The 115,343-nt window shown below is 50.3% G+C and carries 104 protein-coding genes and 2 pseudogenes (2 of these 106 running past the window's edge); 29 read left to right on the top strand and 77 right to left on the bottom strand.

Translation table 11 applies throughout. The features are described from left to right. Together FYJ53_RS09620 and FYJ53_RS09615 are read right to left on the bottom strand one after the other, a co-directional pair. Positions 1-202, bottom strand: the start of a protein-coding gene (locus FYJ53_RS09620; RefSeq protein WP_013378926.1) for an arginine deiminase. 1,034 nt of this gene lie to the left of the window's left edge; the window shows 202 of its 1,236 coding nt (coding positions 1-202); the start codon lies at positions 200-202; the stop codon falls past the left edge of the window. 231 nt (positions 203-433) lie between these two features. Continuing rightward, positions 434-703: a Veg family protein gene (locus FYJ53_RS09615; protein WP_013378925.1), complete on the bottom strand. Its 270-nt coding sequence runs from the start codon at positions 701-703 to the stop codon at positions 434-436. A 452-nt stretch (positions 704-1,155) separates the two neighbouring features. On the opposite strand from FYJ53_RS09615, the gene FYJ53_RS09610 reads away from it, so the two are divergent. Further along, on the top strand, positions 1,156-2,118 hold the full coding sequence (locus tag FYJ53_RS09610) for a sugar-binding transcriptional regulator (protein WP_013378924.1): 963 nt from the start codon (positions 1,156-1,158) through the stop codon (positions 2,116-2,118). 47 nt (positions 2,119-2,165) lie between these two features. Here FYJ53_RS09610 and FYJ53_RS09605 read toward each other — a convergent pair whose 3' ends face one another. The 7 genes from FYJ53_RS09605 to FYJ53_RS09575 all read right to left on the bottom strand — a co-directional run bounded on the left by FYJ53_RS09605 (position 2,166) and on the right by FYJ53_RS09575 (position 8,788). Continuing rightward, entirely contained in the window at positions 2,166-2,507 is a 342-nt protein-coding gene (locus tag FYJ53_RS09605; protein WP_154557283.1) for a phenylpyruvate tautomerase MIF-related protein, read from the bottom strand. Next, positions 2,464-3,402, bottom strand: a complete 939-nt coding sequence (locus tag FYJ53_RS09600) for a DUF89 domain-containing protein (protein ID WP_154557282.1) — start codon at positions 3,400-3,402, stop codon at positions 2,464-2,466. Before FYJ53_RS09600 ends, FYJ53_RS09605 begins: the two co-directional genes overlap by 44 nt. An 82-nt stretch (positions 3,403-3,484) precedes the next feature. Continuing rightward, positions 3,485-5,029: an FGGY-family carbohydrate kinase gene (locus tag FYJ53_RS09595; protein WP_038350919.1), complete on the bottom strand. Its 1,545-nt coding sequence runs from the start codon at positions 5,027-5,029 to the stop codon at positions 3,485-3,487. A 40-nt stretch (positions 5,030-5,069) separates the two neighbouring features. Then, positions 5,070-5,873: an SDR family NAD(P)-dependent oxidoreductase gene (locus FYJ53_RS09590; protein WP_195840252.1), complete on the bottom strand. Its 804-nt coding sequence runs from the start codon at positions 5,871-5,873 to the stop codon at positions 5,070-5,072. Positions 5,874-5,909: 36 nt separating this feature from the next. After that, entirely contained in the window at positions 5,910-6,569 is a 660-nt protein-coding gene (gene deoC / locus FYJ53_RS09585) for a deoxyribose-phosphate aldolase (protein ID WP_090410711.1), read from the bottom strand. A gap of 33 nt (positions 6,570-6,602) precedes the next feature. After that, on the bottom strand, positions 6,603-7,499 hold the full coding sequence (locus FYJ53_RS09580; RefSeq protein WP_148427752.1) for a dihydrodipicolinate synthase family protein: 897 nt from the start codon (positions 7,497-7,499) through the stop codon (positions 6,603-6,605). Between the two features lie 542 nt (positions 7,500-8,041). Next, positions 8,042-8,788, bottom strand: coding sequence for an HAD family hydrolase (locus tag FYJ53_RS09575; RefSeq protein ID WP_148427754.1), 747 nt, complete (start codon positions 8,786-8,788; stop codon positions 8,042-8,044). Between the two features lie 236 nt (positions 8,789-9,024). Between FYJ53_RS09575 and FYJ53_RS09570 the strand changes: the two genes are divergently transcribed. The 5 genes from FYJ53_RS09570 to FYJ53_RS09550 all read left to right on the top strand — a co-directional run bounded on the left by FYJ53_RS09570 (position 9,025) and on the right by FYJ53_RS09550 (position 16,773). Next, entirely contained in the window at positions 9,025-9,660 is a 636-nt protein-coding gene (locus FYJ53_RS09570; protein ID WP_090410709.1) for a lactate utilization protein, read from the top strand. A 314-nt stretch (positions 9,661-9,974) separates the two neighbouring features. Beyond that, positions 9,975-10,844: a 3-deoxy-7-phosphoheptulonate synthase gene (gene aroF, locus FYJ53_RS09565; RefSeq protein WP_090410707.1), complete on the top strand. Its 870-nt coding sequence runs from the start codon at positions 9,975-9,977 to the stop codon at positions 10,842-10,844. A gap of 13 nt (positions 10,845-10,857) precedes the next feature. Then, positions 10,858-11,760 (top strand): prephenate dehydratase, encoded by a 903-nt coding sequence (gene pheA, locus FYJ53_RS09560; protein WP_090410706.1) that lies wholly within the window; start codon positions 10,858-10,860, stop codon positions 11,758-11,760. Between the two features lie 120 nt (positions 11,761-11,880). Then, a complete protein-coding gene (locus tag FYJ53_RS09555; RefSeq protein ID WP_148427756.1) occupies positions 11,881-14,799 on the top strand; it encodes an EAL domain-containing protein in 2,919 nt (972 codons plus the stop codon). 207 nt (positions 14,800-15,006) lie between these two features. Beyond that, on the top strand, positions 15,007-16,773 hold the full coding sequence (locus FYJ53_RS09550; RefSeq protein ID WP_187367896.1) for a bifunctional diguanylate cyclase/phosphodiesterase: 1,767 nt from the start codon (positions 15,007-15,009) through the stop codon (positions 16,771-16,773). A 26-nt stretch (positions 16,774-16,799) separates the two neighbouring features. Here FYJ53_RS09550 and FYJ53_RS09545 read toward each other — a convergent pair whose 3' ends face one another. The 13 genes and pseudogenes from FYJ53_RS09545 to FYJ53_RS09485 all read right to left on the bottom strand — a co-directional run. Beyond that, positions 16,800-17,315, bottom strand: coding sequence for an Asp23/Gls24 family envelope stress response protein (locus tag FYJ53_RS09545; RefSeq protein ID WP_195840251.1), 516 nt, complete (start codon positions 17,313-17,315; stop codon positions 16,800-16,802). An 87-nt stretch (positions 17,316-17,402) separates the two neighbouring features. Next, positions 17,403-17,711: a DUF2273 domain-containing protein gene (locus FYJ53_RS21665; protein ID WP_371720646.1), complete on the bottom strand. Its 309-nt coding sequence runs from the start codon at positions 17,709-17,711 to the stop codon at positions 17,403-17,405. A gap of 15 nt (positions 17,712-17,726) precedes the next feature. Further along, a complete protein-coding gene (gene amaP / locus FYJ53_RS09535; RefSeq protein WP_013378907.1) occupies positions 17,727-18,281 on the bottom strand; it encodes an alkaline shock response membrane anchor protein AmaP in 555 nt (184 codons plus the stop codon). Positions 18,282-18,540: 259 nt separating this feature from the next. Next, entirely contained in the window at positions 18,541-19,044 is a 504-nt protein-coding gene (locus tag FYJ53_RS09530) for a hypothetical protein (protein WP_013378906.1), read from the bottom strand. Next, a complete protein-coding gene (locus FYJ53_RS09525; protein WP_148427760.1) occupies positions 19,041-19,868 on the bottom strand; it encodes a metal ABC transporter permease in 828 nt (275 codons plus the stop codon). The genes FYJ53_RS09530 and FYJ53_RS09525 overlap by 4 nt, the downstream gene beginning before the upstream one ends. Next, positions 19,861-20,571: a metal ABC transporter ATP-binding protein gene (locus tag FYJ53_RS09520; protein ID WP_148427762.1), complete on the bottom strand. Its 711-nt coding sequence runs from the start codon at positions 20,569-20,571 to the stop codon at positions 19,861-19,863. The genes FYJ53_RS09525 and FYJ53_RS09520 overlap by 8 nt, the downstream gene beginning before the upstream one ends. 1 nt (position 20,572) lies before the next feature. Further along, on the bottom strand, positions 20,573-21,559 hold the full coding sequence (locus FYJ53_RS09515; RefSeq protein WP_013378903.1) for a metal ABC transporter substrate-binding protein: 987 nt from the start codon (positions 21,557-21,559) through the stop codon (positions 20,573-20,575). 87 nt (positions 21,560-21,646) lie between these two features. Beyond that, positions 21,647-21,952: a hypothetical protein gene (locus tag FYJ53_RS09510; protein ID WP_013378901.1), complete on the bottom strand. Its 306-nt coding sequence runs from the start codon at positions 21,950-21,952 to the stop codon at positions 21,647-21,649. A 95-nt stretch (positions 21,953-22,047) separates the two neighbouring features. Next, the gene (locus FYJ53_RS09505; protein WP_195840250.1) at positions 22,048-23,010 is read right to left on the bottom strand and encodes a DMT family transporter; all 963 of its coding nucleotides are present in this window, start codon (positions 23,008-23,010) and stop codon (positions 22,048-22,050) included. Between the two features lie 150 nt (positions 23,011-23,160). Continuing rightward, positions 23,161-23,799, bottom strand: a complete 639-nt coding sequence (locus FYJ53_RS09500; protein WP_013378899.1) for a B12-binding domain-containing protein — start codon at positions 23,797-23,799, stop codon at positions 23,161-23,163. A 51-nt stretch (positions 23,800-23,850) separates the two neighbouring features. Beyond that, complete coding sequence (locus FYJ53_RS09495; RefSeq protein ID WP_073382670.1) at positions 23,851-24,645, bottom strand: methyltetrahydrofolate cobalamin methyltransferase; 795 nt, start codon at positions 24,643-24,645, stop codon at positions 23,851-23,853. A 26-nt stretch (positions 24,646-24,671) separates the two neighbouring features. After that, positions 24,672-25,676, bottom strand: a complete 1,005-nt coding sequence (locus tag FYJ53_RS09490) for a hypothetical protein (protein ID WP_148427768.1) — start codon at positions 25,674-25,676, stop codon at positions 24,672-24,674. A gap of 25 nt (positions 25,677-25,701) precedes the next feature. Beyond that, positions 25,702-27,147: pseudogene (locus tag FYJ53_RS09485) on the bottom strand (trimethylamine methyltransferase family protein); the annotation flags it as partial. 341 nt (positions 27,148-27,488) lie between these two features. Between FYJ53_RS09485 and FYJ53_RS09480 the strand changes: the two are divergent. Beyond that, complete coding sequence (locus FYJ53_RS09480) at positions 27,489-28,757, top strand: phosphotransferase (protein WP_013378892.1); 1,269 nt, start codon at positions 27,489-27,491, stop codon at positions 28,755-28,757. A 42-nt stretch (positions 28,758-28,799) separates the two neighbouring features. On the opposite strand, the gene FYJ53_RS09475 is transcribed toward FYJ53_RS09480, so the two are convergent. The 3 genes from FYJ53_RS09475 to ileS form a co-directional block, all read right to left on the bottom strand. Further along, positions 28,800-30,092, bottom strand: a complete 1,293-nt coding sequence (locus tag FYJ53_RS09475; RefSeq protein ID WP_070081132.1) for a DMT family transporter — start codon at positions 30,090-30,092, stop codon at positions 28,800-28,802. A gap of 14 nt (positions 30,093-30,106) precedes the next feature. Continuing rightward, complete coding sequence (locus tag FYJ53_RS09470) at positions 30,107-31,693, bottom strand: helix-turn-helix transcriptional regulator (protein ID WP_013378890.1); 1,587 nt, start codon at positions 31,691-31,693, stop codon at positions 30,107-30,109. A gap of 267 nt (positions 31,694-31,960) precedes the next feature. Beyond that, entirely contained in the window at positions 31,961-35,080 is a 3,120-nt protein-coding gene (gene ileS / locus FYJ53_RS09465) for an isoleucine--tRNA ligase (protein WP_148427772.1), read from the bottom strand. 475 nt (positions 35,081-35,555) lie between these two features. On the opposite strand from ileS, the gene FYJ53_RS09460 reads away from it, so the two are divergent. The 5 genes from FYJ53_RS09460 (at position 35,556) to FYJ53_RS09440 (ending at position 38,757) form a co-directional block, all read left to right on the top strand. Next, the gene (locus tag FYJ53_RS09460; RefSeq protein ID WP_013378886.1) at positions 35,556-36,155 is read left to right on the top strand and encodes a hypothetical protein; all 600 of its coding nucleotides are present in this window, start codon (positions 35,556-35,558) and stop codon (positions 36,153-36,155) included. Between the two features lie 111 nt (positions 36,156-36,266). Further along, positions 36,267-36,755 carry an ECF transporter S component gene (locus tag FYJ53_RS09455; RefSeq protein ID WP_073382666.1) on the top strand — a complete coding sequence of 163 codons (489 nt, stop codon included), beginning with the start codon at positions 36,267-36,269 and terminating at the stop codon, positions 36,753-36,755. 93 nt (positions 36,756-36,848) lie between these two features. After that, positions 36,849-38,180 (top strand): hypothetical protein, encoded by a 1,332-nt coding sequence (locus FYJ53_RS09450; RefSeq protein ID WP_154557279.1) that lies wholly within the window; start codon positions 36,849-36,851, stop codon positions 38,178-38,180. Positions 38,181-38,243: 63 nt separating this feature from the next. After that, a complete protein-coding gene (locus FYJ53_RS09445; RefSeq protein ID WP_013378883.1) occupies positions 38,244-38,465 on the top strand; it encodes a hypothetical protein in 222 nt (73 codons plus the stop codon). Further along, entirely contained in the window at positions 38,446-38,757 is a 312-nt protein-coding gene (locus FYJ53_RS09440; protein ID WP_013378882.1) for a YbjQ family protein, read from the top strand. Before FYJ53_RS09445 ends, FYJ53_RS09440 begins: the two co-directional genes overlap by 20 nt. A gap of 51 nt (positions 38,758-38,808) precedes the next feature. Here FYJ53_RS09440 and FYJ53_RS09435 read toward each other — a convergent pair whose 3' ends face one another. The 7 genes from FYJ53_RS09435 to FYJ53_RS09405 all read right to left on the bottom strand — a co-directional run bounded on the left by FYJ53_RS09435 (position 38,809) and on the right by FYJ53_RS09405 (position 45,617). Beyond that, the gene (locus FYJ53_RS09435; RefSeq protein WP_013378881.1) at positions 38,809-39,333 is read right to left on the bottom strand and encodes a gamma carbonic anhydrase family protein; all 525 of its coding nucleotides are present in this window, start codon (positions 39,331-39,333) and stop codon (positions 38,809-38,811) included. Between the two features lie 321 nt (positions 39,334-39,654). Beyond that, positions 39,655-40,665 carry an electron transfer flavoprotein subunit alpha/FixB family protein gene (locus tag FYJ53_RS09430; protein ID WP_013378880.1) on the bottom strand — a complete coding sequence of 337 codons (1,011 nt, stop codon included), beginning with the start codon at positions 40,663-40,665 and terminating at the stop codon, positions 39,655-39,657. A 19-nt stretch (positions 40,666-40,684) separates the two neighbouring features. Further along, entirely contained in the window at positions 40,685-41,467 is a 783-nt protein-coding gene (locus FYJ53_RS09425) for an electron transfer flavoprotein subunit beta/FixA family protein (RefSeq protein WP_013378879.1), read from the bottom strand. A gap of 24 nt (positions 41,468-41,491) precedes the next feature. After that, complete coding sequence (locus FYJ53_RS09420; RefSeq protein ID WP_013378878.1) at positions 41,492-42,631, bottom strand: acyl-CoA dehydrogenase; 1,140 nt, start codon at positions 42,629-42,631, stop codon at positions 41,492-41,494. 33 nt (positions 42,632-42,664) lie between these two features. Further along, a complete protein-coding gene (locus tag FYJ53_RS09415; RefSeq protein ID WP_013378877.1) occupies positions 42,665-43,504 on the bottom strand; it encodes a 3-hydroxyacyl-CoA dehydrogenase family protein in 840 nt (279 codons plus the stop codon). A gap of 127 nt (positions 43,505-43,631) precedes the next feature. Beyond that, the gene (locus FYJ53_RS09410) at positions 43,632-44,408 is read right to left on the bottom strand and encodes an enoyl-CoA hydratase-related protein (protein WP_013378876.1); all 777 of its coding nucleotides are present in this window, start codon (positions 44,406-44,408) and stop codon (positions 43,632-43,634) included. A gap of 27 nt (positions 44,409-44,435) precedes the next feature. Next, a complete protein-coding gene (locus FYJ53_RS09405) occupies positions 44,436-45,617 on the bottom strand; it encodes an acetyl-CoA C-acetyltransferase (RefSeq protein ID WP_013378875.1) in 1,182 nt (393 codons plus the stop codon). A gap of 377 nt (positions 45,618-45,994) precedes the next feature. Between FYJ53_RS09405 and FYJ53_RS09400 the strand changes: the two genes are divergently transcribed. Beyond that, entirely contained in the window at positions 45,995-47,893 is a 1,899-nt protein-coding gene (locus FYJ53_RS09400; protein ID WP_148427776.1) for an ABC-F family ATP-binding cassette domain-containing protein, read from the top strand. 100 nt (positions 47,894-47,993) lie between these two features. Here the strand turns inward: FYJ53_RS09400 and FYJ53_RS09395 are convergent, their stop codons facing one another. Next, the gene (locus FYJ53_RS09395; RefSeq protein ID WP_090410684.1) at positions 47,994-49,184 is read right to left on the bottom strand and encodes a collagen binding domain-containing protein; all 1,191 of its coding nucleotides are present in this window, start codon (positions 49,182-49,184) and stop codon (positions 47,994-47,996) included. A gap of 260 nt (positions 49,185-49,444) precedes the next feature. On the opposite strand from FYJ53_RS09395, the gene FYJ53_RS09390 reads away from it, so the two are divergent. Continuing rightward, positions 49,445-50,134 carry a CatB-related O-acetyltransferase gene (locus FYJ53_RS09390; protein ID WP_013378872.1) on the top strand — a complete coding sequence of 230 codons (690 nt, stop codon included), beginning with the start codon at positions 49,445-49,447 and terminating at the stop codon, positions 50,132-50,134. Positions 50,135-50,235: 101 nt separating this feature from the next. Here the strand turns inward: FYJ53_RS09390 and FYJ53_RS09385 are convergent, their stop codons facing one another. The 8 genes from FYJ53_RS09385 to FYJ53_RS09350 form a co-directional block, all read right to left on the bottom strand. Further along, a complete protein-coding gene (locus tag FYJ53_RS09385) occupies positions 50,236-54,219 on the bottom strand; it encodes a collagen binding domain-containing protein (protein WP_187367898.1) in 3,984 nt (1,327 codons plus the stop codon). A 133-nt stretch (positions 54,220-54,352) separates the two neighbouring features. Then, positions 54,353-55,015, bottom strand: a complete 663-nt coding sequence (locus FYJ53_RS09380; protein WP_013378870.1) for a class II aldolase/adducin family protein — start codon at positions 55,013-55,015, stop codon at positions 54,353-54,355. 172 nt (positions 55,016-55,187) lie between these two features. After that, entirely contained in the window at positions 55,188-55,841 is a 654-nt protein-coding gene (locus FYJ53_RS09375) for a class II aldolase/adducin family protein (protein ID WP_013378869.1), read from the bottom strand. Between the two features lie 113 nt (positions 55,842-55,954). Continuing rightward, a complete protein-coding gene (locus FYJ53_RS09370; RefSeq protein ID WP_013378868.1) occupies positions 55,955-56,617 on the bottom strand; it encodes an L-fuculose-phosphate aldolase in 663 nt (220 codons plus the stop codon). A gap of 54 nt (positions 56,618-56,671) precedes the next feature. Beyond that, positions 56,672-57,706 (bottom strand): 2-hydroxyacid dehydrogenase, encoded by a 1,035-nt coding sequence (locus FYJ53_RS09365; protein WP_013378867.1) that lies wholly within the window; start codon positions 57,704-57,706, stop codon positions 56,672-56,674. A gap of 22 nt (positions 57,707-57,728) precedes the next feature. Then, the gene (locus tag FYJ53_RS09360) at positions 57,729-59,261 is read right to left on the bottom strand and encodes an FGGY-family carbohydrate kinase (RefSeq protein ID WP_013378866.1); all 1,533 of its coding nucleotides are present in this window, start codon (positions 59,259-59,261) and stop codon (positions 57,729-57,731) included. Between the two features lie 107 nt (positions 59,262-59,368). Next, the gene (locus FYJ53_RS09355; protein ID WP_013378865.1) at positions 59,369-60,310 is read right to left on the bottom strand and encodes a sugar-binding transcriptional regulator; all 942 of its coding nucleotides are present in this window, start codon (positions 60,308-60,310) and stop codon (positions 59,369-59,371) included. Positions 60,311-60,600: 290 nt separating this feature from the next. Then, positions 60,601-62,100 carry an FGGY-family carbohydrate kinase gene (locus tag FYJ53_RS09350; protein WP_148427780.1) on the bottom strand — a complete coding sequence of 500 codons (1,500 nt, stop codon included), beginning with the start codon at positions 62,098-62,100 and terminating at the stop codon, positions 60,601-60,603. A 105-nt stretch (positions 62,101-62,205) separates the two neighbouring features. Between FYJ53_RS09350 and FYJ53_RS09345 the strand changes: the two genes are divergently transcribed. Then, on the top strand, positions 62,206-62,970 hold the full coding sequence (locus FYJ53_RS09345) for an exodeoxyribonuclease III (protein WP_013378863.1): 765 nt from the start codon (positions 62,206-62,208) through the stop codon (positions 62,968-62,970). A gap of 228 nt (positions 62,971-63,198) precedes the next feature. On the opposite strand, the gene FYJ53_RS09340 is transcribed toward FYJ53_RS09345, so the two are convergent. Both FYJ53_RS09340 and FYJ53_RS09335 read right to left on the bottom strand, forming a co-directional pair. Beyond that, complete coding sequence (locus tag FYJ53_RS09340) at positions 63,199-65,688, bottom strand: FAD-dependent oxidoreductase (RefSeq protein ID WP_148427782.1); 2,490 nt, start codon at positions 65,686-65,688, stop codon at positions 63,199-63,201. Next, positions 65,685-65,978, bottom strand: coding sequence for a helix-turn-helix transcriptional regulator (locus tag FYJ53_RS09335; protein WP_013378860.1), 294 nt, complete (start codon positions 65,976-65,978; stop codon positions 65,685-65,687). The genes FYJ53_RS09340 and FYJ53_RS09335 overlap by 4 nt, the downstream gene beginning before the upstream one ends. A gap of 252 nt (positions 65,979-66,230) precedes the next feature. Here FYJ53_RS09335 and FYJ53_RS09330 point away from each other — a divergent pair, with 252 nt between their 5' ends. Further along, a complete protein-coding gene (locus tag FYJ53_RS09330; protein ID WP_148427784.1) occupies positions 66,231-67,493 on the top strand; it encodes an MFS transporter in 1,263 nt (420 codons plus the stop codon). A 106-nt stretch (positions 67,494-67,599) separates the two neighbouring features. On the opposite strand, the gene FYJ53_RS09325 is transcribed toward FYJ53_RS09330, so the two are convergent. From FYJ53_RS09325 to FYJ53_RS09305, 5 genes are all read right to left on the bottom strand, one after another. Next, positions 67,600-68,988, bottom strand: coding sequence for an RsmF rRNA methyltransferase first C-terminal domain-containing protein (locus FYJ53_RS09325; RefSeq protein WP_148427786.1), 1,389 nt, complete (start codon positions 68,986-68,988; stop codon positions 67,600-67,602). Positions 68,989-69,155: 167 nt separating this feature from the next. Next, on the bottom strand, positions 69,156-70,262 hold the full coding sequence (locus FYJ53_RS09320; RefSeq protein WP_013378857.1) for a PIN/TRAM domain-containing protein: 1,107 nt from the start codon (positions 70,260-70,262) through the stop codon (positions 69,156-69,158). A gap of 147 nt (positions 70,263-70,409) precedes the next feature. Then, the gene (locus FYJ53_RS09315) at positions 70,410-70,883 is read right to left on the bottom strand and encodes a CarD family transcriptional regulator (protein WP_013378856.1); all 474 of its coding nucleotides are present in this window, start codon (positions 70,881-70,883) and stop codon (positions 70,410-70,412) included. Between the two features lie 86 nt (positions 70,884-70,969). Continuing rightward, the gene (locus tag FYJ53_RS09310; RefSeq protein ID WP_148427788.1) at positions 70,970-72,310 is read right to left on the bottom strand and encodes an MATE family efflux transporter; all 1,341 of its coding nucleotides are present in this window, start codon (positions 72,308-72,310) and stop codon (positions 70,970-70,972) included. Between the two features lie 176 nt (positions 72,311-72,486). Further along, a complete protein-coding gene (locus FYJ53_RS09305; RefSeq protein ID WP_148427790.1) occupies positions 72,487-74,637 on the bottom strand; it encodes a Tex family protein in 2,151 nt (716 codons plus the stop codon). Between the two features lie 173 nt (positions 74,638-74,810). On the opposite strand from FYJ53_RS09305, the gene FYJ53_RS09300 reads away from it, so the two are divergent. Together FYJ53_RS09300 and FYJ53_RS09295 are read left to right on the top strand one after the other, a co-directional pair. Beyond that, a complete protein-coding gene (locus FYJ53_RS09300; protein ID WP_013378844.1) occupies positions 74,811-75,701 on the top strand; it encodes a DegV family protein in 891 nt (296 codons plus the stop codon). 74 nt (positions 75,702-75,775) lie between these two features. Next, a complete protein-coding gene (locus FYJ53_RS09295; protein ID WP_013378843.1) occupies positions 75,776-76,048 on the top strand; it encodes a TfoX/Sxy family protein in 273 nt (90 codons plus the stop codon). Positions 76,049-76,126: 78 nt separating this feature from the next. Here the strand turns inward: FYJ53_RS09295 and FYJ53_RS09290 are convergent, their stop codons facing one another. Together FYJ53_RS09290 and FYJ53_RS09285 are read right to left on the bottom strand one after the other, a co-directional pair. After that, positions 76,127-77,515 (bottom strand): hypothetical protein, encoded by a 1,389-nt coding sequence (locus FYJ53_RS09290; RefSeq protein ID WP_148427792.1) that lies wholly within the window; start codon positions 77,513-77,515, stop codon positions 76,127-76,129. Next, positions 77,502-78,254 (bottom strand): ABC transporter ATP-binding protein, encoded by a 753-nt coding sequence (locus tag FYJ53_RS09285; RefSeq protein ID WP_177190676.1) that lies wholly within the window; start codon positions 78,252-78,254, stop codon positions 77,502-77,504. The genes FYJ53_RS09290 and FYJ53_RS09285 overlap by 14 nt, the downstream gene beginning before the upstream one ends. Before the next feature lie 133 nt (positions 78,255-78,387). Here FYJ53_RS09285 and FYJ53_RS09280 point away from each other — a divergent pair, with 133 nt between their 5' ends. Further along, a complete protein-coding gene (locus tag FYJ53_RS09280; protein ID WP_013378840.1) occupies positions 78,388-78,594 on the top strand; it encodes a helix-turn-helix transcriptional regulator in 207 nt (68 codons plus the stop codon). A gap of 6 nt (positions 78,595-78,600) precedes the next feature. Beyond that, the gene (locus FYJ53_RS09275; RefSeq protein WP_154557278.1) at positions 78,601-79,041 is read left to right on the top strand and encodes a hypothetical protein; all 441 of its coding nucleotides are present in this window, start codon (positions 78,601-78,603) and stop codon (positions 79,039-79,041) included. 99 nt (positions 79,042-79,140) lie between these two features. Here the strand turns inward: FYJ53_RS09275 and FYJ53_RS09270 are convergent, their stop codons facing one another. The 3 genes from FYJ53_RS09270 to FYJ53_RS09260 form a co-directional block, all read right to left on the bottom strand. After that, positions 79,141-79,725 carry a GrpB family protein gene (locus FYJ53_RS09270; RefSeq protein WP_187367899.1) on the bottom strand — a complete coding sequence of 195 codons (585 nt, stop codon included), beginning with the start codon at positions 79,723-79,725 and terminating at the stop codon, positions 79,141-79,143. A 100-nt stretch (positions 79,726-79,825) separates the two neighbouring features. Then, complete coding sequence (locus FYJ53_RS09265; protein WP_148427796.1) at positions 79,826-80,272, bottom strand: GNAT family N-acetyltransferase; 447 nt, start codon at positions 80,270-80,272, stop codon at positions 79,826-79,828. Positions 80,273-80,350: 78 nt separating this feature from the next. Beyond that, positions 80,351-83,671, bottom strand: a complete 3,321-nt coding sequence (locus FYJ53_RS09260; protein ID WP_148427798.1) for an ABC transporter permease — start codon at positions 83,669-83,671, stop codon at positions 80,351-80,353. Positions 83,672-83,819: 148 nt separating this feature from the next. On the opposite strand from FYJ53_RS09260, the gene FYJ53_RS09255 reads away from it, so the two are divergent. The 4 genes from FYJ53_RS09255 (at position 83,820) to FYJ53_RS21830 (ending at position 88,791) form a co-directional block, all read left to right on the top strand. After that, positions 83,820-84,266, top strand: a complete 447-nt coding sequence (locus FYJ53_RS09255; RefSeq protein ID WP_090410670.1) for an Rrf2 family transcriptional regulator — start codon at positions 83,820-83,822, stop codon at positions 84,264-84,266. Positions 84,267-84,606: 340 nt separating this feature from the next. Then, complete coding sequence (locus FYJ53_RS21470; protein ID WP_227929802.1) at positions 84,607-85,749, top strand: HAD-IC family P-type ATPase; 1,143 nt, start codon at positions 84,607-84,609, stop codon at positions 85,747-85,749. A gap of 139 nt (positions 85,750-85,888) precedes the next feature. Beyond that, entirely contained in the window at positions 85,889-87,037 is a 1,149-nt protein-coding gene (locus FYJ53_RS21465; protein ID WP_238054342.1) for an HAD-IC family P-type ATPase, read from the top strand. 101 nt (positions 87,038-87,138) lie between these two features. Beyond that, positions 87,139-88,791, top strand: a complete 1,653-nt coding sequence (locus FYJ53_RS21830; RefSeq protein ID WP_148427800.1) for a GGDEF domain-containing protein — start codon at positions 87,139-87,141, stop codon at positions 88,789-88,791. Positions 88,792-88,823: 32 nt separating this feature from the next. Here the strand turns inward: FYJ53_RS21830 and FYJ53_RS09240 are convergent, their stop codons facing one another. After that, positions 88,824-89,627, bottom strand: coding sequence for an epoxyqueuosine reductase (locus tag FYJ53_RS09240; RefSeq protein WP_148427802.1), 804 nt, complete (start codon positions 89,625-89,627; stop codon positions 88,824-88,826). Positions 89,628-89,726: 99 nt separating this feature from the next. Continuing rightward, positions 89,727-91,208, bottom strand: a complete 1,482-nt coding sequence (locus tag FYJ53_RS09235; RefSeq protein WP_227929804.1) for a UDP-N-acetylmuramoyl-L-alanyl-D-glutamate--2,6-diaminopimelate ligase — start codon at positions 91,206-91,208, stop codon at positions 89,727-89,729. A 206-nt stretch (positions 91,209-91,414) separates the two neighbouring features. Between FYJ53_RS09235 and FYJ53_RS09230 the strand changes: the two genes are divergently transcribed. Continuing rightward, positions 91,415-92,077 (top strand): histidine phosphatase family protein, encoded by a 663-nt coding sequence (locus FYJ53_RS09230; RefSeq protein ID WP_013378827.1) that lies wholly within the window; start codon positions 91,415-91,417, stop codon positions 92,075-92,077. Between the two features lie 27 nt (positions 92,078-92,104). Here the strand turns inward: FYJ53_RS09230 and FYJ53_RS09225 are convergent, their stop codons facing one another. The 9 genes from FYJ53_RS09225 to FYJ53_RS09190 all read right to left on the bottom strand — a co-directional run bounded on the left by FYJ53_RS09225 (position 92,105) and on the right by FYJ53_RS09190 (position 98,773). Next, positions 92,105-92,761 carry an HAD family phosphatase gene (locus FYJ53_RS09225; RefSeq protein ID WP_090410664.1) on the bottom strand — a complete coding sequence of 219 codons (657 nt, stop codon included), beginning with the start codon at positions 92,759-92,761 and terminating at the stop codon, positions 92,105-92,107. A 259-nt stretch (positions 92,762-93,020) separates the two neighbouring features. Further along, on the bottom strand, positions 93,021-94,385 hold the full coding sequence (locus tag FYJ53_RS09220; RefSeq protein WP_154557277.1) for an SLC13 family permease: 1,365 nt from the start codon (positions 94,383-94,385) through the stop codon (positions 93,021-93,023). After that, complete coding sequence (locus tag FYJ53_RS09215; RefSeq protein ID WP_148427808.1) at positions 94,294-94,914, bottom strand: hypothetical protein; 621 nt, start codon at positions 94,912-94,914, stop codon at positions 94,294-94,296. The genes FYJ53_RS09220 and FYJ53_RS09215 overlap by 92 nt, the downstream gene beginning before the upstream one ends. Before the next feature lie 51 nt (positions 94,915-94,965). Then, positions 94,966-95,439, bottom strand: coding sequence for a nucleoside recognition domain-containing protein (locus tag FYJ53_RS09210; protein ID WP_090410661.1), 474 nt, complete (start codon positions 95,437-95,439; stop codon positions 94,966-94,968). A gap of 2 nt (positions 95,440-95,441) precedes the next feature. After that, complete coding sequence (locus FYJ53_RS09205) at positions 95,442-96,131, bottom strand: hypothetical protein (protein WP_090410660.1); 690 nt, start codon at positions 96,129-96,131, stop codon at positions 95,442-95,444. Between the two features lie 11 nt (positions 96,132-96,142). After that, positions 96,143-96,271 (bottom strand): hypothetical protein, encoded by a 129-nt coding sequence (locus FYJ53_RS21660; RefSeq protein WP_256168558.1) that lies wholly within the window; start codon positions 96,269-96,271, stop codon positions 96,143-96,145. Positions 96,272-96,285: 14 nt separating this feature from the next. Next, positions 96,286-97,446, bottom strand: a complete 1,161-nt coding sequence (locus FYJ53_RS09200) for a uroporphyrinogen decarboxylase family protein (protein ID WP_148427810.1) — start codon at positions 97,444-97,446, stop codon at positions 96,286-96,288. Between the two features lie 12 nt (positions 97,447-97,458). Next, positions 97,459-97,614, bottom strand: coding sequence for a hypothetical protein (locus FYJ53_RS09195; RefSeq protein WP_154557276.1), 156 nt, complete (start codon positions 97,612-97,614; stop codon positions 97,459-97,461). Between the two features lie 10 nt (positions 97,615-97,624). Further along, on the bottom strand, positions 97,625-98,773 hold the full coding sequence (locus tag FYJ53_RS09190; protein ID WP_090410658.1) for a uroporphyrinogen decarboxylase: 1,149 nt from the start codon (positions 98,771-98,773) through the stop codon (positions 97,625-97,627). A gap of 271 nt (positions 98,774-99,044) precedes the next feature. Here FYJ53_RS09190 and FYJ53_RS09185 point away from each other — a divergent pair, with 271 nt between their 5' ends. Beyond that, complete coding sequence (locus FYJ53_RS09185; protein WP_177190674.1) at positions 99,045-99,689, top strand: TetR/AcrR family transcriptional regulator; 645 nt, start codon at positions 99,045-99,047, stop codon at positions 99,687-99,689. Between the two features lie 95 nt (positions 99,690-99,784). On the opposite strand, the gene glmS is transcribed toward FYJ53_RS09185, so the two are convergent. Both glmS and FYJ53_RS09175 read right to left on the bottom strand, forming a co-directional pair. Continuing rightward, positions 99,785-101,611: a glutamine--fructose-6-phosphate transaminase (isomerizing) gene (gene glmS / locus FYJ53_RS09180; RefSeq protein WP_154557275.1), complete on the bottom strand. Its 1,827-nt coding sequence runs from the start codon at positions 101,609-101,611 to the stop codon at positions 99,785-99,787. A 368-nt stretch (positions 101,612-101,979) separates the two neighbouring features. After that, positions 101,980-102,519, bottom strand: a complete 540-nt coding sequence (locus tag FYJ53_RS09175; RefSeq protein ID WP_148427813.1) for a DUF2284 domain-containing protein — start codon at positions 102,517-102,519, stop codon at positions 101,980-101,982. Between the two features lie 232 nt (positions 102,520-102,751). Between FYJ53_RS09175 and FYJ53_RS09170 the strand changes: the two genes are divergently transcribed. Then, a complete protein-coding gene (locus tag FYJ53_RS09170) occupies positions 102,752-104,161 on the top strand; it encodes an MATE family efflux transporter (RefSeq protein WP_090410655.1) in 1,410 nt (469 codons plus the stop codon). Positions 104,162-104,263: 102 nt separating this feature from the next. Here the strand turns inward: FYJ53_RS09170 and FYJ53_RS21825 are convergent, their stop codons facing one another. Both FYJ53_RS21825 and FYJ53_RS09160 read right to left on the bottom strand, forming a co-directional pair. Then, a complete protein-coding gene (locus FYJ53_RS21825) occupies positions 104,264-104,560 on the bottom strand; it encodes an IS3 family transposase (RefSeq protein WP_368260539.1) in 297 nt (98 codons plus the stop codon). Next, positions 104,523-104,687, bottom strand: coding sequence for a hypothetical protein (locus tag FYJ53_RS09160; protein WP_154557274.1), 165 nt, complete (start codon positions 104,685-104,687; stop codon positions 104,523-104,525). Before FYJ53_RS09160 ends, FYJ53_RS21825 begins: the two co-directional genes overlap by 38 nt. Before the next feature lie 243 nt (positions 104,688-104,930). On the opposite strand from FYJ53_RS09160, the pseudogene FYJ53_RS21455 reads away from it, so the two are divergent. Continuing rightward, positions 104,931-106,526: pseudogene (locus FYJ53_RS21455) on the top strand (carboxylesterase/lipase family protein). 69 nt (positions 106,527-106,595) lie between these two features. Here the strand turns inward: FYJ53_RS21455 and FYJ53_RS09145 are convergent. The 5 genes from FYJ53_RS09145 to FYJ53_RS09125 form a co-directional block, all read right to left on the bottom strand. Then, entirely contained in the window at positions 106,596-107,402 is an 807-nt protein-coding gene (locus tag FYJ53_RS09145; RefSeq protein WP_090410652.1) for a hypothetical protein, read from the bottom strand. Continuing rightward, complete coding sequence (locus FYJ53_RS09140; RefSeq protein ID WP_013378809.1) at positions 107,396-108,094, bottom strand: ABC transporter ATP-binding protein; 699 nt, start codon at positions 108,092-108,094, stop codon at positions 107,396-107,398. Before FYJ53_RS09140 ends, FYJ53_RS09145 begins: the two co-directional genes overlap by 7 nt. Next, on the bottom strand, positions 108,094-108,462 hold the full coding sequence (locus tag FYJ53_RS09135; protein WP_148427818.1) for a GntR family transcriptional regulator: 369 nt from the start codon (positions 108,460-108,462) through the stop codon (positions 108,094-108,096). The genes FYJ53_RS09140 and FYJ53_RS09135 overlap by 1 nt, the downstream gene beginning before the upstream one ends. Before the next feature lie 199 nt (positions 108,463-108,661). Next, positions 108,662-108,874 (bottom strand): hypothetical protein, encoded by a 213-nt coding sequence (locus FYJ53_RS09130; protein ID WP_013378807.1) that lies wholly within the window; start codon positions 108,872-108,874, stop codon positions 108,662-108,664. 114 nt (positions 108,875-108,988) lie between these two features. After that, entirely contained in the window at positions 108,989-109,573 is a 585-nt protein-coding gene (locus tag FYJ53_RS09125) for a sugar O-acetyltransferase (RefSeq protein ID WP_148427820.1), read from the bottom strand. Between the two features lie 210 nt (positions 109,574-109,783). On the opposite strand from FYJ53_RS09125, the gene FYJ53_RS09120 reads away from it, so the two are divergent. Then, the gene (locus tag FYJ53_RS09120) at positions 109,784-110,266 is read left to right on the top strand and encodes a TspO/MBR family protein (RefSeq protein WP_148427822.1); all 483 of its coding nucleotides are present in this window, start codon (positions 109,784-109,786) and stop codon (positions 110,264-110,266) included. Positions 110,267-110,319: 53 nt separating this feature from the next. Here the strand turns inward: FYJ53_RS09120 and FYJ53_RS09115 are convergent, their stop codons facing one another. The 4 genes from FYJ53_RS09115 to FYJ53_RS09100 all read right to left on the bottom strand — a co-directional run. After that, positions 110,320-111,750 (bottom strand): sigma-54-dependent Fis family transcriptional regulator, encoded by a 1,431-nt coding sequence (locus FYJ53_RS09115; protein ID WP_148427824.1) that lies wholly within the window; start codon positions 111,748-111,750, stop codon positions 110,320-110,322. 128 nt (positions 111,751-111,878) lie between these two features. After that, on the bottom strand, positions 111,879-113,441 hold the full coding sequence (locus FYJ53_RS09110) for a BCCT family transporter (RefSeq protein WP_148427826.1): 1,563 nt from the start codon (positions 113,439-113,441) through the stop codon (positions 111,879-111,881). Between the two features lie 34 nt (positions 113,442-113,475). Further along, positions 113,476-115,236 (bottom strand): aldehyde ferredoxin oxidoreductase family protein, encoded by a 1,761-nt coding sequence (locus FYJ53_RS09105; RefSeq protein WP_227929805.1) that lies wholly within the window; start codon positions 115,234-115,236, stop codon positions 113,476-113,478. Between the two features lie 13 nt (positions 115,237-115,249). After that, positions 115,250-115,343 carry the end of a 4Fe-4S binding protein gene (locus FYJ53_RS09100; RefSeq protein ID WP_148427830.1) on the bottom strand. The gene runs 296 nt beyond the window's last position, so the window shows 94 of its 390 coding nt (coding positions 297-390); its start codon lies beyond the right edge, outside the window; its stop codon occupies positions 115,250-115,252.

The following is a 115,343-nucleotide window of genomic DNA, read 5'->3' as shown; positions in this document are numbered from 1 at the left end:
ACACGTGGATACCGCGCCCGGTGAGCACCCCCGCAAAGGCGTCGTGCTCCTCCTGCATGCGCCTGAGCCACGGGATATCCTCGAAGAGGACCTCCTTGAGCACGTTGGGCACAATGCGCTCAAGCTCCTTGCCTGGCCGGTGCAAAAGGACGGCGTTAAGCTTTCCGATCTCCGACTGTATATTCAGTAGCTTTTCTTCCATTCACTTGTTCTCCAATCTTTCTGCAATTCTTATATTATACCCTCTTTGCCTTAAAAGAAAAACAAATAAAACGGCGCCCTCGCAGACGGATGTCTAAAACTTAACATCCGCCTGCGAGGGCGCCGTCTACGGGCTTTCAACTGCCAAAATTTGGCATCAAAAAAGAAGAATACGCGATTCTTCCCCTTCGTTTGAGCTTATGCGGGTTTAATCAAAATGTCAGTGGGATACTTAGTAGCTGAAAGCACCTTCAACTTCGTCTACTAATGCAATTTTAACGCTTTTTGTGAGGACATCGGAATATGAGAAGGATAATCTCTGAGTCGGCCGTTTATCTTCCTTTACGCTGACGGTAAAGATGCTTGGGTAAGTCCCTTCAATAACGCCTTCTTTTTGATAGAGCTTTTTCTTGCTCTTATGGGCTTCCAGTTTTACTCTTTTTCCACGATAGTTTTCAACCTCACGCTTGACGTCCATAATTGTCGCTTTTTGTTTCTGCATGAACTTCACCTCGTTTGTGGATTTACATCTTAGTCATTATAACACGATTCCTCCAAAAAGTAAAGTATAATTATAGCAGTCTTAATTATCATTGTCAATATGTAAATGCACTTTTTATTTTCAAAATGTTTCTCGTTTACATCCGCTTCTATATGTTGTGTAATGGTTTTACAGAATAACCGGATATAGAAATCTTTTGGGACTCCAACCGGTTTTTTAACGCAAATATTTTTATGCTTAATTTTCACCTTATTTGTTAAAAAGTATCACTGTTTTATCACGCAAACCATATAACTATTTTCTGATTTTTTGAACAAAATTTCATTTTCGCTCCTCTTTTGCTTGTAAAAATAAGCCTTTTAATCTATAATAGAAGTTAAAGGACATTTTTGTTCATCGTCTAAGGATTAAACAGACGATCACTTTGAAAAAATGCATTGGAGATAAGGACAATGAACACAGACCAGCGTTTACTACAGGCAATTGCCAAACTATATTATGAAGAGGGACGGACCCAGTCCGAAATCGCCACCCAGTTCAGCATTTCCCGTCCCAAGGTGTCGCGAAAGCTGGCGGAAGCGCGGGAACGCGGCATCGTCAAGATTTTCATCGATGACGCCATCGACGACATCAGCGAGATGGAGCAGCAGCTCCTGACTGCCTTCCACCTCAAGGGCGCCCGTGTGGCCTCGGTGCCGGAGGACGACGTGGAGCTGGCCATCCAGCTGACTGCCCGCCTGGGCGCGCAGTTTCTTAAGGCTTTCCTGAACCCCGGCGACCATATCGGTGTGAACTGGGGCTGGACGCTCTTTGAGCTCTCCAAGGAATTCCCGGACTTTGCCCTGCCGGACTGCTCCCTGGTCCAGCTCTCCGGCGCGGTTGACAACGCCAACTGCCGCAGCTTTGCCCATGAGATCATCAGCAACCTGTCCCAGAAGCTCGGCGCGGAGAGCGCCTTCTGCCTGCCCTGCCCGGCGCTGGTGGAAAGCCCGATCATCCTCGATATCCTCCTGCACGACGCCAAGGTCCGCAGCCTGCTGGAACGGGTGGAGGCCTGCAATAAGCTCTTTGTCAACATCGCGACCCCGGATGAAGATTCCTGCCTCTACCAGGCCGGATACCTGAACGATGAGAATATTGCCCGCCTGAAAGACGTGGGGGCCGTTGGCAGTATCTGCAGCCGTTTCTTTGACAAAAACGGCAATATCTGCGATCCTGAGCTCGATAAGCGCACGGTCGGCGTCTCACTGGACGCCATTAAAAACGCCGAGTGTGTGCTGGCATGCATTGTCGGCCGCCAGAAAGCCCGTGCGGTTTACTACGCCCTCAAGGCCGGCTGGATCGACGTCCTGGTCACCGACTCCCTGACCGCCGAGCGGGTCATTGACCTGGCGAAGCGGGAGGGCGTGCTGTAAACAGAAAAAGAACTGCCCGTTCGGGACAGTTCTTTTTTAATGCACACTCACCGCAGGCTCCCCTTTGAGCCCCAGTGGTCCAACTCCAGAATATTGAGATAAATCTGGTTTCCGGCATAACCCAGCTGTTCCTCAAAAAGCTCAAAAAGCTTTTTGGTGTAAGCCTTCAGGTACGGCTCAGGCGTTTTGCCGTATAGTCGTGTCTCCATGAAAGCGCAGGATGCCAGCTCGCCGCCGCGGTAAAGGCTGCGGCCGTCGTCGATCTGCACAATGGCCCGGTCTCCGGGCTTACCGGGCAGCATGGGCACCAGGGCCGCAACCCCGGCGGCCAGGGTCCGCTTTTCCTCATCGGTTAATTTCTTTGAAAGACTGATCTGTATGTAAGACATTCTCTTTCTCCTCCTCTCTGCTGTGCGCCATCAGCACACTGCTGCCGAGGGCGATTCCCAGCGCGTCGGACAGAACCTCGCACTTGGAGCGGAACAGGTAAAACACCTTTTCGGGAAAATCCTCACCGCCAAAATCGCTCTCGTAATTGGCCAATCCCTTGAGGATGATCATATCCGCTTTCCGGAGGTTTTCCAGTGCTTCCCGGGACATATACCGGGGGTGCAGGCCAATGCAGTCGGTTCCGGTGTCCAGGATCTCCCCCTCCCTGTCAAGCCCTGCCATCCGCGCGTCCTCCTCCAGAGCATCGTTATAGATGGGGCCGCCCTTGACCATCACGCTTACCGCCAGCGGCGCCAGCCCGCGCGCCCGGCGCCATTGGCCGAGCACCTCGAGCAGCAGGCGGTCCAGCACGATCTCTCCGGCGTTGTCGGTGACCAGCGTCAGCGTGCCCGCGGCCAGCAGGCGTTCTCTGAACGGCGCGTAGTCGTCGATGGCAAAGGGCTCCTCCATGCTCTTTTCAAGGGCTCCGGCCACGTCAAACTCGTCGGCAAAGGACACATCAATAATGTTGCCGCTGGCCGCGGCCCTGAGGGCATACAGCAGCGGGTCGTCCTTCTGCTCCACTGCCCGCCGGATTTCGGGAAGCAGGCGCAGCATCTGCCCATTCTGCTTTTTCCGCACCGCCCTCAGAGGATCAGGGTCGCCCAGAGCATCACAGAACAGGCGGAACATCTGGGAACCGGAAACCCCGGCATGGATGTGGATGCTCTGCCGACTCACCAGGTCGATCTCCTTTCTCAAAATTTCGTTCTGTTTTTCCACGGGCAGCTTAAACAGCTCGAACTGGCGCAGCAGAAAACCAAGCTGGCAGCGTGCCAGACATAAAAAATGCATGGGTGCTCCTTTCTGAGTAAAAAACCGGCTTTGGAAAAAGCCGGTTTTTGTTTATAAGTAATAGAGGGTTACGGGCGCAGGGCTATCCCTGGAAGCCGTGTTTTTTGAGGAACTCGGTCCGCGCTTCCCAGGCAGGGAACAGCGCGTAGGGGATGGCCTTGTAGACCTCGTACAGGTCGGCGTAGATACTCACATTCTTCGCGATGGGCTCGTAGACGCGTTCCACCTTGCAGAAGGCCTCGGAGGCTTCCTGCCAGCTGCCGAAATAGCCAGCCGCCAGGGCCGCGTTCCAGGCCACGCCCTTAGCGCCAAACTCAGTACCGCCGGGCAGGCTGATGGGCGCGTTGCAGATGTCCGCGAAGATCTGGCACCACACCGGGCTCTTAGAGCCGCCGCCGGACAGGCGGATATCGCTTACCGGGTAGGTGTAGGCGTCCAGGCAGTGCTTGTTGGCGAAGGCCATGCCCTCGTACACAGCACGCTGCATGACATGGCGGTCGCTGTGGAGGTTCAGGCCGAAGAAGTTGCCCCGGGCGTTGGTGTTGGTAAAGGGTGCGCGTTCTCCCGCCGCGTTCATATAAGGATGGTAGATGGTGCCGTCACAGCCCGGGTTCACCTTGTCGATCACTTCGTCAAAGAGGGCATAAACACTGCGTCCCTCCTTTTCGGCCTGCAGCTTATCCGCGCAGGTAAAGTTGTTCACAAACCAGTCGCTGTTCGGCGTGCCGGTCAGCGGCGCGATGAGCTGCTGCCATTTGCCCGGTATATTGTGGATGGTCTGGCAGCCCAGCATGGGTGAGTGGGCGAACTTGGGCATGGTCAGCATGATGACGCCAGAGGTTCCCAGGATAATATTGGCCTGTCCGTCGTCCACCGCGCCGACGCCGGCACTGCAGCAGACAACATCCCAGCCGATGGAGGCCACAGGTGTCCCGGCCGCCAGCCCGGTCTGCCGCGCGGCCTGCTCTGTGACGTGCCCGCAGATTTCCCAGGGCTCCTGCAAAGGCAGGAATTTGTCCTTCAGGTCGAGGATTCCCTCAATCTCCATGACCCTGTCGCTGTAGGTGCGGGTTTCGTCGATCTGTGAATAAAAATCGGTGGCGTTGGAGCCAAATTCACCGGTCAGATTATAGCACATCCAGTTGGTGTTCAGGCAGAAGTGGGCTGTGCGTTCCAGCACCTCAGGCTCATGCTCCTTCATCCAGGGCAGCAGGATACCCACATCGCCGGTCATCAGCCAGTTGGCGGTCGCGCCAAAAATCTGCTCCATCTTTCCGCTCTCGATCCATTCCCTGGTCATGCCGGCGCACCGCGCATCGTTCCAGAGAATCCCCTTGCGGGCTGGGCGGTTGTCCTTATCCAGGAAGCAGACCCCCACGCCCTTTCCGCCAAGCCCGATGGCCAGCACTTCCTTCTTGTCTACGCCGCATTTCCCCATGAGGTCGCTGATAACGCCTGCGACCTCCTTCCAGTCCACGTCCATGTCGAATTCCGACCAGCCAAAATGTGGCTCCTCCACTGGGGTCGAACGTGAGGCGACGCAGATTTCATTCCCCTGCATATCAAACAAAGCGGCCTTTACCATAGATGTCCCCGAATCAATTCCAATGATATAACCAGTTTTCATCGTATTACTCTCCTATCTCTCCTGTTAAATCACAATCCGCTTAAAGCTTTCCGGCGGCCTTCCAGGCCATGAAAGGCCTCTGAACATCCCAGGTGCCGCCGTCACAGGGCACATTGATCCCGGTGGTGTACTCACAGAGATCCGACGCGAAGAACCAGCAGATCTTGGCGATCTGGTCCGGCGTGCCGAATTCGCGCATGGGGATCTGGTCCAGCTTGGCCTCAGGACGCTCCTCAATGATGTGGTGCACCATCGGGGTGTCGGTGACAGACGGCGCGTAGCCGTTCACGCGGATGCCGTAGGGCGCGCACTCCGCGGCCAGTACGCGGGTCAGTGCAAAGAGCCCGGCCTTGGTGGCGCTGTAGACTCCAAGCCCGAAATCCGGGAACTGCCCCAGGATGGAGTTGGCGTTGATGATACTGCCGTGCCCCTGCTCCTTCATGATTTTAATGGCTGCCCGGCTGGTGTAAACCGGCCCCCGCAGGTTCACGTCGATGAGCAGGTCGGTCACGTCGTCGGTTGCATCCTCAACGCGCTCTCTGCGGAAGACACCGGCGTTGTTGACCTGGACGTCCAGACGCCCGCCAAAATAACCTCCGATCTGATCATAGGCGGCGTTGACACTCGCGGAGTCTGTGACATTGCACTCGACCGCGATGGCGTCAGCGCCCCTGGCCTTACATTCCTCAGCCACAGCAGCGGCTGTCTCCAGGTTCATATCCAGCACAGCGGCATTGTAGCCGCGTTCGGTAAAGTAGAGCAAAATGGCCCGTCCTATCCCCTGACCGCCGCCGGTGACGGCGATAACAGGTTTTTCGGACATTGTATTCTTTTGATGATTCATCATATATCTCCTCTCAAATGATCCCCTTAAATCATGCTATTCATCAAAGCTGTCGAGTATCGCCAGGCTGGCCGACACGCCCAGACGGTCAGCGCCGGCTTCGATATTGGCCTTGGCGTCTGCCCATACATGCATCCCCCCAGATGCTTTTACCTGCATGGTGTCTGGAATGCTGGCCTTCATCAGCGCTACGTCGTGCGGGTTGGCGCCGCCGGTGCCAAAGCCTGTGGAGGTCTTGACAAAGTCGGCTCCCGCCTTCGCGGCCATCTGGCAGGCAGTGGTTTTTTCGGCGTCGGTCAGGTAACAGGTCTCAATGATCACCTTGACCAGGGTGCCGTCCGCGGCGTCCACAACAGCCTTGATGTCTCTGTACACGGTATCCTGGTCGCCTGCCTTCAGCGCGCCGACATTGATGACCATGTCCACCTCCTGGGCGCCGCCCGCGATGGCGTCCTCTGTCTCAAAGGCTTTGACGGCCGGGGTGTTGGCCCCCAGCGGAAACCCAATAACGGTGCATACCTTAACCTCTGAGCCCTTCAGAAGCTCTGCCGCCTGTCTTACATTGCAGGGATTGACGCATACCGACGCCGCGCCGATTTCCCTGGCTTCCTCACAAATTTTCGCGATCTGCTCCGGTGTGGCCACAGCCTTGAGCAGGGTGTGGTCCATCATACCAGCTAATTGTTTTTTATCCATACTAAACCTCGTTTCGTTATTCTAATCCGTCACTCAGACCAGCCGAAGCTTTTCCAGGCTTGTCTTTATCTTTTCTTTTTCGTCCTCACTCAGCTCTGCCAGCGGCCTGCGCATATACCCCAGAGGCACACCCATCAACCCGGCGGCGTATTTGTAGCCTGCCACAAAGGGCCCGGTCTTCAGGGCTTCCCGAATGAGCAGAATTTCATTCTGCGCCGCTCGTCCACCTGCAATATCTCCTGCCTCCATGGCGTTTACCAGCTTCAGAACCGCCTTTGGAAAGACCGCGGATATCAGGGATACCACGCCGGCCCCGCCGAGCTGCATGACCGAAAAGGTGGTCGCGTCACTGCCATTTAAAAACGTCATGGAGCGGTCCGGCCCGATGAGGCGCATCGTGTTCTGAATGTGCACAAAGTCGATGGTGCTCTCCTTGTAGAACTGCATATTTTCATTATGCTTGAAGATGGCCGCCACCGACGCCGGCGACAGCGTATTCCCTGTCTGCGGGGCGTTGTAGATGCCTGCCGGAAGGGTCGTGGCGGACGCGATGGCGTCAAAGTAGGCCACCAGCTCCTCCTGGGGAATGCTGTAAACACAGGGCTGCTGGATGCAGACCGCGTCCACGCCGGCAGCCTCATAGCCCCTTAAAACCTGCATGGCCTCCGGAAGGGTCTGGCAGGCAATGTTCCCCATTACCAGCGCCCGGTCCCCGGCTGCCTCCACGACTGTCTTAGTGGTCTCAATCAGCTCCTCTGCCGTGAGTGACAGGGATTCACTGGCTATCCCATTGGTAAACAGCGCTTTTATGCCATTTTGAAGCTGATACGCTACCTCACCCCTTAACAGAGGGTAATCCACCTGTCCGTCTTCTGTAAATGGCGTGATCAGTTCGGTCATTACACCTTTAAAAGACACGTTATCTGCCATATGCTTTTACTCCTTACTGAAATTTTTCTGAGCACTCGGAAAATTGAACATGAATTGAACATAATTTTGAATTCAAAGCTTTATAATCATTTGTTCAACCCCATTATATAGCGTTCCATTTCAAAAAGCAATAGCAGAAAACGCATTCACTCTTTCATTTAACCCCATTTCAATTGTTTAAAATTATATTTTTTGTATTTTTTATCAATATATAGTTGTATAACGGCATCATTATATCTATATATAGCAATACAGAATTATTTTGAAAAAATATTATATATTAAGTATATTTGAGAATATGTTCATTTCTAACCTGAGAATCTCTTTGCTTTCATCGTCTTATCTTTTCAATTTGTTTTTAAAGCCTCTATTTGAAAATAAATATGAACAAAATTTCATTTTTCTCGCAAATCATTTTTTATGTCACTGTATTATAGCATATTTCTGCCTGCGGCACACTTCCTTTCCTGCGCGTTTAAGGTTTAGCGCTTTTCTCCGGGCATTAAAAAAGAACCCGCCGCAGCGGGTTCCTGTCCTTGGTCCTATTCTTCTTCCTTCAGCTCGTCCTGCTTCTTCTCATTAAAAATCTCATACATCTGGTCACCGTATTTCAGGGCGTCGATGGCGCGCAGAGGATTCTTAATCCAGATGGCGTCGTCGTACTGCATGAGCTTTTCGGGGTCGGTGAAGCCCCAGGTACAGAGGACCGGGAGCATTCCAGCGTTTTTGGCGGTCTCGTAGTCCACAGAGCTGTCCCCCATATAGATGCAGTCACCGGGAGCCACACCCATCTTAGCCGCGACCTCCAGGGTCTGTGTGGGGTCTGGTTTTCTGGGCTTGTTGTCGTTCTGCCCTACCACATCCACAAATTCACTGATGTCAAACAGAGCGTCCATAATGGTCTTGGCCGCGCCGTCGGGCTTGTTGGTACACACGGCGAAGGGGATCTTGTGCACATGCAGGTAGCGCAGTAAATCCTTGATGCCGTCGTAGGCTACCGTTTTGTGGGTGTAGCGTTTGGCGTACTCGTCCTTCATCAGGGCCACTGCTTCGTCCACCAGGGCCTCGTCCTTTGCCATTTCCGGGGTCACGGCGCGTTTGATCAGGTTTCTCAATCCCCGGCCAATGAGCTTTTTGCCCTCCTGGTAGCTTTTCAGCTCCAGCCCGTAGTGCAGCATTACCTGGTTGCAGGCATCGACAAGGTCCTCGAGAGAGTTGATCAGGGTACCGTCTAAATCAAAGATAATTCCGCTGTAGCGGGGTTTGAACAGTTCTTTCGCAGTTGTCATGGTGATTCGCCTCCATTTTTTTGTCCCGATGCAGATGTCGGTCTTTCGGTCTATTCATTATACCACAAATTTGGCCAAGTATCCTTGGATTTTAGAAAAGGTGTTGCCTCACTCAACCCCGTCTGCTGCCCACGAGTCTTTACCGCGCAAATATATCCTGATTTTTACTGGTCTTTACATAAAATACAGGGTATAATATATGTAAATATACTTTTTTAACAACTGGAGGTATCATTATGTCATTTCGTACCGATCACTACGCGGCACTGGCCAAAACGCTGATCGCCAAAATGGAAAAGCGCCATTTTGAAGCCCACTACTGTGCGACCAAAAAAGAAGCGCTGGTTTTGGCACTCTCCCTCATCCCCGACGGGGCATCGGTGACACACGGCGGCTGCATGACCATCGAGGAAATCGGCCTGGTGGACGCGGTCAAGCAGGGGGTTTACAACTATATCGACCGCAGTGTCGCCACTACCCCGGACGAAAAGCGCGAGGCCATCGCAAAAGGCATGATGGCCCATACCTTTCTCATGAGCGCCAACGCCATCAGCCGTGACGGCGAGCTCGTCAACATCGACGGCTTCGGCAACCGGATCGCCCTCCTGGCCTATGGGCCGGACCAGGTCATTGTGCTGGCTGGCATGAACAAGGTTGCCGGAAGCCTTGAAAATGCCATTGACCGCGCCCGCAACGAGGCCGCCCCCATCAACTGCGTGCGCCTGAACCGGCAGACGCCCTGCCTGAGCACTGGCGTCTGCGGCGACTGCCACAGCGCGGACTGCATCTGCAGCAATATCGTCATCACCCGGAACAACCCGATCCCGGGGCGCATCAAGATTATTTTAATCGGCGAGGCGTGCGGTTATTAGAATTGCACCAAAAAATAAACTTGACAATGTTTTGCGGGTAGCGTACAATTAACCCAATCAATTTGTAAACAGGAGTAATCTCATGGCAATTTTAACATCTTTAAACAATGTTAAAAAAACGAATACCTTTTTCAGCAGCTTTAGCTTTTTTAGCTTTAGCTTCTTTTGGTGTCCAAAATTTAGTTGCCACGAGCGAACAGCCTGATCGGATTGTACAATGATATGATCATCAAGGGTCTGTCTCTGGTAACAGAGGCAGACCCTTTTTCGATTTTTAACCACCAAACAAAAATAAAAGAAACGAGGAAAAACAAATGACACCCTTCAACGATCCCGAAATGGAAGAATTAATGAAAATCAAGGAACCATACAAAAAGGCCAACCGTAAATACAAGGCTGAGGACACCATCATCAATATTGGTGATATTCACTTCGGCGAAGGCAACTTCCACGTTTTCTCCGGCCCCTGCTCAGTCGAGAGCAAGGAACAGATCACCGAGGTGGCGAACCGCGTAAAGGCCGCCGGCGCCACTGTCCTGCGCGGCGGGGCCTTCAAGCCCAGAACCTCCCCCTACGCATTCCAGGGAATGGCCGCAGACGGCATCGAGCTGATGCTGGAAGCCAAGCGTGAAACCGGGCTGCCCATCGTGTCCGAAATCATGAACATCGCGCTGCTGGACCTTTTCGCGGATGTGGATATCCTCCAGGTGGGCGCCCGCAATATGCAGAACTTCGATTTACTCAAGGCTCTGGGCCGCAGCAAAAAACCGATCCTCTTAAAGCGCGGGCTGGCCAACACCATCGAGGAGCTCCTGATGAGCGCGGAATACATCATGGCCGGCGGCAATGACAACATCATTCTGTGCGAACGCGGTATCCGTACCTTTGAGACCGCCACCCGCAACACTCTGGACATCTCAGCCGTCCCTGTCCTGAAAAAACTGACCCACCTGCCTGTGATCGTTGACCCCAGCCACGGCTGCGGCAAGGCTGAGCTGGTTGAGCCCATGTCTTTGGCTGCCCTGGCCGCCGGCGCTGACGGCCTCATTATCGAAGTCCACAACGATCCGGCCAACGCCCTTTGCGATGGCCCCCAGTCCTTAACGCCAGACCAGTTCGACACTCTGATGAGGGACAAAATCCGGCCGATGTCTGAGCTCATGGGCAAAAAGCTCGGGGCTTAATCGGAAAACCACTATGACTCCCTTATCACTCACACCCGAACAGCAGAAAAGCCTCCGGGACTACCAGTCCGCCATGGCAAACACCCGCACGCCGGTCGAAAACCCCACCGTGGCCTACTTTGGCACGCTGGGGTCCTACACCGAGCAGGCCGCCATTGGTTTTTTCGGCGAGGACTGCCGCCGCGTATCCCACCGTTTATCCGAGGATGTTTTTAAAAGCATCACAAGCCAGGGGGCGGACTACGGCGTCCTGCCCATTGAAAACAGCACCACTGGCTCCATCGCCGCGGTTTACGACCTTTTAGCCAAGTACAACTGCTATATTGTCGGGGAGACCAAGGTCAAGATTGAGCACTGTCTTCTGGGGGTGCCCGGAAGCCGCCTTTCGGACATCCGCGAGGTATACTCTCACGCCCAGGGCTTTGAGCAGTCCGGTGAGTTTCTCGCCGCCTACCCGGACTGGAAGTGCCTGACCTACTACAACACCGCCGTGGCCGCCGAGCATGTGGCAAAGAGCGCCAACCCGGCCTTTGCCGCCATCGCCAGCCGCCGGGCCGCCGCCATCCACGGCCTCAGTATTCTGGCAGAGGACATCAACCTGTCCGAGACCAATGTCACCCGGTTTGTGATCGTGGCGAGCCGCATGGAGCTCTGCCCCGACTGCAATAAAATCAGCATCGCCTTTCACCTGCCCCATGTGGCGGGCTCCCTGTTTCAGGCCCTTTCGGTTTTTGACGCCAACGCCCTGAACCTGTGTAAAATCGAATCGCGTCCCATCCGCGACCACAACTGGGAATACCTGTTCTTCATTGACTTTATCGGCAATATTGACGGAACGCCCCTCGACACCGTCATGGAGGAAGTGATTTCCAAAACAGAGGGCTTCCATTTCCTCGGAATCTATAAAGATAATTAGTTTTTTTGATATTTTTATGGACTATTTTTCAAAGATGTACTAAAATTAAAGGAGTACAGCCGCCGCATTTACCGGACAGAATCCCAATGTGGCGGCATTAAATCCAACGAGGTCAAGCAGATGAAAAAAAGCGCGGTGGAGTATCGGTATCTGTTCATCTCCGCACTGGCTGTAATATGCCTGTGCGGTTTATTTTTATGTATTCCGGCCTATGGCAAAGAGGACACTGCAACCGTTCGTGTCGGCTACTATGAGGACGGCGACTACATGTACCGGAACACCGCGGGCGAGTACGTCGGCTATGACTTTGAATTTTTACGGGAAATCTCAAAATTCAGTGACCTGCGCTATAATATTATTGACTGCACCAGCTGGGAAAACACCTACAGGCTTCTAAAGGAAGGGCAGATCGACATTCTTCCAGCCGTTTATAAAAACGCCGAGCGTGAGCAGGAGTGTTTATTTTCCGAGCAGCCCATGTGCAATATTTACACCACTCTCAACGTCCGGGCCGATGATACCCGCTACAGCTATGAGGATTTCTCTGCCTTCCAGGGTATGAAGGTCGGGATCATCAAGGACAGCGTCGACGGGGAAAACTTCAAAAGCTACTGTGCCGAAAACAATATCGCGCTCACAGTTCTGCCCTATTTCGAAACCCAGGATCTCCTGGGCGCCCTGGAGGACGGCACCCTGGACGGTGTGGCCATCACCCATCTGGGCCGCAACAGCACCTTCCGCAGTGTCGCCCAGTTCGCGCCGGCACCGCTTTACATCGCGATCTCCAAAAGCCGCCCCGATGTAGCCGAAGCGGTTGACAGCGCCATCAGCACCATTCTTCTGCGTGACCCCAACTACACCATGAACCTTTACAATAAATATTTTTCTGTCACCAACGCCCAAAAGCCTGTCTTTACAAAATCTGAGCTGAAATACATCGAGAGTAAAAAAACTGTATCCGCTGTGTACGATTATATGGCCCCGCCGTTCTCCTACACCAGTCCGGACAACGGCGCGTTTGCCGGTATCGCAGCAGACCTCTTCAGCCAGATCGCAGAGAACAGCGGACTGCGCTTCCAGTTCAGCCCAGAAGTCTACTCCCTCGGGCTTGAGAAGGTCAAAAATGGCCGGGCAGACGTCATCTGCAGTGTTGCGGGCGATTACCTCTGGGAATCCCGCAATAATCTGAGCACCACCCGCTACTACCTGCGCTCCCCCACTGTTCTTATCCGTAAAAACACATCGGCACCCCTGGCCAGAATCGCCATGCCACAGGATTACGGCGCGGCAGAAGCCATTATCAGCGATTACCCCGACGCGGACGTCTATTATTACAGCAATACCGAGGCTTGCCTGGAAGCCCTGATGGAAAACAGGGTGAACGCCGTTTTCGCCAACTCCCAGGTTGCTGATTACCTGCTGTCTGACGCGTCCTACACAGCGCTGAGCAGCACTCCCCTGAGCAATTATACCATCGAGCTGTCCATCGGCGTCTCAAACACCGCCGATCCCCGGCTTTTCTCCATCCTCGACAAATGCATCCAGTACACCTCTGAGGAAAATATTGACGCCATTGTCATGGAAAACAGTATTCAGCCAAAGGCTATGACGGTTCGCGAATTCCTCACTGAGAACGCTGTGACCGTGATCGCCATCACCGTGTCTGTTTTAGGGCTGATCATCCTGCTGCTGGTCTATAACCTGCGCAGCAAGTCTAAGAGCAACCAGAAGATCCAGAATCTCCTCTACCGGGACACTCTCACAGGGCTCGATAATCTGGACAAGTTCCTCGCCGAGTGCGGCGGCCTGCTGAAATCGGCCCCAGAAGGCGGCTACGCCCTCATTTACAGCGACATTAACCAGTTTAAAACCATCAATGACCGCTACGGATTTACCGCGGGTGACCAACTGCTGCGGGCCTACGCCCAGATCCTCCGGGAAAACATACGGGAGGGCGAGTACTGCGCCCGCGTTTCCTCCGACAACTTTGTACTGCTGCTAAAGTACTCTGATTGGGAAACCCTGTGCACCCGGATGACAGACATTCAAAAAGCCACTGACAGTTGGATACAACGCGCAGGCTTTCCGGCGCCAGTCCTCACTGCTTCCGGAGTCTACCTGGTCGACAAGGCCGAAAAGCAGGACGTCCAGCTCATGCTTGACCTGGCAAACTACGCGCGCCGAAGCGCGAAAAACACCTTCAAAAGCGCTATCGTGCTGTACGACCGCCAGATGCGGCAGAACACCCTGCTGCGCAAAGAGCTCACCGACCGCCTTCCCGCCGCCCTCAGCGCGCACGAATTCGTGCCCTATTTTCAGCCAAAGGTAAACATGATCACTGGCCAGATCGTTGGCAGTGAGGCGCTTGTGCGGTGGAACCACCCTGACCGCGGCCTCTTGGCTCCCGGTGCCTTTGTCCCTGTCTTTGAGGAAAACGGCAGCATTGTGGAAATCGACTGGTATATTTACGAGGCTGTCTGTTACACCCTCCGAAGCTGGATGGACCGCGGCCTGCCAGTATACCCGGTATCCTGCAATTTCTCCAGCATCCATTTTGACCACAGCGACTTCACCGACCGGATTACTGCCCTGGCAGACCTTTACGCCATCCCCCATAGGCTCCTAGAGCTGGAAATCACAGAGAGCATTATCGTGACGCACCCCAAACGGGTTGCCTCCCAGATCGCCTCTCTGAGGGAAAAGGGATTCATGACCGCCATCGACGACTTCGGCTCTGGGTATTCCTCGCTGGGACAGCTGGAGCAGATGGCCGCCCGGGTCCTCAAGCTGGACCGGAGCTTTGTGCAGCGCGGTATGCTCGACGCGCGGGAACAGACCGTGATCGCCAACATTGTAAACCTGGCCCACGACCTCGGCATGCGCATTTTGTGCGAAGGCGTGGAAACAAGGCAGCAGGCCAATATCCTGATCCGCCTCGACTGCATCTACGCCCAGGGATTCTACTACTCAAAGCCCGTTCCGCTGGAAGAATTCGAGGAGATGCTCCTCAAACCGCCTTTTGAAAGCATAAACCTATAAAACAATCAAACCTTAATTCTTGAAATGGATAACAGCATGAGGTATAATTATCTTAATATATCTTAGAATCGTATTATGTTCATAATCAACACTGGCAAAGGAGTGGATGCGTTTTTCGTCACGGTTCCGAAAATGCTGTAGCTTATGCGCAAACAAAGGAATACCTATATTTTTATCTTAATCTGCATCTTTGTCATGGGGTTTTTGTTGTTTTCACTCATCCAGATGCAGGGCTACGCCAACATCATCAACGACGCCGGTATTGTCCGCGGCGGTACCCAGCGCTGTGCCAAGCTGGAGCTGAGCGGCGAGCCCAACGATGAGCTGATCACCTATCTGGACGGACTGATCCGCAAGCTTGAAGCCAGTGAAAACAAGCATCTTTATACTTCCCACGACTCAGCCGCCTACCACGATAATCTGGAGGCGGTCAAAACCAAATGGGATGAGATCAAAGCGGAAATTCCAGCTCTGAGGTTATCCTCTGCCATAGAGTTGCGTGAACACTTTCTCAGTCTGAGTGAGGAGCACTTTGATTTGGCCAACAAAATGGTTTACGCAGCCCAGTACCGGGCGGAAAACGAGCTTCGGAACAGCATTATCCTGAGTGTTGTCATGATTCTCGCTGTCTCGCTGATCATGTATACCCTGGAACGCCGGAGTCAGCAGGAGCTGGAGCGGGTATTCTACACCGACCACCTGACCGCCCTTCCCAACCAGGCTGCCTTTGAGATCAGTGCAGCTGAAAAGCTGAGATCCGCGTCACCTGGCGCCTATCTGATGATATACCTTGACCTGAACAATTTTAAGTTTGTCAACGATTCCTATGGCTACAACGCCGGTGATAAGCTTCTGCTGTCCTTCTCGGCAACGCTGAAGCGGTTTTGCAACAGCAATGAAATCTGCGCCCACCTGCACGCCGACCACTTCGCCATTTTGCTTAAAAAGCGCGAACACGTCATTGAGGATCTCCAGACTGCGGTCCTGGCATCCATCGAAAGCGAGCGGGAGCTGAACCTCTCAGACATTTTAACGTGCAGCTACGGCGTTTACACCATTCCCGACCCGGACGCGTCCATTGCTTCCTGTATCAGCAAAGCCAGCGTTGCTCTAAAAGAGGGGCGCAGCAGCCAACGCACTGTTGCCTATTACGATCAGCATCTACTGGATAAGATCACCAATGAAAATAAGATGACCCGCTGGATGCACCAGGGGCTTTCGGAAAAGGAATTCCAGATTTATCTCCAGCCCAAGGTCAACCTTGAGCGGTCTGAGGTCACGGGGGCCGAGATCCTGGTCCGCTGGAACTCAGAGCCCTTTGGCTTTCTGCCGCCGGATGAGTTTATCCCCCTGTTTGAGAAAAACGGTTTTATCGTGGACCTGGACTTCTACGTGCTGGAGGCCACCTGCCAGATACTGAAGCAGTCGCTTAAGATCTCGCCTGAGCGCACTGTGGTGCTGTCAGTCAATGTCTCGAGGGTTACGCTCTTTCAGAATGATTTTATCAAACGCTTTGTTCAGATGTCCGAGCGCTATGGAGTCCCGCCGAAATACCTCGAGATTGAGATCACAGAAAATGTCTTTATCTTTGACGCCAACACCGTGGAACAGATTCTTTCCCAACTGCGGAGCTATGGATTCAGTATTTCCATGGACGACTTTGGCTCAGGGTATTCCTCCCTGAACCTGCTGCGTGAGCTGCCCATTGACGTCTTAAAAATCGACCGCATCTTTTTACAGGAGAGCATCCGTGTCGAGAAGGCCTACGCCATCATCAAATCTGTTGTGGAAATGGCCCACTCCCTGAATATGGTGGTGGTCTGTGAGGGCGTCGAAACCCTGGAGCACGCCGAATTCTTAAAAACCATCCACTGCACGGTAGGACAGGGCTATTACTTTTCAAAGCCCATTCCTCTTTCAGCGTTTCAGGAAAAATACAGTCTGCTGCCAACACAAAAACACCCGGATTCTTAAGATCCGGGTGTTTTTTATCTAAGGGGTTACTGAACGCGGCTGTTACCGCCCATTCCCATGAAGCCGCCGTTGTTGTTATCATTGTCAGCACGGGAGTTGTTATTGTTATTATTCTGCTGCTCTTCATATTCTTTTTTAGTCATAACATCGTCCACATGCATGTTAATTTCGATGACGTCCAAGCCTGTCATATCCTTAACGGTTTTGGTGACTTTATCAATCGTATCCTTGAAAATCTGAGGGATATTACGGTTGTATTCACAGATGACGTCCAAATCCAGGGCTACCTGTTTTTTGCCGACTTCTGCACCGATTCCCTTTGTGATATTTTCGTTGTCGGTAATCTTTTCAGTGATATTACTGATCAAGCCGCCGCTCATGGCCAAAATACCAGGGACTTCCTGCGCGACCAGGCCTGCGATCTTCTTAACGACTTTATCGTCATAGGTCAATGAGGTTTTCTGCTGCATGTTCTGCTGCTGAGCGTTACCTCCCTTTTGCTGATTATTGTTCATTGTGTGCATTGTTGCTTCTGCTGCCATAATTAAAACCACCTTTCATTCATTTATAATTTTTTATTTTAATCTATATCAACCGCCCTCAATTCAGGACGATTATTGGCATCTTTATCAGCTGAACCGTTTGAGAATGTTCAGCCAGCGCATAAACCGCATGGGGTTATCTTTATATACACCGATGGCATACCCGATCAGTGCTAAAATGACAATCAGGATGGTACGCCAAAACCCGATGGTCAAAAACAGAACGGCGGTGATGATTCCCGCGAGAATCCAGATAATCCTGCCCGAATAAGGCTTTGCCCAGGTATAAAACCGGCTGAACCGGCTTTCCTTTGGCTGTTTTTCCACAGCCTGGGGCAATGCCTGCTGGCGGACGTTCATGCTTCCCTGCATTTGATTCTGCGTTTGATTATTCATGTGTGTCCCTCCTTCTTAGAGCACCTGTCTGTGGGCTCCCTTGCTTCGGGCATCCATTTCATGCACCTTTACCTTAACGGATTTTACCGGCTGGTTAATGGTGCTGCCAACAGTCTGATAAATGTTCTGTTGAATATTATTTGCAAGCCCGGTGATGTCGTCCGCGTCATCCACATAGACATCGGCCTGAATCTTTGGCTCATGGGAGCGCTTGTTCAGTTTGGCCTTAACGTCAATGGCATTGTTGCCGATAAGGTCAGACACCGCGTAACGCGCGGTAGACTCAATGGCTTCTTTGGAAATTTTGATCTTTCCTTTGGCCTTGTTAATGGTCAGGTAGTGTGAAGAAGCCGGCGCCAGTATTGAAATGAAGAATAACACCAGGAATGCAATCATGAGTACAACGCTGAATCCAATTAAATAATATCCCAGCCAATTTTCAAAGACCAGGTAAGCTGCCAGTGTGTCGGATACATAGGGTACCGGAAACAGTAATGCAAACATTACGAAGGCAGTTGCCAATCCTAACAGCGATACAATAAATAACAGGATACGTTCAAGTTTATTCATTGTTTTTCTCCTTTCTAAGTAATCAATTACCATTCTCTTTCAATAAATGTTCTATTGTTTACTGTTTGTTGTACATAATTGTACCCTTCAAATTTGGTTCTTAACCATTTATTTCACTAATATTAATTTTTCCTTAAACAATCAGTCGAGAAAATATCACCTCATTGTTTTATTTCCCGATAGCGAAAAAGGGCACAGTGCCTGCTCTCATAAACAGGCACTGTGCCCTTTTCTCCTTATAGTTATTTTTTTAACCTATTTATTGCGATACCGTTTCCTGACCACGCTTGTCCAACACTACCAGTTCCTTGAGCCTTAGTTGGAAGTAGGGCCTGCCGTCCTCCTCATATTCCTCCAGCACACCGGTGGCCCGCACCCAGGCATTGTCCTCGGGGTAGTTGCCATCTCCCTTCACCTCAAAACCTGGCATGGTGTCCGTACCGCAGCAGCCCGGGCCGTTGCGGTACACAAATCGGTAGCTGTCCCCGGTCGACAGGTTAGCTGTACTCTTGAACATTCCCTCCAGACGGATGGTCTTGCCCAGATAGTTCTGATGGTTCAGATAAATATCATTGATCTGGGCTACAAACATCTTCTCTGTGATGTCCACATCCACAGGGATTTCCTGCGCGCCTTTGGCCGAGATGCCTGAGGACTGCGCAGAGGCTGGCGGGCTGGCGCCGCTGCCCCCATCCTGCGCCGAGCAGCCGGAAAACAGCAGGACCGCGGCCAGCAGCAGCACCGTTAATATTTTTCTTTTCATCGGATTACCTTTCCTTTCACAAAATCAATGAGACAGAAGAAACCAAACACCACAATGTGCACGATGACGATGCTGGCGCCCGTGGGAGTGGCCCGGACATAGGAAAATCCCAGGCCGATGAGAAAGCACACGAGCGACATCACCGACGCGCAGATCAGGACCGACCGGAAGGTTTTGCAGAGCCGCATGGAGTAAAGGGCCGGGAAGATGATCAGACTGGTGATCAGCAGGGTTCCCATCATACGCATGCCCAGCACAATGGTCACCGCAGTGAGGATTGCGACCAGCATATTGTACAGCTCAGTCTTTACGCCTGTAGCCCTGGCGAAGTTCTCGTCAAAGGTGATGGCGAAGATCTTGTTGTAAAAAATGACAAAGAGTACCAGCACCACAACGGACAGGATAATGCTGAGCCGTACATCACTCACACTCATGGCTAAGATACTGCCAAAGAGGTAGTTGCACACATCGGTGTTCATGCCCGTGGTCAGAGAGATGACCACCACCCCGACTGCCAGGGCGCTGGTAGACAAAAGCGCGATGGCCGCGTCACCCTTGATCTTGCTGTTTTCGCTGATGCGGAGCAGGAAAAAAGCAGAGACGACCACCACCGGGATGGCCACTGACAAGGGCGCCAAATTAAAGGCCATGGCAATGGCCAGGGCCGCGAAACCCACGTGGGATAAGCCGTCGCCGATCATGGAATACCGCTTGAGCACCAGACTGACACCCAGCAGCGCCGCGCAGAGGGATACCAGTATCCCCACCACCATCGAGCGCACCAGAAAGGGATAGGATAACATTTCACGGATCAGGTCAAGCATGTTCCCCACCTCCCAGAAAATGGCGCCCTACCGGGCTTTGCCGGTAATCCTCCACCGTGCCGTAGAACAGCTGGCGGCCGCCCAGATGCAGCACATGACTGTTGTAGCGCACCACACTTTCGATGTCGTGGGACACCATAACCACCGAGATCCCCAGTTTTTTGTTCACCGCCTTTACCAGCTCATAAAGCCGCCGCGTGGCCACCGGGTCAAGGCCCGCGGCCGGTTCATCCAGTAACAGAATCTTGTTGGTGGCGCAGAGGGCCCGGGCCAGCAGAACCCGCTGCTGCTGGCCTCCAGACAGCTCCCGGAAACAGCGCTTTTTCAGCTCCTCAATGCCCAGCCGCTTCAGGTTAATCTCTACGGCCTTTTTATCGGCTTTCCGATAAAACGGCCGAAATCCCTGGCGGTTCAGCCGCCCAGAGAGCACCACCTCGTACACACTGGCGGGAAAATCGCGCTGAATGGGGCTTTTTTGCGGCAGGTAGCCAATTTCGTTTTTCCTGAGACCTTCCCCCATGATAATCTGGCCGGAGCCGGGGCTTTTCAGCCCCAGCAGTCCGGCGATCAGGGTGCTTTTTCCCGCACCGTTCTCTCCCACAATCCCGAGGTAATCCCCAGCATTGATCTCAAAATTCAGCCCCTCCACAGCAGTCACACCGTCGTAGGCAAAGGCAACATCCTTACAGGTAAACAGTGCCATTTTAGTACAATGCCTCCCGCAGAACATCCACGTTTTCGTTCATGTAGTCCAGATAGGTCTTGCCGCTGTCAAAGTCCTGCTGTGTCACGTTATGGCAGGCGTTCAGCTGCCGCTTTACCGCACCGGTGCTCTCTGCAATGGAATCGGCCATCCGTTCATTTGAGAGCTCGGTGTGGAACACCACAGGAATGCTCTCCTTTTTTACCTCGTCGATCAGGAAGGCCACCGTGGCCGCACTGGGCTCCGTTTCGGTGGAGCAGCCCGGGAAGGCGGCGTAGTAGCTGAGACCGTAAGCGTCTGTTAGATATCGGAAGGGGAACCGGTCGCCCACCACAATAGTTTTACGGACCGCTCCGGCTGCCATATCCTTAAAACGCCCGTCAAGGGTGTTGAGCTTGCCAGTATAGATCTTGGTGTTCTGGTCAAAGGTCTGTTTGTTGTCCGGGTCGATTTCGTCCAGGGTGCTGTCAATTTTTTCGACAATTTTCACCGCGTTCTGCGGGTCGAGCCAAACGTGCTCATCATATTCCGGCGCTTCAGCCGGCTCGGCTTCGCTGCTGTCCTGGTCGTGACCATGTTCGTCCTCCATACCGGCCACAGTTTCCTCCACCACAGGCTGCACACAGTCCATCATGGCGATCTTCTTCATGCTGGGCGCATCGATGGAATCCAGGATACTGTCGATCCAAGCGTCGGAGTCCCCTCCGCCATAGATAAACACATCACAGTTCTGAATCTTGATAATGTCCTGTGGGGTGGGCTCATAGGAATGGCTCTCAGCTCCCGGGGGCACCAGCATCGTGACCTCGACCTTATCGCCGCCCACCTGTCTTGCGAAATCATAGGGCGGAAAATTTGTGGCAACCACCTTGATAACGTCGTTTCCGTCTGTTTTTTCACTGGTTTTCTGGCAGCCCGCAGCTCCCAGCATCAACATGCCTACTAATAAAATAATGGTTAAAAACCATGCCAAGCGTTGTTTTATCATAAAAAAACCTCCATTTTCTCTGATTTTGAGTATAAAGAAACAAGGATACGCTGCTTTTATAAGCAGAGCTACTCCCTTGAGGTTTTTTCAGTTGTTCATCCGTACCTTTAGCCGAACCGGCGAAGTGACTAAAAAGAAGCTGTCCCATTTAAAGGTCATACAGCGGAAAATAAGCCGCAGCACCAGCAGAGCGGCCACCAGGGCCGAGCCAGTATCCAGCTGCTTGAAAAAGTTCTGGAGCGCAGACATCTGCATACAGATCGGGCATCCGTCGCCCACACAGTCATGGTGGGCCTCCTCTGTCATGAAGGCGGTGCTGAGGAAAAAGAACACGACAAAAAAAGCCGCTAGTAAAAGTGTCAAAGCACGTTTCTTTTCAGACCTTATCGTCATCCTGTTCCCTCCTTGTCCGGTATTCCAGTATAGAAAATTCTGTGAATTGAATTCAAGTATATCGAATTTTGTAAGTCTTGTCAAATTTTATTCATCTATCTGCCCACTTTCCGGTTAACCAGATAAATACCCAGCGACGCGGCCAGCAGCCCCAGCAGAATGAAACCGGTAAAAGATTCTCCGGGTAACAGCAGAATGGACAGCAGACTGCCGAATACCGGAATCAGGAATTTAAAGGCCGTGATAGCGCTGGCCTCATTATAGCGGAGCAGCACGTTCCACAAAGAAAAGGCCACGCCGGAAATAATGGCAGCGTAAATCAGCAGCAGCACACCCTTAAGGGTAAAGACCAGGTGCAGGCCGCCGCCGGCCATACCAAACCCCACGCCCAGCGCCAGGAGCACCAGTGCGCCCAGAACCATCTGGTAAAAGGAAAAGTGGAAAGGATTAATCTTGTCCGACAGGTATTTGGCCACCAGAACACCCCCGGCGTCTCCCAGTCCGGCGATGAGAAGGAATCCCTCTCCTGTCAGGGTGAAATCAAAATTAAGCCCCTCGGTACCGCCGTTGATAGCAGTCAGCAGAATCCCGGTAAAGCCCAGCACCATGCCGAGCACCTTCTTACGGTTCAGGCGGTCACGCTTAAAAAACAATGGCGCCAGCAGCACGACCAGAAAAGTACCAGCTGTCGCGGCGATGCTTCCTTTAACTCCGGTGGTATTGCCCACCCCGATATAAAAAAAGAAATACTGCACCGTGGTGCCCAAAAGTGCCAGTGCCACGATCCACCGGCCGTATTCAGGATGCCAGCGCACCCTGTCCCCCCGGTTAAAAAGCCGGTTGAGCGCCAGCACCACAAAGCCCGCAAGAAAAAAGCGCAGCCCGGCAAACACCATCTTGGACCAGATATCCCCCGACGGGATCTGGAACCACTGGTACCCGATCTTGAGCACCGGAAAAGCGCTTCCCCACAGAAAGGTGCAGAGGATAGCTGTGAGGATGGTGTTTGATTTCTTTTTAAAAAAGATCGTTTTCTTGATTGACTCGTTGTTTTCCAAAATAATCGCTCCTCGATTTTTATCATTGGCTTTTCGGCCTCTGCTTTTATTATACATTTCACGCACATAAAAAGAAAGCACCCGCGATGCAGATTGGAAAATCGCGGGGCTTTCTGGATTATGAAAGGATTATGATTGAACACACATGGTTTAAGCGATCAGCTCTTTAACAGAGGTCACCGCAGACGCGGCGTCGGAAGCGTAGGCGTCTGCCCCGATAGCTTCGCCAAAGTCAGCGGTAATGGGCGCACCGCCGATTAAAATTTTGACATGGCTGACGCTGTCTTCTTCACGGATGGCCGCCACGGTTTCTTCAAGCGACGGCATGGTGGTGGTCAGGAGGGCAGACAGCGCCACCAGTTCAATGTCCGGGTTGTCCTGAAGGGTCTTGATAATTTTATCCTTTGGCACATCCACACCAAGGTCCGTCACTTCAAAGCCTGCGCTCTCGATCATCATGGACACAAGATTTTTGCCGATGTCATGCAGATCGCCGTGGACAGTGCAGATCAGGACCTTTCCCCCGCTTGCGGCATCACCGCTTGCCAGATGGGGCTTTAAGACCTCTACTCCGAGTTTCATGGCTTTGGCGGCAACGAGCATCTCGGGCACATAGACCTCACCGGTCTTAAAACGTTCGCCGATTGCGTCCATGGCTCCGATCATCCCAGTGTTCAAAATTTCCATGGGATCACAGCCGGCATCTAAGGCTTCCTGCACAATTCCCTGGATCAGCTTTCTTTTTCCTTTTGCAATGGCTTCTGATACTTTTTGAATATTTTCGTTCATTTTTTATTCTCCCTTTTTATTAATCAATTTATCTGAATACTTATGGCCATTTTATCCGATAACGCCCTCTCTAAAGGCATCGATGTATTCCAGGCAGTACTCATCATTTTCAAGCAGAGCGTCGGCAGCGTAGATCATGGCCATCATATCCCGGTTGGTCGGATCCACAATGGCGCTGTCCATGCCGGCCTCCATGGCCAGCACCATAAAGGCCTGGTTCACGTATTTTCTCCCCGGCAGCCCGAAAGAAATATTGCTGAGGCCGCTGGTGATATGGATTTCCGGGTACTCCGCCTTGATCTGACGGCAGCACTGTGCAAACATGGTCAGGGCGTCCTCACTGGTGGAAAGTGTGACCACCAGCGGGTCAATATGCAGCCTGGATGGGGCAATATTGTACGCCTCGGCTCTGTCCATGATATTGTGAAAGACCTCCATGCGCCGCAGCGTCGTGTCTGGGATGCCACGGTCGTCACAGAGCAGCGCCACACATTCCCACTCAGTGTTGGCGATGACGGGAAAAATCATGTCGATTTTATCCCCTTCCATGGATACAGAGTTGATGAGTCCCGGCTTTTTGCAGTATTTCATGCCTTCAATACAGGCCCGGGGGCTTGGGCTGTCCACACAGACAGGAACGTCGGTTGTCTCCTGAATCAGGTCGATCATCCATTTCAGGGTTTCACCTTCTTTTTCTTCTGCCACTGAGGCGCAGCAGTCGATAAAGGTGGCATTGGCCTCGGATTGTATCCTGGCCCGGTGCCTGATTTCTTCTCCATCACGATTTTTGATGGCTTCTCCAACTGCGGGAATGGAACCGTTAATTTTTTCTCCTATTATAATCATCCGTTTTCCTTTCTCTTTTCTAAAATCTAACTTTCCTTACTGACTAAAGCCGCACCGCCAAAGAGCACCAGCGCGCCCAGGATCGTGCCGAGTCCCGGCATTTCCAAAAATGGCGGGAACATCAGGATAATGACGATCCAGATGCCATAGGTGATATTGAGCACCTGAGCGGTGGCAACGCCGCTGTATTCCATACTGTAGTACCAGGTGATGTAGGATACCCCGCCCAGGCAGGAACCAATGAACAGAATGATCCACACTGCAATTTTGACGCCGCCCAAACCTGCAAAGGCCGGGATCGCCATGTTCATGTCAAAGGATTGAACCAGGCTGAGCACATATACAAAGTTATTGGTAGCGATTGATATAATGATGATTAAGATCAGGTATAACAGCAGGAGGAAGGTTCTTCTCAGGGTCGTCGATACCGTCGAGGACACATCTCCGCGCATCATGTTATAACCAAAGCAGCCTTCCATGGCATAGCCGACCGCACATATAAAAGCGATGCCGTATACAAAGATCGGAACACCCGCGCCGGAAAGCCCATACATAACGCCGGTGCCCACGATACACAGGATAATGCCGAAAAATTTTAGTTTTGTCAGTTTTTCCTTAAACCAGATGGCGGCCACAATGGCCCCGATGGCCGGGAATGCGGCAGAAATAGTGCCTGCCACCGATGTGGAGTAACTGCTGGCAATGGAGTACGGGATCGCGCCCAGCAGCCCGGAAAACAAAGCTGCTGGAATAATACCGAAAGAGCTTTTGCTGAATAATATCTTCAGGTAATCCTTGAACTCACCAATTTTTATCAGGTAGCAACACTCAAAGATCAGTCCAAAAACACTGTCGCAGAGACCGATGACCAGTGCGGTGGTAATGATGAGAATCCAGCCCTGGAAATTATCAACGGTCCCGGTGCTGCCCGCGTACAGGTTTAAAACATTGTACAGGAGCACGGTATAAAATCCCCAGGACAGACCGGAGGCCACCCCAAACAGGATTCCCTTTTTCTTGTTCGATGACATAATTCACCTCTCTTGGGGGCTGCTCTTAGCGCGCTTCCACCATCTTCATGTATTTTTTCATTTCCGCCTCTACCGCTGGGTCAACGACCATCTCCGGCGCTTCATCTAAGATCTTCTGAACGCGTTTGCTGGCCTGCTCAATGAGGTCTGGGCTTCCGTTCTTTTCCCATTGTTCATAACTTTCCCAGTCAGAGACGGTTGGCTGCCAATCATCATGGCAGTAGTCCAGCGTACTGTCATTGGTCATGAAATCGCCGCGGAAATCCGCTTCGTAAATTTCATCAAGGGCCAGGGTTTCCTCAGTGGTTTCCATTCCCTTTAATATATGCTGCACACGGCCGATGAGTTCATCATCGAGAACGGTTTTTTCAAAAGAGGTACACATCAGATTCTCCAGGGTGCCCACAGACTGACTGGTTAAGGTAACGCCCGCCAATGCGGTGAGGATAAAACTCTGCATGGTTTCCATCCCTGCCTGATAATCAATGGCCTTTGAACTGGTGACACCGGTCTGGGCTCTTGCCGGCAGATGATAGTAATCCTTGTACATCTGTGTGGCGGCGATGAGCATGAGGGCTGTATCCGGTGCTGCACATTCCCATGAGGCGTATTTGAGATTACCGTAGGTCAGGGATGCGGACAGGATAACCGGAACACCGGGCTTGATCAGCTGGGCATATACCAGACCGGCCAATTGCTCAGCATTCTGGAGAGCCACCGTCGAATACAGGAATACCGGCGAGGTGATGCCGGACATAGGAGCAGATACAATGGAAACCGGCTGGTTCCAGGCGGCGTAAACCTCGATGCCCTCGCAGGCAAACTCGGAATAGTACAGCGGAGAATTTGGACAGACTGCATGCCAGGTCACATAGTGATCTTGGCAAAAGCCCTCTTTCCCAAAGGCCACCTCGTACAGCCGGAGGTTTTCTTCCTTTTCGGCGATGGAGTCCAGTTCCATAGGCGCCAGAAGCGGTTTGTCACAGTGTTTAAAGGATTCATAGGTCATGTACATTCCTTTATAACGCTGGGGAACATCGCTCGGGCTCATGGGCTGGTAGCCGGCAATGGGAATGTTCTCACAGGCATGGTAAACCTTCTGCATATTGGCAAAGTCCTTCAAGAGAGGAGCCCGCCGTCCCTGTTTCAGATCTGAAACGAAAACCTCTCCCCCTGCCGGGTGGACCGACAGCTGCGCGCCACAATTGACGCTTTTGGCATCGTCCATGGCCTGAAGCTTAAAGGTGGAGGGACACTGTTTAACAGAAGCCTCGACCAGAGCCCTTGGAAAGAAAACAATCTCGCCCTCTACCTTGCAGCCGGCCTTTTTTAAAAGGTCGCGTGCCTTTTCGCTTTCAAAAATGACCCCTTTTTTTGCCAGAATCTCCATACTGGCTTCGTGTACCCGGTCCATTGCTTCTGGACTCAGCACTTCAATTTTTGAATTCATCATGTTTATTACTCCTCCTGAATTTTTGCTTTTCTGAACGGCCCGTTCGTTTCATGGCTCTATCATAGCCTGTTTTCACCCCCGCTGACAACGCGCAGGTTCTGACATCTGCATGCATATTTCTCCAAAATCAAATTTTGATGCCTCTTTCAATTTTTTATGGTCACTGATCAAAAAAAGATGGTGTGCTGGCTGAAAACCTTCAAAAATTTCCATTGAAATCAAATTTTGACATTCTGCACTGGAGGATCGTAATATCAAAAACTGCTGATTTCGATTTCAAAAAAACTGTGCTATCCTGAAAACAGATCAGGGCGCCCTGTACACGGGCTGCCCAATAAATATAAAAAGGGGAATAAAAAATGGTAGACGGAAAATTTATTGAAATGCAGACCGAGATTATGAAGAACTATCCCCCTGCAAACGCCCAGGCGCTGTTAAACATTTTTAACGCCGCCTCCGGTATGCAGGAATATCTGGATGACGTTCTGGCCAAAACGCGTGAGTCCTATCTGTACACACAGCTGAGGGACCTTGTGGAAAATTACTATGATATCGGAACATTGCTGGACGTATATCAGATCTTTGGCGGATACATCAACACATCCTTTGGTATCTATACTGAAAAGAACGGTGAAAAACAAACCTGGTTTGTCCGTAAATACAAAAACGGCAAGGAACTGGAATCCCTGCTCTTTGAACACAGTATGCTGAAGTACGCCAGGGAAAACGGGTTCAGCTATGGTGCGGTCCCCATCCCAGCCAAGGATGGTAAAACCTATCACGAGGTAACGGAAACCACCACTGAGGGCGAGACCAAAAGCTATTTTGCTGTTTTTAACTTTGTGGGCGGGAAAGCACACTACGACTGGATTCCCAATTGGGCCAACGCTGGAGTCGCCGATCTTACTGTCACCTCAGCGGCAAAATCGCTGGCCGAATTCCACAACTCAACCCGCGGATTTGACCCCGAAGGGCGCCACGGAGACAACATCATGGACAATGAGGACATCACCGTGAATGAAATCATCAGGAAATTCCCGAAAACCCTGAAGGAATACCGCAAAAGCTACGCCGAAGCAGGCTTTGAAAATGTTTATACTGAATACTATGACGCCAACTACGACTACTTTGCCAAAATGTGCGAACGCTCAGTGATTCCAGACGCCGATTATAATACCATGGTTTCCAACGTCTGCCACTGCGACTTCCACCCCGGCAACTTTAAATACCTGGACAACGGCGAGGTCTGCGGCAGCTTTGACTATGATATGGCAAAAATCGACTCCCGTCTGTTCGAGCTGGGTCTGGCCATCCACTACTGCTTCTCCTCCTGGCTCTCTGATACCAATGGCATCATTAACCTGGGCCGAGCGTCCCTGTTCGTAAAAACTTACGACGAAGAACTCCATAAAGCCGGCGGCATTGAGCCTCTGACAGCCATTGAGAAAAAGTATCTCTACGAGGTAACCATACAAGGGGCCCTCTACGATTTGGGCTGGTGCAGCTCTGCCTGTGTTTACGACTCCACCCTGGACCCCTACGAGTACCTTTTCTACACCCAGCACTTTGTGGCCTGTCTGAAATGGCTCGAGGCCAACGAGGAAGCTTTCAGAAAAGCCTTTAAATAAAAAATAAAAACCCGCCGCGGGCTCCCCTGCGGCGGGTTTTTTCTATTCCTCTTTTTTTACCAGCCGATACTGGCAGAGCCGTTTTCCACGCTGAAAATGCTCACCGTTATCGACGGTTTCCTGGACGATTTCGATCAGGCCCATGGCACGCATTTCCACAGTCCATTCTCTCACCAGCTCCCTGTACTCAGTGGTATAGTTTTTTTCATAGGCTTCAATATAATCTGCAATTTCATAGTCCCATAGCTTCTGGGCGTCCTCCAGATGCTCCAGAATGGCAATTTTAGCCGGCGGGCGTTTCACGTTTTTCTCCCTTTCTACCAGAGAGCTGACCGTGTTTTTCTGGCGCAGCAGCGGCAGGCCGTCCGAGTTGGCGCAGTCCATATAAACAATGACCACCCCTATCAGGGAGCCTGAGGCCGCCAAAATAGTGTACCAGTCCGGCGTGTCCATGAAAAAAACCATACTGAGCACCAGCAGAATAAAGCCGGAAAGATTGCTGACCGCCGGCCCCCTGCAGGCCCCGATAAAGACAATACTCCGATACCAGTTAATATAATTGACAGCCAGAAAAATCCCGATGCCCAGGATCATCCATGCGCTCTGACTCTGGAAGCAGGCCTTAAAAGCAGCGAGGATCGGTGATCCTGTAAACAGCAGGAACAGACACACCATCAGCCAGAGCAGACTCTCAAAGCAGAAACGTATCCCCAGACACACATCCGAGTCTGAGGTCTCACAGAGCTTTCCAACAATGGCTGCCTCTACTCCCCAGCCAATGCCGGCCGCGATCCCAAACAGGGACAACATGAGTGAATTGCTGCTCTCTGCAAAAAGGTTGGGCAGATAGATCAGACTGGAGCATACCAGGATAACAAGGATTCCCAGGGCACACTGCCAGCTGATAATCTCTTTATACCATTTGCGCGCGATAGCGGCTGTGAGCACAGGATAAAACAGCACCGCAATAGTCGAAAAAACCGTGTCGGACAAGGCGAGAATGTAGGTGCAAAAGGCCGCGATCCCGCCTGCCAGAGCCGCCAATGCCACCTTACTGATAACCGACGGAGAATGCAGGCACCGAAGAAATTCCTTAAACTTATGCTGTGAACCGATCCACACCAGGTTGATGGCCGTCACCATAAAAGTGGTCGCGGTGGCCAGCACGGTGGGCAGCATTGTCATGGAATAGCTGTCACTCTGGTGTATTTTCATGACCGAGGTGATGAGGATATAGGCCATCCCCCAACAGGTGCCGCAGATCAGGGCATAGCGGAAGCCCAGATTACATCGGATGATATTTTGTTTATAGCCAACGAGGTTATCATTTTTCATAATTGCATTCCTTTTTAAATATGATTGCTCTGTCTATACTGCCCGGGCGTTGTGCCCTCAATCTTTTTAAAAGTCCGGGTCAGTGTCAGGGCGTTATTGTACCCTACCTGCTCAGCGATATCTGTGATTGTCCGGTCCGACTCCCGTAAAAGACGGCAGGCCTCCTGTATCCTCAGCCTTGACAGATAATCGCTGAACCGTGTGCCCATGGCTTTTTTAAAGCTTCTGGAAAAATAGGAGGGATTCATATTAAATTCCTCGGCCACAGCCACAGCGTTCAGGTTCGAGTCCTGATAATGGCTTTTAAGGTACGCGCTCACCCGCTGCATCTTGCTGTCTGCGGCTGATACCAGATCTCCCGCAGAATACTGGTTGATCTTTTCAAAGATCTCCTGAGATACAGCCTCCAGTTCTGGCAGGGATTTACATTCCAGCAAAAGCCGCTGGGCATCCAGCTGATCAAAAAATTCCACGTCCAGGGATAGACGGACCTCCCCCAATGCGTTGATCATGGAATTCAGCAGCCCGAACAGCCGGAAACGCGCCAGGTTAAGCGATGAAGCCCCTGTGATGTAATCATTTTTTAAAAGCTTATTGAAAATTTTCGAGGCCTCCTCATAGTCCCCGGCGTTGATGGCATTGATAAAATGATGCTCATATTTAAACCACAGCTGTTCGTTGCCTTTATAGGGCTGTCCGGCCATGTAGTCTGTGTAAAAGAGAATATGTGTGTCACTTCCCGTCAGGCGGGCCTTCTGCAATGTTTCTACTGTTTGAAAATAGGCAGTTTTGCAGCCGGGGATTCCCCGGTGGACACCACTGACACAGACCCAGAGATCATAATTAAACTCATGCCAGATATTGTCCCGCATGAGTTTGACCATACGCTCGATCTCGATAGATGAGACTGTGGTGTCGAGTGATGCCACATCGGATAAAATAAAACAGGCGATACGGCCGTCAATTTCAGTGCCATAACACTGGTAAATGCGTTTCATATAGGAAGAAAAATTTTCCCGGATAAAAGCATAAATATAGTTTAGCTTTTCGTCCTCGATCTGGTTCTCGTCGGAAACTACGTCAAAGAGCACCAAAACAAATTCATGGCTGCGGATATCAAAATCATATTCCTCCATGAGCTGGTAGTAGATGGCCTCATTCTGAATATGCCCCTTTAGCAGACGGATCAGAAAATTTTCAAATAGGATATCTTTCTGTTGCTCGACTTTACTCTTATAGGTATCGTACTCTTTATAAAATTGATCAAAGGTCTGGAAAATATGACCCGCGGGATTCTGTGTCGTATAATAATCATCCACAGGGCTGCTGTTGTTTTCATCCAGTATTCCAATAATGCGTGAAATAGCAATGTAATAGTTCTGTAGAATAAAGAAATTGAGAAAAAGCCCGATAACAATGACTAAAACCGTGATTTTCAACAGGATATCCGTAAATGTCCCCTGTGTGTCCCCGGGCAACATGGTGCTGACATAGCGGTATGCCAGGAAAGCGAAAAAAAGGATGACTAAAATCCAAACTACAGAGGTTTTTAAAAACCAGTCCCATCCAGAATTCTCAGTATATTTTTTCTTAACATCCAAGTGTTTGTCTCCCCTCAAACAGGTTCTGTATTAATTTAATATTATAGCACTCTGTTTACGAAAAGTAAATGTTATCACATTCGCTAAAAGTTATGGATAATCCTTCTTTTCTTCTTGTTTTATCCTCACCTTATCGCTTATCCCGCATTCTTATACTGTTTTTAGCATTTTGTAAAAATATTTATTTTAAGAATTATGTTTGATTATTATAAAAAACAAAGCCGGAACACTATATGAACAGTGTTCCGGCGGTTTTAGTCCTAACCTTTATTTAACTTTCTCAACCCCGAAGGCTGCCTCATGCCCGTTGAGAGTGCAGGCTTCCAGATTGCCTTCTCCCTTGGTGATGGACTCCGCCAGGGTTTCTTTTTTGATGAAATTGGCAAAGGCTTCGATGGCGGCGCTGACTTCTGCGTCGGCCTGGTAAGTGATGTCAATATGGTCGTTGACCTCGAAGCCGTTTCCTTTACGCAGCTGCTGGATACGGGACACACATTCGCGGGCGTAGCCCTCATTGATGAGGTCCTCATTCAGAGTGGTGTCGAGAATGATGAACTTATTGTTGGCGGTCTGTACATTAAAGCCTTCCTTGGCCGCGATACGGATATCCACAAAGTCCTTGGTCAGCTCAATGGTTTGGTCGTCGATTTCCACCGGGTAGACTTCTCCGGCGTCCAGCTTCGCCACGACTTCAGCAGGGTTGACACCAGCCAGGGCTTTGCCCAGCAGCTTGACATTTTTGCCGAGAATCGGTCCCGCTACCTTGAAATTTGGTTTTAAGGTATAATTCATGAAGTCGCCCAGATTTTCCTCAAAGTCGACTTTTTTGATGTTCAGCTCTTCCTCCATCAGCTTGGTCAGGTCGCCCAGGATATCCTTGTACTTGCCGTCGATGATGATCTCTGAAAGCGGCTGACGCACCTTGATCTGCGCTTCCTCACGGGCGCTCCGGCCAAGGCTTACCAGATCGCGTACAAGGTCCATGGGTTCTTCCACAGCCTCGTCGATCAGGTCTTCATTCACGGCCGGGTAATCCGCCAGATGGACGGATTCGGCGCCGGTCAGCTTAGTGTAGATTTCTTCGCTGATATAGGGCGCGAACGGCGCGACGAGTCTTGCCAGACCTTCCAAAACCTCGAAGGTGGTGTTGAACACCGCTTTTTTGTCCTCTGTCAGCTCACTGCCCCAGAAACGGCGGCGGTTGCGGCGGATATACCAGTTGGACAGATCCTCATTGACAAAATTCTGGATCTTGCGGACGGCCTTGGTCAAGTCGTAGATTTCCATTTCGCCGCGAACTTCCTGCACCAGACGGTTGTACTTGGACAGAATCCAGCGGTCGATTTCCGGGCGCTTATGATAATCCACAAAGAAGGTTCTCGGGTCGATGCCGTCGGTGTTGGCGTACAGAGTGAAGAAGTTATAGGTGTTCTTCAGTGTATTAAAGAATTTACTCTGTACTTCCTTTAAGCCCTCCACGTCGAAGCGGGTCGGCGTCCAGGCTGGGGATACATAAAGCAGGTACCAACGGAGAGCGTCGGCGCCGTATTGGTCAAAGAGCTCAAAGGGATCTACGGTGTTGCCTCTGGATTTGGACATCTTTTGTCCCTCCGCGTCGAGGATCAAATCATTGACAAGAACCTTTTTATAGGGTGATTTTTCCGTCACAAAGGAGGAGATGGCCAGCAGGGAATAGAACCATCCACGGGTCTGGTCAATGCCCTCGCAGATGAAATCAGCCGGATACTGGCTTTCCCAAAGCTCCTTGTTTTCAAAGGGGTAGTGGTACTGGGCAAAGGGCATGGAGCCGGAATCAAACCAGCAGTCAATGACGTCCTTGACCCGGGTCATGGGCTTTCCACACTTCGGACATCTCAGATGGACGTCGTCCACGTAGGGGCGGTGAAGCTCGATGTCCTCACTGATGTCCTCAATGGCTCTTTCGGCCAGCTCAGCTCTGGAGCCGACAGATGCCAGCTCGCCGCAGTTTTCATCGTCACAGCGCCAGATGGGCAGCGGCGTTCCCCAGTAACGGCTTCTTGAGATCGCCCAGTCGTTGAGGTTTTCCAGCCAGTTGCCAAAGCGCTTTTCGCCCACAAATTCGGGATACCAGTCCACACCATTGTTATTTTCAATGAGGCGGTCCTTGATCTTAGTCATTTCGATGTACCAGCTTGGTTTCGCGTAGTATAAGAGCGGTGTCTTACAGCGCCAGCAGTGTGGGTAGTTGTGAAGCACCTTTTCTTTTTTGAACAGCTTGCCGTTTTCTTTTAACCAGGTAATGATCTCAATATCCAGGCCGTCTTCCATGACAAAGCGGCCCTTCCACGGGGTTTCGGTATATTTGCCGTCTTCGCCCACAGGCTGGAGAACAGGCAGGTTGTATTTACGTCCGACCTGGTAGTCGTCCTCCCCAAAAGCCGGAGCGATGTGGACCACGCCGGTACCGTCCTCAGTGGTGACATAATCGGCACAGGTGACAAAGAATGCCTTTTTATTTGGGGGTACGGGCACAAAATCCATGAGACGTTCATAGGGAATATTCTCAAGCGCTTTACCCTTCATTTCCTCGATGATCTCGTAGTCATCGCCCAGCAGCTTCGGCGCCAGCACTTTGGCGCAGATATAGACCTCACCCTTACTTCTTGCCTTAATGTAGTCTGCTTCCGGATTAACAGCCAGCGCGACATTCGCGGCCAGTGTCCACGGGGTGGTGGTCCAGACCAGGAAGTACTCGTTGGCATCGGCGCGCTTGAAAGCAGCGACAACGGTATTGGTCTTGATCTCCTGATAGCCCTGAGCGACCTCGTGGGATGCCAGACCGGTACCACAGCGCGGACAGTAAGGCAGGATTTTATGCCCCTCGTAGATAAAGCCCTCGTTAAAGAATTTATTCAGAATCCACCAGACAGATTCGATATAGTTGTTATCCAGGGTGATGTAGGGATTTTCCAGGTCAATGAAATAGCCCATGCGCTTGCTCATTTCACGCCATTGTTTTTCATAGCTGAAGACGGAGTCCTTACATTTCTTATTGAACTCGGCGATGCCGTAGGCTTCGATTTCTGGCTTGCTGCTGATGCCCAGCTGCTTTTCGACCTCGATCTCAACCGGCAGACCGTGGGTATCCCAGCCGGCTTTACGCAGTACCCGGTATCCCTTCATGGTCTGATATTTACAGACAGAGTCTTTTAAGGTACGGGCGATCACATGATGGATCCCCGGTTTTCCATTGGCCGTCGGCGGCCCCTCATAAAATACAAAATTTTCTGCGTCGTCCCGGTTTTTGATGGTTCTGTCTAAGATATCCATCTCTTCCCAGCGGCTGGCGATTTTATTTTCAGTTTCACTGACACATTCATTGGATAAATTTTTAAATACAGCCATAGTGCCTCCTTATTTGGTTATGTTATTTTGATTTTTATTTCGCAGGATTATTGAGCATTAAAAAAGCTCCGCCCCTGCAACACGCAGGGACGAAGCGCTAAACTCCGCGGTACCACCCAGATTGACAGACTCCGCCCTTATAAGGGAGCCTGCCCACTCAATAAAGATAACGGTTTCCCGTGGTTTCCTAACCAGCTGGCTCAGAAACCCTGCTCAAAGGTGATTTCCATGATCGTTGTTCTGGCAGCCTTTCAGCACCGGGGCTGCCTCTCTGGAAAACGTGTGATCACAGCGTCCTCGTCATTGCATTTGGTCGATTCATACATGAAGTCTATTTTACCTAATTTTCTGAAGAAAATCAAGTGTATTCTTTAGTTTCTAAAGAAAATGGTTTATATTTTAAAGAAAATCGTTTATAATGGACTATACGGAATCATTAATAGTATTTTAGAAAGATGAATGAAGGTGACTCAACATGAACACGAAAAAAAAGGTACTTCTCGGCGTTTTAGCAGTGATTGTCATCGTCGTGGGCATTATGTTTTTTGTTCCCATGTTTAACGGGTCAAAGGACGCTGCCAAAACCACTCCGACCAGCGCGCCCTCGGTCGCGGACAATACCCCGACAGCTACCCCGCAGCCCACAGTCGATAATTCAGCAACCAGCGGAAGCTTACAGACTCCGCCAGAAATGCAGGCGGTCATTGACGCGAACCAGGCTGATCTCTATGGCAACGAGGATGGGCAACTGGCTCAGTCCTACCCCAGCAATCTTCTACCGCTTTACAAGGTGAGCGGTGTCGGGGATTCCCACGATATTACCACGAACAACGGGAACCCTGGATGGACAGCGGTTTACGGCTCTACGGCTGACACCGCTGAGCTGGCGCAGTTTTATTCGGACCTCATGGCTTCTGCCGAAAACTTTAACGCTGCCGGCAGCGACGCCTCTACCACCATTACGGGCACCGTGGACGGCTGCGACATCAGCGTGACCATCAGTCCTAACAATCCGCAGCGCACCGGCCTCGACTATGCCAGCAGTGTGAGCATTTTTATCGAAAAAGTTAGTTAACAACTGTACCCATAGGGACCAGAATCCGAACGATTTTGGTCCTTTTTGGTTCTTTTCATTCCCTGCCAGTGTGCTATAATAGGTGCAACATTTGATTTCGGAGGTTTAAAAGTGAACATCACAACCAAAAAAGTATGCTATACGGCGCTGTTGATGGCCGTTACCTTTATCATGATCTCGGTCGTAAAGATCCCGATTCCCAATGGCTATATCCATCTGGGTGACGCGGCGGTCTTTCTTTGCGGGTTTATTCTCGGCCCTGTTTACGGCACCATTGCGGCTGCCATCGGTGCAGGTGCGGCGGATTACTTCGCGGGCTTTGGGGCTTATATCATTCCTACCATGCTCGCAAAGGGCGTGATGGCTTACTTGACCGGGTATTTTCTGCGCGGTAACCCGGGGCGCCAGAAGGAAATCACGGTGATGGTGATCGCCGGAGTGATCATGACCCTGATCTACTATGTGTCGGAAATTATCCTATACGGCAGTTTTGTCTCCCCGTTGGTCAATATTCCTTTCAACGCCCTACAGGCCATTGTGGGCATTGTCATCTCCATGCTGCTGTTCCGGCCGCTGACTCAGTTCCGCATCGAATCTTAAAAGAATTTACTATTTTTAATCGAATTGTGATATAATGAAGATCACAATTCGATTTTTTAATTGGGACGATTTTTTTATGTAATGGAGAGAAAAATGAAAAAACTAATGACAGCAATTTTAACATTTGCTCTGATCTTTAATTTTACAGTACAGACAGCCTGTGCCTCCGCCTATAAGGCAGGCTCCGTTTCTGTTATGACCAGCACTCGTGACCCGGGGGAAGGCGATTCCCAAACCCCGACGGAACCAGAAACGCCAACTGAACCGGAACAGCCAACCGAACCGGAAACACCGACAGAACCAGAACAGCCAACCGAACCGGAGACACCAAGCCAGCCAGAGCCCCCTACACAACCAGAGAATCCCGATCTTCCATCGACCGATCCGGGAGATGACAGTAGCGGCGATGACGGCTACTACGACAGCTACGACAATAATGACTACACCCCGTCCTACCGTAATTCCTACGACGACAGCGACGACTATGTGCCCACAGAATCCACAACGGTAGAGACCACTGTGGAGGAACAGGTGCAGGAGGTTCAAAAGGTGGAGGGCGATTACCCCATCACGCTGACCGTCAAGGAAACTACCATTGACGTCAACCTGCCGTCAAATGTTTATACAGCAGCAACCAACCAGAACACCGTGACGGCCGCATTTAACAACGACGCGCTGAACGCGGCCATCGCAGCCGGTACCGCCAAACTGACCGAAAAACAACAGGCGGGCTCCTCTGCGCTCACCAAGCTGGTTTTAAAGGCTCCAGCCATTGAAACCAAAGGGCTTACAGACCCTGAGGTCAATATCCATGTGCCGGCGCCGGCGCTCAAGAACATGCAGACCGCTAAAGTGACTTTAAATGTTCCGATCAACAGAGATTCCATCATTGTATCCCCATCCATTTTAAAGAGCGATGAGCTGAACAGGCTGACGGACGGCGACAAACTGGTTCTCGGGCTTAAAAAAGGCCCCAGCCTTTCAAACAGCAGCTATAAGCTGTCAGAAACCAAGCTGACGCCTGTGACCACTCCTTTCACGCTGGAGGCCTCAACCTTAAAATCCACCGGCGCTCTGTCTGCGCTTTCAGCCTTTGAAAAGCCTCTGGAAATCAACATTGCCCTGACCGACGATCAGGCCTCAAAGCTTCAGACGGAGTCTCAGTTCACTGCCAGCAAGTACAACAGCGGGAGTGACAGTGTCGATCCGGTGGTCACCACCTACCACAACGACACCAAAGTGGCGACTTTTAATGTGAACGCTCCGGGGAATTACCTGATCCTTTTAAAGACGGCCGATAAGGGCATTAACCCGTTGTTTATTGCGGTTCCTATTGTAATCGTGCTGATCGGCGGTGGTGTCTTTGCTTTCTTCAAGCTCAAAAACCGCCGGAAACGGAATATCTTCGGAGATTATGATGACTGACCCTTGTCCTGAAGGCGGATATCCGATATAATGGAAGAAACTTAGGAAGGGAGCGGCCTGTTTATGAAAGTCAAGAAAATCATTGCCCCTTTGGTTATTGGACTGCTGCTGATTTTATATTTTGTGGGCTTTATCATCGTCTGTTTTCTGATTGATATCCCTCTGATCGTCAAGATCCTGTGCAGTATCCTGCCACTGGCGCTGGCCGGCGTTTCCCTCCATGTTTTAATCCAGAGAATCGATGAGATAAGGAGTGGAGAAGAGGATGATCTTAGTAAATACTGATTATATCAGCGGAAAAGAATTTGAAATGCTGGGCCTGGTCAAGGGCTCAACCATTCAATCCAAAAACATCGGGCGTGACATCAGCCAGGGTTTTAAAACCATTGTGGGCGGCGAGCTCAAGGCCTACAACGAAATGATGAATGACGCACGGGCACTGGCTACCAAGCGGATGGTACAGGAGGCTGAAGGCCTGGGCGCCGATGCGGTGGTCAATATCCGTTACGCCTCCTCTGCCATCATGCAGGGAGCTGCCGAGGTTATCGCCTACGGAACTGCGGTTAAATTTGTATAAAAAAAGCACTCAGACGAAGATTCTGAGTGCTTTTTTAGTATGCCGACGTCTTTAGAGCTGTCTGACAACAATAATGCCATCGCTGTTTTCATAATAGCTTTTTCCTGGTTCCAGGCGCATACATTCCATATACTCCCGCGCGTTGGCACGGATGCTTTCGATCTCGGCATCAGTCAAGGGACGGATGACCTTTGCGGGACTGCCCATGACGAGGGAGTTCGGTGGGATCACTTTATTCTGAGTCACCAGGGAGCCTGCGCCGATGATGGTATTTTCACCGATGACCGCGCCGTTTAAAATCGTGGAGCCCATGCCGACTAAAACGTTGTTTTCAATGGTGCAGCCATGGATGGTACAGTTATGTCCAATGGTCACACCGTCGCCGATCTTTACACAGTAGCCGCCGGGTGCCACGTGCACCACGGAGCCGTCCTGTACGTTGCTGCGCTCACCAATGGTAATACTGTCCATATCTCCTCTCAGTACCGCCTGGTACCAGATGCTGCTGTAATCGCCGATCCGGACCTTGCCCAGTACATCGGCACTCTTCGCAATAAAAATATTTTTTCCTGACATCGAATCCTCCACATTGTAAAAGTGTTTTTCAATCTGATGATTTTATTGTATACCCTTACGCGGCATTTGTAAACCGCTCACAAAATGTTGCATGAGGTCTGCAAAAAAACACTTTTATCAGGTGGAAGATTAAAGGTGGAAGGTTAATGAACGCTTTCGCCTCTGGCTCAAGCAATTGGGTTTGCGGCCGCAGGCCGCGTCTAATCAAATGTGCTCCGCACATTTGCTCCAAAACCTTCCACCTTCAACTTTCCACCTTCCACCGAAAAAAGCCCAAGGCTTTTCCAAGCCTCGGACTTTTAATTTCATAGGAACTTCAAACTATCTGGTTGCCATTTCTTTCTTAACTGCTTCTGTAAACAGTGGTAAGATTTTGAAGACATCGCCAACAACGCCGAAGTCTGCTACGTTAAAGATCGGAGCAGTTTCGTCTTTGTTGATTGCGATGATAACATCAGATTCTTCCATACCAGCTAAATGCTGGATTGCGCCGGAGATACCGCAGGCAATGTACAGGTTTGGACGAACGGTTTTACCCGTCTGGCCAACCTGACGGTCTTTTTCAACCCAGCCAGCGTCAACACAGGCTCTTGAAGAAGAGATGGTTCCACCTAAAGCGTCTGCCAGGTCTTCAAGCAATTTGAAGTTTTCTGGAGATGCCATACCACGGCCGCCAGATACGAGGATCTTAGCATCCTGGATATCCATTTTTTCAGCAACAGTTTTAACAATTTCCATCACTTCAACGTTCATATGGTCACTCAAGCCAGCAACTTCTTCTTTAATCACTTCACATTCTGCTGCGTCGTTTGTCGGAAGTTTCTGCATAACGCCAGGACGTACTGTTGACATCTGTGGACGGTGGTCCGGACACAGAATGGTTGCCATGATGTTGCCGCCGAAAGCCGGACGGGTCATCATTAAGCCTTTATCTTCTGGGTTAATTTCCAGTTTTGTACAGTCAGCAGTTAAGCCGGTATGAACACGTGCAGATACACGAGGAGCCATATCACGGCCAATGGCGGTAGCACCAAACAGAACTACTTCTGGTTTGTATTTGTTAATAATTTCAGTAAATGCATGTACATACGGTTCGGTTGTGTATACTTCTAAGGCAGGATCATCGACCATGATCACTCTGTCAGCACCATGACGGGCTAATTCTTTGCCCATCGCATCGATTTTAGAACCTAAAACAACAGCAGTTACTTCTGTATCTAAATCATTGGCTAATTCTTTACCTTTACCAATCAGTTCGAAAGAAACAGGAGTAATAACATTATCTACCTGCTGTACAAAGACGAAAACACCTTTATAATCTTGTAAACTCATCTATGTTCACCACTTTCCATTAAATAATGAATTTTTCTTTCAATTTTTCCAGTAAGAAATCAGCAGATTCCTGTGGATCTAATTGAACAACAGTTCCGGCCGGTTTTAAAGCTTTCGGGAAGGACTTGAATACGCGTGTCGGAGAACCCTTTAAACCGATGTTGCTTGTATCAACTTCGATATTTTCCAGTGTCCAGACTTTAACTTCGTCTGTTCTGTAAGCGTCAAAGATTCCACCTGGAGTCATATAACGCGGTGTATTCATTTCGCCTAAAGCGGTAACTAAGCAGGGCATCTGTACTTTAATGGTATGGTATCTGTCTTCGTACTGACGTTTTACGATAACAGCGTCGCCTTCCACTTTGATGTCTTCAGCGTAGCTGACATTTGGAATGTTCAGATGTTCAGCGATCTGAGGACCAACCTGAGCGGTATCGCCATCAATTGCCTGACGGCCAGTGATGATCAGGTCATAGTCTAACATTTTAACCGCAGCTGCAATGGTTGTAGAAGTAGCCCAGGTATCGGCGCCGCCGAAAGCTCTGTCGGTTACTAAAATCGCTTCATCAGCGCCCATAGCGAGTGCTTCACGAAGAACGTCGTCTGCCTGTGGTGGTCCCATGGAAACAACGGTAATGTGCGCACCGGTAGCGTCTTTCAGTTCTAATGCAGCTTCCAGACCAGCTTTATCATCCGGGTTCATAATACTTGGAACGCCATCTCTAATTAATGTACCTGTTACTGGATCAAGTTTAACTTCATTTGTATCAGGAACTTGTTTTACACAAACTACAATATTCACCTAAATTTCCTCCTTTTGAACTTCCTATTTCAGAACGTTGCCAGATATAACCATACGTTGTACCTCGCTTGTTCCTTCATAAATTTCGGTAATCTTAGCATCACGCATCATACGTTCAACTGGATAGTCTCTGGTGTAGCCATAACCACCAAGTAACTGTACACATTCTGTGGTAACAGCCATAGCAGTTTCAGCTGCGAAAAGTTTAGCAGTTGCTGCTTCTACAGAGAATACTTTCTGAGTATCCTTAGCAATAGCTGCTTTGTAAACCAGGTTACGGGCAGCTTCGATACGTGCGTACATATCGGCTAATTTAAACTGTGTATTCTGGAATTTAGCAATTGAGCGACCAAACTGTTTTCTTTCTTTAACGTAAGCAACGGTTTCGTCGAAAGCGCCCTGAGCCAGACCTAAAGCCTGAGCAGCGATACCGATACGGCCGCCGTCCAGAGTCTGCATCGCGATTCCAAAGCCTTTACCTTCTTTACCAAGAAGATTTTCTTTTGGAACGATGCAGTCTTCAAAAATTAATTCGGTTGTGGAAGAACCACGGATACCCATTTTCTTTTCTTTTGTACCGATTGAGAAGCCAGGATAATCTTTTTCTACGATGAATGCAGAGATCCCCTTGGTGCCTTTGCTCTTATCTGTCATTGCGAAGATGATATAAACATCCGCTTTACCACCGTTGGTAATGAAGATTTTCGTACCGTTTAATACATAGTGGTCGCCTTCTAAAACAGCCTTTGTCTGCTGTCCGGAAGCATCAGTACCAGCGCCTGGTTCAGTTAAACCGAAAGCGCCTAATAATTCACCGCTTGCTAAACGCGGTAAGTATTTTTCTTTTTGTTCCGGTGTACCGAATTTACGGATTGGGTCTGTTCCCAGTGAAGTGTGTGCGGAAAGGATAACGCCGGTAGTACCGCAAACGCGGGATAACTCTTCAACAGCTAAAATATAAGCTAATGTATCACAGCCCTGTCCACCGACTTCTTTGGCAAATGGAATGCCCATAAAGCCATTTTTGACCATTTTATCAACGGTTTCCTGCGGGAAGCGTTCTTCTTCGTCAACTTCCTGCGCGATTGGTTTTGCTTCATTTTCTGCAAACTCTCTGTAGAGTGTGCGCAACATTTGATGTTCCTTACTCAGATTGAAGTCCATACTGTTCCTCCTAAATATATTTGTCACACAAGCTTATTTTGTGTAATCAAAGAATCCTTTTCCTGTTTTCATACCTAAAACGCCTGCGCGTACCATTTTGCGAAGCAGTGGAGACGGAGCGTATTTGTCAGAGCCAGTTTCTGCCTGTAATACTTCCATAATTGCCAGAACAACGTCCAGACCAATTAAGTCGCCTAAAGCCAGTGGTCCCATTGGGTGGTTTGCGCCTAATTTCATAGCAGTGTCGATATCCGCAGCGGAAGCAGTACCAGCAGCATAAACTTCGATACCTTCGTTGATCATTGGAACTAAGATTCTGTTTACAACAAAACCTGCAGCTTCGTTAACCTGTACCGGAGTTTTGCCGATATCTGTTGCAATCTTTTTGATGGTATCAACGGTTTCCTGAGAAGTATGGTAACCAGCAATAACTTCAACCAGTTTCATAGCCGGAACCGGATTAAAGAAATGCATACCAATCACTGGACGGTCAACGCCCTGAGACATTTCGGTTAAAGATAAAGAAGAAGTATTGGAAGCGAAAATACATTCTGGTTTACAGATTCCCTGTAATGCCTGGAATAATTCATGTTTCATTTCCATCTGTTCTAAAACAGCTTCAACAACCAAATCGCAATCCGCAACAGCATCTCTTAAACCTGTTGTGATTTTTGCTAAGGTTGCATCCATTTTAGCCTGATCGATACGGCCCTTAGCAACCTGTTTTGCTAATGCTTTTTCGATTTTAGCTTTCCCACCATCGGCAAATTCCTGTTTGATATCGCAAAGTACAACTTCATAACCATCGGTAGAAGCGAAAACCTGAGCAATACCTGATCCCATTGTACCGGCACCAATAACGCCAACTTTCATTTTAAGTCCTCCTAGATAAATTAAAAACTTTTTTGTATTCTTGTATATACAGATTTGTATATACAGGCGAAAAGCCCAAACTCAAGGGTATTTTTATACAAAAATACCCTTGAGTTGAAAATCATATTTATTTGTTCTGGAAAGGTTCGTGTTTACGTTTTTCCAGGAAGGCAGCCATGCCTTCTTTTTGGTCAGCGGATTCAAAACATCCGCCAAACTGTTTTGCTTCAAAGGCAATTGCGTCGTCCATACCCATTTCAAGGCCGTCATTGATGGCTTTTTTGGTGTTACGGACAGCAATTGGAGCGTTGTTAGCAATTTTACCAGCCAATTTCAATGCAGCAGGCATTAATTCGTCGGCCGGGTAGACAGCATTAACCAGACCCCAGCTCAAAGCGTCGGCCGCTTTGATATTGGTGCAGGCATAGAGCATTTCCTTTGCTTTACCGGTCGGGATCAGACGTGCAAGACGCTGAGTGCCACCGAAACCAGCAGTGATGCCAAGGCCAACTTCAGGCTGGCCAAAGGTTGCATTTTCAGAAGCCAGACGAATGTCGCAGGACATGGATAATTCGCAGCCGCCGCCAAGTGCAAAGCCGTTAACCGCAGCGATAACCGGAATTGGTAAAGTCTCGATCTTTCTGAAAACAGCGTTTCCTTTTTTACCAAAAGCTTCGCCTTCAGCCTGAGTCAGGCTGCTCATTTCACCGATGTCCGCACCGGCAACAAAAGATTTCTGACCGGCACCTGTAATAATCAGGCAGCGAATGGTCTCTAAATCAACACCGTCAATAACCTTGTCCAGATCTTCAAGTACTTCACTGTTTAAAGCATTTAAAGCCTTTTCACGGTCGATGGTGATAACAGCCACTGCACCCTGTGGTTCATATTTAACAAAACCCATTGTAATTACCTTCTCTCCTTAGAAAAATTAGTCCATTTCTACGATGGTAGATACACCCATACCGCCGCCTACGCATAAGGTTGCAAGACCTTTTTTAGCACCGCGTTTCTGCATTTCGTGCAGTAAGGTTACCATGATACGGCAGCCAGAAGCACCAACCGGGTGACCCAGAGCGATCGCGCCGCCGTTTACATTTAATTTATCTTCAGGAATATTTAAAGTTTTGCCTACAGCACAGGACTGTGCTGCGAAAGCTTCGTTTGCTTCAACTAAATCCATATCGTCGATGGTTAAACCAGCTTTTTCTAAAGCTTTACGGCTTGAGAAGATTGGTCCAACACCCATGATGGATGGATCAACACCAGCGGAAGCGCCGACAACAAATTTAGCCATTGGCTTAACACCTAATTCTTTTGCTTTTTCAGCAGACATCACAACGATGGCAGCAGCGCCGTCATTGATACCAGAAGCATTTGCAGCGGTTACGGTACCATCTTTTTTGAAAGCCGGACGCATTTTGCTGATGCCTTCAGCGGTTACGCCTTTTCTTGGGAATTCATCAACTTTGAATTCAACAATTTCTTTTTTAACTTTAACCGGAACCGGTACGATTTCATCATCAAAACGGCCAGCTGCCTGAGCGGCTTCACATTTCTGCTGGCTCTTAGCGGCGAAATCATCCTGATCTTCGCGGGTTACATCATACTGTTCTGCTACATTTTCAGCGGTGATACCCATGTGATAGTGATTGAAGGCATCGGTTAAACCGTCTTTGATCATGGTGTCGATGAACTGGCCATCGCCCATTCTGTAGCCATAGCGTCCCTTAGGAACAGCGTAAGCAGCGCCGGACATGCTTTCCATACCACCAGCAACAATAATATCTGCTTCTCCAGCCTGGATCATAGCAGCTGCAAGATTGATACATTTGAGACCAGAACCACATAAATTGTTAAGGGTTAAAGCAGGAACCTCAACAGGAATACCAGCATTTACAGCAGACTGACGGGCAACACTCTGTCCCTGAGCTGCCTGTAATACACAACCCATTAACACTTCATCAACGTCTTCCGGTTTAACGCCAGCACGGTTTAAAGCTTCTTTAATAACGATTGTTCCAAGATCGACTACCGGAACGTTTGCTAAAGAACCGCCAAAACTACCAATCGCTGTACGTACAGCACCAGCTAATACTACTTCTTTTGCCACTTAAATTTCCTCCATTAATTCTCACATTTCCATGTGAATATTTGAATCATTTATCTTATACTCCAACTGTCCATTTATAGAACAAAAGGAGTATCTGTTAAATATATAACAATATTACCACATATTTGGCGAATTTGCAATAGATTACAGGAAAATTCTGTTATTAAACGGTCTTTTTTTGTGAAATATGTATATACAGGTATATTGACCACCTACAATCACTTTAATCCTCCATAAGTGGTATTTTATTATATATTTATACTACTCAATAAAGCTTTAAATTAGCCTTATTTTTAGATTTCTTTTTTCTTGGCACAATCTGTGTTAAAATAACCCTTAAGCAAACCGCTAAAAGCTAAAAGAAAGAAAATAAAATCATGAACCTATTATCCGTCATCAACCTTAAAAAAACCTACGGTGTCAAAACCCTTTTTGAAAAAATCAACTTCAGCATTGAGGACAGCGACAAAATCGGCGTCATCGGTGTTAACGGCACCGGGAAATCCTCACTGCTGCGCATTGTGGCCGGGCAGGATACCCCCGACGCGGGAGAAGTCCGCGTCTACGGCAGCAAACGCATCGAGTACCTGGCCCAGACCCCCGAGCTCGACCCAAACATCACCGTCCTGGCCCAGGTCTTTCGGGCCGATACCCCGGAGATGAACACCCTGCGCGACTATGAACACACACTGGATCTTCTGATGCGTTATCCCGAGGACGAAAAGCTCCAGAGACACCTGCTGGCCCTGACCGATACCATTGACGCAGGCGGCCTGTGGAACCTGAAATCCCAGGTTGAAACCATCCTAACCCAGCTGGGTATCCGGGATTTCGATAAAACCATCGGCACCCTGTCCGGCGGTCAGCGCAAGCGTGTGGCCATGGCCTCTGTGCTTCTGACTCCCTGCGATCTCCTGATCCTAGACGAGCCCACCAACCACCTGGACAACGAGACCATTACCTGGCTCGAAAAATATTTGGAAAACCGCAGGGGCGCTCTCCTGATGGTCACCCACGACCGCTATTTCCTGGATCGGGTCGTGAACAAAACCATCGAGCTGGACGGCGGGGCTCTGTACGAGTACACAGGCAATTACTCCGAGTTCGTCGAGAAAAAGGCCGCCCGCAGGGCGTTCGAGAGCGTCATGGAGCAGAAGCGCCAGAATCTGTACCGGCGTGAGCTGGCGTGGATAAGACGGGGCGCCCGTGCCCGGACAACCAAGCAAAAGGCCCGGATTCAGCGTTTTGAGGACATTAAGAACAGTGCCTCTGACCTGAGCGAGGACATTCTTGAGATCAACGTAGGATTTACCCGTCTGGGCAAAAAAGTGGTGGATCTGGACCATGTGTCCAAATCCTTTAAAAACCAGTGCGTAGTCAAAGACTTCAGCTATATTTTGGGGCCCGATGAGCGCATTGGCATCATCGGAAAAAACGGCCGGGGAAAATCCACGCTGCTGAATCTGATTGCTGGGAAAACCCGTCCAGACAATGGGGCCATCGTCATCGGCGATACAGTCAAAATCGGCTATTTTTCTCAGGAATCCGAAGATATGGATTTAAACCTGCGGGCGATTGAATACATCCGCGAGGGTGCCGAAACCGTTGAGAACGCCCGGGGTGAGGTCATCACCGCGGCTCAGATGATGGAGCTGTTCCTCTTTGACCGGTACGCGCAGTGGGTGCGGATCTCCGAGCTGTCCGGCGGTGAGCGCAGACGTCTTTACCTGCTCCGTATCCTCATGTCTGCGCCCAATGTGCTGCTGCTTGACGAGCCCACCAACGACCTGGATATCGATACCCTCAAAATCCTGGAAAACTACCTTGACGATTTTCAGGGCAGTGTGCTCACCGTCTCCCATGACCGCTACTTCCTGGACCGGGTGTGCGATACCATCTTCTCCTTTACCGGCGACGGTGAGATTCTGGTTCAGACCGGTAATTTCACCGACTACATGCAAAAGCACGCAGGCCGGGATCAGGACGCTGCTACCAATAAACCCAGTGAACAAAAAAGCGAGAAGCCACGGCAAAAGGCCGTGAAGCTGAGCTACCGCGAACAGCAGGAGTACGACCGCATCGACGCGGACATGGCGCAGATGGAGGCCCGCCTGGAGGCCATCGATACCGAGATGGCCGGCATCGCCACCGACTACACCCGCCTTCAGGCACTGACCGAGGAAAAAGACGCACTTGAAGATACATTGCTCGAAAAGATGGAGCGCAAAGAATACCTCGAAGACATTGTCCGTCAGTCAAAGAAAAACCAAATCTGATTAAAGGTTAAATTAGCCCTTAATATAAATAGGGAGAAAACTTGAATCTCACTCATAAAAAACCCGCCGGCACCATCCCATGCCGGCGGGTTTTTTCGATTTATTTGCGCTTGGTTTTCTGGTAAACCATCACCCCCGCACCAATGACCGCTGCAACAACAACAAACCCAAGGCCAAGGAAGTCCATACTGTCCACCCCTGTATCTGCGTTGGGAGACGCCGTGCCCGCGGAATACCTGAGCTTAGAGGAACGCCGGACATTGATGGCTTTGACCTCCATGGCTGCGGGCTCACCCTCTGCCTCAGAGGCCACCTCAAAGCTCACCGGGGTGGCGTCCAGATGATAGCCCGAGGGCGCTTCTGTCTCCATAACCTGATAGCGCCCGGGCGCCAGATTGCTGACCCAGATCCGGCCGTCCGAATCAGTGACGAGATCCTTCTGGAGAGTATAGCCGTTGGCGTCCAGAATTTTAAAGCGGGCTCCGGGAAGTGGGGTACGCTCTTCGTCCATTTTCAGGATGGAGAGACGCCCCTGATAGCTTGTATGGATACCCGCATCCACCACGACGTGCTGGGTCTGGGCTGAATCCGAGACCGTGAAGTCCAGAATCTCAAGGTTTCGCAGAAAACCGTTTGGAGCCTGTGTCTCAACCACCCGGTAGGTTCCGGGTGCGAGGCCGTCACAGCGCACACTGCCGTCTGCGCCGGAAGTAACCGCAGCTACGATCCGGTTGTTTTCATCGGTTTTTAACAGCTCGAACCGCGCGCCCTCCAGGCCATTGCTGTTTTCATCCTGTTTTCGGAAAACAACACTGCCCTGGGGGCCTGTCTGGGTTCCAAGGGTCTGGACAACAGCCGGCTCAGCGCCCGCTGCCTCCAGCCGGTCCGCCACGGCGGCATCGCCGGCAGCTTCCTCGGTCAGAGAGATAATCACCACGCCGTCGGTACCCACATAAGCGGTGCCATAAAGCTTGCCATCCTTATCTGTCAGGGGCAGGGCCAGTTCCTCGGTGACGACAACGCTTTCCGGCAGCTTAAAAGTATAGTAATTTCCGGATTTCAGAACCGCAGCCTTTTCCGCGGATGCCGCACTGTCTGTTTCCGCTTTGTCTGCGGCTTCGCCGCTGTCTTTATCGGCAAGCTGCGGTTTGTCCGCCTGCGCGGTGGTATCGGTCTTCGCAGGCGCAGTAGGCGCAGGTTTTGTATCTGCCCCCTGGGCCGCCCAAACGGGTGAAAATGAGAATAATAAAACCATGAGAAGGACTGTCAAAGTGCCCGTTATTTTTTTCATGCTGTTTCCTTTCTATCCTACAATGCGTAAAGCTTCTAAATTTATGTAATACATTAAAATATCCTATGTATTACTTACCCATAAAAAGGCTTTTCCCACATCTTAAGAGCACCATGCTTTTTCTTTTTTCCTGCGATTTAGGAAAAGGGCGTTGTCATTTCTTGCTCTCTGTCAGGAAAAATCGGGCAGATCCTGTCCAAAGCTTTGAGTTTTTGATATAATGGTATCGTAATATATTTTGAATTTACAGGAGCAAAAAAATGCGTAAGGACAATGATCAACGAATTTATTTAACCGATGATAACACTTCTGTGGTCTATCTGAAAAATGTCATCGACGATCCGGATATCCAGGTTGGGGAACACACCTACTACCACGATGAGCGAAACGACCCCCGGGATTTTGTCAAGAACAACATTCTGTACCATTATCCACAGTTTCACAGAGATACCATCATCATTGGAAAATACTGTTCGCTGGCCATGGGGACCACCTTCCTCTGTCCCATCGCCAACCACAATTTTGCCTCCATGGCCAATTATCCCTTTCCCATCGCAAACGACCACTGGGATCTGCCTGAAAGCTTTGGCGGCAAGGTTTCTACCCTCAAGGGCCCGACCATTGTCGGCAATGACGTGTGGTTTGGATATGAGAGTGTGATCATGCCCGGCGTACACATCGGCGACGGCGCCATCATTGGCACCCGCAGCGTGGTGACAAAAGACGTTCCGCCCTACACGGTGGTCGGCGGGGACCCGGCACGCTTTATCCGCAAGCGTTTTGACGATGACACCATCGCGAAGCTTATGGCCTTAAAATGGTGGGATCTCCCCGACGCGGAGATCCGCGATTTCCTGCCCGAGCTCATCAATGGACATATCGACGCTGCTCTTGAAGCAAAATGGCTGGGCGATACAGCCCGCAAGGTCATTGAACGCCTCGGGAAATAAGACTGAACGTAAAAAGGACTGCCCGCAGTGATCTTTTCATCACTGAGGCAGTCCTTAATGCTTTTTTGTAACCTTATCGGTCTCTCTGACCAAAAATGCCGCTAACGTTTTTCTTTTGGTTTGGTCCTCCTCCAAAGGATAATACCGGCAGCGACCAACAGCAGCAGGGATGTGCCGATGCCTCCGGGTCCTTGCAGGCCAGTTCCCGGACTTTTTTCCACTGCCTTACCAGGCGTCTGTCCAGGACTTTGCGCATCTGGCGGCACTTTCACAGTGACTTCCGTCGGTTTTTCCTTTTGGTTGACCAAGTATATCGCTACTGGTGCAGGCGCTCCTGCCGCACGCGCTTCAATCTCGAAACGCACTGGGGTGCTGTCAAGAGTGTACCCTTCTGGAGCGGAGGTTTCCACCAGTTCATAAACGCCGGGGGCCAGCCCATTGGCTTTGGCGGTACCGTCTTTTTCAGTAGTCAGCCCTTCTATCACCGTCACGTTGTCTTTTGTCAGCTTAAAAACTGCGCCTGCAAGTGGACGACCGTTCGCATCGGTTTTTGTGATTTCGAGGCCTCCCTGATAATTGACCACCGGATCCAGTGTCAATGCTGGGATCACGCCGTCTGCATTTTTGACCAGAGTGAATTCTATGGGCTGAGTGTTCAGAACATAGCCGTCCGGAGCCTGGATTTCCGTAAAGCGGTAAGTGCCTTCCTCCAATGCTTCCACGGTCAGATGCCCATCCTCGCCGGTTTTCAGCTCAGTTTCTTCCCGTATGGGTTTCCAGTTCTCGCCCTGTTTTATCTCAAGGGTGAAAACTGCACCCGCAAGAGGATCTCCGTTTTCGTCCTCCTTGGCCAGGGTAACTTGGACCGGATCATTCTGCAAATGCTGTATCTTTCCTGTCTGGCTGCTCTCTGCATTGACAGTAATGGTGATACCCTGTTTCAGAGCGCTGTCCAGGTTATAGCCATCCGGGGCCTTCAGCTCCTTCAAAATATAATTGCCATAAACCAGTTCTTTAAAAAGCACCTGACCGTCGCTCCCGGTGGTCACCGGGGCACCCAGGCTCACGCCGTTGCTGTCATAAAGCTGGAACACGGCTCCGGCCAGGGGATTATGCGTGGTGGCGCTGTCCTTTTCCAGCAGAATACTGCCTCTTTTACCCACAACGGTTCCGCCACCATCATTGACGATGACGCCCAGTTCCTGGTTGTCGCCGCCTTCGACTTCTTCCTCATTATTGCCCTTTATAATCACTTCATTGCTCACCTTCTGCTCACTGCCTTCCTCCAGCAGCACCTTAGTACGGTAAGTGATAAAGAAGGCTCGGTCAATTTCCTTCAGAAAGTTCACAGTCAACTCCTGCTGGCCTGTTTCCGGATTTGTGACGTAGTCCACGGTATAATCGGTACCCAGAGCCAGAACAATATTCTCATCCAGGGTCAAGCCGCCCCCTTCATCTACCTGAGCGCCGTATACCCTCAGGGAGCTGAGGTCAATGATCTGGTTGTCCGAGGGGCGGTCAATGACCTGAACATCGGTGAGCGCAGACTGGCTGGGGTTCACGGTGATCTGCCATTTCACATAGCCCTCATCATCCTGAATACCGGATTTGGCGGCCAGCTTACCGCCGTTAGTGATAGACACCTCGCCTTCCAGCAGATGGACCTCACGTCCATTGGTAAAGGTTGCGGTGTTTTTATAGGTCGCGCTGTCATGGATAACCTGACCATCCAGGGTGGTCTGAAACTCAATGAGATAACGGCCCTCCGCACTTTCTGGAAACAGTATCTTCAGGATGTTTTCCTGGGCATTCGGCTCCTGAATCCGAAACTGATCATACTCTTCAGGGGCAATTTCATCTCCCTTTACCGGCTCACCCTTGCTGCTCAGGGTATAGTGATAGATTTTAACGGAACCTGAGACATATACCTGATTGCCAGTGATGGGGTCCTCGATAGCCGTGGGCCGCCCAAGCAGGAGATCGTTGTAATTGACGCCCACCGTCCAGGTGATGGTTTTATTGACCGCGTTGTAGCTGCCATTTTTAAAACCATTGTAGGATGCGTCGTCATTTGGCCGGTAGTCCGCCTCATCCTTACTGCTGTGTTTTCCGCCCTGGGTATCTGTCCAGCTGGAGACAGCGTCGTTCTTAAAATAGACGTTGCCGTCCGGGAAAATCGTTGCGCCAGTATCATAGTCTGTGGTGTAGGTAATCTTAAAGCTGTCACTTGTGGGATTATAATCCCCTATCAGCACAATATCAAAATTGTTGCTGCTCTGCTCATAGTTCAAGGTATAATCCTTGTTTCGTTCCAGGGTCTTTCCATCCTGATTTTTAATCACCAGAGACGATTCGTCCAGAAAAAGGCCTGGGCTCAGGGTGTCTGTGAGGGACCAGTCTTTCATGGTATAGTTGTTCTTATTAACGCTAATAGACCAGTTAATCCGCCTGTTTTCCTGATCGGCGGATACAAATTTTTTGATGACGCCCTGTTGTTTAGCGCTGCCACTTGCGCTGTCCGTCTGTCCAGTACCGATCTCTACCTCATTTTTATATTTCTGATTTTCATCTAATATTCCGGAAACCTTGGTTTGATAAGTCATCTGGATCGCGTAGTCCACATCCCCTAAGAATTGAATTTTAAAGCCATCAGCAGTTTTATCGAGCTGGTAATCCACGCCTTCTTCAAGGGTGCGGACAATCTTTACACTGCCATCAGTATTAAAATCCACTTCGTTAAGTACAAGACTGCCATCTACATAGTCCATGCCGCTGCCGATTTTATCAGTCACCACAGCCTGTTTTTGCGGGATTTTGCCCTCGCTGTAGTTGTACTTAATCTCCCAGCTAAAGGTCTGAGTCTGGGCGTCGTAGTTTTCCCGGCTTTTTTCCAGAATTTTGCCGTACTCGGCATCCACCGTGGCGTTCGCAGTAATCTCTGAAATGTTGTCCCCGCTCAGAGCTGCCTCATTCTTAAAGATAATGGTACCGCCGTCCGCAGGCTTCTTTTCCGGATCGATGCGGGTTGTGTACTCAATACGGTAGGCAGCGTGGATAGTGTTTTTAAAAGTGACTGTGCCGTCAGCCGCAACGGTATACTCGGACGGATCCACAGGTGTCTGGCTTCCCTCAACAACATTGCCGTCAAAGTCAACCTCAATCTGATAAACCGTTACGCTTTCCAGGGTGAGTCCAGCAGGCAGGGTATCGGTGACGGCCGCACCCGCAACTGTGTCCAGGCTTTTGTTGATGTCTACATTCCAGATGACTTTTTCGGGATTCATATTCCGGTCAAAATAGCCGTTTTTTTCAATGGCGCTTCCTGCACTTGGCCTGACCACCACCTCTGCAGGCGGCAGCTTTTCCTCATTGGGGATCTTGATAACCGTATTGCCTGGGCCGGTCATGCTGTCTTTGTCAAATCCACCCGAGAAATTGAGGTTTCCGCTGATGTCACTGTTTTTTGTCACTTCATCGGTAAAGGTGATTGTGACTGTGCCGTCTTTGCCCACCAGTGCGGTAGCATACTGGTTTCCCGCCGCGTCGATGAGGGGAATACTGGTATTATTGGCGATTTTGATATTGTCCGGCAGTTCAAACTGGTAGTAATCACCGGCCTGCATCTGGGCCCGAACATCCTCTGGAAGCGCAAAGGTGATATCAAACCGAACTGTGTCGTCAATGGTAGGCTCTGCTACGGGTTTTCCAGCCACATCCTGATAGGTCACGGTCATTCCTGTCAAAATGGTGCTGTCTGCCTCGCTATATCCCAGCGACTGAAAAATTTCTTTAATGTCCCGGCCACCAGCTTTGGGCTGGTTTTCTGCCGCGGGTTGAACTAAAACCTTCTCTGAAGCTTCGGGCAGTATGGCAGCGGGTTCTGTGACCTTCTTGAGCTGCCCCTCGGTGGCTGCTGCCTGTTCAGGCTGCTCTGGCTCAGCGTTCTTCTCCACTGTCTGATCCACCGCAGCCGGTGCTACTGTCTCGTTTACCACACTGCCATTTTCCTGAGCAAATGCTGCCTGCGGCAGTGAAAACTGTAAAATCATCAACAGTGATATGACTGCACTCACGATTTTCTTCATTGTTTTTTCCTTTCTTAATTCAGATACTTTTGCTTTTTTATACCCAACGGGCAAGATAATAATTAAATGACAGCGAAAACTTTTAAACTTTCCTGATTGAAAACACAAAAAAAAGCCCCGAAGGGCTTTAATCCTATTCCTCACATCCCTCATGCCCGTACCGGTTCAGGTAGCGTTCGCGCTCAGCATCGACCATTTCGTCGGGGATGACGGCCACATCGACGCCACCTTTGAGGGCCAGGTAGGATTTTGCGGCTTTCTCGGTTACCTTACAGCAGGTGAGGGCCTCAGTCATGTCGCGGCCAAAGCACATGGGGGCGTGGTTCCGAATCAGGATAGCGTTCTTCTGGCCTATGGTTTGGATGACAGCCTCTGCCAGTCTTCGGTGCTGTCCGGCGTTAATGTATTCAGGCGTTACCGGAATTCCGCCGCCGATGAGCTGACTCATTTCTTCAAAAATCGGCGGAATTCCCTGCTGAGAGGCGCACATGGCAGAAGCGTAAGTGGGATAGCACTGGATAATGGCGTTGACATCCCCGCGTCTGGCGTAAATCAGACGATGAATATGAACCTCAGAGCTCGGATACCACACGCCCTCAACTTTACAGCCCTCGGTGTCCACAACTACCAGATCTTCAGGGTAAATATCCGTAAAAGCCACCCGGCTCGGCGTCACCAGCAGCTTTCCCCCATCCAGGCGCGCGCTCACATTGCCCCAAGTGCCAATGACCATCTCGTTGGCCTCCAGCCACCGGCAGGCTTCCACAATGGCTTTTCTCTCTTTTGCGTATTCCATCAAATTCTCCTTTCACACATTAAAAGTAAGATAACCTTTTCATTCCGGATTCAGGAAAACCCGGAGACAGGACTGCATCTCCGGGGAAGGTTTGTTTAAATACTATTATACTCTTTTAGGGAGAATCTATCAACTGAGCTTTTAAGATTCTTAAGGCCGACGGTACCGTCGCTTACTGCTCATGGCCATAGCTGTAAAGGAACCTATGGCGCTCGGCCTTGACCATAGCCTCCGGGATGGTGGTGATCTCCACACCGCCTCTGAGCGCCAGATAGCACTTGGCAGCTTTCTCGGTCACCTGTGAACAAGTCAGGGCTTCCTTAAGATCACGGCCCACGCAGACCGGGGCGTGATTGCGGATCAGGACGGCATTTTTATCGCCCAGTGCCTCGGCGGTCACCTCTCCCAGACGTACATGCTGTCCAGCATTCACATACTCGGCTGTGATGGGGATCTCCCCCCCGATCATCTGGCTCATTTCCTCAAAGATAACCGGAATGCCGTGTTCGGCCGCACACATGGCTGAGGCGTAAACCGGGTGGCAGTGAACCACTGCTCCCACATCGGGTCGGGCCGCGTAAATGAGCCGGTGCACATGCATCTCGGAGGTAGGTTTGTGTTCGCCCTCTACCTTGTTCCCCGCCATATCCACGATCACCATATCTGCAGGCGTCAAGTCCGCATATTCTATCCGGCTCGGAGTTACCATAATCGTTTCTTCGTCCAGGCGCACGCTCACATTTCCCCATGTACCAATGACCATACCTGTGTCCTGAAGCCACAGGCAGGCGTCGATGATGGCTTGCCTTTCTTCCGTATACTTCATGTCATTCTTCCTTTCTTTCTCATCTTCCAAAATGGGAAAACCCGGAGGCCGAATCACTGCCTCCGGGTTTTGATGGGGTTTACTCATTTAAGAAAATAGTCACAGGGTAATTCTTATAAGTCCTTTTTTGCTTTACGCTGACCGTAAGAGTTGTTGAAGCTGTCGATCATGCGGGTCATTTCGTCGTGGTCTAAAAGTACGGGTGTGCCGATGGCTCTGGCTTTAACATAAACTTCTGCACACTGTTCGATCTGTTCCACAATGTTAAAGGCATTGAGAATATCACTGCCCCCGGCGATAAGGCCATGGTTTGCCATAAAAGCGGCGTTGCGTTCTTTCATCGCTTCAAAGGTGTTTTTAGCCAGTTCCATTGATCCGTAAGAGGCGTATTCGGCGCAGCGGACATCGTAACCAGAAAATGCGACCAGATAGCTGGAAGCCGGCAGGCCTTCTCTCAGAGTTGCCAGAACGGTGCTGTAAACAGAGTGTGTGTGTACGACAGCGGCGATGTCGTCGCGGTCGGTATAGAAAATGCGGTGAAGTTCATGTTCGCTGGAGGGTTTACGATCCCCATCCACAATCTCACCTTTCAGATTCATGACAACAATATCCTCTGGCTCGGTTTCAAAATAGTCGATACCACTTGGGCTGATGGCAAACAAGCCCTCTTCCCGGTTTAAAATGCTGATGTTTCCGCCGGTTCCCTTGGTTAAACCGTGGGTGATCAGCATCTGGCAGTATTTTACAACGTCTTCTCTTTCTTTTTGCAGTAACATCTTTAATCTCCTCTTTATTCTATATATTTTTTATTCAGGTTTATCTACTTGGCTTTAACGGTATTCGTACAGCATTCTGCGGCCTTCTGCGAAGCGTTTTACGTCAGCGACGATCTGTTTGGTATGGTTCACGAGGACATCGTCAGTGGCTCCGGCAATATGCGGTGTGATGACGACATTGTCAAGTTCAGTGATATATGGATGGTTGCTGGCAATGGGCTCTTTAGCGTAGACGTCAAAGGCAGCGCCAGCGATCCGTTTTTCGCGGAGTGCGTCGATCAGGGCTTCCTCGTCAAGGATCGCACCTCTCGAGCTGTTGATAAAATAGGCGGTTGGTTTCATAAGAGCAATCATTTCACGGCTGATAATGCCCGTAGTTTCCGGGGTGATCTTCATATGACAGGTGATGAAATCCGCGTTTTTCATCAGGTCTTCCAGTTTTTCTGCTTTTTTAACGCCAACTTCCTCTAAGTCGATGGGACATAGGAACGGGTCATAAATCAACAGTTCCATGCCAAAGGCACGGGCAATTTTGCCCACGCGGCGGCCAATGCTGCCATAACCTACGATCCCCAGCGTCTTACCATGAAGCTGAGTCCCCTTAAACACCATATAAGGTGATCCGGGTTCCATATCCCAGACCATATCGACCTTCAGACCTTCCTTGGTTACCTTCTGTGCGTTAGGATCAGCAGTAAATTTTCCTTCCTTTAAAGCCTTGTAGGCCATCGGGATCTTTCTGGCGATGGAGAGCATGAGTCCTACGGTCATCTCAGCAGTAGTGTCGGAATTACGTCCCGGTGTATAGATAACAGGAATACCACGTTCTTTTGCTGCGGCCATATCAACGTTAACCGGAGTGGCGCGGGTACAGGCGATGAGCTTGAGGTTTGGGGCATTTTCAATGACTGCCCGGGTAATATCGTCGTAGCTTGTAATGATGATGTCCGCGTCTGCGGATTTTTCCATGAGCTCCTCCTCCTGCATTTTGGGCAGGCCAATGGCCCAGCCATCTTTTACCACTTCACCCATTTCGTATAATGGCTTTAACTGTTCTTCATCATATTCTGCAGTAAAAAAAATTTTCATTGTGTTATCCTTCTTTCTGTCTCTAGTTTTCTCGGGTACGTTTACTGATAGTTTTCATCACATCTGCACGGGCTGTCCATAGGCTCTCGCAGGCGATACGGATGCCTTTATACAGTGTGTAGATGTCTTCGTAAATCGCGTTCTGATCTGGTCTCGGACGGTAAATGCGTTCAGATTTGCAGGTTCTGCGGGCCGCGTCGGTATAGCTCTCATATTCGCCCACCGCGAGACCCACCATCATGGCAACTCCTTTGGCACCGAATTCATTTCCGGCAGACACAACAACCTCCATACCGGTAACGTCTGAGATCATCTGCGCCCAGATCGAGCTCTTGGCTCCGCCGCCGGCAATAAAAATTTTGCTGTTTCTATCCGCGCCCTGCAGGCAGTCTTTAATGGAAAGGGTAATGCCTTCGTAAACCGCATGAACTAAGTCTGCACGCTTGGTGTTCGCACTGATACCAAAGAAATTCGCCTTGGCATGCGGATGGTAAAATGGAGCGCGTTCCCCCGCTGCACTGATGTAAGGATGGTAAATCACGCCGCCACTGCCGGCCGGAACATCCTTGATCATGATATCGACCTTAGAAAAATCCTTAGTCAGGGCAATTTCGTTGAGTACCCAGTCGATGTTCGGTGTTCCGTTCATGGTTGGCATCAGATTGACAAACAGATCCCCCACCGCATGCTTTTCAAGACGTGTTCCCTCCTTGCCAAATTCGCAGTCTTCCTTTTTCATGAAGATTTCATTGGCGCAGGTAGTGCCTAAAATAACGCAGATATCCTTGTCTTCTACGGCTCCGATACCCACCGCAGCGGCTACAACGTCAATGGCGCCTGCCACGACAGGTGTTCCCGGGTTAAGGCCGAGATCCTTTGCAACTCGGTCAAGTACATTCCCTACAATTTTGTTGGAGATAACCACCGGAGCGATAAGGTCCACATATTCGCCTAAATCCAGTGCTTTTAACAGATCCACTGCTACTTCGCCCTTTTCTGCGTCCATTAAAGAAGTTCCTGTGTCACTCATATCGCCATTGATGGTACCGGTCAGTTTATAGCGCACCCAGTCCTTACAGAAGAACATGGTTTTCGCTTTGTCCAGTACTTCCTTGCGGTTGTTTTTCATCCACTTCAGCAGCATCAACTGTGTTCCTGTGAGCGGCGGCGTCCCGGTTGTTTTGAAAATCATTTCACCGAGCTTTGGATCATCCTCTGTCACCTTGGCGACTTCATCGGCGGCGCGACCGTCACACCACAGAATCGCATCCTGTACAGGCTCGCCGTTTTCATCCATAAGCCAGATGCCCTCGCCCTGGCCAGTGACGCCAATGCCCAGAATATCGTCTGCCTTTGCCGGTCCGTTTTCCATGATCATCTTGATACAAAGGGCAACCTTTTCCCACAAAATGTTCATGTTCTGCTCCACATCTGTATCGCCGATATAAATGGGCTCATTTTCTAAAACTTCGACTAAAATTTCATTGCCATCCACATCAAACAAAACTGCCTTTACATTTGATGTCCCCGCATCAATGCCGATAATATACTTCATGTTTTCCCTCCGAGAATCATAGTTTTTTCAGACAACGGCGTCCCCCTTGCTGTCACAATGCAGCCGCTGCCCTATCTATTTAAACCACAAGGTGGTTCAAACCAGTCCTATAAACCAAGAGTTCTCACAATGCGTTCTGCTGTCATATCAGTGGTGATAAGCGTATCGATGACCCCGGAGGCCAGACAGCCGATAATGGCTTCCGTTTTATCCTCCCCGCCGGCAATAGCCACAACATTCGGAATGTTTTTCAGAATCTCCATGTTCGCGCTGATAACGCGGTCACGGATAAAACAATCCTGCCAGCGGCCATCAATGGTTACGGGGTTCACACAGACATCCCCGATAAAGCCGTCCTGCCTCAGCCGGTCAATATCCTCGACCTTCAGCAGACCACGCTTACACATGGTAGATTCACGGCTCACCTGCCCGATCCCAAAAAGCGCCACATCACAGCGCCTCATGAGCTCATAGGACTTTTGAATGGTCCGCTCTTCCATCAGCATTCTCTTTGTCTCCGCGTGATCGACAACAACTGGCGCGTAGAGTATATAACACACACTGTCCAGCTTATCTGCCAGCGACCGGGCGATTTCATCCGACTTTAACATATCCATGTCAATGTTCTGCGCTCCGACCATCTGCACCACCGTACACTCACTCCGCCTTTTAAAAGAAAGATTCGAAATGGTAGCTGCAAGTGTTTCCCCCCAGGATACCCCGATGCTCATACCAGGCTGAAGGTAATCCTCCAGATACTGGGAGGCCGTGTTTGCAAGCGACGGCATGTAGTTGCTCTCACCATCATACGATTCCGCAATGATTACTCTTTTTAAACCAAAATGCTCCTCGATCGCCCCTTCATATGCCACATTTCCCTGGGCGTAGCCGTTAACCTTTATGGTAACAATACCCATATCCCTCAGAGAGCTGATGATCCGGTTCACACGCTGTCTTGTAAAAGACAGCCGCTTCGCGATCTCATCCTGCGTCATACCCAAGGTATAGTACCAGTGTGCGATCTTGATATACAGATTTTTATCTTCCATGGCAACCTCCAAATAAGTGTCCATATTTTTTTCATTATTACATATGTCTACCTATTTTTCAATTGCGTTACATTTGTATTTTTATTTTACAAATGTATTTCTTGACTATAATTTACACCGTTTTCTTACATTTGTCAAGTAATATTACATTTTCTCATTAAATTATTTAAGATAATAGTTCCGATTTTATCTTTTTAGCCCCAAATAGCGCAAAATAAAAAGTCCAATGCACAAAAACGCACATCAGACTTTTTATTCATAAAAATTGCTTTTCTTTATTGAATTTACTTTTATTTCTCAAAAATCTCTGCCCGACGCTCCCACAACGGCCCGAAAGCAGCTCTGAGCTCACGGTAGAAGGTATAGCACTTTTCGTACATCGCGTTTTGGCGTGGCTTGTAAATCTTTTTAAGACGGCAGCATTTAGCGGCGGCGTTTCCTATGCTGTCAAAGAGGCCAACGGCCACTCCGGCGGTCATAGCAGCCCCCAGGGCGCCAAACTCCGCGCCCCTGGACACCACTACGGACTGCCCAGTCACGTCGGCGATCATCTGTGACAAGGTCTCGCTTCCTGCGCCGCCGCCGGAAAGCAGCAGGCGTCCCCGGTAACCGCCGCCTTCCAGGCAGTCACGGACTGAGAAGGCCAGCCCCTCATACACCGCGCGCATAAGGTCGCCCTTGGTCGTTCCTGAGTTCACCCCAAAAAAACTGGCGCTGGCATCCCGGTGCTGGAAAGGAGCCCGCTCACCGGCCGCCGACAGATAAGGGTGGTAAACAACCCCGCCGCTGCCCGGACGGGTATCCTCGATAAGTCCCTCCACCACCCGATAATTGCGACTCCTGGCAATCTCACGCATCATCCACTCCACGTTTTCCATACCGTTGATGGTGGAGGACAAATCAATGGCCAGATCCGCCTGCACATGGTGCAGGTAGTGCCTGCGGCAGCGTGTCACATCACAATCGCGGAGACGCAGTACCTGCTCCACGGCGCAGGTGGTGCCCAGCACCACCGCGGCGTCACCCACGCCCACCGCGCCAGTTCCCACCGCTGAAGCCACCACGTCCATGGCCCCGGTAACCACCGGGATTCCAGCCCGCAGGCCCATTTTTTCCGCAGCTGCCGCTGTCAATTGGCCGGCAATGGTGTCGGAGGGCAGTACCTCGGGAATGCCGCTTTCCGCCTCAGAAAGACTGAGCACGGTCAGGGCCTGTACCGCTGGCGCGCCATCGATGAGCCGCAGATAGGCGGCGCCTCCGTCGGTGGGGTCTGTGGCGATTTTATCCGTCATACAGTAGCGCAGCCAGTCCTTTGCGAAGAACACTGTCTGAATCTGGCGGTACACATCCGGACGGTTATCCTTGGTCCACCGCAGCAAAAGAAGGGCGCTCCCGGCCCCGGCCGGCGTGCCCAGGTTCCGGTGTACCAGCTTGCCAATCCCAGGAGTCTTCTCATTGACGGCCCAGTTTTCCTCGTGGGCGCGTCCGTCATTCCACAAAATGGCGCGGCTCACCGGCCGGTTGTTTTTATCCAGAGCCCACAAGCCCTCGCCCTGTCCTGTCACGCCGACAGCCAGGATCTCCTCAGGCGTCGCAGGCCCCTTCTCCATCAGCAGGCGCACGCAGGCCGCTGTCTTTTCCCAGAAAAAATCCATGTCCAGTTCTTTGCGCACACCGTCTTCCAGAATATCGCTGGGGGCCGCCACTGTTTCGATCTCGTGGCCTGTAGTGTCGAAAAGGACTGCCTTTATTTTGGTGGTTCCGCCGTCAATCCCGATGATATAGTTCATTTTTTCATCTCCCGTACATTTCTTGGCTCAGTGCTCATGATTCTGTGTTATAATAAATCATATTATACCAAAAAAACAATAAAAAATCGATAAAGGAGCATTGATATGAAATTATATTCCTGGAACGTCAACGGCATCCGCGCGGTGGCACAAAAGGGCTTTACCGAATGGGTTGAAGCCGCCCAGCCCGATATCTTATGCCTTCAGGAGGTCAAAGCCGCAGAGGATCAGATCAGCGAGGACATCCGTTGTATTCCCGGTTACCACAGCTTTTTCCACGCTGCCGAGCGCAAGGGCTACAGCGGTACTGCTGTCTACTATAAAGAAGAACCCATCTCGATCACCACCGGTCTGTCTGAGGACCGCTTCAACCACGAGGGCCGCACCATTATCATGGAATACCCGGAATTCACCCTCTTTAATATTTACTTCCCCAACGGTCAGAAGGACGATGAACGCCTCCAGTTCAAAATGGATTTTTATGACTGCTTTTTAAAGGATGTCAACGCCCTGGTGGCCCAGGGTAAAAAGGTCATTATCTGCGGTGACGTCAATACCGCGCACACCGAGATGGACCTGAAAAATCCCAAATCCAACGCTAAACGCTCTGGCTTCCTGCCCATGGAGCGTGAGTGGCTCGACCATTTCTTTGAAAACGGCTATGTGGATACTTACCGCCATCTGCATCCGGATACCGTCGAGTACTCCTGGTGGTCCTACCGTTTTAACGCCCGGGCCAACAACGCCGGTTGGCGCATTGACTACTTCTTCGTGTCTGACAACGCCATCGACATGGTCAAAGACGCGGCCATTCACACAGAGGTCACCGGTTCTGATCACTGTCCGGTTTCCATTGAGATTAAGATTTAAAAGAAAGACCTGGCACACGTACTGTGCCGGGTCTTTACATATTTTTTAAAAATAATTTATTTTGAGTTTCCCTTCTCTCTTTCCAGCATGTAAGCTTTCCAGGAAGAGGGGTGTATCCATATACCGAAAAATCAGCTTTTTTATTTTGCTCTTAACCACCTTCTCCTGGTTTCGTCAACGTCAAAAAGCCACTGCAAAATCCGCAGTGGCTTTTTGTACGTGGTGATGTTAAATAAATAAAGTCATTCCGACATTTTCATTGCTGGCGATGTAGGTGCCGACGCCCGCGTATTCGATACCGTCAATGAGTTCTTCCTTCTTAATCCCCATGAGCTCCATGCTCATGGTACAGGCAATAAAGCGTACCCCGGCATCCTGAGCCTTGTGGATCATGGTTTCGATGTCGTCCACATTTTTCTTTTTCATAATGCTCTTGATCATGGCAGGCCCAATGCCAAATAGATTCATCTTTGATAGGGGCAGCCGTCTGGCACCCTTTGGCATCATCAGGCCGAACATTTTTTCAATCCGGTTTTTCTTCACCTTCGGCGCTTTCGGTTTACGCAGTACGTTCAGGCCCCAGAAGGTAAAAAACAGGGTGACATCCTTGCCCTGGGCCGCTGCGCCCTGGGCGATGATCATGGCTGCGATGGCCTTGTCCAGTTCACCGTCAAACACGACCATGGTGGCGTTTTTCTGAACTGCCGGATCTGCCGCAGCCAGCCCGCAGGCAGAGGCGCCGCCGCCCTTTCGGATGGTGGCAATGTATTTATTTCCTCTGGTTTCCTGTGAAATCAGGGTATGGCCGTTGGTTTTACACCAGCACTCCACATCCTGCACAAAACCAAAATCGGTGGCGATGGTCTGTACCAGCTCGCCCTCCTTTACCTCACTCACAGCCTTGTAGGTTGCCATCAGCGGGCCAGGACACTGGAGCCCGGTCACGTCCACTGTCTTAACAGGGTTTACGTCTGCTTTCGCCCCCTCGGGGGCTTCTGGCTCCCCCAGCTTTGAACCCTCCACGTCAAAGTTCGGTTCTGCCAGCTTGTAATGGCCGGCTTTATAGGTATTATAGCCGCCAGCCAGGTTGTAAAGGTTGGTGAAGCCGTGATCCTCCAGGATCCGGATAGCCAGGTACCCTCTCAGACCCACCTGACAGGTAATATACAGGGGTTCGTCCTTGCCCACTGGAATTTCGTCGATATGGTCTCTCAGGGTGTCCAGCTCCAGATTGTGGGAACCTTCCACATGGCCTGCGCCAAATTCGACCGGTGTGCGGACATCCAGCAGGTAACCGCCGCCTGCGATAATGTCGTCAATTTCATCCCACTCGACGGTTTTATAGACGCCTTCATCAATATTCTGGGCAATGTAGCCTAAAATATTGACCGGGTCCTTGGCAGCTGAAAACGGCGGCGCGTAGGACAGTTCCATGTCCTGTAAATCATAGATGGTGCCGCCCATTTTCATCACAGAGGCAATGACGTCAATGCGCTTTTCAGTCCCCTCCTGTCCTACTGCCTGGGCACCCAGAACCATCAGGGTCTTAGGGTCATAGATGAGCTTCAGCGCAATATTCGTGGAGTCTGGATAGTACCCCGCGTGGTTGCCGCGGTGGGCGTGAATCTGCTGGAAGGGCAGTCCCTTTGCCCGCAGCTGGCCCACGTTGTTGCCAGTGGTGGCAAAAACCTTGTTAAAGACTTTGGCCACAGATGTTCCCTGAATGCCGTGGTTTTTAAAGGGAATACCGTTGATGTGGTCCGCCACGGTACGTCCCTGACGGTTTGCCGGCCACGCAAGCGGTACAGCAGTCTGGGAGCCGTCCACAAAATCGCGGACCTCAATGGCGTCTCCGATGGCGTAAATATTTTTAATGACCTCGCCGTTCGCGCCGTCCATGACTTCATAGGTTTCGGTGGTGACAATGTGCCCTCTTGGCCCCAGCTTTAATCCTGCGTCCTTTGCCAGCTTGTTTTCCGGCGCCACACCAATGGCCAGGATGACCATGTCAGCGTCCAGCTTCATGCCGCTTTCCAGCACGACTTTTTTGCCAGCGTTCTCAAAATGATCGACGCCGTCACCCAGGATCACATTGACACCGTGGGCGTTCAGCTCCTGATGAATGATCTGTGCCATTTCGTAGTCAAGGGGTTTTAATACCTGGTTCAGCTTTTCGACCAGTGTCACGTTGATGCCCAGTTCCCGCAGGTTTTCGACCATTTCGATGCCGATAAAACCGCCGCCGACCACCACAGCGCGTTTGGGGCTGCGCTCGGTCACCTCAGCCTTGATCTTATCCGTATCAGCCACATTGCGCAGTGTAAAGATGCTGTCCGCCTCGGCCAGACCCGGAATCGGCGGAGCGATGGGTTTGGCACCCGGTGACAGGATCAGGTGATCAAAGGTTTCGGTGTAGGTCTCACCGGTTTTGGTGTTTTTAACCTCCACAGTGCTGCCCGCACGGTCAATGGAAACCACTTCACTGAAATTGCGGATATCCAAGTTAAAACGCTTGGACATTCCGGTCACGGTCTGCACCAGCAGCTTGCTGCGGTCCTTGATTACATCCCCAATATAGTAGGGCAGACCACAGTTTGCAAAAGAAATATACTCGTCGCGTTCAAAGAGAATGATTTCGTCCTCTTCACTCAAACGTCTCAAACGTGCCGCAGCGGTTGCGCCGCCGGCTACACCACCGACAATCAGAATTTTTTTCATTGTTGTTCCTCCTTGAATAGAACTTCTACAATTTCTTTAACCTGTTCATTACAGAGCTCGTAGTAAATTTCATTTCCCTCACGGGTTCCCCGCACGATCCCGGCTGCCTTGAGCTTGGACAAATGCTGAGAGATCCCGGACTGGGACACATCCAGACAGGACTCCATGTAGGAGACGTTGTTCCGCCCTCTCTCCATGAGCCCCCGCACCATACACAGCCGCACCGGGTGGGCCAGCGCCTTTAAAATTCCGGCGGCCTGCTCATTTTCCTGCTGCCTTTTCCTATCCATTGATCGACTTCCTTTATCCTTATATTCAAATTTTATAATATTATTATATTATGTTTTTCTAATATTGTCAATGAAATTTTTTTCAAATAAATAAAGCTTAAAAGACGCGGCCTTTTACCCAGAAATGAGAAGGCTCCGCCGCGGACGTTTAGGTTTTGTTGGTAAATCGAACATACTTTTAACTTAATAAAGATAGCTTTTTTTAATATTATTCTTTATAATAAAATAAAGAACACTAAAAAGGGGATTCTTATGAAATTTTCTAAAATCGAAAAGTCCTGGATTCTGTACGACGTTGGAAACTCAGCTTTTGTTATGTTGGTCTCGACCATCATTCCCATTTACTTTAAAAATATTGCCTCGAGTGCCGGAGTGTCGATGGCGGACTCCACCGCCTACTTTGGGTACGCCACCTCCATTTCTACCCTGATTGTTGCAATACTGGGGCCCATTCTCGGCACCATCGGGGACACCAGTGGCTACCGGAAGCGCCTGTTCCTTCTCTCACTGGGCGTGGGGGCTGTGGGCTGTGTGGCCCTAGGGATTCCCATGGGCTGGTTACTCTTTCTCGTCATGTTTGTGGTCGCTAAAATCGGCTATAATGGCAGTCTTATTTTCTGTGACTCCATGCTCACGGATGTCACCACCGATGACCGCATGGACGAGGTCTCCAGCGTAGGCTACGCCTTTGGCTACATCGGCAGCTGTATTCCCTTCGCGGCCTGTATGCTCCTGGTGCTCTTTTCCGGAAGCATCGGCATCAGCACCCAGCTGGCAACGTCCATTTCTTTTGTCATCACCGCAGTGTGGTGGGTGCTCATGACTGTGCCACTGCTCAGAGGCTACCGGCAGAAATTTTCTGTGGGGCATGTATCTAACCCGGTTAAGGAAGGCTTTGTACGCCTGGGCCACACCATTAAAAATATCCGTCAGGATAAAAACATTGTGCTGTTCCTGGTAGCGTTTTTCTTCTATATCGACGGTGTTTACACCATCATCGAGATGGCGACCTCTTACGGCAAGGACGTGGGCGTAGGCGATAATGACCTGTTGATGGCGCTGTTACTCACCCAGATCGTCGCTTTCCCTTTCGCACTCCTGTTTGGCTGGCTGTCCAAAAGAGTGAAAACCGAAAAGCTGATTTACGTTGGAATCATCGGCTATTTTTTCATCGCCCTCTTTGCCATTCAACTGGATAGGGCGTGGGAATTCTGGTTTCTGGCGGTCTGTGTCGCCATCTTCCAGGGCGGCATTCAGGCTCTGTCCCGGTCTTACTTTGCCAAGATCATCCCCAAGGAGAAATCCGCCGAGTACTTTGGCTTTTACGACATTTTCGGCAAAGGCGCGGCCTTTACCGGCACACTGCTGGTCAGCGTGGTCACCCAGCTCACCGGCCACTCCCGCTATGGCATTATCTCCATCTCCTTTTTGTTTGTCATCGGCTTTGTGCTGTTTGTGATGGCAGTGAGAAGGATCAATCATGAAAAAAGCAGTGGGACACATGCGGGGCTTTAAGCTGCGTCCAAATTTTATTTTCCTTTGTCTCCCATACTCAAAAGGCTCAAAACCACCAATAAATGGCGTTTTGAGCCTTTTGAGCATGCCTTTCTAAGGGCTTTTTCTATTTTTTCCGAATACGCAGCCCCTTGGGGAAGTGGTTTTTAATCATACCCTGGCTGGCTTTTCCAAAACCCAAGGGCCATTTTTCTAAGCAGACCAGCACCCAGCCTTTAAGGTCTGCCCCGGTGATGGGTTCGCCTTTGAGATAGGTGTACGCCTCCTCCTCATCCTTCACGGTATAGACGGTTTTAAAGTCCTCAGGCTTCAGCACCATGGCGAGTGTATGAGACGGTTCAAAGCGGTTTTTCTTGAGTGTGCCCAAGTGTATGCCGGGGCGCAGTACCTTCAGTCCCTCAATGTCCTTCAGGGTGATGCCTTCGGGCAGGCTGTAGAGCTGATCCCCCTGCAGATGCAGGTTGTTGAACCTCCGGTTCAGGTATTCTTCGGCAAAGACCTCATAATCGCCAAGCTCTCTGCGCCCGGCAGGCTTCAGCCGGGACTTTCCCTTGAGCCTGAGGGCCTCTTTCTCAGGAGGACATTCCGCTGTTTTTCGGAGTTTGGCGATAAAATGACCCTCACCCCGGACATGGAAGGGCATGACATGAAGGGTTTTTGTGAGTGCTGGTGTCCCCTTTTCAGACCATTCGGGCCGGCCGCGGTCATTAAGCCCCCCGAGATCAATGTCCATCAGCTCATAGCGGTCATTTCCCAGGAAATCTTCAATGACCTGTTCGTTTTCTTCGGGCGAGAAGGTACAGGTCGAATAAACCATGACGCCCCCGGGCTTCAGCAGCTTGTCCACGCTCTCCAGAATCTTGATCTGACGTTTCGCACAGTGCAGCACCCGTTCCGGGTTCCACTCCTCAGCAGCGCCGTTGTCCTTTCGGAACATGCCCTCTCCCGAGCAGGGAGCGTCCACCAGGATTTTATCAAAGCGCTCGCGAAACCGTGCGGCCAGACGTTCCGGGAACTCGTTAAACAGCAGCGCATTGGGTACTCCCATACGCTCCACGTTGCTGGCAAGAATCTCAGCCCGGTTGTTGACCAGTTCATTGGCAACCAGCAGCCCTTGACCCCCAAGCATACAGGCCAGCTGGGTCGATTTTCCGCCTGGCGCGGCACAGAGGTCCAACACCCAGTCCCCCGGCTCTGGCGCGAGGGCCTCGGCGGAGGTCATGGCTGTGGGCTCCTGTACATAATACAGTCCCGCGTAGTAGGCAGGATTTTTCCCTGGACGGATATCACTGTCAATATAGTATCCCGTGGGGCACCAGTCCACTGGCTCCAGCTCAAAGGGCGTCTTCCGGGCCATCTCCTCCGGGGTACACTTCAGAGTATTGGTCCGGATGCCCTTGTTCACGCTCCCATCGTAAGAAGCCATGAGCTTTTCATAATCCTCATCGTTTAAAAGTCCCCGCATTTTTTCTTTAAAGGCCTCTGGTATCTGCATGATTCATCTCCATTGTAATAAATTGAAAATGGAAAATTCAGGAACAAATCCGCAGAGCGGATTTGTTCCTTCATTCTCCATTCTTCATTTTCCATTCGTAACTTCTGTTATGTCGGTATATCCGACGCTTTCGTTTTCCGAAAATACAAGGCAAAGCCGCCATTATCTCACTTTCTTGGCTTCGCAAAGATCATCCGTCCCGCGGCGGTCTGCAGGATACTGGTGACGATCACGGTAATGTTATCGCCGATGTACTTCCTGCCGTTTTCCACAACAATCATGGTGCCGTCGTCCAGGTAGGCAACGGCCTGACCGGATTCCTTTCCGGCTTTGACCAGCAGCACCTTCATCTCTTCACCGGGCAGCACCACGGGCTTCACGGCGTTGGCCAGCTCGTTGATGTTTAAAACCTCAGCACCCTGGACCGTTGCCACCTTGTTCAGGTTGTAGTCATTGGTCAGAATCTTACACTTGGTTTCCTTGGCCATCCGCACCAGTTTGGCGTCAACCTCCTGAATATCGTCATAGTCCTCCTCAGATATCTGTACTGGGACGTCCAGATCATTCTGCATCTTATTGATGATATCCAGGCCCCGCCGTCCGCGGTTGCGCTTGAGATCATCCGAGGAATCCGCGATGAGCTGAAGCTCATTCAGGACAAAGACCGGGACGATAAGCGGCCCCTCCATAAACCCGACCTTGCAGATATCGTAAATACGGCCGTCGATAACCACGCTGGTATCCAGCACCTTGGCCGCGGCATTGTTCTTTTTCTTTGAGATCTTCCGGGTGGAGGCGCTGCCGTCGCGTTCCTTTTTGCCTGCCTGAATGGCAGCCACAATGTCATCTCTTTTCTTAACCGGCAGCGTAAAGCCCAGGTACCCCAGGACGATATAGATCACTGCGGTCAGAAGGCTGCTGACCCATGGAAACGGGATCTGATAAAAGGCAAAGCTGATCAGCATCGCGATGATCAGGCCGATTACCAGGCCGCCAACCCCCAGAGCAATGTCGACGAGCCGGACATCTTCCATACTGGCTTCCACCATTTTGGTAAGATTTTTGACCCCCTTTAATATCAGAGGGAAGAAAATAAAAAAGATAAGTCCACATAAAACCATAATAACAATATAAGTTCCCAGCTCGATTTCTGGTGTAAATTGGATGTGCAGGGTCGCCTGAATCCACTCATTAATGATCACCATCTGTGCCAGAGCGCTCCCCAGCAGAATGCCCAAAATCGAAAAACATACTCTTAAAAATTTTTGCAGCATTTCATGTTCACCTCCTTTCCATTCATAATATTTTTATTATATCACGATTAGCCTTAAAAATCTGTTAAACCAAAAGCATCATATAAAGAAAGAGCTGTCATAAATGACAACTCTTTTTTAATCATCGCCTTACACGCCCAAATCGCGTTAAATTTTTTCTTCAATCACCTGAAGCGATTCCTCTTTGCTTCTTCCCTGTACCAGCACCATCTCACTGATGAGAAAGTTTCTGGCGGAGGTAAGCATCTTTTTCTCTCCGGTTGAAAGTCCCTTTTTCCGGTCCAGCAGCGTCAGGTTTTTCACGACCTTGGCAACGTCAAAAATATCGCCGCTTTTCAGGATATCCATATTATCCTGGTACCGCTTGCTCCAGTTGCCGTTCATCTGGTCACTCGGCTCCTCAAGGCTGTCGAGCATTTTTTCAATGACATCGGATGTTACTATATCACGTACACCAACCTCGTCCGCTTTGTCTACAGGAATCAGGATTTCCATTCCCTCAGATACAATTTCCATTAAATAGTACATCTGGGTGGTGTCAAAAATTTCTTTTTCCTCGATGTCTTTGACCACACCTGCACCATGCATTGGATATACAATTTTATCGCCGATTTCGTACATTATATACACCTCAATCATAATTGCTGGTTTCATTATACCATAAAAAAAACACAAATGTAATATTTTATAAGAAATTTAATGCTTTGTCAATGAATTTTTTCACTTTTCAGCCCTTTTGCGCGATATAAAAGGATACCTGAAACGAAAAGCGTGGTCAGCTCCGCGGCCGGAATGGTCAGCCACACACCATCCATGCCCAGAGCAGGCGGCAGAACAAGCAGAAAGATGACCACAGCGGCCAGTCCCCGCAGAATAGACACTGCAAAGGACGGCCCCGGGCGGTTGATGGAGGCAAAGAGTGAGGTGGTCACAATATTGGCGCCCATAAACAGAAACGCCAGGAAATATAAGTGGATACCTGACGAGGCAATCCGGTCCATCTCCACATTTCCTTCCCTGTTAAATATGCCCACGATACCGTCCGCCTCCAGAAGCCCCAGCGCCAGAAACAACAGCCCCAGAACTGCGCCCAGCAGAAGCGCCGCCGCGTAGGTCCGCCACACACGTCCTGTCCTCCCTGCGCCGTAGTTAACGCTGAGAATGGGCTGTATGCCCTGGGCGATCCCGGTAAAGACCGCCACAGCGATCAGGGCAATGTTGGAGATTACCCCGTAGGCGGCCACCCCGATGGTGCCGGACAACCGCAGGATGGTAAAGTTAAACAGCAAGATAATCACCCCAGATGAAAACTCCGTGACAAAGGAGGGCAGCCCTGTTGTCAGGATCTCCCGCACAATCCTTCTCTGCGGTGTGCAGGCTGCTGGTCGGAAGTGGTTCCTCCGCCGTATAAAATGCAGAGACAGCACCAGTATGCTGAATACAGGCGCCAGCCCTGTAGCCAGCGCCGCCCCAAACATTCCCAGTCCCATTGGAAAAATGAAGCTGTAATCCAGCACGATATTACTGAAGCTTCCTGCCAGCATGGCGGCCATGGACAGCTGGGGGCTTCCATCATTACGGATAAAGCAGACCAGAATGTTATTGACGATAAAGGCGCAGGAAAAGAGCAGAATCGTCCTCAGGTATTGGACTGAGAGCGAAAGGGTCTCTCCCTCTGCCCCCAGCAGTCCGGCCAGGGCTGGCGTAAAGAAAATGCCAATCAATGTCAGCAGGCAGCCCAGGGCTGCCCCCATCGCCAGGGTCATGGTAAAGACGCCATCCGCCGCCGTATCCCGCCCCTCACCTCTCAGAACCGCATACCGGGTCGCCCCGCCCATTCCAAGCATGAGGCCCGCACCGTTAATAAAGCTGTAGGCCGGCAGCACCAGATTCAGGGCCGCCAGACCGCTGTTGCCCACACCTCCTGCCACAAACACCGTATCTGCCAGAATATAGCAAGACAGCCCAATCATACTGAGGACATTGAGCGACACATAGTGTACAAATATTTTTGACAGGCTGCCCGTAATCATTTCTGTTTTTTCCATGTTTTCCTCCTGAAAAATAAAAGCGCTGATTCCTCACACCCCATGGCCTACGGCGTGAGAAACCAGCGCTTTACATCGTGCCCCTGTCCGGCGACAGGGGCACCAAGCGTTTAATCTTTAATTCAGTATAATTTACCACATTCCCGCGAATGTGGCAAGTCTTTCTTAAAGCTATGTTAAATGAGCATGGAGAGCCCGATACGTTTGCGTTCCACATCCACAGACAGCACCTTGACGGTGACCACGTCGCCGACGGATAGAACATCGGTGGGATGGGAGATATAGCGGTCACTGATCTGTGAGATGTGGACCAATCCGTCCTGGTGCACCCCAATATCCACGAAAGCGCCGAAATCGATGACGTTGCGCACTGTGCCTACCAGCTCCATGTCTGGCTTCAAGTCCTCAATGCTCAGAACATCGGACTTAAGGTGCGGCTTTGGTGCAGAGTCACGGGGGTCACGTCCCGGCTTTTTCAGCTCCTTGATAATATCCCGCAGGGTTGGCTCGCCGATTTCCAGCATGGCCGCTGTGGCTTTTACGTCCAGAGCGTTGAGCCGGGTGACCGTTTCAGCCAGCTTATCGGCCTCCAGGTCCGCAGTAGTCAGACCCATGCTTTTCAGCAGGTTCTGGACTGCCTTGTAGGATTCGGGATGGACGCCGGTGTTGTCCAGGATATTGTCCCCGTCATCGATCCGCAGAAAGCCCGCGCATTGTTCAAAGGCCTTTGCTCCCAAGCCCTTAACCTTTTTAATCTCCTTACGGCTTCCAAATTTACCATTCTGTTCACGGTAGTCAATGATGTTTTTGGCAATGGTTTTGTTGACGCCTGCCACATGCTTTAAGAGGGACACAGACGCGCGGTTGATGTTGACGCCGACGTTGTTGACCGCGTCCTCCACGGTATCGTCCAGAACCTTTTCAAGCTCCTTCTGATTGACATCATGCTGGTACTGGCCAACTCCGATGTGCTTGGGGTCGATTTTCACCAGATCGGACAGAGGGTCCTGCAGGCGGCCCGCAATGGAGATAGCCCCTCTCAGGGAAACGTTGATGTCCGGGTACTCCTCAGCGCCCAGCTCAGAGGCCGAGTACACTGAGGCTCCCGCCTCATTGACCACAATGTACTGCACCGGTCGGTCGGTTTTCTTGAGCATCTCGGCCACAAACTGCTCAGATTCCCGGGAGGCGGTGCCGTTGCCGATGGAGATGATGTCCACCTTGTATTTTTCAATCATACCCAGCAAAATCTTTTCGGATTTTGCCACCTCATTTTTCGGCTCCGTTGGGTAAACTGTGGCGGTATCCAAAAGCTTGCCCATGGGGTCCAGAACTGCGATCTTACACCCGGTACGGAAGGCCGGGTCAAAGCCCATGGTCGTCTTATCCTTAAAGGGCGGCTGAAGCAGCAGCTTTTTCAGGTTGAGTGCAAACATCTTAATGGCGGATTTCTCAGCCTTTTCTTTGAGCTCAGTACGGATCTCACGCTCAATCGACGGGAAAATCAGGCGCTTGTAGCTGTCCTCAATGGCGCTCACCAGATAGCTGCTGGCCTTGTCCCGAAGAATGGATTTCTTCAGGTAAGTTCGAATTTCTTCTGCCGGGTCTATGATCTTCACAGCCAGCACCTTGCGTTTTTCGCCCCGGTTGAGGGCCAGCACACGGTGGTTAGCGATCTTTTTAACCGGCTCGCCATAGTCGTAATAATTTTCAAACTCTGTCTTTTCCTCTGCAAAGGCCTTGGTGACTGTGGACTTAACCGCGCCCTTTTCGGTCACCATACGGCGGATTTTCTTGCGGTAATCCGCGTTGTCCGAGATGGTTTCAGCGATGATGTCCATGGCCCCCTGCAAGGCATCCTCGGCGGTTTCCACGCCCTTCTCAGGATTGATGTAGTTTTTGGCATCCTCAGCCAGATCCGCCTCAGTATCGAGCTGTAAGTATATCTTATTGGCAAGGGGCTCCAAGCCCTTTTCCTTTGCCACCGATGCCCGGGTTTTCTTTTTCTGTTTGTAGGGCAGGTACAGATCCTCGGCCTCCTGCAGTGTAGCAGCCTTATCAATGGCGGCCGCAAGCTCAGGTGTCAGCTTACCCTGTTCCTCGACACTGCCCGCAATCTCTTCCTTGCGCTTCTGCAGCTTTCTGAGATAGTTCAGTCGGGCGTCCAGATCACGCAGCAGAACATCGCTCAGATTGCCGGTAACCTCCTTGCGGTAACGGGCGATAAAGGGGATCGTGTTGCCCGCGTCTATGAGCTCCACGGTGTCCTGCACCTGTTTAGGCCGTATATTAAATTCCTGTGCCAGTTTATCAATTAAATATTCCACGTTGTTGACTCCTCTGTAAATTACAATTTCTCATCGGTTCATTTTACCATTATAAGCCGTCAGCCGCAAGGAAACCTTTTATTTAAGATGCTTTTAAGCCTGAAAACCCCCAATTGTCAAAGGCGGCGCGCCATGTTAAAATGGTAGAAGAAATTTGAAAAAGGAGGGGTACCATGGGAAATAAGTTTATTGTGGATTCAATGTGCGACATCAGTGAAGAAATCCTGCGCCGTTATGAGTTTGAATCCCTGCCGATTCCGGTCACCCTTGATGATAAAACCTATTACGACGGTATTGATATTACCCCGGAAATGGTCATCAATTTTGTTAAAAACAATCCATCCAGCTTTCCGAAAACTTCACAGGTTCAGGCCCTCGCTTACCAGGAAACCTTTGAAAAGCACTTAAAAAACGGCGACGACGTCATCTATCTGGCCCTGTCCTCCGGACTTTCCGGAACCTACCAGACGGCCTGCCTCATCGCCTCCGAGCTTCTGGAAAAATATCCGGGGCGCAAAATCAGCATTGTGGACTCCAAATGCGCCACCACGGGTATGATGATGATCCTTCACCAGGGACTCAAGCTCGACAAGCTGCATAAGCCCCACGAAGAAATCGTGGCAAGCATGCGCTTTCTGGCCGAACATATCCAGATATTCTTCATGGTGGGCGATATCCGGTGGCTGGCTCAGGGCGGCCGTATCAGCAAGAATGTGGCCCTCATCGGTGAGATGCTCAAAATCGTTCCGATTCTTTACTTTAAGGACGGACAGATTCTGGCTTTCGACAAGGTCCGCGGACAGAAAAAGGCTCTGAAAAAAATGATGGCCTCTGTCGACGAGCGTATGGCCGATAAGGACCAGATTGTGGGCATGATCAACAGCACCGCACCTGAGCTCCAGGAAAAAGTCAAAAAATACATGACCAAGGAATTCGGCACCAAAAATTTCCTGATCCCGGAAGCCGGAGCCGGCAGCGCTCTAACGGTTCACATCGGCGTTGACTGCCTGGGTATCATGTTCTTTGATGCCCTGCCAGACAATTACGTGCGCGTTTACCCGTAACTCTTTGAAAACACACGCCAGACAGCGCTGTTTTCCACTCTGTCTGGTAACACAAATCTATACCAGCGGAAGGAATGAAAGGATGTGATTTTGTGGCCGAACTGACCTCTATGCGAAACATTGGAAGAGAAATTGAAAAGAAGCTTAAGGCTGTTGGTATCTGCTCTGCCGAGGAACTGTCACAGCTCGGGAGCAAAGAAGCGTTTCTACGCTTGAAGACGCGTTTTTCAAACGTCTGCCTGGTACATTTGTACACGCTTCAGGGTGCCATTGACCATATTGAATACAACCAGCTGCCCGATGAAGTCAAGCGTGATTTAAAAAGCTTCAGTGACGAATTAAAATAAGGACATTTCCTTTTTGGCTGACCGCCTATATCCCATATCCCAAAAGAGGTGGGGTGCATTCTGCACCCCACCTCTTTTTTAAATACACCGCATCAGCTGCTCCCGGCTGATCTTTCTGTGGATAAATACGGCCAGCAGCAGATCCGCTGTCAGCAGCAAAATCAGGCTGCCCAAAGCCCAGAGCATCGGACTCCCGGGCAGGAGCCAGACCGCCAGGGCCGGAGCAGCAGCCAGAAAGCTCAGCACCGCCGCCACATAAAGCCCCTGCCGCGGCTTTTTCATCAGCATAGTCGACAGCCCAGTGACGTAGGTCATCAGAAGACTGAACAACAGCCCCGCCGCCAGAACCAGCCACTGATCCGGCGATAACAGGGCTGTTCCGCCGATAAATACAGAAACCACCAGCACCAACAGAACCGCCAGGACGCTGATGATCAGTGAAAACAGAAGGGCCAGCAGCCCCTTTCCCAGAAACAGGGCGCCTGTGCCAATGGGCGTGGACAGCAGGGACTCAAAGGTTTTGTAGGCCCGTTCGCCGCCAATGGTGTACGCCGTCAGATTCACTGTAATCCGGGCCGTTCCGAGGCTCAGTACTGCCAGAGCCACATAAAGGTTGACCCCGCCAAAGAAGTAGTCCCAGAGTACCATAAAAATGGCCGGTGCCAGCGTAAACATCAGCAGGCTGAGCTTAAAACGCCCCAGCGCTTTAAAATACCGCCATTCATGGCCAAGAACTATCAGGCTCTGGCTTCGGATATCCCGCTGATATCCACTCCCCGCCACAGGGTTTTTTCCGCCATCTGCTAAAAGGCCGCCCCTGTTCAGCCGTTTCAGCCGCCAGAGCACCCAGCCAGAGACCAGGGCCGTCAGCACCAGAAAAACAGCGCTCAGCAGCAGTACCGCTGCCTCATCCTGCCTCTGAGATACCAGTGTCAGCAGCACCACCAGACAAAAGCCAATGGGGATAAAAAACCGCTGACCACGGCTCCCGGCCTCCTGTACATCCGCGGAGACCGCCGAGGTGTACAGTCCGGTCAGGGTCAGACACACTGCGCCAAGGATAAAAAGTCCAGCCACAGCAAGCAGCATCTCCCCGCTGACGTCAGGCAGAGCACCCACTGCCGCCTTTAAAATAAGCACCGGCACCAAGCTCAGGCAAAAACAAACGCATGAAGCCTCCAGACAGAAAGCCCCCTTTCCAAACAGTAGCTGCTTCTTTTCCACACTTGTGGACAGAAGGCTCTCAAGGGTCCGCGTTTCCTTTTCAGCCGCAAAGGCCTCAGAAGCCCACTGCCCCAGCAGAAACAGCGGATACAGCACCATGGCGTTCAGCACAAAGGGTCCGGCGGGCCGCCACAGGGACAGCCCGCCAATGGCAAGAGCCCCGCAGGCGTAAAACGCCAGGGTGCCGCTGTCCTTAAGGGACAGACGCCACTGCTGGGTACAGACTGCTCTAATTCCGTCCATATTTTTCCGCCTGCCCTTCAATTTTCATATACAGTCTTTCCAGATCAAAGCCATCTTCACCGGTTTCCTGTCTCAGGGCGTCCAAGCTGTTGGTAAAAATGTTTCTGCCGTGGCGCAGAATCGCGATCTGGTCTGCCATCCGTTCGACCTCATTCAGGTTGTGGGTGGTCAGGATAATGGTGGCGCCACTTTCCTCAGCCAGCTCCCTGAGCATGGAGCGCAGATGCTCGATGCTCACCGGGTCCAGCCCGTTTGTGGGCTCATCTAAAAGCAGCAGCCGCGGACGGTGCAGCAGAGCGCGGATCAGCGCCACCTTTTTCTTCATCCCTGTAGAGAAGCCCTTGACTGCCAGATTTTTTTTATCCAGAATATCAAAGTGCGCGAGCAATGTGTCAATCCGCGCGTCATAATCCTGGCGTTTCATGCCATAAAGCCGCGCAAAATAGCTCAGGTTGTCATAGACGCTCAGTGGCTCGTACAGGCCCGTGTCCTCAGACAGTACACCGCAGAACCGGCGGACAGCATCCCCTTCCGCCTCCGGGTCCAGGCCGCCGACTGCGATCTCCCCGCTGTCCGGCGACAGGAGCCCCAGAATCAGACGAAGCGTGGTGGTTTTTCCCGCGCCGTTGTGTCCCAGAAGCGCACAGATCGATCCCTGCGAGACGCTGAGTGCCAGCTGGTTCAAAGCCCGCACACTCCCAAAGCTTTTGCTCACCTGTTTTATTTCAATAAATGCCATTCTCATCCCTCTCTTTCCGAAAATAGTATAGCACACTATACAATATTTGTATAGTGTGCTATACTATTCTGCGTTGATACTTGTCGTTTTCCTGTTTTTATATTATGATTAGAAAAAAAGCAGGAGCTTCGGAATGAAAACACGTATCCGCGAATTGAGAAAACAAAGGCATATTTCCCAGGCAGAGCTGGCAAAGGCCGTCCGGGTCACCCGGCTGACCATCACGTCCATCGAGAACGAAAAGTACACGGCCTCACTGGCCCTCGCGTACAAAATCTCAAAATATTTTGGCCTGACCATTGAGGAGGTCTTTGATTTTTCAGAAATTGAGGAGGAATAAAAAGCCATGGATCCCTTTAGAAAAACCATCGTCCGGCGTTTAAGGCTCAGCCTGCTCGTCGCTGTCATCGGCGCTCTGGCCGCCATTGCAGGCATTCTGTACAGTCTTCCGTCCGGGGGCCTGCCCGACACCTCTGTCCTCTCAAAAAGCATGGGCCTGTTCGCAGGCATTGAGGCTGTCAGTATTTTCCGAATCCTACGGTATGCCCGCGCCCTCAAGACCCCCGATCAGCTCGAAGCTCTCGAAATCGCCGAGAAAGGCGAACGCAACCAGTCCATTCAGCTGAGAACCTGCCGCAGCACCCTCTACCTGACCCTTGCCCTCCTGGGCTTCGGCGGCATTGTCTGCTCCTTTTTCAACCCGGCCCTGTTCCTCATCCTTGGGGCTATCCTGATTGCAGTCCTCGTGATTTTCCTGGCCTTCTGGCTTTACTACAGGCAGCATTAAAAAAAGGCGGGGTGTTAAATGCACCCCACCTTCAACTGACCGCCTGTAAAAAGACAGAGTCTCTGAATACGCTGCAGTTTGAAAGGCCAGAGCCTTTGCTTACCCCTCGGGCAAATATTTGTTGTTAAATTCTATTTTTGCGATATCCGAATACCGCTTGATAAAATCCGTTTTAGCTTCTGTGTATCCATCCCGGTCGTATTCATACTGCTTCCAGAGCTTCAGCTTCAAGCGCTCGTACTCCCCTGCCACATCGGGATGCGCTTTCAGAAAATCCCTGAAATAAAGCTCAGGCCAATTTCCAAAATATCTCACATGAAGATGGTAGACCCTGTCCGGAAACCCCTGCGGCGTGTAGCCCTTGCTAAAGGACAGCTTTACCGGGTCGTTCTCCCGTGACATCAGTCCCCAGCCAAGGTTTTCCAGCGTCTCAGCTGCCTCGGAAACACTGCAGGCTCCGTCAATTTCCAGCAAGATATCAACAGTCGGTTTTGCGGCCAGCCCCTCAACAGCCGTACTCCCAATGTGGCTGATCCGGACAATATTTTCTGGTTTTACATGGCGGATAATCCGCTGCTTTTCTTCTTCGTACCAGTCTTTATAATTTGGATTATGCTTCTTCAAAATGATGGGAAACAATGTCCACAGCTCCTCCAATGATAATTCCGTTAAATCTGCTTTCACCAGAAATTCTCCATTCTGCATTCTCAGTTAAAACCGTCCCTTGTTTCAGCTTTTCCGATTTCTTCATGCCTTGGCTGCTGTCTCAGGAACCAGTATTCATTTATAAGTCTTTCTTTAAATAAACCATATCAACCAGCTGAACACCGTCCTCAAACATCGGGTGGTCGTAGTTGTCTGTAAAAAAGTTCCTGATTCTGTGGGATACTTTAAAACCACTTTTCTTATAAAACCGCATGATCCAAGGGACATCGCCAGTTCCCACAAGCATTGTTGCATGCTTATCTTTATAATACGAAAATATGTGATCCAGAAGTTTGCTTCCATACCCCTCACCGTGCCATTTTTCATAAGTAGCTATATTTTTCAGTTCACAGATGCAGTCGCTTTCCTGCGTAACGACGCAGACGCTTTTTAAGTCGTCATCATATAAGGCAAATAATTCTCCTCGATATAAGTATTTCTCGATCATCTTCCAATCTTCATCGGCAAGGAGCAGAAGCTCCATAAAATTCACTTTTTCGCTGTTTTCAATGGTTTTTATAATCATTCTGCCTCCGCCATTTTACTTATCCTTACTTCCGTATAACACGACATCATTATTTTATTGAAGGGGTCCTATCAAACGCTACTCAATACTCTTGAGCGACTCAACCATGTCCACTTTTTTGATCACCGGCGCCATGAAGAGATTGACAATCAGGGTAAAGGCCATGGTGAACAGGCAGGCAAAGATATAGCTGCTGGGGTCGATGCCCCGGCCAAACATGACGATGTCGGTCTCGACAGTGGTGATGATAAAGTTGTTTAAGATCACGCCCAGTCCCAGACCGATGAGCATCCCGATAAAGGAAAGAATAATATTTTCCCTGAAAATATAGTTATTTGTCTCCCGGTCATAGAAGCCCAGAACGCGGATGGTTGCAATCTCACGCACCCGCTCCGACACATTGATATTGGTCAGGTTGTAAAGCACCACGAAGGCCAGGGCTCCGGCAGCCACCAGCATGACCAGCACCACCATGTTCAGGCTGCTCAGGCTGTCCGTGGAGGATTTGACAATGCTGCCTGTAAAGCTCACAGACACCACATCGCTGTTCTCCAGCCATTTTTCCCCAAAGGTGTTCTCGGCATCTGTGCCAGTATCCTTCAGGTTAAAATAGGCAATATTGTATTTGACCGGCTCACCTGAAGCGCTCTCATAGGCCTTTGGTGATACATACACATAGTTTTCAATATAATTTTCCGTAATATCCGCGACCTCTATCTTAAATTCCTTATCGTCTGAGTACAGCCGTATGGTGTCGCTCACCTTAATGCCCAGGTCATTCGCGAGCTTTTCGGTGATGATGGCGCCGCTGTCATCCAGATCCAGCTTTTGATCCGGCTCCTTCCGGTGGCGCAGATTGATGAAGTGATTCATATCGCCGGGTGTTTCTGGCACATAGAGGTAAGCGTCCTTCGAATGACCACCATCCGCTAAAGAGACGCTCATCTTCAGCTGTTTGGCCAGCATGGCGTCCTCAACCTGAGGATCAGCCCTCAGTTCAGATTCCAGGGGCGCCTTTGCCTCCAGGGTATCCTCGTTTTTAAAGGCCATCATACCGTCGTATACGGATATCTCCTCAAACTGCTTGGGAATGATGGAGAAAATGGAGTCCTGCAGACCAAAGCCCGCCAGAATTAAGGCGGTACAGCCAGAGATCCCGATAACAGTCATGAAGAAGCGGGCCTTATAGCGCAGGATGTTGCGGGCGGTAACCTTGGAGATAAAGCCCATGCGCTTCCAGATAAACGGGATTTTTTCAAGGAAGATGCGCTTGCCGATCTTCGGCGCCTTTGGCCGCATCAGCTCAGAGGGTTCTTCCCTCAGCTCCACAGAGCAGATAAGGATCGCCGCTCCTACAGTACACAGGATGGTAATAATACAGCTGATGATAATCGCGCCCCAGGGCACTGAAAGCGACAGCTCTGGCACCTGGTACAGCAGGCTGTAAGCGCCTACGATCAGCCTGGGCAGCGTATTAATACCGCTGACCACACCGATGGCGCAGCCCACCACAGCCGCCAGGGCTGCGTAAATCACAAACTTGGATGCAATACTGGCCGGACTGTAGCCCAGGGCTTTCAGAGTCCCGAGTTCCATGCGCTGTTCCTCAACCATGCGGGTCATAGTCGTAAAGGCCACCAGCGCAGCCACCAGCAGGAAGAACACCGGAAAAATGCCGGCCACATTGTCGATACGGTTGGCGTCCTCGCCGTAACCGCTGTAACCTGGGTTATCGCCACGGTTAAACACGTACCACTTGCCAAAGTCTACGTCTTTCAGTTCCTTTTCGCTGTCCGCAATTTTCTGCCGGGCGTCATCCAGCTTCTGCTGTCCCTCGGCGCGTTTTGTTTCCAGCTCAGCGCGTCCCTCAGCCAGCTGGCGTCTTGCGTCGTCCAGTTTCTGCCGCCCTTCTGCGAGCTGCTGCTCTGCCTGAGCCTTTCCCTGCTCAAGCTGCTGCCAGCCCTGAGCAATGGCGGTCTTTCCCTGCTCAATCTGGGCCGCCGCGCTGTCCAGCGCGGCCTTTGACTGATCCAGCTGGGCTTTTGCGGCTGCCAGCTGACTCTCGGCGTCCTTTAGCTGCTGTATAGCTGCGTCCAGTGCCTCTGTCCCCTGGTCATAAACCGGCTGAAGAGTTTGCAGCTGGGCCTTTAACTGGATCAGCGCCTGCTTCTGTTCTTCCGTCCGCTTTTCTTCTGGAATGGCCTCGATGACTGCGATCTGGCTCTTGATGCTGCCGATCATGCCCCCAAGCTGATCCAGCTCGGCTTTTTTATCAGCAATCTGCTTCTCGGCCTCAGGCTTTCCAGCGTCAAAGGCGGCCTTATTCTGCTCATACTGGCTCTGTCCATCTGTATACTGCTGCTGTCCGGTGTTCCACTGGGTTTCTGCGTTCTGCAGCTCGGCCTGCTTCTCATTCAGAGTCCTTGTGGTGGAGACCACCATCTCGTCATAGCTTCTCTGTCCCTCGGCCAGCTCGGCCTCGCCGTCCGCGATCTGCTGTTCGGCTTCCCGCAGCTGCTGCTCGGCCTTTGCGATCTCGTCGTCAAAGGTGGTCTGGGCGTCCAGAAGCTCCCGTTTAGCCTTGTCAATCTCCTGTGTGCCAGTGGTCATAATATCGTCGTAGTTGATCTGAAGGCGTTCCTTCCCCACGCTTTCCAGACGTTTTTCCAAATCTGAAACGGCGTCCTTGTACTCGGCGCTGTAGGCTGAGACACCGTCTGCGCTGGCAGTGGAATAGACATAGGCGTCGGTGTAGCGCTCTGCCTTAAAGACCTCGGGCTTCACCATCATATAAAAGGAAATATCTCCGCTGCCCACCGATGTGGACCCCCGCTCGATGGAGATGTACTGTGGCGAACGGATATAGCCCACCACTGTGTACTCGCTCTGGGACAGGGTATCCTCCAGCTTTTTTTCGCCTACCTCGGGCGACATCCTGATGGTGCTTCCGATGCTGTAGGCGTTCCTGCCTGTGTGAGGGCCAGTAGTGTCCGGCATCTCGATCACGCACTCGTTATCCTTTTCCGGCATACGCCCCTCTAACAGCAGCGGCTGATTCAAGCCGTCCTTAGCCGGTACGGCCAGCACCTTGAACACCGGGCGCTTTTCGCCGTTTTCCACGATCACATCGGTCGAGTAGGCCGGCGTCACTGCTGCCACGCCTTCCACCTTTTTCAGGGCTGCCACGTCGTCGTCGGTAAAGCCGTAGGTGGATACCAGATGGATATCTGCCAGCTTCTGCGCTTCAAAATACTGGTTGGCCGTATATTTCATGCTGGGGCTGGTGCTCTTGACGCCCCCAAAAAAACAGATTCCCAGAGCAATGATTGCCACGATAGACAAAAAACGGCTCAGGGACTTCCGTATTTCCCGCACTGTGTCTTTTCTTAATGCTTTCATACTTCCCTCATTTTCTCATACTGGTTTTATTCTAACACATTAATCTGAAATGTTTAACCATAATTTAAGCGATTAACTTGACGCGTTCGCCATTTCGGGATATAATCAAATTAAACATATTAACTTACTATGAATTGGAGGTATCACGATGCGTATATCCGCAAAGGGGCGCTATGGTCTGGCGGCTATGATCGCCATTGCCCAGGGAGATTTTGAGGGAGACTATGTTCCGGTCATCGTAATTGCGGAAAAGCTGGGGCTCTCTAAAATATATCTTGAACAGGTTTTTTCCCTTCTGAAGCGCGCCGGACTGGTCAATTCCGTCAAGGGCGCCCAGGGCGGCTACCGGCTGACAAGGGAGCCGGACCAGATCAACGCCCACGAAATTCTGACCGCGCTGGAACAGATTCTTTTTGAAAGCACTGAGACCAGTGTAGAAGAGGCTTCACCCGCCATCGAGCACACCATGCAGAAATGTGTCTTCACCCCGCTGGACCGGGCGGTGCAGGAGCACCTTGAAAAAATCACACTGGACGAGCTGGTTGCCGAAGCCGGCCGGTACAAGGGAAACAATCACTTCATGTTTTTTATCTGAGACGGACAAAAGCTGCCGTCCATGGCCATTACCCCATGGACGGCAGCTTTTGCTTTGTAAAAATAAGGAAAAGAAATGAAAAAGTATATGTTAACCCACCACATCATGGTGAGGGATTGTCCGCTGCTTTCGTGCTTTGTTATATCAGTATAATACCCTCGAAATGTGATGGTAACATGAACGCTGTGTGAAAACTGTTTAAATTAAGCCCTCTTTAAGACTTTTTCCTGTCACTCTAAAAACAATAATCTTAAAAAAATAGTAAGAATTTTGACGACCCGGCAGTAAGATTTTGCTGATAGAATAAAACTACAGCAAAACGAAAGGACAGGAAAAAGCCATGAAAAAGCATTCCGCTGCCGGACGGCAGCCCATCACACGCCTGACCCCCGACCCCGAGCTGGGGCTGACCAGCGAGCAGGCCCAGCACCGCATGAGAGCAGGCTGGCATAACCTGACAAAGGAGCAGCTCTCCAAAACCGAAGGACAGATTATCCGGGACAATATCTTTACCTTTTTCAACTTTCTGTTCTTTGCTCTGGCCTTCTGCCTCTTTATGGTAAAAGCCTACACCGATATGCTGTTTCTCGGCATTGTCATCGTCAACGTACTCATCGGCATTGTCCAGGAGCTCAAGGTTAAGCGGACCCTGGACAAAATCTCCCTTCTCTCCGGCCAGAATGCACATGTGGTCCGGGACGGCGCGGTTCAGACCCTGCCGACGGACGAGCTGGTGCTGGACGACATTGTGCACTTTACAGCCGGCAGCTCCATCTGTGCCGACGCCATCTTGTGCGAGGGCACTGTGGAGGTCAACGAAGCTTTGCTGACCGGTGAGGCTGACATCATTGTCAAGCACCCGGGCGACCAGCTGCTCTCCGGAAGCTTTATCGTCTCTGGAAGCTGTTCCGCCCGCCTGGACAGGGTGGGCAGCGACTCCTACGCGGCCAGTATTACCCATGAGGCCAAACGCCGTAAAAAACATCGCTCCCAAATGATGCGTGATCTTGACCGGCTGTTAAAGTTCATCGGTATTGGTATTATCCCTCTTGGGCTCATCATGTTTTTTAAACAGAGCGCCCTCCTGAACACAGGCGTTCCCTATGCGGTCAGCTCCACAGTGGCCGCCATGGTAGGCATGATTCCGGAGGGACTGTACCTGTTAGTCAACATCGCCCTGGCTGTCAGCGTCATCAACCTGGCGCGCCGCAGAACCCTGGTGCATGAGCTGTCCTGCATTGAGAACCTGGCCCGGGTGGATACCCTCTGCCTGGATAAGACGGGCACCCTGACTGAGGGCGTCATGGAAGTCACAGGCACCATTCCCCTCGCCGGCCTCACACAAGAGGCCCTTGAAAGACAGCTTGCCGCTTTTTTACAGGCCTCTGCCTCGGAAAACGCTACGGCCAAGGCCCTCAAAAGCCACTTTCAACAGATCGCTCCCCCCCCTTTCTGTAAAAAAAGAGATTCCATTTTCCTCTGAACGCAAGTGGAACGCCCTTATCCTGAGCGACGGCTCCGCCTGCTTTCTGGGTGCACCCGAGCGGCTTCTGGGCAAGAACTATAGCCGCTACACCCCACAGCTAAAGCCCATCCTGTCCTCTGGAAAAAGAGCCCTCCTGTTGGCCCGCGGCACAGCCGAGGACACCGAATCTCCGGAAAACAGCTGTCTGACACCCCTTGGATTCATTCTTCTCTCGGATAAGCTGCGGGACGACGTCCAGGAAACCCTTGCCTATTTTAAGGAGCAGGGCGTGACCATCAAGGTGATCTCTGGCGACAACGCCGAAACGGTCTCCGAAATCGCCCGGCGCGCAGGTGTGAACGGCGCCAGTGCTTTCATCGACGCCAGCACTTTTAGCGATGACGCGGATATGGCCGCAGCCGCTGAAAACCACAGCGTCTTTGGCCGGGTAACGCCTGAGCAGAAACGCCGGCTGATCTGCGGACTAAAGGAAAACGGCCACACAGTTGCCATGATCGGCGATGGGGTCAACGATGTTCTGGCTCTCAAGGACGCGGATTGCAGTATCGCCATGGCAGCTGGCAGCGACGCGGCCCAGCACGTGTCTCAAATGGTGCTGCTCGACTCAGACTTTTCCGTGATGCCCCAGATTGTCCGGGAGGGCCGCCGGGTCATCAACAATATTGAGCGTTCAGCCGCCCTGTTTCTGGTCAAGAATATCTTTTCCTTTATTCTGTCCCTGATCCTGCTGTTTGCGGCCATCCCTTATCCCTTCCTGCCTATCCACATTACCCTGATCAGTGGCCTGATGATTGGTATTCCCTCCTTTGCCCTGACTTTTGAACCCAATTACCGGCAGGTACACGGACATTTTCTGAGAAATGTGCTGTCAAGCGCGCTGCCGGGCGGTTTGGTCAATGCCTTTAACCTGCTGGCAGTCCTGATTGCCGGCACCCTTCTCGGGATACCCATGGATCAAATCTCTACCATCTGCACGCTTCTGGTCGGTGTGACCGGGCTGCTGGTACTTCTCCGACTCTGCCAGCCGTTGAACCTGCCGCGGGCAGGCCTTGTCGCTGTCATGGGCGTTGGCTTTTTCGGAGCGGCATTCCTGTTTGGCCCCTTGTTCAGCCTGAGCTCTCTTACACTTGAGAGCTGGACGGTGTTTGGTGCCTTTACAGCTCTGTCACCTCTGCTGATGGCCGGATTGACCGCTCTGCTGCAGCATCTTACGTTATGGCCAGCAAAAACTAAAACCTTAAAAGCATCAAAGTCTCTGAGCCTGCGCGAAACCGACAGGCCATAGCTTTGCGGTGGGGTGTGAAACGCACCCCGCCTTTTTTGTTTTCTTTTTCCAAAAGTATGCTACAATATAACTATACTACTTATGATTAAGGAGATGCATCTGTGACAATAAAGGAAAAGAAATGTAAGTTTATTCCTGCCCTGTTCCTGATTTTGCTGGCTATGGGCACCTCTGTCCTTTTATTCCTGTCAAACCTGCTTCCCCACGCCAATAACCGCTTTGAGGCAGGTCCTGTCACCATGCTCGACACCCACTGGACCATTACCGGAGATGGGCTGACCCGTTCCGGCATTACCCTGCCGGCATCTCTCCCCGCCACCCAGGCTGCTCTGACGAACACGCTTCCCGTCACACTTCCTGAGGACGCTGTTCTTGGAATTCCGACAGCTTTCCAGTCTCTGACGGTAAGCATCGACGGCACCGAAGTTTACAGCCTTCCGGCTGACAGCGCTTTTGGCAGCCTTACCCATCTGGTTTCCATTCCAAAGGGCTCCGAGGGCAGAACCGTCACCCTGACTTTTGAGTCGGTTTACCCCACTGCCAATATGTCTGTGGGGAATATCATCCTTGGCAGCCGCACCGCTGTGCTGTTCGGACAGCTTGACAAAGATACCGGGAGCCTCCTCGTGTCGCTGATCATGCTGATCATCGGGATTCTTCTTCTGGCGGTCTCAGGCTTTCTCGCCGGGCCAAAAACCGGGCGATACCGCTTTGTCTGCCTTGGCACCTTCTCAATTTTGGCCTCTCTTTGGATTCTGACAGATTCCAATTTTTTGCAGTTTCTTCCATTCAACAGCACGATGGGTGTTCTCCTGTCCTTTTACAGCTTTACGCTGATGGGTGCTCCCATCATTCAATTCATCAAGCTGAGCAGCCACAAGCGTTATCACAAAGCCTATGACATCGTCACGCTGCTGATGCTGTCCAATTTTCTGCTCAACCTCTGCGTTTCCATGGTCAGCGTCCTGTATCTGCCCAAACTGCTGATCATCACGCACGCTCTGCTCATCAGCGCGATCCTTCTGTTCTTGTGGACCCTTGTGCACAGCTGGGTCAAATGTCACGAAAAGCGATTCAGCACACTGTTTGCCGCCTTTTTTCTGCTGTGTGCCGCAGGCATCATCGACCTGATCCGCTTTTATGACAATCCTGTGGACAATGACAACAGTCTGTTCTTTAAAATCGGACTTTTGGTGTTTATCGGGATTCTCGGCCTCTCAAGCATCAAAGACAGTCTCAACCTTTTCCGGGACGCTGTCCATGTCGAGATTTATAAAAAGCTGGCTTACACTGATCCCACCACCCATCTGGCCAACAGGACCGCCTACGAGCGCGACCTCCAGAATACCCGAAACGCCCTGCCCATTGAGAGCCTGACCATTATTTCCTTTGACCTGAACAACCTGAAGCTCACCAATGATACTCTGGGCCACAGTGTGGGCGACACCCTGATCATCGACAGCGGCGCCTGTATTCACTCCAGCTTTAAAGACTGTGGCGCCTGTTACCGGATCGGCGGCGATGAATTCTGTGTCATTGCTGAAAATCTGGACGCTGCAGTTCTTGAAAACTGCCTTGAGGTATTCGACGCCTCCATTTTGGACTACAATCGGGCACACTCGCCAAAGCTGGATATTGCCCGCGGCTACAGCCAGGGCATGGTCCGCACACCAGAGGATCTCGACACGCTCATCCGTCGGGCTGATCATGCCATGTACACCTGTAAAGCCCATAGTCATTTATCTGAAATCTAAAAGAGGCGGGGTGCATTTCGCACCCCACCTCTTTATTCTTCCCGGAACGGCTTTCCAAAGGCACAGGGCACGCCCACCAGGCACTTGCCGCAGACCTCGCTGCCAGTATCCATGATCCCGCCCTCGGCATCGGCCGCGTAGGAATTGCCGAAGTCGTTGTAGACCGCGGCGTTCTCAGAGCAGACGCCAAAGCATTTTTTCCGGTCATAGCCCTCTGTGGTTAGGGCACCTGAAAAACAGTGGCGTACACATACTCCGCACTTTCCCTCACGCTTATACAGACAGTTTTCCGTGGTGAGCGGCGCGCCCAGCGTCACATCCAGATTGGTGACCACAGAGCTGAAACGCCCACAGCAGCCTGCATCTGTGATGATCATGTTATTAAGCCCAAAGGTTCCCATTCCGGCGAGCCAGGCCATATGGCGCTGAGACCACCGGCTCATAAGCACCTCCCGGTCAAAGGTTGTGGCCTCTGGCGATACCGCAGCCCGGTATCCTCTGGCCTCCAGCTGCTCAATGAGATGGGCGTTCAGCCTGGTAAACAGCGCGTTGGTATCCTCGTAGGCCCTGGCCCATTCCGGCGACGCGTGCCCATCCCCGATGTTGGACTTGGCTGTTTCCCGCGTGAAGGGCAGAAAATAGCAGACCACGATGGCAGCGTCCTCAAGAACCTTCTGCGGCATGACATGGTTTTTATCCGCCACCACCCGAAGTTCCGGGAGCATCGGGTGCGCCGCGTCGGCGAATCCAACCAGTGGCCTCCCCCACTTTGTCGCACTTGTTTTCTCATATTCCCGGACATAGTTTTCGATTATCGCAGTAACATAAGCCTTCAACCTTACTCCTCCTTACTTTCACAATCGTATCACACGTTATCTAAAAAAGTACTCCTCCGTTAAAAAAGCGCCGGGACATCCGATCCGGCGCTTTTTCTTTTATTTTCCAGCTTTCAGCCGTCTCACGGCTTCCTCAGCGGTTTCCCATTCGTTATAATACAGGTTTTCATCCTTCATGGTCTCCTGTTTTTCGTGGCCCTTTCCGGCCAGTACCAGCACATCACCCGCTTTTGGCAGGGTAGCGGCATAGTAGATGGCATCCCAGCGACGCAGCACGGTCTCGCAGGCATCGGTTTTTTCCGCCACAGCCGCAGCCACAGTGTCGATGATGGACTGTGGGTCCTCGCTGGCCGGATTGTCTGATGTCACGATGACATGGTCGGCAAACTCGCCGGCGATCCGGCCCATGATGGGGCGTTTTTCCTTATCGCGGTCCCCATTACAGCCAAAGACCAGATAAACCTTGCCGTCGTACATGGTCTTCACAGATTTCAGCAGGCGTTCCAGAGAGTCCGGTGAGTGGGCATAATCGATGATGATATCAAATTCAGTGTCCAGATCCAGACGCTCCATCCGGCCCTCTACGCCGCTCATGGAAGCCAGGGCTTCCTTGATAACTTCGATGGAAATACCTTCCAGCAGTGCGTTGATAATGGCGGCCATACTATTGTAAACCATGACCTCGCCTGGGATGGAAATAAAAATTTCTTCCTCGCCGTCCTTGGTCACCAGCGTGTAGCGGGTGCCCTCGATGCTGTACTTCATATCTCTGGCGTAAAAATCACATTCTGGGTTCAGCCCGTAGGAGTATACAGCAACACCCTTCTTTTGAGCGCAGCGGTCATACAGCTTTTTACCCCACACATCGTCACAGTTGATGATGTTGGCCTTGGAAGTATAGGTAAACAGCTTGGCCTTAGCTTCAAAATAATTTTCAAAGGTTTTATGGTAATCCAGGTGGTCCTGGGTCAGATTGGAAAAAATGCCGTAATCAAAGGCCACACCGTTGACGCGGTCAAGATCCAGCGCGTGAGACGAGACCTCCATCACCAGGTTTTGGCAGCCAGATTCTACCATTTCCGAGATGATCTCCTGTACCTCCAGCGAATCTGGCGTGGTACGGCCGGCATTGTCAATAATTTCATCCCCGATCTGGTTGTTGATGGTGCCGATCAGGCCGCATTTGCGTCCGTCCTTTTGAAAAATGCTCTTGAGCATATGGGTAATCGTGGTTTTTCCATTGGTGCCGGTCACGCCGGTAATGGAGAGCGCTTCTGACGGATGGCCGTAAAAACGGCTGGACATGGTTCCCAGCATGTGGCGGGCGTTTTTTACCTTGACATACATGATATCATCCTGGTATTCATCCAGATCGTGTTCATAGATTACCAGGATGGCGCCCCGGCTGATGGCGTCGCCAATGTATTTGTGTCCATCGGTTTTCAGTCCTCTGATAGCCACAAACATGCTGTTCGGGACTACCTTCTGGGAATTATAGGCAATATGTTCAATATCAATCTCGGGATTATTGTTCCGTACTTCTACAATCTCCGGATCTTCCAAAATACAATTTAGTTTCATGGGTACCTCAATCAATTTGTTCTCTTATTCGATTAACTTATTAATTATACAGTTCTTCTATGGAATTGTCCAGAAAAAGGCCGTTTTGATACAAAAATAATACACTTAAGTTACATTTGTGCTTTTTTCTCACACCGCCCAAGCTGACCTTTTTTCACAGATATGTTATAATAAACAGTGACAAAACAACAACGAGGTGAACAAAATTGACAACCCTTTATCTGATTCGTCACGGTACCACCGACGCCAACGCCAATGGTATTTTTCAGGGCGTTCTGGACCTTCCCCTGAACGATCTCGGCCTGAAACAGGCCCGGGCCCTTGGCGAACGTTTTAAAGACATTGACGTTGATGTCTTGTACTGCACACCCCTGCAGCGCACCCGCCAGACCGCCGAGGGCCTCCGGGGTGATAAAGACCTCCCAATCCTGGTGGAGCCGGGGATCGTGGAGGTGGACGGCGGCCTCATGGAGGCCAAGAAGATTTCTGTCATCGACGAGGCGTTTCCCGGACTCATGGAAACCTTCAAAACCGACCTCCCCAATTTTCAGGCCCCTGGCGGCGAAAGCACCCGCGACGTTTACGACCGGGTTACCAGCGCACTCACACGCATTGTGGCTGAAAACGCCGGCAAGACCATCGCCTGTATTTCCCACGGTTTTGCTATTCAGACCTTTCTATGGTATGCAAAGGGCCTGCCCTTTGAGGAGATGGAACAGCAGATTCTGCGCAACACTGCGGTGTGCAAATTTATCTTTGACTCGGACAATCAGCTTGAGATCGCGTATATCAATGATGACCGCCACCTGAGCGAGGATCTGAAATGCGAGCAGCCGCCAGAATTCAGAGTCACCAACGAAAAAAGCTGAGGACTGGGTGTGTTTCACACCCTGCCTTCAGCTTTCTTTTATAAGCAGCTCAATCCCCTCGTCCAGGGTTTTTAGCTTAGCGTACAGCCGCTCCTCTGTGACGGCGTCCGCCGGCACCTTATCCGGCACCATCACAGGCTTCATACCTGCCCGCCAGGCCGATTCGATACCTGCCAGAGAGTCCTCAAAGACCATGCAGCATTCCGGCGCTGTCCCCAGCTTCTGAGCTGCCTTCAGGTAAATATCCGGCGCAGGTTTTCCGTTTATGATCTCGTCGCCGCCCACGATCTGGTCGGTAAAATAGTGGCCGATCTCAGCGCGCTCCAGGTACATCTTAATCATCGGGCGCTGTGTGGATGAGGCGATGGTAAACCGATATCCCCGCTCCTTTAAAAAATCCAGCAGCGTGATCAGCCCCGGTTTCAGCGGCACGCCGTTTTCCCGCACATAGTCCTCCATATAATCGAGATGGAGCTTCATAGCCGCGCCACAGTCAAAACTGTCCCCGAAATGCTCTTTCCAGTAGGCATTCACCGCCACCGGATTCATGCCGAACAACTCAAAAATCATGGCTTCTGTAATGGGGTAACCCAGAATTTCGCCTGCCTTTACCCAGCTGGGAATGGATATGGTCTCGGTATCAAACATGAGGCCGTCCATATCAAAAATGATTGCTTCTGTCATGCGTTTTCCCTTCCATTGTAAAATATCCTTCCAAACTCCACCATTATAACGTGAACCCGCCGCCAGTTCAATTGCCTGAACGCTTTTCCGGCCTTTAAACCGTTTCAGGTTTTCACCCCCATGACCCGCCTGCTTCCTGTTTTTGTCCCCGCCCACAGTGCCGACGGGTGTTCAGGCCATTATTCTGGCGTTAGGTAAATTCACGATCTCGCCGAAGGCAGACCAGAAAAGAGGTACGGTCTGAAACAGACCGCACCTCCTAAAATGGCCAGAATACTGGAATAATAACCATACAGACACCCCAGCTCAGCACATTCAGCCAAATGCCAACGCGCAGATAATCCTTAAACTCATAGCCGCCATAGCTCATGACATAAGCATTGATGGGGGTGCCGATGGGTGATGCAAAGGAGCAGCCTGACGCGATGGTGACCGCCATGACTAAACAAGCAGGATTAATGGACAGGCTTTGGCCAATCGCGATGGCAATGGGTACAAACAGCGCACAGCAGGCGGTGTTGGACATCACCTCTGTCAAAATTGAGATCAATGCAAACAGAAGGCCTAAGAACAGAATCGGCGAATGATTCTGACCCATAAGATTAATGAAAAACTGTGCGATTAAGTCTGCTGTCCCCGTGCTGATCATGGCCTTTGCCATAGGAAACATACCGGCCACCAGAATAAGCGTTGGCCACTCCACAAGCGTAAAGGCCTCCTTGTCGGTAATCACCTTTAACGCCAAAAGAGCCAGAATCCCGCACAGAGCTGTTATCTGAAGCGGAATATCCGTGACACTTTCAAGCAGAAACCCCAGAATGACCAGGCCGAAAATCAAAACGGACAAACGCTGCTTTGCCATGGACGATTCCGGCGGCTCCGCCGCGTCTCTTACCGGTCGGTCAATTTCAACCGGTCGGTCGGGTAACAGCCGATACCCCCAAAAATACATAAACAAAATGATCGCCAGCGAAACGGGAATTCCGGCTTTGGCATACTCAAAAAAGCCAATGGTTCCCAGACCATTTTCCTCAAGCAGGGTTCTCGCCATAAGATTGGCAGGCTTGCCAATCAGGGTAATCATCCCTCCGGCCGAGCAGGCAATCGCAATGGGCAGCAGGAGTCTGGGCAGCCGGTATTCTTTATTGGCCTGACAGACGCCAATGGCGATGGGTACCAGAATGCTGATGGTCGCGATGGCCGACATAAATGCTGAGGCGGCGCAGGCCAGCAGCATAAAAACAAGCATAACATTTCTTTCCTTTACGATGTGCCTTGTAATCCGCTCTCCCGCCGACCGCGCTGCCCCGGTTTTAAGAACGGCGCCGCCCAGAATGAACATGGCGCCGGCAAGAATAACACTGGAATCGGTCAAACCCAAAAAGATGTCCCCCATGCTGATGACTCTGCTGAAAAACAAAAGCACATTGATCAGAATAACCGTGGCTGTTAAGCTGATCCACTTTGTGAAAAACAGCAGAACGGCCAGTACCAGAACACTCAGGAGCAAATACTGCTGCGGCGTCATTTTTCTACATTCCCTCAGCCATGAGTGCCTGCGCACACTCGGCGTATTCCGGTGCATCGTTTCTTTTGCTGAGCAGCAGGAAATAATGTTTGGCACCGATGCTGTCCTGTTTGCAGTAGCGGCAGAGCGCTTTTAAATACAGTCCCTCAATGCTGTTCCTCTTTTCCTTCAGCATTTGGTCTGCCAGGTATTCTGCTGCCATAAAATCTTTATTGCTCAGCCGTTCCTTTGCTTTTAAAACATAGTAGACCTGTGGCATGTCTGATATAAAAACGCGCTTACTGTCGATCAGACGGTTAAGGTTTTTGAGTACCTGCTTATCCCTTGAAAAAGAATAGGCTTTTATCATCCTTTTGTAATATTTCATATAACGGCTGTCATAAAGGTACCACAGACAAAGGCCAAAGGCGACACAGCACGCTGCCAGATACACCCGGTCGTTCTTGAAGAAAAAGGACGAAATAAACGCTGCGATGATCAGACTTACCTGTAAATGCGCTCTTTTTCCCAGCAGGCAGGCTGGCTGGTTCTTAAAAACAAAGTAGCGGTCATTTTTGGGCGTCAGCCCTTTATCCAATTCTGGTATCTGAATGACTGAAAGATACTTTTCCTTTAAATCTGCCAATGTGAATGCCTCCCCTTTTTTGAAAGGGGGCAATGGCCCCCTTCGCATTCTCTAAAACATTGCGACTACAAAGCGCATGATGATTCCCACGATGATCATACATAAAAAACCAATAATATAGGTTGGAAAATAATATTTTCCCGGCATTTTAATCATCGATAAAATTCTTCCAGTATATTGGAGCTGTCCGCCAAACAAGTAGATCATCGGGATCAGCTGTGCCACCGCCTTGCCTGTAATAACACCTGATTCGGCCAGCGAGCACATGGTCGCAATACCACCGGGGCAGGACAGCCAACCTGTTACCAGGCAGACGCCCGCTTCTCCCGGTAATCCGAAAATTCCCATGAGCGGACTGAAAACATTGGACAAAATGTCCATGCAGCCCGTTAAATTTAAAATCTGGATAAGCGTAAAAGCCATGATGAAGTTTGGCGTAAGATTGAACAGCGCCATCCATATCCCTTTCTTTGCGCCCTCTGTAAAATCGGTTAAAACATTGCCTGTGGGGTCCTTAAAATTCATCGTTATGCCTCCTTCGCTTCTTTTTTCCGGCTTGTCAGCAGAATGTAGAGCCGCATCATATTACCTGCTAAAAACTTCCCAAGCACCCCAACCAGGAGCACCAGCCAGAGTCCAATACCATATTCATTCAGATAAGGCACATAGGTACCGGCAAGGGTAAGGGCACTGCCAATATATCCTGAGGCCACAAAATTAAAACATCCAAAGATCGAGAGCTCCCGCTCGTTAATTAAATCGTTCTCAACCAGATCCAGGGTCAATGCTGTCCCGGCATCAGTGGACGCCGTCAGCCCCGCGACCAGTGCCAGTGAGCACCACCCCGGAATGCCAAGCAAAGGTCTTAAAAGTGGGTTAAGCAGGCGCTGTCCTGCCTTTAGCCCATCCATCCCCTCAATGACATTGATCAGCGCGAGGGCCAGACTGATGGACGGCCAGACGGTCAGAGCGTACATAAAGCCATCGCGCGCGCCGCTGCCGCCGCTTCCCTGAATGTTTTTTACGCCTTCGCCAAGAGCGCCAAATTTACCCGTCAGGTTTGAATAATCCCAGAATTTTAAAAACGTTGGATTACCTGTCAGTATGCCTGAAAACATGATAATGCCAAGAATCAACGCGATGTATCCGATCGGACGAACCTTGGGCTTTTGCAGTTCATCGATTAAAGCCGATTTGTTATGATCGATTGCTTCCATTTCTCTCTCCTTTAAACTCTCAATAACGCGATAACATTTGCCTCAACTTGCTTTCTTAGCTGTTCTTCTGTGAGCTCTTTGTCGTCTGCCTTTTCTTTGACATAGTCTTCAATCAATTCCAGCACTGTTTTTTCCTCCATGTCAACTCCTCCTTTTAGTATCGACCGTATTCATGCGCAAAAGCGTTGACCGCCTTTAAGTTATCAACATTCAGATCCTTTGGTCCAAGGGGCGGCTTGTCAACCGTGAAGATAAAACCGCCGCCGGGCGCACAGGCGTCATAAACCCGTTTCACCTGGTCAATGCAGGCCTTCTCAGTTTCATGCTTCAGCATTGCCAGCGGCATACCGCCTGCCACAGTAATCTGGTCACCAAAACGCTTTTTAAAGTCGATGATGTCATCACTCTCCAAGATAGCAATCAAAGCCCCTTTTGGTATTTCTTCAAACAGATCAAAGTGCTGTTTCCAGGTACCTTCAAGAAAAGCCATATACTTTGTTCCATTTTCGTGCGCTGCCAGAATACAGCGCTTCATGTAAGGCCAGTAAACTTTTTTAAACTGTTCCTTTGATAAAAATGTCGGTATGTGACAGGTGCTTAAAAGCCATGGAAACGGCTCCTCCTGACTGCTCGGAATGCTTTTTTCATAGTATGGCGTTAAAGCCTCAACCGCTTTCCCCACCTTATCGCTAAAGCGCCGTATATCCTTAAGCGTCCCCTTAAAGCCGCGGATAAAATCAAAAAAGTTATCGCAGGGGTTTGGCGCGGAACGGCTGGACAGAATGGGCATGGCCATCTCTTCCAGAACATACCTGCGGTTCTCAGCGCTGTTCTGCTTGAAGGCCGCAATAGTGTCGAGCAGTTTTTTCAATGCCTCATAATTTTCTGGATAGGGCTTTTCAAAAGCCTTTATTTTACGCGCCGCGATTTTGTTAGCAATAAAAGCAATGGGATCCTCACAAAACTCATCGTATTCAGCATCGGTCATGGATGAAGTCTCACGGTGCTGAATGGTCACGCCGTCTTCCGAGACAAAGTAGGTTGGGCTTTCCACATCAAGGTATGCCTTGAAAGGATGGTTCAGTCCAAAAATTGACAGGCCGTCAAAGTAGAAGGCTTCACTGGCTCTCCGGTAGCACTGTCTCTCAAGCTCTGGGTCCTCAAACGCATCCCACGCAGTTTTTCCGCAGTAGGCAATGGCGTAGGAATTGATCTGTGACATAATTGGCACAATATCCGGCTCCTCAAGGTTGCTCGTTGTGACAAAACGATTGATTCTTTTCTCTAAAAGCTGTTTTTTATCGGCATTTTCCATTTATCTCTCTCCTTAAAACAAATAAGACATAATCAGCCGGAAAATTTGTTCCTGATACTGCTCGAAGCGATCCTTCGCGGCCGTCTGGTTGTGCTCGTCAAGGTCTGGATGCATCTCAACAAATTCATCCCAGGTGATATAATATTTTGATTCTCTCTGCCACTTCATTCTCAACACCTCAGTACTTTCCATATTCTCTTACAAAATCCAGCACTGCCACAATGTTCTCGCCGCCGCCATCGTAGGTTGCCATGACCTTGTCCACATCAAAGGCATAGTTCCCGCCCGGCGCCAGAATATCCATCAGCTCCCTGGCCTTATCCAGACAGACTGACTTCTTCTCTGTCGCAAAAAACGCTGAGGGATACAGACCTGATATAATGTGCTTATGGCCAATTTTGTCCTTGATCTGCTGCGGTTCCCCATATTCAAAGCGAATCCGGAGTCCCTTAGGGAGATCAGCCAGATAGTCGAGATACCGTGTCCAGTCCTGCTCACAGAAAATTGAGATTCCCTGTCCGGATGCCATAATCTGCTCGATCATGGTCTTAAATGTGGGCCAGTAATATTTTTCAAAGTCCTTTGTCTTCATATAAGGCGCCATATGAAGCGGAATATAACACTCACTCATAACAGTTGGTCTGCTTGTAATCCCCAGCTGAACCATTAGTGGCAGCACTGCCTCGCAGGCCTCCTGAACCATCTCACCGCAGCGTCTTATATCCATCAGAGTTCCGGTAAAGCCTCTCAGAATATCCGCGATAAAATCAAATGGTGCAAAAACGGCTGACTTTGCATCCGGATTAAAATATCCAAATTTTTGACTGATCTTTTTGCTGATCGCGCCTGCTGCCTGATCGTCATCTTCTTTGGCCTTCATGCTGACCGCAAAATTCAGACTTTGCAAAATATTACTGCCATCAAAGGCCTTGTAAAGCCTCGGCAAAATTTTTTCGATGAGAAAATCATAAGGGCTGGCAACCAGCTCTGGGTATTCCTCCGGCTGCATCGGCGCAATTTCCGGATGCTGTAAAAACCCACTGGACGCAATTTTGAAATAAGTTGAATCTGTAAAGGTATAAAAAGCCGGAAAACGTCTGGATCCAAATGGATTCTTGTCGGCAAAAAAATCTTCGCAGATTTTATTGGCAGCAGCCTCCATCCTTTCGGGGTGCCATTGAGTATCAATCAGATCCATTCCCGCGTACTGGATGCCAAATTCATTGTTCACCTTAATTGTAATCGGAACGCGCTTTGGTTTTTTCAAGGTATATAAATCCTGAAACAGCTCGGTGCGCTCTTGTTTCATCTCTTCAGCACTAATCATTAATGCAATCCCCTCTTTTTTGTATTTTGTTTTCGAAAACTAATTATTTTATATCACGCTGTTTTTCTTTTGTCAAGCTCAGTTTTGTTTTTCTTAATAAAAAACCAATTATTTTTTATTTTTTTGTTTATGTTATCGATTTATAGTTGTATTTTTTATGTAAAATACTATAAAAACCATTTTTTACACATTTTATGATCCTTTGTGCACAAACGATGATTTTGTTGCTATTTTTGTTTAAAAATGCTATAATACAAGAATGGAGGTTGCTATGGAAGAGAAAAACAGTCGGGAAAAGATATACGCTACGGCTAAAGAAGTTTTTTATGCAGAAGGCTATATCAAGGGGACTATCAAAAAAATTGCAGAGAGAGCTCAGGTGCCACAGGGGCTTGTCACTTATTATTTTAAGACTAAGGATCAGCTGGTCTCAATGATCTTAAAGGATTTTTACCGAAGCATCCAAAACAGGGTTGACAGCTATTCTGAGTTGAACATTACAAACAGCCTGTACCGACAGATTGTCGTGTCGCATATTTATTATGAAATTTTATTGAGCAATGAAAACAACTGTGTTTTTTTTAAAGAACTGCGGCAAAAAAAGCATTCAAATTATGAAATGCTCAGAGAAGTCACTGACGTTGTCTACTGGAATTACATTGAAGATTTTAATTTATCTATTTCTAAGCAGGAGTTTGATATTTTTATGGTGATGCAGTCTGCTGCGCGAAGGGATTTTTTTATCAACTATTTTGAAGATCGATGGAAACTCAGCATTCCGGACATTGTCAACATCATCGAGGCCATTGTTCCACGTCTTTTCAGGATAGACCAGAATGTTGTTGACAGCTGTCTGTTCCAGGGGCAGAACATCGTGCGTGAAATCAATACCGAGGGCATCTGCTTTCTGGTGTAAAGCAGGACTATTTGCGGAAGTGCTGATCATTTAATCAAAAAGAGGTACGGTCTGAAACAGACCGTACCTCTTTATTTATTTTCGCAATTTCTTTTTTATTCAACCGTGACGGATTTTGCCAGGTTCTTTGGCTTGTCGACGTCGCAGCCTCTGGCGACGGACAGGTAATAGGCCAGGAGCTGGAGATAAACAACCGTTGGGATCGGGGTGATCTCATCATCCATCTGTGGGATGAAGAAAACCTGATCCACTTCGGGGATGATCTCTTCATGACCTTCTTTGGCAATGGCCATAACGTTGGCGCCGCGGGCCTTTACCTCTTTGATAGCATTGAGCATTTTATCAAAGACGTTCTCCTGAGTGCAGACCGCAATGACGACAGTTCCCACATCAACCAGAGCGATGGGACCGTGCTTCAGCTCGCCGGCCGCATAAGCGTCGGAATGAATATAGGAAATTTCCTTGGCTTTCAGGGAGCCCTCCAGACAGGTGTAGTAGTCCAGTCCACGCCCGATAAAATACATATCATCAACCTTAAAATGTTCGTAGGCGTATTCCCTGATCTTGTCATGGTCTCCCAAAGCTTTTTCAATAAGGGCTGAGGTATCCTTCAGGCCATTGGTAACACGCTTCATGGTGCCTTCGTCTACCTGGCCGTTTAACAGACCGAAATGCAGGGCCAGCAAAATCATACAGCCCACCTGAGTCACGTAAGCCTTAGTGGAGGCCACAGCGATTTCGGGACCGGCGTTGGTGTACAGCACATCGTCTGCCTCGCGGGCGATGGAGCTGCCCACCACATTGGTAATGGCCAGGACGCGGGCGCCTTTTTCTTTGGCCAGACGGATAGCGGCTAAGGTGTCGGCGGTTTCGCCGGACTGGCTGATGACAATGAGCAGGGTGTGCGCATCGACCAGCGGGTCTTTATAACGGTACTCGGAGGCCGGTTCGGTTTCGACGGCTACGCGGGCAAATTTTTCAATCAGGTATTTTCCAACCATTCCGGCGTGGTAGGCGGTTCCGCAGGCTACAATCTGGATACGGTTGATACTCTTCATGGTTTCGGCGTCAAGGTTGACGTCGTCCAGCACGATTTTATCCGGGAAGCAACGTCCGGTCAGGGTATCGGCCATCGCCTTTGGCTGTTCATGGATTTCCTTGAGCATAAAATGGTCGTAACCGCCCTTTTCGGCATCGCCTGGATCCCAATCCACGTTAAAGACCTGCTTGCCGGCTTCACGGCCGGATTCGTCCAGCACGGTGACGCTGTCACGGGTCAGGATGGCGATCTCGTCGTTATCCAGCAGATAGACCTTACGGGTGTATCTTAGGATAGCTGGGATGTCGGAAGCGATGTAGTTTTCGCCTTCGCCCAGGCCCACGATCAGCGGGCTGTCCTTACGAACGGCGATAATACGGTCGGGTTCTTCATTGCAGAGGATGCCCAGCGCGTAAGAGCCTTTGATTTTGTCAATGGCCAGGCGCAGGGTTTCAACCATGTCCCCGGTGTACAGAGAATTAAGCAGATGGGCAATGACCTCAGTATCGGTATCGGACACAAAAAGGTGTCCCTTTTTGATCAGCTCTTCCTTGAGCTCGATGTAGTTTTCAATGATCCCATTGTGGACGACCGCGATGCGGTTATCGATGCTGCAATGGGGATGGGAGTTGATATCAGAAGGTTCGCCGTGGGTGGCCCAGCGGGTATGGCCAATGCCAGCTGTACCCATCAGAGCTTCTTTTTCAAGCTCATCCTCTAAATTTTTCAGACGGCCCTTGCGTTTTTTGACTTTAATCGCATTGTCCTTGTCCAGCACTGCAATGCCGGCTGAGTCATAACCGCGGTACTCTAACTTTGAGAGACCATCAATCAATACTTTCTGGGCCTGATTCAGACCAATATAACCAACGATTCCACACATAATAAATGCACCTCATTCAAGTAGATTTTGGTGTCTGCTCTGTGCAGCGGATCACTCCGCTGTTTTAACAGTCCACCTTCCAGGGCATCCGCCGAATTTTCGATACTCCCTGTCCTCGTCAACTCAAATATTACGGGCTCACGTATGAGTTCTGGCGCTTTTGTTCCATTGATGCAAAGTGGTTTGAGCCATTCCCCTCCTTATAACAGAATTACTTTACATGAACGTACAATGAGGATATTATAACATAATTCCAAGTAAAAACAAGTGTGTCTGCCGCCTTTTCTAACCGCTCACGTTTTCATGACCTGTCACGCGCATTAAAACCGCAAAAAACAGCCTTCACAAGGCTGTCTTTTCTTAAGCTTTTATTCGTTGTATAAAATCAGGCCGATGATGGTCATGGTTTTGGGCCCATTATTGTAGACCAGTCCGGTATCCTTTGTGAGCTGAACCACGTCGATGCCGGAGGCTTCCAGGGAGGGCATGGCCTCGTCGGGGAAACGGCAGGGCTCGTCGGTCAGGATGCCGCATTCCTTACAGATGGTGCAGCAGCCCGCTGAAAAGACGGTTCCCTCCAAATCGGATTGGCGGATGGCGCGGTGCAGCTTCTCCACGGTTTTTTCAAATCCAGCCATGATCTCATTCATTCGGCGGTAATCCTGCCGGTTTTTAAACCGGTATACCTGTGAAAACAACAACCCGTTTGTGTAGCTGTTTACCACCTCACGGTAGTGGTCCAGATCACCGACGGCCGGGGGACACATATAATTCTGGCCATAATGGCCACAGTCGTTTTTGGCGCAGGCGTCCCGGACGTCCTGGGTGATGTGAATCTGTCTGGGGTCGACGGCTACGGTTTCCTCAAAATCGCAGGCCTCTACCATCGCTCGCAATGCTTCGTTCATAATTTTCCTCTTCCTTTATGCTTCATTTCTGAGTTTTCTCTATTATTGTATCATGTTTTTCTTAAACGTATTCACATTTTGCAAACGGCAACAGCCTGTCCTTCATTCATTGACATTAAAGCCGGCAATTATTATAATAATAACAGGCAGTGTGACATCTCAGTTTTTCAGGGATGGGCACTGCTATTCATTTTGTGAAAAATTAATTCATATTCAAAAAGGAGTGATCTTTATGCGTCAAGAGTCCTACCCGGCCGGTGAGAACAAAATGGGCGTCATGCCGGTCAACCGCCTGCTGATCACTATGGCCCTGCCCATGATGATTTCCATGCTGGTTCAGGCGCTCTACAACATTGTGGACAGCATGTTTGTGTCCATGATCAGCGAGAACGCGCTGACTGCCGTATCGCTGGCCTTCCCGGTACAGAACCTGATGATCGCCATCGCCACAGGCACAGGCGTGGGGATCAACGCTCTGCTGTCTAAGAGCCTGGGCGAAAAAAATTTTACAGAGGCCAACCGGGCTGCCAACAACGGAGTTTTCCTGGCTGTCCTCAGCTCTCTGGCTTTCGTTATCTTCGGGCTTTTCTTTACCCGCTTTTTCTTCGAGACCCAGACAAACATTGGGGAAATCGTGGATTACGGCACCCAGTATCTGGCGATCTGCTCTGTGGTTTCCTTTGGCATTTTCGGGCAGATTACCTTTGAACGCCTGCTTCAGGCCACGGGCAAGACGCTGCTCACCATGTGCACCCAGACCACCGGAGCCATCATCAACCTGATTCTGGACCCCATCATGATCTTCGGGCTTTTTGGCTTCCCAAAAATGGGGGTAGCCGGCGCAGCCGCCGCGACGGTAATCGGCCAGGTCGTGGCCATGCTGTTTGCCTGTATTCTGAACCTTAGGAAAAACCATGAGCTCACCCTGAAGCTCCGGGGCTTCAGGCCAAACGGCGGCACCATCCGGCGTATTTATGCGGTGGGCGTGCCCTCCATTATCATGGCGTCCATCACCTCAGTTATGACCTTTGGCATGAACAAAATTCTGCTGGCCTTTACCTCTACGGCCACAGCGGTTTTCGGAGTTTACTTCAAACTCCAGAGCTTTATCTTTATGCCGGTCATGGGCCTGAACAATGGCATGGTGCCCATCATTGCCTACAATTACGGCGCTCAGAAAAAGGACCGGCTCGTCAAAACCATCAAGCTGAGCATGCTGTACGCCGTGGGGCTCATGATCCTTGGCTTTCTTGTATTCCAGCTCTTCCCGGGAGCGCTTCTTTCCATTTTTAACGCCTCGCCGGATATGCTGGCCATCGGCACAGTGGCGCTGCGGATCATCAGCCTGAGTTTTCTGTTCGCGGGCTTCTGTATCATCTCGCTGTCCGTGTTCCAGGCCCTTGGCAACGCGGTGCTGAGCCTGATCGTCTCAGTGGCCCGCCAGCTGGTGGTGCTGCTGCCCGCGGCCTATCTGCTGTCCCTCACCGGCAATCTGGACGCCATCTGGTGGTCCTTCCCCATTGCCGAGATCGCTTCGGTTCTCTTCAGTGCGGCTTTTTTAAGACGCATCTATCATCAGAAGATCCTTCCCATTTCCGACGCAGTCCCTGTTCCGGGGACTCAGACGGAGACTGTGGAGTAAAACCAAGAACCCCCGGTATGGTCTATATAAACCGTACCGGCCAAAGAGAAGTCACCCTATGATGTGTACCCAGATTTCTGGACACATATCGAATAGAAATTATTATGTGGATGCTTGTCTGTAAATCACAGGCGGCATCCATTTTGTTTTAGCCTGAATTCTTTTATTATTATAGTCGTATATATATTCTTTAACTGCTACTGAGAACACTTCAAAAGATTTATATTCTGATTCATGGTCATAATATATTTCTGTTTTCAGTCTTCCAAAGAAAGTTTCCATGATACAATTATCATAACAATTGCCTTTTCTGGACATAGATTGGATAATCCCATGTTTTTTCAAAGTCTTCCGGTAAAATTCATGTTGATACTGCCAACCTTGATCTGAATGAAAAATCAGGTGCCCATTCTTTAGATTGATCAGAATGTTTTAACACCTGCGAACCACACGAGTCTACAATTCGACACCATTGTCTGATTTTATCTCTAAAGAATTTTGTTTTAATATTTTCTGGTGTTTCCATCCAGCTCCCTTCTTTATACAATTCTACACATCTTAATTTAAATTCATAACTGTAACGCATAAGAAAAATCCCCTTCTACTGTTTTGTCCAGTAAAAGGGGGACACATCACCTGCCTGACTTCTCTTTTTTATTCTTAAGAAACCATCTTGTTTATGCGGTCAGACCTGTCTTTTAAGTGGAACGATTGAAGCCTGCGCTCTATGCCGTTATAATAAAAGTACTAAAAACATGGAGGGCTTGCAATGAAAACATGTAAACGGCAATTTTTAGTTCTATTTTTGTTGATTTTGGGCCTGCTTTTAACAGCGGCAGGCTGCTCATCCACGGGTGGACGAGCTGTGGACTCGGACGTTCAATCTGTTTATACGACGACAACTCTTGGCCGCGTGCAAGGACTCGAGCAGGACGGCGTGTCTGTTTACAAAGGCATTCCCTATGCAAAACCGCCGGTGGGCAGTCTGCGCTTCCTGACGCCCGAACCAGCAGAGCCCTGGAGTGACACCCTGGACTGTACTGAGTTTGGCTCATCGGCACTCCAGCCCACTGCAGATGATATTCCCACACCAGATGAGGACTGTCTGAACCTGAACGTATGGACCAGCGCCCAGGAGGGCGAAAAACAGCCGGTTTATGTTTTTATCCACGGCGGCGCCTATTTCCAGGGCTCTGGGGCAAAAAGCATGTATGACTGTACAAATTTTGCCAAAGACGGCGTGGTGGGCGTCACCATCAATTACCGGCTGGGCGCTCTTGGCTTTCTGGGGCTTGAGGCTTCAAAAGCTGAGGACGGCACAACAGGCAACTTTGGCACACTGGACCAGATACAGGCTCTTAAATGGGTGAAGGAAAACATCAGTGCCTTTGGCGGTGATCCCGAAAACATCACCGTCGGCGGTGAATCGGCTGGTTCCTTCAGCGTTTCAGCCCTGATCATGAGCCCCCTGGCCAAAGGGCTTTTTAATCAGGCCATTATGGAGAGCGGCTGTATTCTGGACGCTTCGGCAGTCTCGCCCTACTCAGGAGGCAACGCGTCTGCGTCTGCCGCTGTCTCCGGTGCTTTTGCCCGTAGCTTTGGGGCGGACGACAGTCTGTAGGGGCTTAATCGCCTGCGCCAGATCGACGGCCACGCCCTCACAGCCATGTCCCAATTTAACATGGATATGACTCTGCCCAACGCCCTGAGCTTCTGGCCAGTCAACGATGGCGTGGTGCTGCCCGTCGACCCCCAGAAGGCACTGGCTAATGGGGATTATAACCCGGTTCGCCTGTTAGTCGGAAACAACAGGGATGAGGGTCTGATTTTTATTCCGGATGGTCTGGAGGCCGGAGATTATGCCGCCTACGCCTACCGTATTCTGGGGGCTGAAGCTGCGGAGCAAGCCCTTGCACGCTGGCCGGTCGACGCCGAACACACAGCCTCTGATAGAGCGCGGCAGCTGCTGACGCTGGCCGGTTTCCGCCTGGGTGCCACCACATTTGCCGACACCCTTAGCCAAAACGGGCATCCGGTTTACTATTATGAATTTAACTACAGCACCCCGGATAACCCTGCAGCCTACCACGCCTCCGAGCTACCGCTTGTATTCGGCAATGAGCTTGACAGCCTGAAGCTCGACAAGGCCGGAAAACAAACCGCCGTCGACATGCACACCGCCTGGGTAAACTTCATTAAAACCGGCGATCCCAACCAGGGCACCGCCCTTGCATCCGGCGTCGTCTGGGAGCCGTACACCTCCCAGAGTAAGCGCGTCATGATGATTGACGACCAATGGTCCTCGAACGAGATGTCCCAAACCGATGATCTGGATTTCTTAAGAAAAACCGTGTACGGTAAGTGAGCAAGAACCTAAAAACCCCCGGTACGGTCTGCTTCAGACCGTGCCGGGGGTTTTAAATTTCTCTCTGGATTATTCCAGGTTGAGTTTATTTTTCAGGATATAGTTCGTCACTGCAAAGTAGATCGCTGACAGGATCAGGTTACCCAGGGTTCCAATGTTCAGCATCCAGTTGACTGCGGTCACAGGGTCCATATTGTTAAAAAACGCGTTGAGCATACTGGTATCTGAGGTTAAGGCAAAGCTGACGGTCATCACTGTAAAAATGATCTGCAGAATGATGTTGATGGCAATGTAGGTCACAAAAGCGCCGATGATCTTATGCTTGCCGAAGAGCTGTCCCACTGAGATGGAGGTATACACCTGAAGAACATTGCAGCAAACGCCAACGATCATCAGGATAAACAGCTCGATCAGAATCAGGGCAGCCTGTCCGCCCTCTGGTGAGTTGAAGGCACGCCCCAGTTCCTGGAAGAACTCACCCATATACTGCAGGCTGGCGCCGTCGATGGCCAGGATCATAATGGACAGCATGATAACAATACCGCATACAAAGGTCCACATCAGGGCAATGACCAGCTTGGAGACAATCTGCTGCCAGGTAGGCACAGGGAGCGTAAACATCAGATAGCCCTCGTCGGTCATCAGGTTTTTATAAAAACGCTGAATGATGACAATAAAGGTCATGACCACCAGAGCAATGATGATACAGACATAGAGCGCCATACTGATACCGGTTGTCATGATGAAGCCCGTGGCCTCTGAGTTGATGGACAGGAATATTTTATTAATCAGGGTCATGGCCAGCAGCGCCGCGTAGACGGGCAGCAGCAGACGGGCCGTTCCCTTGATTTCATATTTCATGAGTTTTCCTAACATTTGAACACCTCTCTAAACAGCTCATCCACGGATTTATGCTGTTTTTCTCTGATTTCATCCACGCTGGCATTCATGACGATGCGTCCCTGGTTGATGAACACCACCTCGTCCAGCACCTTTTCAATATCGGCGATCAGATGGGTCGAGATGACCACAGTCGCGTTTTCGTTATAATTGGTAATGATGGTTCCCAGGATGTAATCCCGCGCGGCCGGGTCGACCCCGCCGATGGGCTCATCTAAAAGATACAGCTCTGCGTCGCGGCTCATGACCAGGATCAGCTGGACCTTTTCCTTGGTCCCCTTGGACATGGTCTTGATGCGGTCCTTGGTGTCGATGCCCAGGTCGCTGATCATATTGTAGGCCTTCACGCTGTTAAAATCTTCGTAGAAATCGTCAAAGAAGGCGATGAGCTGGGTGACGGTCATCCAGTCGCTTAAATAGGTGCGGTCTGGCAGGTAGGACACAATCTTCTTGGTCTCGACCGAGGGGGCCATGCCAGCCACCAGAAGCTGTCCGGACGTGGGGGTCAGAAGCCCGGTCGCTGTCTTGATAAGTGTGGTCTTGCCGCTGCCGTTAGGACCTAAAAGCCCGATGATACGGCCTCTTGGAAGCTGACAGTTCACTTCGGACAAGGCTTCCTTGGTGCCGAACTTCTTTGTCAGGTCAATGCATTCTAAAATTGGGTTCATTATTTTCCCTCCTTATCATCACGTTCCATCAGTGTGATGATATCTTCTTTCTTAAATCCGAGCTTTTCCATTTTTTCCAGGAAGTTTTCAATTTCCTTGATCGCTAAATTTTCTTTTGTTTCCTGTATCATTTTATTATCCTCCGTTATGAATCTGCCGCTTGTCCGCTGCGCATACACAAGGCCTGTCCGCTCCAGCTCCGAAAGTGCTTTCTGCATAGTGTTCGGATTGACTGAAGCCTCTGCCGCCATTTCTCTGACCGATGGCAATTTATCGCCTGGGGCGAAAAGACCGGAAACGATCCGGAGTTCTATCTGCTCGATGAGCTGTTTGTATACCGGCCGGTCGGAATCAATGATCCATTCCATAATGTCCTCCTTTGTATTACTGTATTGTTGTACTAAGAACTTAATACAATAATACATTCATCCAGACGAATTGTCAATACACTTAAGAAATTCTTCATAAATAAAAAAGAGCCCGCCAAAATCGCAATGATTTCAGCAGACCCTTTTTGGTATCGCTGCCCTTTGGCAGCGCCGGAAGTTTCCAGAAATATTATTCTTTTTATAAAACACCACGCTTTTCGCCTCCCGAGCGCGTTTCCTCTGCGAGGCTGACGATCTGCCCCTGGGGAAGACTACCTGAGCGCAGCAGCTGATCCTTTATGGAGCGGCCGATCAGGCCCACCATTAAAATCATGACTGCCAGCAGGAGCGTTACCAGCAGCGCTGCCAGGAGCGGGCTGAAATTCTTCTTAATGGTTTTCCGCAGTTTCATTTTCTGTTCCTCCTTCACGGGTATTCTTTCCTCTATGATACCGTAGGGAGTACAGCAGAAGTACAACCAATTAAAACTGCTCTGTCCTCAGCTTCAGTCAGAACGGTTCCACGCTCATGTATTCTCCCGGACAGCCCGGCAGGGGCTTCCGATCGCAACCTTATCTGATGGAATATCCTTTGTCACCACACTGCCCGCGCCGATGACCACATTATCGCCAATGGTGACACCGGGCAGAATAATGGCTCCGCCGCCAATCCAGACATTGTCGCCGATGATAACTGGCGCGGTCTGGGTCTTGCAGAAAGCAAAGCTCCCGTCTTCTCTGGGCGGTCCGAAACGGTCCGCCGCGCTGGCCGGATGAAATGCCGTGTATATCTGGACATTGGGCGCGATGAGAGCATTGTCCCCGATGACGATTTTATTATCGTCCAAAAATGTGCAGTTCATGTTGACCTCGCAGTTCTCACCAAAGCAGATGTTGACGCCATAATCCACATAAAACGGCGGTGTTATCCACAGGTTTGCACCACGCTTTCCCAAAAGGGCCGCCAAAATCCGGTTCTTCTCATCCAAATTTTCTGAAGCTGTCTGGTTATAGGCCCGCACCAGGTCCTTGGCTTTGTGCCACTGCGCCAGCAGCTCCGGATCGCTGCAGTCGTACAGCTCACCCGCCAGCATTTTTTCTCTTTCAGTCATTTGGTTCACCTCATATTCTTTTTTCTACTGCAGCAGGTAACCCCACAGCGATCCGAACATCGCTGTAAAGCAGCCTCTGTTATTCTTATCTTAGCACACCCGGGCGCAAATGAATACGGTGATCCGTATTGTCTGCAGGCTGTTTTTTGTTTCACAAGCCCGATTCTGGATAAATATGATTAAAACAAAAGCCTTAAAGGAGGTAATATCATGACTAAAAATAAATTAATACCTATTCTTCAGTTAATCCTCGCCGTGGTGGTGGTGGAGCTGGTGGGCTTCTGCTCCTCACTTCTGGCCGGCGACATTGCCGGTAAATACGCCATGCTCAACAAGGCGCCCCTGTCGCCGCCGGGCTCGGTGTTCGGGCCGGTCTGGATCGTGCTCTACCTGCTCATGGGCATTGCCATTTTTCTGGTTTTACGGACGAACACAGACGAAAAGCTCAAACGCTCAGCCGTCGGGCTTTTTGTCATTCAGCTGCTCCTCAACTTTTTGTGGAGTATCCTCTTTTTTGGCGGCAGCTCCTTCTGGCTGGCAGCCGTGGTTATCCTGCTCCTGGACGCGGCGGTCATCGCCTGTATTGTGTGGTTTAAAAAGATCTCCACTCTGGCTGCGGGCCTCATGGTGCCCTACCTCCTCTGGATTCTGTTCGCTACCTATCTGAACATCGCTTTTGCCATTCTCAATTAGATTAAAAAAACAGGTAGGGTCTGAAATGCGCCGTACCTGTTTTTTAAATCTTTTTATCCTTCATCCACAGTGCTGCTTACTGCCGCTTCGCTTTCCAGTGTCCTGCAATACTGATTTATGAGCCGGTTGGCCTTTGACTGGCTAAAACCAAGTGCCTTGCTCAGCTCACGGCTGCTGGGATAACGCTTATAGTAATCCTGTATCACCGCTTGCTTTACCTGGTCGATAATGGCTTCAAAGGCATTTTCGGCAGTACTTCGCTCGCCAACCTTATCCAGAATAAAATCGGGTAAATCCTCAATGGTAATCGTGTTACCGTTGGCCATAATGCACAAGAGCTCAATCAGATTTTTTAACTGGCGGATATTTCCAGGCCAGCTGTAAGCCTGCAAAATACCGATGACCTCCGGCGATATCTCCCTTTTCTTTCCATATTTTACGTTGTTTTTATTTAGAAAAAAAGTGATCAGCGGCAGAATATCGTCCCGGCGCTCCCGCAGGGGTGGTACTGTGATGGCGGAGATATTAATCCGCCAGAACAGGTCCTCCCGAAACTTTTTATCCTCTACAAGCTTTTCGAGGTTCTGATTCGTCGCCGTAATCACACGGATATCAACTGAATGGACTTCCTGCCCCCCGACAGGAATAAACCGCTTATTTTCAAGGACATCTAACAGCTTGGCCTGGAGGCTTGGCGCCAGGTCACCAATTTCGTCCAAAAATAAGGTTCCGCCGTCTGCCAACTCAATCAACCCAACTTTTCCCTTGGGATTTGCGCCTGTAAAGGCATAGGGACTGTAGCCAAAGAGCTCGGACTCCAAAAGGTTCTCTGGAATGGCTGCGCAGTTGATCATGATAAACGGCTTATCCTTGCGCAGACTGTTTTTATGAACATACTCTGCCAATAAGCTTTTGCCGGTACCCGACTCGCCTAGAAGCATCACGGGCACATCGGACTGAGCCACCCGCTGCATACGGATCAACAGGTTGCAAAAGCTTGAATTGTAACTGACAATTTCATTGTCAACTTCTCTTTTCGCCTTGCTCTCTTTTTTATTTCCGGCACCCTCAATGTTTTTGTAGCTGATATCGTAGTCCTGCTCCTCCTCCTGAACAACGCAAACCACATACACCACCTGATCGTTTTCGTCAAACACAGGCGTTGCCACTGTCACCAGCTCTTTCCCTGTGATCAGGTAGGTCTGCAGGACGCAGATGGAACGGCGCTCTGCGATACAGCGGTCAATAACTCGCGGATACCACATACCTTCCCAAACATCATAGTTGGTTTTTCCCACCAGCTTTTCAGGCTCCAGGCCATAGTTCTGCATTGCCCTCGGATTGACATAGATCACCGTTCCCTCTGCGTCCGAGACGTATACTTCATTGGTGCAGTGCTCTAAAACATCAATATAAAAGGATTTATCAATGCTGTTGAGATATTCCAGATAGGAGGCACTGTATTTAAATTTTTTATTATACATTATCCATCCCCCCTGATAATGTGGTTTAATAATTTTATTATATCCTTTCTCTGTTTTTTCTTCAATGGGTTTAAATTACTCCATCTCAAATTAAAAAACAGAGGCCGGCAAATGGCCTCTAGAAGCATTTATTCTCTGGCATGATGGCTTTCTTGTTTATCTTGAAAAAACTGTGCGTTAATTTGATTCCGGGTCATATTCCCATAATCCTCTTTTAACCATTTAAAAATTGAGATGATACAGAATATCAAAATGACCGAAACCGGAATAGCTGTAATGACAATGGTCGATTTAAAGACATTCAGATCTGCATTCGCAAACATCAGGCAAATGGGGATTACCGCAATGGCTATAGCCCAGAATAGTTTGAGATAATTGGGGGGAATGGTGTCGGTTTTCAAGTCTTTTATAGATGCGGCCGCCAGTGTGAAAACGGCTGAATCTAAGGTGGTCACAAGCAGCATCGTTCCCACAACAAACCAGATAAATAACACGATTTTACCAAAGGGCAAAGCCATAATAACCGTAGAGATCACTTGCTCAGGACTTTGAGTCTGTAAAATCGTAACAAAATCGAAAGCCTCAGTCAACTGTAAATGCAACCCATAATTTGAAAGGACACCAAAAAACAGAACGGTACTGCCCAGACCTGCCACGGAAATAGTCAGCACAATTTCCCGTATGCTGCGTCCCTTTGATATTTTAGCGATAAAAATCCAAAGCCAGGGAGCCAGCGTGATCCACCACGCCCAGTAAAAAATCGTCCAGTCGCCCACAAAACCGGTCTTGGTAATTGGCTCTGTTTCAAAAAACATGGGAATGAAATTACTGATCATCATCCCAAAACTTTTTACCGTATTCTCCAGCTGAAACTGTGTGCCGCCAAAAATAAGAATAAAGGCCAGCAGAGCAAAAACCATATAGGTCGTGATGTCAGAGCAGAATTTCATGCCTTTCTCAAGACCTGCGTAAGCGCTCAGGGTAAAAATAAAGGTCACGAGCACAATCATTAAAATCCGCATCAAAAAGGTGTCCGGCGTGCCAATGCTGTTGTGCAGATTGTTGACCAGCATGGGGATACCAGTACCAAAGACAATGATGATCCCGGATATAATGCCAAAAATAAACACGATATTAATGAGCTTATCGAGAATGGGGTTGCCTCTGGTGACACCCTCGCAGCCGCCTGCCAGCGAAAGTCCGCTCTGTTTTCGTACATAATAACGGTAGGCGATGGGCACAGTGCCGATGGCGTAAATGCCCCAGGCCGGTATACCCCAGTGAAAAAAATTATAAGACAAAACGACCTGCGCCGCCGCAATGCTCTCAGGTTCTAATCCCATCGGCGGTGCCGTATAATAATAAACCCATTCCAATGTTCCCCAATAGAGAATACAAGTACCCATGGTCGCACAAAAGATCATCGCGATCCAGCTGAAGGTTCGGTATTCGGGCTGCCCTTCCCCGATTCTGATCTGGCCGTATTTTGAAAAAGCGAGCACAATGTTGACAATAAAGACGCCCATGGTTACCAGAATAAAATAAACGCCCAGCTTGTCAACAATCAAAAGTCGCAGCTGATTTAAATGAAAGGTTGCGGCAGCTGGAAATGATATAATATAGATCGAAAGCACTGCGACAATTAAAAGCGTTGCACCGATGGCCAGCTTGTCAATTTTATTATTTTTCATGGTCTTTCCCCTCCCTTGTGGACTCCCCATCCTTTTACAGTGCCTCAAGAATTGCTTCTGGCACGATTCCTTTTTCATTCCATCCCATGTATTTATAATACTGCTGCTTCATATCCTCAAAAGCAGCTTCGGGTATTTTCTGACCTGCTCCTGCGCCGCTGCGGAGCACCTCCCGGAATATCCGTTTTGGCGCAGTGTCATCCTTGCCGTTAAACCCTTCTCTCTGATTAAAGGCGCGCGCCATATTCAAAACCCTGACCCCGATTTCTTCCAGCTCTTTTGTCGTCCACTGCTCGCCCGTCACCAGCTCCAGTATTTCTGCCATTAAATCCAAGGTAATGGTTCCCCAAAAGTCACATATCCCAAATGAAAATTTAACGGCGCTCCACCAGCCCATGCGGTAAACAATCTCACCCTTACCCTCGCTGGTATACGGCGGCGCGGTTGCGGTAAAAATTTCCTCATTGGCTGCATAAGCCCGCATGTGGCAGGCGCCGCGGTCTGAGACCGCATAGGCCAGTGCCATTCCCCAGGAGCCTCTCGGCTCATACTGCGGATATTCCAGCCCTTTAACGTGCATGGCAAAATCCTGACCGCCATATTTTTCTGATAGTCTCTTAACGCCCTGCGCAAGCTCTGCACCAATCCCCTCAGCTCTGGCCATCAACTCCAGATATTCAATATACTTATCGATCTCGCCAAAATGAATGCCAAAATCATGAATGCCCTTCTCTGTCATCTCCATAGCCCAGGCGATGGTATCGCCTGCACTGATCGTATCCAGCCCCATATCATCCGCCACTTTATTAGATTTCAAAATTTTAATGGCATCGGCATTACAAACATTGGGCCCAGCTACTGCAATGGACTCGTACTCCGGTCCCTCGCAGATAACATCGCCAAGCTTTAAGAAATTGCCGCAGCCCAGTCCACAGCTGCCACAGCCCCTTTTTCCCTCCAGTCCTTTCAACAGCACGTCGCCGTTATATTCAGTCCAGCGGTCATCGGTCGTGTCGCTGAAATTTTTTTTAGGCAGGATCCCCCCGTCCTGGCAGGCCTCCAAAAAAGCCGTTGTGCCGGTGTCAAAAACATAGGTGTTGTCCTCCTGGAGTACATTTTCTTTTTCAATCTCAATGATGCGGCGGCAGGCTTCCCGTATGTTGGGAATTTTCACACTGCCAGTGCCTTTGATGACCACGGCCTTTACATTTTTACTGCCCATCACTGCACCCATACCGCCTCTGCCGGCCTGCCTGTAGTAATCTGAGTTGATACAGGCCATGCCGCACTTTGTCTCCCCTGCCGGCCCGATGGTGAGATAGCTGTACTCATGCCCATAAAGCTCTGAAAGCATGGCTTCGGTGACATGGGCACCCAGCCCCCAATACTGTCCGGCGTCCATAATTTCCACATGGGTATCCTCAATGAAGATATAGCACGGCTTCTCATATTTTCCTTCCAGAATCATTGCGTCATAGCCCGCGTATTTGATCTTCAAAGCCGCGTGTCCGCCGATGGAGCAATCGCAAATCGTACCGGTTGCCGGTGATTTCGCCGCGATGGACAGCTTGCCCGAGCAGGGAATACTGGTTCCTGTCAGGGGCGTTGTCATAAAAATCAGTTTATTATCCTCGGACAGAGGATCTATCCCTGGGTTTAATTCCTCATATAAATACTTGATGGCCAGCCCCTTTGAGCCGATATATTTTTTTGCCCAATCCATCCGCAGCGGCTCAGCCTGTACGATTCCAGTACTCAAATTGATTCTCAATAAATTATTTTGATATCCCAGCATCTCTCTACCCCACTTACCTGTACTGCAGGGCCTGCTGCGGACAAACCTGCACGCAAAACGGTTCGCCGCCACAGGCGTCGCAGATAACAGCCTTTTCATCACGCAGC

Origin of the sequence: Eubacterium sp. BL-380-WT-2B (genome assembly GCF_009696115.1) — a bacterium.
Lineage (GTDB): Bacteria > Bacillota > Clostridia > Eubacteriales > Eubacteriaceae > Eubacterium > Eubacterium callanderi.
This window is presented reverse-complemented; position numbering and strand designations above follow the sequence as displayed.

Excerpts from the sequence above, each read along its gene's own strand:
- FYJ53_RS21470 (WP_227929802.1), top strand. The coding sequence starts at position 84,607 with ATGAAAAAGCATTCCGCTGCCGGACGGCAGCCCATCACACGCCTGACC.
- FYJ53_RS09365 (WP_013378867.1), bottom strand. The coding sequence starts at position 57,706 with ATGAAAATTTTTTTTACTGCAGAATATGATGAAGAACAGTTAAAGCCA.
- FYJ53_RS09105 (WP_227929805.1), bottom strand. The coding sequence starts at position 115,236 with ATGCTGGGATATCAAAATAATTTATTGAGAATCAATTTGAGTACTGGA.
- FYJ53_RS09135 (WP_148427818.1), bottom strand. The coding sequence starts at position 108,462 with ATGGAATGGATCATTGATTCCGACCGGCCGGTATACAAACAGCTCATC.
- FYJ53_RS09130 (WP_013378807.1), bottom strand. The coding sequence starts at position 108,874 with ATGAAACTGCGGAAAACCATTAAGAAGAATTTCAGCCCGCTCCTGGCA.
- amaP (WP_013378907.1), bottom strand. The coding sequence starts at position 18,281 with ATGAATAAACTTGAACGTATCCTGTTATTTATTGTATCGCTGTTAGGA.
- FYJ53_RS09115 (WP_148427824.1), bottom strand. The coding sequence starts at position 111,750 with ATGTATAATAAAAAATTTAAATACAGTGCCTCCTATCTGGAATATCTC.
- FYJ53_RS09430 (WP_013378880.1), bottom strand. The coding sequence starts at position 40,665 with ATGAGTTTACAAGATTATAAAGGTGTTTTCGTCTTTGTACAGCAGGTA.
- FYJ53_RS09595 (WP_038350919.1), bottom strand. The coding sequence starts at position 5,029 with ATGAAAACTGGTTATATCATTGGAATTGATTCGGGGACATCTATGGTA.
- FYJ53_RS09580 (WP_148427752.1), bottom strand. The coding sequence starts at position 7,499 with ATGGCAGATAACGTGTCTTTTAAAGGTGTAATGACCGAACTGATCACG.
- FYJ53_RS09575 (WP_148427754.1), bottom strand. The coding sequence starts at position 8,788 with ATGACAACTGCGAAAGAACTGTTCAAACCCCGCTACAGCGGAATTATC.
- FYJ53_RS09145 (WP_090410652.1), bottom strand. The coding sequence starts at position 107,402 with ATGTTAGGAAAACTCATGAAATATGAAATCAAGGGAACGGCCCGTCTG.
- FYJ53_RS09190 (WP_090410658.1), bottom strand. The coding sequence starts at position 98,773 with ATGATTAGTGCTGAAGAGATGAAACAAGAGCGCACCGAGCTGTTTCAG.
- FYJ53_RS09525 (WP_148427760.1), bottom strand. The coding sequence starts at position 19,868 with ATGCTTGACCTGATCCGTGAAATGTTATCCTATCCCTTTCTGGTGCGC.
- FYJ53_RS09450 (WP_154557279.1), top strand. The coding sequence starts at position 36,849 with ATGAAAAAACTAATGACAGCAATTTTAACATTTGCTCTGATCTTTAAT.
- FYJ53_RS09225 (WP_090410664.1), bottom strand. The coding sequence starts at position 92,761 with ATGACAGAAGCAATCATTTTTGATATGGACGGCCTCATGTTTGATACC.
- FYJ53_RS09420 (WP_013378878.1), bottom strand. The coding sequence starts at position 42,631 with ATGGACTTCAATCTGAGTAAGGAACATCAAATGTTGCGCACACTCTAC.
- FYJ53_RS09570 (WP_090410709.1), top strand. The coding sequence starts at position 9,025 with ATGTCATTTCGTACCGATCACTACGCGGCACTGGCCAAAACGCTGATC.
- FYJ53_RS09310 (WP_148427788.1), bottom strand. The coding sequence starts at position 72,310 with ATGGAAAAAACAGAAATGATTACGGGCAGCCTGTCAAAAATATTTGTA.
- FYJ53_RS09390 (WP_013378872.1), top strand. The coding sequence starts at position 49,445 with ATGCGTAAGGACAATGATCAACGAATTTATTTAACCGATGATAACACT.
- FYJ53_RS09355 (WP_013378865.1), bottom strand. The coding sequence starts at position 60,310 with ATGGAAGATAAAAATCTGTATATCAAGATCGCACACTGGTACTATACC.
- FYJ53_RS09300 (WP_013378844.1), top strand. The coding sequence starts at position 74,811 with ATGGGAAATAAGTTTATTGTGGATTCAATGTGCGACATCAGTGAAGAA.
- aroF (WP_090410707.1), top strand. The coding sequence starts at position 9,975 with ATGACACCCTTCAACGATCCCGAAATGGAAGAATTAATGAAAATCAAG.
- FYJ53_RS09125 (WP_148427820.1), bottom strand. The coding sequence starts at position 109,573 with ATGACTGAAAGAGAAAAAATGCTGGCGGGTGAGCTGTACGACTGCAGC.
- FYJ53_RS09200 (WP_148427810.1), bottom strand. The coding sequence starts at position 97,446 with ATGGAAAATGCCGATAAAAAACAGCTTTTAGAGAAAAGAATCAATCGT.
- FYJ53_RS09605 (WP_154557283.1), bottom strand. The coding sequence starts at position 2,507 with ATGTCTTACATACAGATCAGTCTTTCAAAGAAATTAACCGATGAGGAA.
- FYJ53_RS09330 (WP_148427784.1), top strand. The coding sequence starts at position 66,231 with ATGAAATTTTCTAAAATCGAAAAGTCCTGGATTCTGTACGACGTTGGA.
- FYJ53_RS09320 (WP_013378857.1), bottom strand. The coding sequence starts at position 70,262 with ATGCTGCAAAAATTTTTAAGAGTATGTTTTTCGATTTTGGGCATTCTG.
- FYJ53_RS09480 (WP_013378892.1), top strand. The coding sequence starts at position 27,489 with ATGGTAGACGGAAAATTTATTGAAATGCAGACCGAGATTATGAAGAAC.
- FYJ53_RS09445 (WP_013378883.1), top strand. The coding sequence starts at position 38,244 with ATGAAAGTCAAGAAAATCATTGCCCCTTTGGTTATTGGACTGCTGCTG.
- FYJ53_RS09360 (WP_013378866.1), bottom strand. The coding sequence starts at position 59,261 with ATGAAGTATATTATCGGCATTGATGCGGGGACATCAAATGTAAAGGCA.
- FYJ53_RS09520 (WP_148427762.1), bottom strand. The coding sequence starts at position 20,571 with ATGGCACTGTTTACCTGTAAGGATGTTGCCTTTGCCTACGACGGTGTG.
- FYJ53_RS09380 (WP_013378870.1), bottom strand. The coding sequence starts at position 55,015 with ATGGAATACGCAAAAGAGAGAAAAGCCATTGTGGAAGCCTGCCGGTGG.
- pheA (WP_090410706.1), top strand. The coding sequence starts at position 10,858 with ATGACTCCCTTATCACTCACACCCGAACAGCAGAAAAGCCTCCGGGAC.
- FYJ53_RS09235 (WP_227929804.1), bottom strand. The coding sequence starts at position 91,208 with ATGAAACTAAATTGTATTTTGGAAGATCCGGAGATTGTAGAAGTACGG.
- ileS (WP_148427772.1), bottom strand. The coding sequence starts at position 35,080 with ATGGCTGTATTTAAAAATTTATCCAATGAATGTGTCAGTGAAACTGAA.
- FYJ53_RS09545 (WP_195840251.1), bottom strand. The coding sequence starts at position 17,315 with ATGGCAGCAGAAGCAACAATGCACACAATGAACAATAATCAGCAAAAG.
- FYJ53_RS09395 (WP_090410684.1), bottom strand. The coding sequence starts at position 49,184 with ATGAAAAAAATAACGGGCACTTTGACAGTCCTTCTCATGGTTTTATTA.
- FYJ53_RS09335 (WP_013378860.1), bottom strand. The coding sequence starts at position 65,978 with ATGGATAGGAAAAGGCAGCAGGAAAATGAGCAGGCCGCCGGAATTTTA.
- FYJ53_RS09510 (WP_013378901.1), bottom strand. The coding sequence starts at position 21,952 with ATGACGATAAGGTCTGAAAAGAAACGTGCTTTGACACTTTTACTAGCG.
- deoC (WP_090410711.1), bottom strand. The coding sequence starts at position 6,569 with ATGGATAAAAAACAATTAGCTGGTATGATGGACCACACCCTGCTCAAG.
- FYJ53_RS09175 (WP_148427813.1), bottom strand. The coding sequence starts at position 102,519 with ATGAACGAAGCATTGCGAGCGATGGTAGAGGCCTGCGATTTTGAGGAA.
- FYJ53_RS09350 (WP_148427780.1), bottom strand. The coding sequence starts at position 62,100 with ATGAACTATATCATCGGGATTGACGGCGGAACCACCAAAATAAAGGCA.
- FYJ53_RS09185 (WP_177190674.1), top strand. The coding sequence starts at position 99,045 with ATGGAAGAGAAAAACAGTCGGGAAAAGATATACGCTACGGCTAAAGAA.
- FYJ53_RS21660 (WP_256168558.1), bottom strand. The coding sequence starts at position 96,271 with ATGGAGGAAAAAACAGTGCTGGAATTGATTGAAGACTATGTCAAAGAA.
- FYJ53_RS09370 (WP_013378868.1), bottom strand. The coding sequence starts at position 56,617 with ATGTTACTGCAAAAAGAAAGAGAAGACGTTGTAAAATACTGCCAGATG.
- FYJ53_RS09275 (WP_154557278.1), top strand. The coding sequence starts at position 78,601 with ATGGATCCCTTTAGAAAAACCATCGTCCGGCGTTTAAGGCTCAGCCTG.
- FYJ53_RS09160 (WP_154557274.1), bottom strand. The coding sequence starts at position 104,687 with ATGGAAACACCAGAAAATATTAAAACAAAATTCTTTAGAGATAAAATC.
- FYJ53_RS09285 (WP_177190676.1), bottom strand. The coding sequence starts at position 78,254 with ATGGCATTTATTGAAATAAAACAGGTGAGCAAAAGCTTTGGGAGTGTG.
- FYJ53_RS09490 (WP_148427768.1), bottom strand. The coding sequence starts at position 25,676 with ATGTCATCGAACAAGAAAAAGGGAATCCTGTTTGGGGTGGCCTCCGGT.
- glmS (WP_154557275.1), bottom strand. The coding sequence starts at position 101,611 with ATGTGTGGAATCGTTGGTTATATTGGTCTGAATCAGGCCCAGAAAGTA.
- FYJ53_RS09385 (WP_187367898.1), bottom strand. The coding sequence starts at position 54,219 with ATGAAGAAAATCGTGAGTGCAGTCATATCACTGTTGATGATTTTACAG.
- FYJ53_RS09140 (WP_013378809.1), bottom strand. The coding sequence starts at position 108,094 with ATGAACCCAATTTTAGAATGCATTGACCTGACAAAGAAGTTCGGCACC.
- FYJ53_RS09400 (WP_148427776.1), top strand. The coding sequence starts at position 45,995 with ATGAACCTATTATCCGTCATCAACCTTAAAAAAACCTACGGTGTCAAA.
- FYJ53_RS09210 (WP_090410661.1), bottom strand. The coding sequence starts at position 95,439 with ATGAATTTTAAGGACCCCACAGGCAATGTTTTAACCGATTTTACAGAG.
- FYJ53_RS09110 (WP_148427826.1), bottom strand. The coding sequence starts at position 113,441 with ATGAAAAATAATAAAATTGACAAGCTGGCCATCGGTGCAACGCTTTTA.
- FYJ53_RS09170 (WP_090410655.1), top strand. The coding sequence starts at position 102,752 with ATGCGTCAAGAGTCCTACCCGGCCGGTGAGAACAAAATGGGCGTCATG.
- FYJ53_RS09120 (WP_148427822.1), top strand. The coding sequence starts at position 109,784 with ATGACTAAAAATAAATTAATACCTATTCTTCAGTTAATCCTCGCCGTG.
- FYJ53_RS21665 (WP_371720646.1), bottom strand. The coding sequence starts at position 17,711 with ATGAATAATCAAACGCAGAATCAAATGCAGGGAAGCATGAACGTCCGC.
- FYJ53_RS09435 (WP_013378881.1), bottom strand. The coding sequence starts at position 39,333 with ATGTCAGGAAAAAATATTTTTATTGCGAAGAGTGCCGATGTACTGGGC.
- FYJ53_RS09590 (WP_195840252.1), bottom strand. The coding sequence starts at position 5,873 with ATGAATCATCAAAAGAATACAATGTCCGAAAAACCTGTTATCGCCGTC.
- FYJ53_RS09415 (WP_013378877.1), bottom strand. The coding sequence starts at position 43,504 with ATGAAAGTTGGCGTTATTGGTGCCGGTACAATGGGATCAGGTATTGCT.
- FYJ53_RS09325 (WP_148427786.1), bottom strand. The coding sequence starts at position 68,988 with ATGCAGATACCAGAGGCCTTTAAAGAAAAAATGCGGGGACTTTTAAAC.
- FYJ53_RS09340 (WP_148427782.1), bottom strand. The coding sequence starts at position 65,688 with ATGAAAAAAATTCTGATTGTCGGTGGTGTAGCCGGCGGCGCAACCGCT.
- FYJ53_RS09475 (WP_070081132.1), bottom strand. The coding sequence starts at position 30,092 with ATGAAAAATGATAACCTCGTTGGCTATAAACAAAATATCATCCGATGT.
- FYJ53_RS09290 (WP_148427792.1), bottom strand. The coding sequence starts at position 77,515 with ATGGACGGAATTAGAGCAGTCTGTACCCAGCAGTGGCGTCTGTCCCTT.
- FYJ53_RS09195 (WP_154557276.1), bottom strand. The coding sequence starts at position 97,614 with ATGAAGTGGCAGAGAGAATCAAAATATTATATCACCTGGGATGAATTT.
- FYJ53_RS09530 (WP_013378906.1), bottom strand. The coding sequence starts at position 19,044 with ATGAAAAGAAAAATATTAACGGTGCTGCTGCTGGCCGCGGTCCTGCTG.
- FYJ53_RS09205 (WP_090410660.1), bottom strand. The coding sequence starts at position 96,131 with ATGGAAGCAATCGATCATAACAAATCGGCTTTAATCGATGAACTGCAA.
- FYJ53_RS09280 (WP_013378840.1), top strand. The coding sequence starts at position 78,388 with ATGAAAACACGTATCCGCGAATTGAGAAAACAAAGGCATATTTCCCAG.
- FYJ53_RS09600 (WP_154557282.1), bottom strand. The coding sequence starts at position 3,402 with ATGCATTTTTTATGTCTGGCACGCTGCCAGCTTGGTTTTCTGCTGCGC.
- FYJ53_RS09375 (WP_013378869.1), bottom strand. The coding sequence starts at position 55,841 with ATGAAGTATACGGAAGAAAGGCAAGCCATCATCGACGCCTGCCTGTGG.
- FYJ53_RS09500 (WP_013378899.1), bottom strand. The coding sequence starts at position 23,799 with ATGAACGAAAATATTCAAAAAGTATCAGAAGCCATTGCAAAAGGAAAA.
- FYJ53_RS09515 (WP_013378903.1), bottom strand. The coding sequence starts at position 21,559 with ATGATAAAACAACGCTTGGCATGGTTTTTAACCATTATTTTATTAGTA.
- FYJ53_RS09610 (WP_013378924.1), top strand. The coding sequence starts at position 1,156 with ATGAACACAGACCAGCGTTTACTACAGGCAATTGCCAAACTATATTAT.
- FYJ53_RS09615 (WP_013378925.1), bottom strand. The coding sequence starts at position 703 with ATGCAGAAACAAAAAGCGACAATTATGGACGTCAAGCGTGAGGTTGAA.
- FYJ53_RS09265 (WP_148427796.1), bottom strand. The coding sequence starts at position 80,272 with ATGATTATAAAAACCATTGAAAACAGCGAAAAAGTGAATTTTATGGAG.
- FYJ53_RS09495 (WP_073382670.1), bottom strand. The coding sequence starts at position 24,645 with ATGATTATAATAGGAGAAAAAATTAACGGTTCCATTCCCGCAGTTGGA.
- FYJ53_RS09555 (WP_148427756.1), top strand. The coding sequence starts at position 11,881 with ATGAAAAAAAGCGCGGTGGAGTATCGGTATCTGTTCATCTCCGCACTG.
- FYJ53_RS09345 (WP_013378863.1), top strand. The coding sequence starts at position 62,206 with ATGAAATTATATTCCTGGAACGTCAACGGCATCCGCGCGGTGGCACAA.
- FYJ53_RS09410 (WP_013378876.1), bottom strand. The coding sequence starts at position 44,408 with ATGGGTTTTGTTAAATATGAACCACAGGGTGCAGTGGCTGTTATCACC.
- FYJ53_RS09315 (WP_013378856.1), bottom strand. The coding sequence starts at position 70,883 with ATGTACGAAATCGGCGATAAAATTGTATATCCAATGCATGGTGCAGGT.
- FYJ53_RS09295 (WP_013378843.1), top strand. The coding sequence starts at position 75,776 with ATGAAAGGATGTGATTTTGTGGCCGAACTGACCTCTATGCGAAACATT.
- FYJ53_RS09440 (WP_013378882.1), top strand. The coding sequence starts at position 38,446 with ATGATCTTAGTAAATACTGATTATATCAGCGGAAAAGAATTTGAAATG.
- FYJ53_RS09460 (WP_013378886.1), top strand. The coding sequence starts at position 35,556 with ATGAACACGAAAAAAAAGGTACTTCTCGGCGTTTTAGCAGTGATTGTC.
- FYJ53_RS09260 (WP_148427798.1), bottom strand. The coding sequence starts at position 83,671 with ATGAAAGCATTAAGAAAAGACACAGTGCGGGAAATACGGAAGTCCCTG.
- FYJ53_RS09255 (WP_090410670.1), top strand. The coding sequence starts at position 83,820 with ATGCGTATATCCGCAAAGGGGCGCTATGGTCTGGCGGCTATGATCGCC.